Annotated in this window: 107 protein-coding genes and 1 pseudogene (1 of these 108 running past the window's edge); 44 read left to right on the top strand and 64 right to left on the bottom strand. The window is 63.9% G+C overall.

Annotated features, from left to right (window positions below; all coding sequences use genetic code 11):
- From IHE39_RS23555 to IHE39_RS23525, 7 genes and pseudogenes are all read right to left on the bottom strand, one after another.
- A protein-coding gene (locus IHE39_RS23555; protein WP_192568147.1) for an iron-containing alcohol dehydrogenase crosses the window boundary here: on the bottom strand, positions 1-951 show its 5' portion. The gene continues 222 nt to the left of window position 1, outside the view; 951 of the gene's 1,173 nt are visible here — the first part of the coding sequence; it begins with the start codon at positions 949-951; the stop codon falls past the left edge of the window.
- Between the two features lie 181 nt (positions 952-1,132).
- Positions 1,133-2,536 (bottom strand): annotated as a pseudogene (locus IHE39_RS23550) (aldehyde dehydrogenase family protein); the annotation flags it as partial.
- Positions 2,537-2,595: 59 nt separating this feature from the next.
- Positions 2,596-3,966: a glutamine synthetase family protein gene (locus IHE39_RS23545; protein ID WP_192568145.1), complete on the bottom strand. Its 1,371-nt coding sequence runs from the start codon at positions 3,964-3,966 to the stop codon at positions 2,596-2,598.
- Between the two features lie 81 nt (positions 3,967-4,047).
- A complete protein-coding gene (locus IHE39_RS23540) occupies positions 4,048-5,112 on the bottom strand; it encodes a TRAP transporter substrate-binding protein (RefSeq protein WP_184769573.1) in 1,065 nt (354 codons plus the stop codon).
- Positions 5,113-5,199: 87 nt separating this feature from the next.
- Positions 5,200-6,525, bottom strand: a complete 1,326-nt coding sequence (locus tag IHE39_RS23535) for a TRAP transporter large permease (protein ID WP_184769572.1) — start codon at positions 6,523-6,525, stop codon at positions 5,200-5,202.
- Entirely contained in the window at positions 6,522-6,992 is a 471-nt protein-coding gene (locus IHE39_RS23530; RefSeq protein ID WP_246485607.1) for a TRAP transporter small permease subunit, read from the bottom strand. Before IHE39_RS23530 ends, IHE39_RS23535 begins: the two co-directional genes overlap by 4 nt.
- 68 nt (positions 6,993-7,060) lie before the next feature.
- Positions 7,061-7,858: an N-formylglutamate amidohydrolase gene (locus IHE39_RS23525; RefSeq protein ID WP_184769571.1), complete on the bottom strand. Its 798-nt coding sequence runs from the start codon at positions 7,856-7,858 to the stop codon at positions 7,061-7,063.
- Positions 7,859-8,017: 159 nt separating this feature from the next.
- Here IHE39_RS23525 and IHE39_RS23520 point away from each other — a divergent pair, with 159 nt between their 5' ends.
- From IHE39_RS23520 to IHE39_RS23495, 6 genes are all read left to right on the top strand, one after another.
- On the top strand, positions 8,018-8,845 hold the full coding sequence (locus IHE39_RS23520; RefSeq protein ID WP_192568175.1) for a MurR/RpiR family transcriptional regulator: 828 nt from the start codon (positions 8,018-8,020) through the stop codon (positions 8,843-8,845).
- A 221-nt stretch (positions 8,846-9,066) separates the two neighbouring features.
- Positions 9,067-10,215, top strand: coding sequence for an efflux RND transporter periplasmic adaptor subunit (locus IHE39_RS23515; protein ID WP_192568144.1), 1,149 nt, complete (start codon positions 9,067-9,069; stop codon positions 10,213-10,215).
- A gap of 14 nt (positions 10,216-10,229) precedes the next feature.
- The gene (locus IHE39_RS23510; protein WP_192568143.1) at positions 10,230-13,358 is read left to right on the top strand and encodes an efflux RND transporter permease subunit; all 3,129 of its coding nucleotides are present in this window, start codon (positions 10,230-10,232) and stop codon (positions 13,356-13,358) included.
- Between the two features lie 133 nt (positions 13,359-13,491).
- Positions 13,492-13,977 (top strand): MaoC family dehydratase, encoded by a 486-nt coding sequence (locus IHE39_RS23505; protein ID WP_275945181.1) that lies wholly within the window; start codon positions 13,492-13,494, stop codon positions 13,975-13,977.
- 181 nt (positions 13,978-14,158) lie between these two features.
- Complete coding sequence (locus tag IHE39_RS23500) at positions 14,159-14,809, top strand: TetR/AcrR family transcriptional regulator (protein WP_184769567.1); 651 nt, start codon at positions 14,159-14,161, stop codon at positions 14,807-14,809.
- A 123-nt stretch (positions 14,810-14,932) separates the two neighbouring features.
- Positions 14,933-15,181, top strand: coding sequence for a DUF680 domain-containing protein (locus IHE39_RS23495; protein WP_192568142.1), 249 nt, complete (start codon positions 14,933-14,935; stop codon positions 15,179-15,181).
- A 94-nt stretch (positions 15,182-15,275) separates the two neighbouring features.
- Here the strand turns inward: IHE39_RS23495 and IHE39_RS23490 are convergent, their stop codons facing one another.
- From IHE39_RS23490 to IHE39_RS23465, 6 genes are all read right to left on the bottom strand, one after another.
- The gene (locus IHE39_RS23490; protein ID WP_184769565.1) at positions 15,276-15,497 is read right to left on the bottom strand and encodes a hypothetical protein; all 222 of its coding nucleotides are present in this window, start codon (positions 15,495-15,497) and stop codon (positions 15,276-15,278) included.
- A 147-nt stretch (positions 15,498-15,644) separates the two neighbouring features.
- Positions 15,645-16,193 carry a sarcosine oxidase subunit gamma gene (locus IHE39_RS23485; RefSeq protein WP_184769564.1) on the bottom strand — a complete coding sequence of 183 codons (549 nt, stop codon included), beginning with the start codon at positions 16,191-16,193 and terminating at the stop codon, positions 15,645-15,647.
- Positions 16,186-19,179: a sarcosine oxidase subunit alpha gene (locus tag IHE39_RS23480; RefSeq protein ID WP_192568174.1), complete on the bottom strand. Its 2,994-nt coding sequence runs from the start codon at positions 19,177-19,179 to the stop codon at positions 16,186-16,188. The genes IHE39_RS23485 and IHE39_RS23480 overlap by 8 nt, the downstream gene beginning before the upstream one ends.
- Positions 19,179-19,559 carry a sarcosine oxidase subunit delta gene (locus tag IHE39_RS23475; protein ID WP_192568141.1) on the bottom strand — a complete coding sequence of 127 codons (381 nt, stop codon included), beginning with the start codon at positions 19,557-19,559 and terminating at the stop codon, positions 19,179-19,181. The genes IHE39_RS23480 and IHE39_RS23475 overlap by 1 nt, the downstream gene beginning before the upstream one ends.
- 11 nt (positions 19,560-19,570) lie before the next feature.
- Positions 19,571-20,005 carry a hypothetical protein gene (locus IHE39_RS23470; RefSeq protein WP_192568140.1) on the bottom strand — a complete coding sequence of 145 codons (435 nt, stop codon included), beginning with the start codon at positions 20,003-20,005 and terminating at the stop codon, positions 19,571-19,573.
- Positions 20,005-21,258 carry a sarcosine oxidase subunit beta gene (locus tag IHE39_RS23465; RefSeq protein WP_055979858.1) on the bottom strand — a complete coding sequence of 418 codons (1,254 nt, stop codon included), beginning with the start codon at positions 21,256-21,258 and terminating at the stop codon, positions 20,005-20,007. Before IHE39_RS23465 ends, IHE39_RS23470 begins: the two co-directional genes overlap by 1 nt.
- A gap of 213 nt (positions 21,259-21,471) precedes the next feature.
- On the opposite strand from IHE39_RS23465, the gene IHE39_RS23460 reads away from it, so the two are divergent.
- The 3 genes from IHE39_RS23460 (at position 21,472) to IHE39_RS23450 (ending at position 23,861) form a co-directional block, all read left to right on the top strand.
- Complete coding sequence (locus IHE39_RS23460) at positions 21,472-22,230, top strand: SDR family oxidoreductase (protein ID WP_184769561.1); 759 nt, start codon at positions 21,472-21,474, stop codon at positions 22,228-22,230.
- Between the two features lie 107 nt (positions 22,231-22,337).
- A complete protein-coding gene (locus tag IHE39_RS23455) occupies positions 22,338-22,964 on the top strand; it encodes a flavodoxin family protein (RefSeq protein ID WP_192568139.1) in 627 nt (208 codons plus the stop codon).
- Positions 22,965-22,976: 12 nt separating this feature from the next.
- Entirely contained in the window at positions 22,977-23,861 is an 885-nt protein-coding gene (locus IHE39_RS23450; RefSeq protein WP_192568138.1) for a sigma-70 family RNA polymerase sigma factor, read from the top strand.
- 63 nt (positions 23,862-23,924) lie between these two features.
- Here the strand turns inward: IHE39_RS23450 and IHE39_RS23445 are convergent, their stop codons facing one another.
- Positions 23,925-25,139, bottom strand: coding sequence for an MFS transporter (locus IHE39_RS23445; protein ID WP_491844519.1), 1,215 nt, complete (start codon positions 25,137-25,139; stop codon positions 23,925-23,927).
- 95 nt (positions 25,140-25,234) lie between these two features.
- Entirely contained in the window at positions 25,235-26,062 is an 828-nt protein-coding gene (locus IHE39_RS23440; protein WP_192568137.1) for an AraC family transcriptional regulator, read from the bottom strand.
- 90 nt (positions 26,063-26,152) lie between these two features.
- Between IHE39_RS23440 and IHE39_RS23435 the strand changes: the two genes are divergently transcribed.
- A complete protein-coding gene (locus IHE39_RS23435) occupies positions 26,153-26,563 on the top strand; it encodes a DUF2000 domain-containing protein (RefSeq protein WP_246470771.1) in 411 nt (136 codons plus the stop codon).
- A gap of 6 nt (positions 26,564-26,569) precedes the next feature.
- Here IHE39_RS23435 and IHE39_RS23430 read toward each other — a convergent pair whose 3' ends face one another.
- Positions 26,570-27,754: a glycoside hydrolase family 5 protein gene (locus tag IHE39_RS23430; protein WP_192568136.1), complete on the bottom strand. Its 1,185-nt coding sequence runs from the start codon at positions 27,752-27,754 to the stop codon at positions 26,570-26,572.
- 239 nt (positions 27,755-27,993) lie between these two features.
- Here IHE39_RS23430 and rpsU point away from each other — a divergent pair, with 239 nt between their 5' ends.
- The 6 genes from rpsU to IHE39_RS23400 all read left to right on the top strand — a co-directional run bounded on the left by rpsU (position 27,994) and on the right by IHE39_RS23400 (position 31,545).
- Positions 27,994-28,260: a 30S ribosomal protein S21 gene (rpsU, locus tag IHE39_RS23425; RefSeq protein WP_067958156.1), complete on the top strand. Its 267-nt coding sequence runs from the start codon at positions 27,994-27,996 to the stop codon at positions 28,258-28,260.
- 149 nt (positions 28,261-28,409) lie between these two features.
- On the top strand, positions 28,410-29,249 hold the full coding sequence (locus tag IHE39_RS23420) for a tetratricopeptide repeat protein (RefSeq protein WP_434781335.1): 840 nt from the start codon (positions 28,410-28,412) through the stop codon (positions 29,247-29,249).
- Positions 29,250-29,271: 22 nt separating this feature from the next.
- Entirely contained in the window at positions 29,272-29,865 is a 594-nt protein-coding gene (locus IHE39_RS23415) for an NAD(P)H-dependent oxidoreductase (RefSeq protein ID WP_192568135.1), read from the top strand.
- A 75-nt stretch (positions 29,866-29,940) separates the two neighbouring features.
- On the top strand, positions 29,941-30,417 hold the full coding sequence (locus IHE39_RS23410) for a DUF992 domain-containing protein (protein ID WP_184769554.1): 477 nt from the start codon (positions 29,941-29,943) through the stop codon (positions 30,415-30,417).
- Between the two features lie 18 nt (positions 30,418-30,435).
- Positions 30,436-30,831: a VOC family protein gene (locus IHE39_RS23405; protein ID WP_184769553.1), complete on the top strand. Its 396-nt coding sequence runs from the start codon at positions 30,436-30,438 to the stop codon at positions 30,829-30,831.
- 81 nt (positions 30,832-30,912) lie between these two features.
- On the top strand, positions 30,913-31,545 hold the full coding sequence (locus IHE39_RS23400; protein WP_184769552.1) for a LysE family translocator: 633 nt from the start codon (positions 30,913-30,915) through the stop codon (positions 31,543-31,545).
- Here the strand turns inward: IHE39_RS23400 and IHE39_RS23395 are convergent.
- The 11 genes from IHE39_RS23395 to IHE39_RS23345 form a co-directional block, all read right to left on the bottom strand.
- Positions 31,542-33,038 (bottom strand): hypothetical protein, encoded by a 1,497-nt coding sequence (locus IHE39_RS23395; protein ID WP_192568134.1) that lies wholly within the window; start codon positions 33,036-33,038, stop codon positions 31,542-31,544. The genes IHE39_RS23400 and IHE39_RS23395 overlap by 4 nt on opposite strands.
- Positions 33,039-33,172: 134 nt before the next feature.
- A complete protein-coding gene (locus IHE39_RS23390) occupies positions 33,173-34,570 on the bottom strand; it encodes an NAD(P)(+) transhydrogenase (Re/Si-specific) subunit beta (protein WP_192567042.1) in 1,398 nt (465 codons plus the stop codon).
- Position 34,571: 1 nt separating this feature from the next.
- Positions 34,572-34,994, bottom strand: coding sequence for a proton-translocating transhydrogenase family protein (locus IHE39_RS23385; RefSeq protein WP_192567043.1), 423 nt, complete (start codon positions 34,992-34,994; stop codon positions 34,572-34,574).
- Positions 34,994-36,340, bottom strand: coding sequence for a Re/Si-specific NAD(P)(+) transhydrogenase subunit alpha (locus tag IHE39_RS23380; RefSeq protein ID WP_192568133.1), 1,347 nt, complete (start codon positions 36,338-36,340; stop codon positions 34,994-34,996). The genes IHE39_RS23385 and IHE39_RS23380 overlap by 1 nt, the downstream gene beginning before the upstream one ends.
- A gap of 291 nt (positions 36,341-36,631) precedes the next feature.
- Positions 36,632-36,880 carry an aa3-type cytochrome c oxidase subunit IV gene (locus IHE39_RS23375; protein WP_184770603.1) on the bottom strand — a complete coding sequence of 83 codons (249 nt, stop codon included), beginning with the start codon at positions 36,878-36,880 and terminating at the stop codon, positions 36,632-36,634.
- Positions 36,881-37,313: 433 nt separating this feature from the next.
- A complete protein-coding gene (locus tag IHE39_RS23370) occupies positions 37,314-38,627 on the bottom strand; it encodes an ABC transporter substrate-binding protein (RefSeq protein WP_192568132.1) in 1,314 nt (437 codons plus the stop codon).
- Positions 38,628-38,674: 47 nt separating this feature from the next.
- Positions 38,675-39,454 carry an N-acyl amino acid synthase FeeM domain-containing protein gene (locus IHE39_RS23365; RefSeq protein WP_184770605.1) on the bottom strand — a complete coding sequence of 260 codons (780 nt, stop codon included), beginning with the start codon at positions 39,452-39,454 and terminating at the stop codon, positions 38,675-38,677.
- A gap of 154 nt (positions 39,455-39,608) precedes the next feature.
- Entirely contained in the window at positions 39,609-41,918 is a 2,310-nt protein-coding gene (locus IHE39_RS23360; RefSeq protein WP_184770606.1) for a putative bifunctional diguanylate cyclase/phosphodiesterase, read from the bottom strand.
- Between the two features lie 139 nt (positions 41,919-42,057).
- Positions 42,058-45,534, bottom strand: a complete 3,477-nt coding sequence (locus IHE39_RS23355; protein WP_192568131.1) for an indolepyruvate ferredoxin oxidoreductase family protein — start codon at positions 45,532-45,534, stop codon at positions 42,058-42,060.
- A gap of 207 nt (positions 45,535-45,741) precedes the next feature.
- A complete protein-coding gene (locus tag IHE39_RS23350; RefSeq protein WP_192568130.1) occupies positions 45,742-46,275 on the bottom strand; it encodes a hypothetical protein in 534 nt (177 codons plus the stop codon).
- Positions 46,268-46,867 (bottom strand): CGNR zinc finger domain-containing protein, encoded by a 600-nt coding sequence (locus tag IHE39_RS23345; protein ID WP_192568129.1) that lies wholly within the window; start codon positions 46,865-46,867, stop codon positions 46,268-46,270. The genes IHE39_RS23350 and IHE39_RS23345 overlap by 8 nt, the downstream gene beginning before the upstream one ends.
- 93 nt (positions 46,868-46,960) lie before the next feature.
- Between IHE39_RS23345 and IHE39_RS23340 the strand changes: the two genes are divergently transcribed.
- The 3 genes from IHE39_RS23340 to IHE39_RS23330 all read left to right on the top strand — a co-directional run bounded on the left by IHE39_RS23340 (position 46,961) and on the right by IHE39_RS23330 (position 50,403).
- Positions 46,961-47,866, top strand: a complete 906-nt coding sequence (locus IHE39_RS23340) for a branched-chain amino acid ABC transporter permease (protein WP_192568128.1) — start codon at positions 46,961-46,963, stop codon at positions 47,864-47,866.
- 222 nt (positions 47,867-48,088) lie between these two features.
- Complete coding sequence (locus IHE39_RS23335; RefSeq protein ID WP_184770611.1) at positions 48,089-48,673, top strand: TRAP transporter small permease subunit; 585 nt, start codon at positions 48,089-48,091, stop codon at positions 48,671-48,673.
- Entirely contained in the window at positions 48,670-50,403 is a 1,734-nt protein-coding gene (locus tag IHE39_RS23330; RefSeq protein ID WP_184770612.1) for a TRAP transporter large permease, read from the top strand. Before IHE39_RS23335 ends, IHE39_RS23330 begins: the two co-directional genes overlap by 4 nt.
- An 85-nt stretch (positions 50,404-50,488) precedes the next feature.
- On the opposite strand, the gene IHE39_RS23325 is transcribed toward IHE39_RS23330, so the two are convergent.
- The 3 genes from IHE39_RS23325 to IHE39_RS23315 all read right to left on the bottom strand — a co-directional run bounded on the left by IHE39_RS23325 (position 50,489) and on the right by IHE39_RS23315 (position 53,292).
- On the bottom strand, positions 50,489-51,595 hold the full coding sequence (locus tag IHE39_RS23325) for a TRAP transporter substrate-binding protein (RefSeq protein ID WP_184770613.1): 1,107 nt from the start codon (positions 51,593-51,595) through the stop codon (positions 50,489-50,491).
- A gap of 205 nt (positions 51,596-51,800) precedes the next feature.
- A complete protein-coding gene (locus tag IHE39_RS23320) occupies positions 51,801-52,052 on the bottom strand; it encodes a hypothetical protein (RefSeq protein WP_192568127.1) in 252 nt (83 codons plus the stop codon).
- A 130-nt stretch (positions 52,053-52,182) separates the two neighbouring features.
- Positions 52,183-53,292 carry a TRAP transporter substrate-binding protein gene (locus tag IHE39_RS23315; RefSeq protein WP_115730829.1) on the bottom strand — a complete coding sequence of 370 codons (1,110 nt, stop codon included), beginning with the start codon at positions 53,290-53,292 and terminating at the stop codon, positions 52,183-52,185.
- Between the two features lie 297 nt (positions 53,293-53,589).
- Here IHE39_RS23315 and IHE39_RS23310 point away from each other — a divergent pair, with 297 nt between their 5' ends.
- Positions 53,590-54,363, top strand: a complete 774-nt coding sequence (locus IHE39_RS23310; protein WP_192568126.1) for a gamma-glutamyl-gamma-aminobutyrate hydrolase family protein — start codon at positions 53,590-53,592, stop codon at positions 54,361-54,363.
- Positions 54,364-54,417: 54 nt separating this feature from the next.
- Here IHE39_RS23310 and IHE39_RS23305 read toward each other — a convergent pair whose 3' ends face one another.
- From IHE39_RS23305 to IHE39_RS23280, 6 genes are all read right to left on the bottom strand, one after another.
- Positions 54,418-55,401 (bottom strand): 2-hydroxyacid dehydrogenase, encoded by a 984-nt coding sequence (locus tag IHE39_RS23305; RefSeq protein ID WP_192568125.1) that lies wholly within the window; start codon positions 55,399-55,401, stop codon positions 54,418-54,420.
- The gene (locus IHE39_RS23300; RefSeq protein WP_184770616.1) at positions 55,398-56,432 is read right to left on the bottom strand and encodes a LacI family DNA-binding transcriptional regulator; all 1,035 of its coding nucleotides are present in this window, start codon (positions 56,430-56,432) and stop codon (positions 55,398-55,400) included. Before IHE39_RS23300 ends, IHE39_RS23305 begins: the two co-directional genes overlap by 4 nt.
- 64 nt (positions 56,433-56,496) lie before the next feature.
- Positions 56,497-57,435, bottom strand: a complete 939-nt coding sequence (locus IHE39_RS23295; protein WP_184770617.1) for a DMT family transporter — start codon at positions 57,433-57,435, stop codon at positions 56,497-56,499.
- 130 nt (positions 57,436-57,565) lie between these two features.
- Positions 57,566-58,078 (bottom strand): MarR family winged helix-turn-helix transcriptional regulator, encoded by a 513-nt coding sequence (locus IHE39_RS23290; protein ID WP_192568124.1) that lies wholly within the window; start codon positions 58,076-58,078, stop codon positions 57,566-57,568.
- Positions 58,079-58,310: 232 nt separating this feature from the next.
- Positions 58,311-58,715 (bottom strand): hypothetical protein, encoded by a 405-nt coding sequence (locus tag IHE39_RS23285; RefSeq protein ID WP_184770620.1) that lies wholly within the window; start codon positions 58,713-58,715, stop codon positions 58,311-58,313.
- A 74-nt stretch (positions 58,716-58,789) separates the two neighbouring features.
- On the bottom strand, positions 58,790-59,524 hold the full coding sequence (locus IHE39_RS23280) for an intradiol ring-cleavage dioxygenase (RefSeq protein ID WP_192568123.1): 735 nt from the start codon (positions 59,522-59,524) through the stop codon (positions 58,790-58,792).
- 185 nt (positions 59,525-59,709) lie between these two features.
- Here IHE39_RS23280 and IHE39_RS23275 point away from each other — a divergent pair, with 185 nt between their 5' ends.
- Positions 59,710-60,795, top strand: a complete 1,086-nt coding sequence (locus tag IHE39_RS23275) for a CobW family GTP-binding protein (protein ID WP_192568122.1) — start codon at positions 59,710-59,712, stop codon at positions 60,793-60,795.
- A gap of 159 nt (positions 60,796-60,954) precedes the next feature.
- The gene (locus IHE39_RS23270) at positions 60,955-61,929 is read left to right on the top strand and encodes a WD40 repeat domain-containing protein (protein ID WP_192568121.1); all 975 of its coding nucleotides are present in this window, start codon (positions 60,955-60,957) and stop codon (positions 61,927-61,929) included.
- A gap of 56 nt (positions 61,930-61,985) precedes the next feature.
- Here IHE39_RS23270 and IHE39_RS23265 read toward each other — a convergent pair whose 3' ends face one another.
- Positions 61,986-62,438, bottom strand: coding sequence for a hypothetical protein (locus IHE39_RS23265; RefSeq protein WP_192568120.1), 453 nt, complete (start codon positions 62,436-62,438; stop codon positions 61,986-61,988).
- Between the two features lie 73 nt (positions 62,439-62,511).
- Here IHE39_RS23265 and IHE39_RS23260 point away from each other — a divergent pair, with 73 nt between their 5' ends.
- Entirely contained in the window at positions 62,512-62,943 is a 432-nt protein-coding gene (locus IHE39_RS23260; RefSeq protein WP_192568119.1) for a MarR family winged helix-turn-helix transcriptional regulator, read from the top strand.
- A gap of 41 nt (positions 62,944-62,984) precedes the next feature.
- On the opposite strand, the gene IHE39_RS23255 is transcribed toward IHE39_RS23260, so the two are convergent.
- Entirely contained in the window at positions 62,985-63,437 is a 453-nt protein-coding gene (locus IHE39_RS23255; RefSeq protein ID WP_184770632.1) for a hypothetical protein, read from the bottom strand.
- Between the two features lie 167 nt (positions 63,438-63,604).
- Between IHE39_RS23255 and IHE39_RS23250 the strand changes: the two genes are divergently transcribed.
- The 4 genes from IHE39_RS23250 (at position 63,605) to IHE39_RS23235 (ending at position 69,210) form a co-directional block, all read left to right on the top strand.
- Entirely contained in the window at positions 63,605-64,990 is a 1,386-nt protein-coding gene (locus IHE39_RS23250) for an aspartate aminotransferase family protein (RefSeq protein WP_434781334.1), read from the top strand.
- 29 nt (positions 64,991-65,019) lie between these two features.
- The gene (locus IHE39_RS23245) at positions 65,020-66,408 is read left to right on the top strand and encodes a glutamine synthetase family protein (RefSeq protein ID WP_192568118.1); all 1,389 of its coding nucleotides are present in this window, start codon (positions 65,020-65,022) and stop codon (positions 66,406-66,408) included.
- Positions 66,409-66,523: 115 nt separating this feature from the next.
- Positions 66,524-67,759: a putative DNA modification/repair radical SAM protein gene (locus IHE39_RS23240; protein ID WP_184770638.1), complete on the top strand. Its 1,236-nt coding sequence runs from the start codon at positions 66,524-66,526 to the stop codon at positions 67,757-67,759.
- The gene (locus IHE39_RS23235) at positions 67,759-69,210 is read left to right on the top strand and encodes a UdgX family uracil-DNA binding protein (protein ID WP_192568117.1); all 1,452 of its coding nucleotides are present in this window, start codon (positions 67,759-67,761) and stop codon (positions 69,208-69,210) included. The genes IHE39_RS23240 and IHE39_RS23235 overlap by 1 nt, the downstream gene beginning before the upstream one ends.
- Here the strand turns inward: IHE39_RS23235 and IHE39_RS23230 are convergent.
- The 4 genes from IHE39_RS23230 to IHE39_RS23215 form a co-directional block, all read right to left on the bottom strand.
- Positions 69,207-70,472: a glycerate kinase type-2 family protein gene (locus tag IHE39_RS23230; RefSeq protein ID WP_192568116.1), complete on the bottom strand. Its 1,266-nt coding sequence runs from the start codon at positions 70,470-70,472 to the stop codon at positions 69,207-69,209. The two genes, IHE39_RS23235 and IHE39_RS23230, sit on opposite strands and share 4 nt — an antisense overlap.
- An 18-nt stretch (positions 70,473-70,490) precedes the next feature.
- Positions 70,491-70,997, bottom strand: a complete 507-nt coding sequence (locus IHE39_RS23225; RefSeq protein WP_184770644.1) for a heme-degrading domain-containing protein — start codon at positions 70,995-70,997, stop codon at positions 70,491-70,493.
- A gap of 57 nt (positions 70,998-71,054) precedes the next feature.
- Positions 71,055-72,371 (bottom strand): guanine deaminase, encoded by a 1,317-nt coding sequence (gene guaD, locus IHE39_RS23220; protein ID WP_192568115.1) that lies wholly within the window; start codon positions 72,369-72,371, stop codon positions 71,055-71,057.
- 110 nt (positions 72,372-72,481) lie between these two features.
- A complete protein-coding gene (locus tag IHE39_RS23215) occupies positions 72,482-73,702 on the bottom strand; it encodes a urate hydroxylase PuuD (protein ID WP_192568114.1) in 1,221 nt (406 codons plus the stop codon).
- Between the two features lie 145 nt (positions 73,703-73,847).
- Here IHE39_RS23215 and IHE39_RS23210 point away from each other — a divergent pair, with 145 nt between their 5' ends.
- Complete coding sequence (locus IHE39_RS23210) at positions 73,848-74,768, top strand: LysR family transcriptional regulator (protein ID WP_192568113.1); 921 nt, start codon at positions 73,848-73,850, stop codon at positions 74,766-74,768.
- Between the two features lie 27 nt (positions 74,769-74,795).
- Here the strand turns inward: IHE39_RS23210 and IHE39_RS23205 are convergent, their stop codons facing one another.
- Positions 74,796-75,995 (bottom strand): serine hydrolase domain-containing protein, encoded by a 1,200-nt coding sequence (locus tag IHE39_RS23205; protein WP_192568112.1) that lies wholly within the window; start codon positions 75,993-75,995, stop codon positions 74,796-74,798.
- A gap of 192 nt (positions 75,996-76,187) precedes the next feature.
- On the bottom strand, positions 76,188-76,661 hold the full coding sequence (locus tag IHE39_RS23200; protein WP_184770652.1) for an SRPBCC family protein: 474 nt from the start codon (positions 76,659-76,661) through the stop codon (positions 76,188-76,190).
- Between the two features lie 136 nt (positions 76,662-76,797).
- On the opposite strand from IHE39_RS23200, the gene IHE39_RS23195 reads away from it, so the two are divergent.
- Both IHE39_RS23195 and dps read left to right on the top strand, forming a co-directional pair.
- Positions 76,798-77,313 carry a winged helix-turn-helix transcriptional regulator gene (locus tag IHE39_RS23195; protein WP_184770654.1) on the top strand — a complete coding sequence of 172 codons (516 nt, stop codon included), beginning with the start codon at positions 76,798-76,800 and terminating at the stop codon, positions 77,311-77,313.
- A gap of 192 nt (positions 77,314-77,505) precedes the next feature.
- Positions 77,506-78,009, top strand: a complete 504-nt coding sequence (gene dps / locus IHE39_RS23190) for a DNA starvation/stationary phase protection protein Dps (protein ID WP_192568171.1) — start codon at positions 77,506-77,508, stop codon at positions 78,007-78,009.
- 55 nt (positions 78,010-78,064) lie between these two features.
- On the opposite strand, the gene xdhC is transcribed toward dps, so the two are convergent.
- Genes xdhC through uraH form a run of 4 tightly spaced genes read right to left on the bottom strand, consistent with a single transcriptional unit; the run spans position 78,065 to position 83,161 of the window.
- Entirely contained in the window at positions 78,065-78,952 is an 888-nt protein-coding gene (gene xdhC, locus IHE39_RS23185; RefSeq protein ID WP_192568111.1) for a xanthine dehydrogenase accessory protein XdhC, read from the bottom strand.
- On the bottom strand, positions 78,949-81,309 hold the full coding sequence (gene xdhB, locus IHE39_RS23180; protein WP_192568110.1) for a xanthine dehydrogenase molybdopterin binding subunit: 2,361 nt from the start codon (positions 81,307-81,309) through the stop codon (positions 78,949-78,951). The genes xdhC and xdhB overlap by 4 nt, the downstream gene beginning before the upstream one ends.
- A gap of 1 nt (position 81,310) precedes the next feature.
- The gene (gene xdhA / locus IHE39_RS23175; RefSeq protein WP_192568109.1) at positions 81,311-82,792 is read right to left on the bottom strand and encodes a xanthine dehydrogenase small subunit; all 1,482 of its coding nucleotides are present in this window, start codon (positions 82,790-82,792) and stop codon (positions 81,311-81,313) included.
- 3 nt (positions 82,793-82,795) lie between these two features.
- Positions 82,796-83,161 (bottom strand): hydroxyisourate hydrolase, encoded by a 366-nt coding sequence (uraH, locus tag IHE39_RS23170; protein WP_184770662.1) that lies wholly within the window; start codon positions 83,159-83,161, stop codon positions 82,796-82,798.
- Between the two features lie 181 nt (positions 83,162-83,342).
- On the opposite strand from uraH, the gene puuE reads away from it, so the two are divergent.
- Genes puuE through IHE39_RS23150 form a run of 4 tightly spaced genes read left to right on the top strand, consistent with a single transcriptional unit; the run spans position 83,343 to position 86,747 of the window.
- Positions 83,343-84,776, top strand: a complete 1,434-nt coding sequence (puuE, locus tag IHE39_RS23165) for an allantoinase PuuE (protein ID WP_192568108.1) — start codon at positions 83,343-83,345, stop codon at positions 84,774-84,776.
- A 6-nt stretch (positions 84,777-84,782) separates the two neighbouring features.
- Entirely contained in the window at positions 84,783-85,628 is an 846-nt protein-coding gene (locus IHE39_RS23160; protein ID WP_192568107.1) for a bifunctional allantoicase/(S)-ureidoglycine aminohydrolase, read from the top strand.
- 21 nt (positions 85,629-85,649) lie between these two features.
- Entirely contained in the window at positions 85,650-86,150 is a 501-nt protein-coding gene (locus tag IHE39_RS23155; RefSeq protein ID WP_192568170.1) for an ureidoglycolate lyase, read from the top strand.
- 3 nt (positions 86,151-86,153) lie between these two features.
- Positions 86,154-86,747: a nucleoside deaminase gene (locus tag IHE39_RS23150; RefSeq protein WP_192568106.1), complete on the top strand. Its 594-nt coding sequence runs from the start codon at positions 86,154-86,156 to the stop codon at positions 86,745-86,747.
- A 7-nt stretch (positions 86,748-86,754) separates the two neighbouring features.
- Here the strand turns inward: IHE39_RS23150 and IHE39_RS23145 are convergent, their stop codons facing one another.
- Positions 86,755-87,036, bottom strand: a complete 282-nt coding sequence (locus IHE39_RS23145) for a type II toxin-antitoxin system RelE family toxin (RefSeq protein ID WP_192568105.1) — start codon at positions 87,034-87,036, stop codon at positions 86,755-86,757.
- Positions 87,026-87,274 carry a type II toxin-antitoxin system Phd/YefM family antitoxin gene (locus IHE39_RS23140; protein WP_192568104.1) on the bottom strand — a complete coding sequence of 83 codons (249 nt, stop codon included), beginning with the start codon at positions 87,272-87,274 and terminating at the stop codon, positions 87,026-87,028. The genes IHE39_RS23145 and IHE39_RS23140 overlap by 11 nt, the downstream gene beginning before the upstream one ends.
- Positions 87,275-87,421: 147 nt before the next feature.
- Here IHE39_RS23140 and IHE39_RS23135 point away from each other — a divergent pair, with 147 nt between their 5' ends.
- The 5 genes from IHE39_RS23135 (at position 87,422) to IHE39_RS23115 (ending at position 94,614) form a co-directional block, all read left to right on the top strand.
- Positions 87,422-89,422, top strand: coding sequence for a CocE/NonD family hydrolase (locus IHE39_RS23135; protein WP_192568103.1), 2,001 nt, complete (start codon positions 87,422-87,424; stop codon positions 89,420-89,422).
- Positions 89,423-89,564: 142 nt separating this feature from the next.
- Positions 89,565-91,148, top strand: a complete 1,584-nt coding sequence (locus IHE39_RS23130; protein WP_192568102.1) for an ABC transporter substrate-binding protein — start codon at positions 89,565-89,567, stop codon at positions 91,146-91,148.
- A 14-nt stretch (positions 91,149-91,162) separates the two neighbouring features.
- Positions 91,163-92,122 (top strand): ABC transporter permease, encoded by a 960-nt coding sequence (locus tag IHE39_RS23125; protein ID WP_184770674.1) that lies wholly within the window; start codon positions 91,163-91,165, stop codon positions 92,120-92,122.
- A gap of 10 nt (positions 92,123-92,132) precedes the next feature.
- Positions 92,133-92,963, top strand: a complete 831-nt coding sequence (locus IHE39_RS23120) for an ABC transporter permease (protein ID WP_184770676.1) — start codon at positions 92,133-92,135, stop codon at positions 92,961-92,963.
- Entirely contained in the window at positions 92,956-94,614 is a 1,659-nt protein-coding gene (locus IHE39_RS23115) for an ABC transporter ATP-binding protein (RefSeq protein WP_192568101.1), read from the top strand. Before IHE39_RS23120 ends, IHE39_RS23115 begins: the two co-directional genes overlap by 8 nt.
- Positions 94,615-94,716: 102 nt before the next feature.
- Here the strand turns inward: IHE39_RS23115 and IHE39_RS23110 are convergent, their stop codons facing one another.
- The 6 genes from IHE39_RS23110 to bcoG all read right to left on the bottom strand — a co-directional run bounded on the left by IHE39_RS23110 (position 94,717) and on the right by bcoG (position 102,007).
- Positions 94,717-95,658 carry an alpha/beta hydrolase gene (locus IHE39_RS23110; protein WP_192568100.1) on the bottom strand — a complete coding sequence of 314 codons (942 nt, stop codon included), beginning with the start codon at positions 95,656-95,658 and terminating at the stop codon, positions 94,717-94,719.
- A 126-nt stretch (positions 95,659-95,784) separates the two neighbouring features.
- Complete coding sequence (locus tag IHE39_RS23105) at positions 95,785-96,567, bottom strand: carnitinyl-CoA dehydratase (RefSeq protein ID WP_192568099.1); 783 nt, start codon at positions 96,565-96,567, stop codon at positions 95,785-95,787.
- Positions 96,568-96,579: 12 nt separating this feature from the next.
- Positions 96,580-98,727, bottom strand: a complete 2,148-nt coding sequence (locus IHE39_RS23100) for an acetate--CoA ligase family protein (RefSeq protein WP_192568098.1) — start codon at positions 98,725-98,727, stop codon at positions 96,580-96,582.
- A gap of 70 nt (positions 98,728-98,797) precedes the next feature.
- A complete protein-coding gene (locus IHE39_RS23095; protein ID WP_184770690.1) occupies positions 98,798-99,961 on the bottom strand; it encodes an acyl-CoA dehydrogenase family protein in 1,164 nt (387 codons plus the stop codon).
- Positions 99,962-99,965: 4 nt separating this feature from the next.
- Positions 99,966-101,057: a carnitine 3-dehydrogenase gene (locus IHE39_RS23090; RefSeq protein WP_184770692.1), complete on the bottom strand. Its 1,092-nt coding sequence runs from the start codon at positions 101,055-101,057 to the stop codon at positions 99,966-99,968.
- Between the two features lie 32 nt (positions 101,058-101,089).
- Complete coding sequence (gene bcoG / locus IHE39_RS23085; RefSeq protein WP_192568097.1) at positions 101,090-102,007, bottom strand: 3-dehydrocarnitine:acetyl-CoA trimethylamine transferase BcoG; 918 nt, start codon at positions 102,005-102,007, stop codon at positions 101,090-101,092.
- Positions 102,008-102,185: 178 nt separating this feature from the next.
- On the opposite strand from bcoG, the gene IHE39_RS23080 reads away from it, so the two are divergent.
- The gene (locus tag IHE39_RS23080) at positions 102,186-103,166 is read left to right on the top strand and encodes a GlxA family transcriptional regulator (RefSeq protein ID WP_192568096.1); all 981 of its coding nucleotides are present in this window, start codon (positions 102,186-102,188) and stop codon (positions 103,164-103,166) included.
- On the opposite strand, the gene IHE39_RS23075 is transcribed toward IHE39_RS23080, so the two are convergent.
- The 4 genes from IHE39_RS23075 to xylA form a co-directional block, all read right to left on the bottom strand.
- Positions 103,163-103,921 carry a TIGR01458 family HAD-type hydrolase gene (locus IHE39_RS23075; RefSeq protein WP_343070124.1) on the bottom strand — a complete coding sequence of 253 codons (759 nt, stop codon included), beginning with the start codon at positions 103,919-103,921 and terminating at the stop codon, positions 103,163-103,165. The two genes, IHE39_RS23080 and IHE39_RS23075, sit on opposite strands and share 4 nt — an antisense overlap.
- 62 nt (positions 103,922-103,983) lie before the next feature.
- Positions 103,984-104,214 carry a hypothetical protein gene (locus IHE39_RS23070; RefSeq protein ID WP_192568094.1) on the bottom strand — a complete coding sequence of 77 codons (231 nt, stop codon included), beginning with the start codon at positions 104,212-104,214 and terminating at the stop codon, positions 103,984-103,986.
- 108 nt (positions 104,215-104,322) lie between these two features.
- Positions 104,323-104,811 carry a GNAT family N-acetyltransferase gene (locus IHE39_RS23065; protein ID WP_192568093.1) on the bottom strand — a complete coding sequence of 163 codons (489 nt, stop codon included), beginning with the start codon at positions 104,809-104,811 and terminating at the stop codon, positions 104,323-104,325.
- 124 nt (positions 104,812-104,935) lie between these two features.
- Positions 104,936-106,261, bottom strand: a complete 1,326-nt coding sequence (gene xylA / locus IHE39_RS23060) for a xylose isomerase (RefSeq protein ID WP_192568092.1) — start codon at positions 106,259-106,261, stop codon at positions 104,936-104,938.
- Between the two features lie 151 nt (positions 106,262-106,412).
- On the opposite strand from xylA, the gene IHE39_RS23055 reads away from it, so the two are divergent.
- On the top strand, positions 106,413-106,772 hold the full coding sequence (locus IHE39_RS23055) for a nuclear transport factor 2 family protein (RefSeq protein ID WP_192568091.1): 360 nt from the start codon (positions 106,413-106,415) through the stop codon (positions 106,770-106,772).
- A gap of 17 nt (positions 106,773-106,789) precedes the next feature.
- Here IHE39_RS23055 and xylB read toward each other — a convergent pair whose 3' ends face one another.
- The 3 genes from xylB to IHE39_RS23040 all read right to left on the bottom strand — a co-directional run bounded on the left by xylB (position 106,790) and on the right by IHE39_RS23040 (position 110,413).
- The gene (xylB, locus tag IHE39_RS23050; RefSeq protein WP_192568090.1) at positions 106,790-108,241 is read right to left on the bottom strand and encodes a xylulokinase; all 1,452 of its coding nucleotides are present in this window, start codon (positions 108,239-108,241) and stop codon (positions 106,790-106,792) included.
- A 219-nt stretch (positions 108,242-108,460) separates the two neighbouring features.
- Complete coding sequence (locus IHE39_RS23045; RefSeq protein WP_192568089.1) at positions 108,461-109,783, bottom strand: tetratricopeptide repeat protein; 1,323 nt, start codon at positions 109,781-109,783, stop codon at positions 108,461-108,463.
- A gap of 9 nt (positions 109,784-109,792) precedes the next feature.
- Positions 109,793-110,413, bottom strand: coding sequence for a LysE family translocator (locus tag IHE39_RS23040; protein ID WP_184770709.1), 621 nt, complete (start codon positions 110,411-110,413; stop codon positions 109,793-109,795).
- A gap of 179 nt (positions 110,414-110,592) precedes the next feature.
- On the opposite strand from IHE39_RS23040, the gene IHE39_RS23035 reads away from it, so the two are divergent.
- The 3 genes from IHE39_RS23035 to IHE39_RS23025 all read left to right on the top strand — a co-directional run bounded on the left by IHE39_RS23035 (position 110,593) and on the right by IHE39_RS23025 (position 113,387).
- A complete protein-coding gene (locus IHE39_RS23035) occupies positions 110,593-111,324 on the top strand; it encodes a L,D-transpeptidase (protein ID WP_343070123.1) in 732 nt (243 codons plus the stop codon).
- 174 nt (positions 111,325-111,498) lie between these two features.
- Positions 111,499-112,665: a diphosphate--fructose-6-phosphate 1-phosphotransferase gene (locus IHE39_RS23030; RefSeq protein ID WP_192568087.1), complete on the top strand. Its 1,167-nt coding sequence runs from the start codon at positions 111,499-111,501 to the stop codon at positions 112,663-112,665.
- 50 nt (positions 112,666-112,715) lie between these two features.
- The gene (locus IHE39_RS23025; RefSeq protein ID WP_192568169.1) at positions 112,716-113,387 is read left to right on the top strand and encodes an MBL fold metallo-hydrolase; all 672 of its coding nucleotides are present in this window, start codon (positions 112,716-112,718) and stop codon (positions 113,385-113,387) included.
- 123 nt (positions 113,388-113,510) lie between these two features.
- On the opposite strand, the gene IHE39_RS31155 is transcribed toward IHE39_RS23025, so the two are convergent.
- Positions 113,511-113,642, bottom strand: a 132-nt coding sequence (locus IHE39_RS31155; RefSeq protein ID WP_192568086.1) for an integrase core domain-containing protein, incomplete at its 5' end; no start/stop codon positions are given.

Below are 113,642 nucleotides of genomic sequence, written 5' to 3'. Positions count from 1 at the left end.
GCCCTTGATGCCACAATAGGCGGCCAGGCGGACGATGCGCTCCTCGATAGCGTCGCGGTTGAAGGCAAGCACGTAGGGCATGAACACGGCGTTGGTCATGCCGTGATGGGTGTCGTAGAGCGCGCCGATCGGATGCGACAGCGAGTGGATCGCGCCGAGGCCCTTCTGGAAGGCAGCAGCACCCATGGCGGCAGCACTCATCATGTGGGCGCGCGCCGTCAGGTCCTTGCCGTTGGCATAGGCCTTGGGCAGGTTTTCGAACACCAGGCGGATGCCCTCGACGGCGATGCCGTCAGCCATCGGATGGTAGCCCGGCGCGCAATAGGCTTCGAGGCAATGGGCGAATGCGTCCATGCCGGTGCCGGCAGTGATGAAGGACGGCATGCCGACCGAAAGCTCCGGATCGGCGATGACGATCGCCGGCAGAAGCTTGGGATGGAAGATGACCTTCTTGGTGTGGGTCTCTTCATTGGTGATGACACCGGCACGGCCGACTTCGGAGCCGGTGCCGGCGGTGGTCGGCACGGCGATGATTGGAGCGATGGCGTCGGAATTGGCACGGGTCCACCAGTCGCCAACATCCTCGAAATCCCACACCGGCAAGGTCTGGCCGGCCTGGAAGGCGATCAGCTTGCCAAGGTCGAGCGCCGAGCCGCCGCCGAAGGCGATGACACCGTCATGCTTGCCCTTCTTGAATACGGCGATGCCGGCCGTGAGGTTCGATTCGACCGGGTTCGGCTTGACGTCGGAGAAGACGCCGTAAGGCACCTTGGCGTCGTCGAGGATCTTCAGCGTCGAGGCGACGACCGGCAGCTTGGCAAGGCCCGGGTCGGTAACAAACAGCGGCTTCTTGATGCCGGTGGCGGCAAGCGCATCGGGCAGCTCGGAGATGCGGCCGGCGCCGAAACGAACTGTCGTCGGGTAGTTCCACTTGGAGATGAGTTTTGTCATGGGTTTGCTGGCTTTCCACGTTTGCAAAGATCCCCTCTCCGGCCCTGCGGGCCACCTCTCCCCAAAGGGGCGAGGAACCCAAGCTTGAAAAGCGCCGGCGACGCAGCAGAATTTCCTCGCCCCTTTGGGGAGAGGTGCCGAGCGCAGCGAGGCGGAGAGGGGTAGTTCATTAATCGACGACCTAGATCTTCTCGCGCAGGTGATAAGACTTCGGCCGGGTCAGGTTGTCGTAGCCGATCTGCGAGAGCGCAGCGCCCTTGCCGGTGTCCTTGACGCCGGTCCACACCAGTGCGGGATCGAGATAGTCGCAGCGGTTCATGAACACGGTGCCTGTCTCGACGCGGTCGCCGACTGAAATGGCGTGCTCGGTGTCGGCTGTCCAGATCGAGGCGGTCAGGCCGTAGGGGCTGTCGTTCATCAGTGCGATCGCCTCGTCGTCGTTGCGCACCTTCATGATGCCGACGATGGGGCCAAAACTTTCGTCGCGCATGACCGACATCTGGTGGTCGACATTGGTCAGCACCTCGGCCGGCAGGTAGGGCGAACCCGCCTTGTCCTGGTCGTCTTTGGTGTTCATGTGGGCGACCGCACCCTTGCGCAGGGCCTCGGCCTTCTGCTCGCGGATGAAGTCGGCGAAGCGCGCCTGCGCCATCGGCCCCATCGTCGTTGCCTGCTCGAGCGGATTGCCGAGCACGTAGCTTTTGGTCTCGGCGATGAAGCCCTCGACGAACTCGTCGTAGATCTTCTCATGGACATAGACGCGCTCGATGCCGCAGCAGCACTGACCCGAATTGAAGAACGCGCCCTCGACGAGATTGGCAACCGCATGGTCGAGCATGGCGTCGGGCAGCACATAAGCCGGGTCCTTGCCGCCAAGCTCGAGGCCGAGCGTCATGAAGGTGCCGGCCGCAGCCTTTTCGATGGCGCGGCCGCCAGCGACCGAGCCGGTGAAGTTGACGTGGTCGATCTTGCCCGAGGCGAGCAGCTTCTCGGTCTGGGCGTGGTTGAGCACCAGGTTCTGGAAGACGTATTTCGGCAGGCCGGCGGCCTCGAAGGCCTTGGCGAAGCGCTCGCCGACGAGCAGCGTCTGCGCGGCATGCTTGAGGATGACGGTCGAGCCGGCGATCAGTGCGGGCACGATGGTGTTGACGGCGGTGAGGTAGGGATAGTTCCACGGCGCGATGACCATCACCACGCCGAGCGGGTCCTTCTTCACGTAGCGAAGGAAGCCGTCCTTGGGATTGGAGGCGAGCACCGGCGCCAAAGCGCGTTCGGCGATCTCGACCATGTAGTTGGTACGTTCCTTGACGCCGCCGAACTCACCGCCATAGCGGGTCGGCCGGCCCATCTGCCAGGCCAGTTCGGGCACGATCTCGTCGCTCATGGCAACAAGTGCCTCGAGCATCTTGAGCATGTAATTGGCGCGATCAGCGACCGGCACCCTGGCCCAGTCGGCCTGCGCGGTGCGCGCGCGTTCGACCGCGGCATTGACCGCCTGGTCGGAAGCTACGGGCCGCTCGACAAAGATCGAGCCATCGACGGGGGATTTGAGTTTGACCGTCTCGGTCATGTTTTTGTCCTTCCAAGTTCAACACCCTCCCCTGGCCGGCAGGCCCAAGGGAAGGTCACGCAATGATGATGACTTTAGTACCGCTCGAAGCCTCTGTGCAGCTCCCAGTCGGTGATGCGGCGGTCGTATTCGAACTGCTCCCATCGCGCGGTGTGGACGTAGTGCTCGACGACCTCCTCGCCGAGCGCTTCCCGCAGCATCTTCGATGACGCCAGGGTCTCGGTGGCATCGCGCAGGGTCTTGGGAATTTCGGGCAGGCTGGCAGCCTGATAGGCGTCGCCGACAAACGGCTTCTGCAGCTCGAGCTTCTCGTCGATGCCGGCAAGGCCGGCGGCGATCAGCGCGGCGAAGGCGAGATAGGGGTTGAGGTCGGCGCCGCCGATACGGCACTCCATGCGGATGCCCTTGGTGCCCTCGCCGCAGAGACGGAAGCCGGCAGTGCGGTTGTCCTCGCTCCACATGATCTTGGTCGGCGCGAAAGTGCCCGACTGGAAGCGCTTGTAGGAATTGATGTAGGGCGCCAGGAACCAGGTGAACTCCTGGGCATATTTGAGCTGGCCGGCCGACCATTGCTGGCCGAGCTTGGACAACGTCCACTCGGCACCTTTTTCGTAGAACAGCGGCGTCTTGCCGTCGGCACTCCACAGCGAATTGTGGATGTGGCTGGAGTTGCCGGCGAGGCCGTAATTGTATTTCGACATGAAGGAGATCGCCTTGCCTTCGCTAGCTGCGATTTCCTTGGCGCCGTTCTTCAAGATGACATGGCGATCGGCCATCTCAAGCACTTCGGCATAGCGGACGTTGATCTCTTCCTGGCCTGGGCCCCACTCGCCCTTGGAGTTTTCGATCGGGATGCCGGCGGCTTCCATGTCGTTGCGAAGCCGGCGCATGACGCCTTCTTCCTTGGTGGTGATGCCGATCAGGTAGTCGCCGATATAGGGCGATGCGGTGTCGAGATTCTGCCAATGCTTGGCGCGCGCCGAATCGTAGGTTTCGGAAAACAGGTAGAATTCGAGCTCGGAGGCGAAATAGGCGAGATAGCCGCGATCCTGCAGCCGCTTGACCTGCTTGCGCAGGATGCCGCGCGGCGAATGCGCCAGATCCTCATGCGTGTGGCGATCCTTGAGGTCGCAGAGCAGCAGCGCCGTCTTTTCGAGCCAGGGCACGTTGCGGATGGTGTTGAGGTCGGGCTTCATGACGAAATCGCCATAGCCCTTCGACCAGCTTGCCGCCTTGTAGCCGGGCACCGGCTCCATATCGATGTCGTTGGCCAGCAAATAGTTGCAGCCGTGGGTCTCGTCATAGGCGGACTCAACAAAGTACTTGGCCAAAAACCGCTTGCCGATCAGACGCCCCTGCATGTCGACGGCGCAAGCGAGCACAGTATCGATCTCGCCGGCGGCCACTGCCGATTTCAGCTGATCGAATGTAAGATTTCCGGCCATTTACTGCTCCTGGGCGTTTGAAACTTGCGTATGGGCGGTCCGCCCGCACACGCGGACGGACCTGTTTTCCGAGATGGCTGCTCAGCCGTAACGATAGGGCGGGCCGGCCTTGATCATCGAATCGTTGTACTTCTTGATGATCTCAACGACCTTGGCGCTCCGCGGGCTCTGGCCAGCGACCTCATCCCAGAACTTCTTCGCCTCGTCCTCGACCTGCTTCCATTCGGCGTCGGGGATGGTGGTCAGTTCGAGCTTTCCGGTGTTGCGGTAGTTTGCCTCGCCGGCCCAGTACCAATGCAGCCGGTAGTAGTGCGAACTGTCGATCGCCATGCGCAGAAGCTGCTGCAGGTGTTCGGGGACGGCCTTCCACTTCTCGGTGTTGACGAAGTAGGAGCCGGCCCAGGCGCCTGACAGCGGGTTGGTCAAGAAGTACTTCAAGACGTCGGCCCAGCCCACCGTGTGCATTTCGGTAATGCCGCACCAGCATACGCCGTCCAGCTCGCCGGTCTGGATCGCCGGCTGGACGTCCTCGTAGGGTAGCGACACCGGCACGACGCCGAACTTGGACAGGAACTGTCCGCCGGTCGGAAAGGTGTAGACCCTGAGGCCCTTGAGGTCGGCCAGCGACTTGATCGGCTTGGTGGTGCCGAAGTTGCAGGGGTCCCATGAACCCGTGCTGAGCCAGGTGACATCCGGAATCTCGGCATAAGCCTCCTCCCAGACTTCCTTGAGTCCGTGCCAATGCCAGAGCGCCGGAACGTCGAGAGAGTAGCGCGAGGCGAGCGGGAAGTAGGCGCCGAATACCCGGACGTCAACGGGCGCAGCGGCCGAGTCGTCGTCGCTCTGGGCAAAGTCGATCGTGCCAGACTGGACAGCGCGGAAAAGTTCGCCGTGCGGAACAAGCTGGTCAGCCGTGTAGAGCTCGATCTCCATCTCGCCATTGGCGGCCTTGTTGAACCAGTCGATCGAGTTCTTGACCACGTGCTCGGCCAATGCCGGCCCGGCGTAGGTCTGCATACGCCACTTGATCGGGCTCTGCGCCTTCACATAGGGCGTGGCCAGCGCGGTGGCGCCAACAGCGCCCGCACTCGCCAGCACGGATTTCCGAAGAAACTCACGCTTGTTAAGGGTCTTCCTGTCGTCCATCTCACTTACTCCCATTGCTTGCTTCGTTCACATTTCGGGATGCCAGTTCTTTCGGTGCCGTCTCCTCCCCTTTCCGTCATGCCGGCCTCACCGGCCCGTGACCTGCGACGGCAGCCAGAGTGCAATCTGCGGAAAGACCATGATGAGTACCAGCGACAATACCATCAGCGCGACAAAGGGCACGATGGATCGGTAGATGTCGCCCAGCGTGATCTCCGGTGGCGCCATGGCCCGCATCAGGAACAGATTGTAGCCAAACGGCGGGGTGATGTAGGCGATCTGGCAGGTGATCGTGTAAAGGATGCCGAACCAGATCGGATTGAAACCCAGACTGATGACGAGCGGGATATAGAGCGGAGCGACGATCACCAGCATGGCGGTGTCGTCGAGGAACATGCCCATCACGACAAAGGACAGGAGCATCAACACCAGAATTGTCCAGGGCTCGAAATCCCAGGTATCGACCAGCACTGTTTTGACGGCCTTCACTGCGCCAAGCCCGTCATAGACCGAGCTGAAGCAAAGCGCGCCGAGGATGATCCACAGGAACATGCAGCTGATCGACAGCGTGTTGCGCGTCGATTCCTCGAAGACCTTGCGGTCGAGGTTCCCTGACAGCCAGGCTGCCACCATGGCAAGCGCCGCACCAACCGCCGAGCTTTCAACCAAGCTGGTGGTGCCGGTCAGGAACAGCCCCATCATGATGGCGAAGATGGCGATTGGCAGCAGGCCGGCACGCAGCAGCCCGAACTTTTCCGACCAGGTGATCTCTGCCCGCTCTTCCGCCGGCAGCGCAGGACCAATCTCCGGCTGGAAGTAGCAGCGGATGGCGACATAGGCGGCAAAGATGACGGCCATCAGCAGGCCGGGGCCGACGCCCGCCAACCAGAGGTCGAGAACCGGCTGGCGCGCGATCATGGCAAACAGCACCAGCACGACGCTGGGCGGTATCAGGATCCCGAGCGAGGAGCCGGCCTGCACGACGCCTGTCACCATGACTTTGTCGTAGCCATGGCGAAGCAGTTGCGGCAGCGCGATGGTCGCGCCGATTGCCATGCCGGCGACCGACAGGCCGTTCAGCGCCGCAATCAACACCATGAGACCGATCGTGCCGAGCGCCAGCCCGCCTCGCACCGGCCCGAACCAGACGTGGAAGAGCCGGTAAAGATTGCTCGCCATGCCCGATTCCGAGAGCATGTAGCCCATGAAGATGAAAAACGGCACGGTGATCAGAGGATACCAGTTGAGCACCTGAAAGGCGGCATTGAACGGCATTTCGAACGAGCCCTGGCCCCACAGCCAAAGCGCCGCGGCCGAGCCAACAAAACCAATGACGCCGAACACGCGCTGCCCGGTAAACAGCAGCACCATCATGGTTCCGAACATGAAGAGGGTAATGAACTCCGAACTCATGCGATCGGCCTTCCGCGCGCTGCCGCGACGTCCTTGAAGAAACTGGAGATGCACTGCAGCAGCAGCATGAAGACCCCGAATGTCATGATCACTTTGATCGGCCACAGCACGGGGGCCCAGGCAGAGTAGTTCTGCTGGCCGTAGACGATGGCGTAGTTCGTACTGGAGACGCCACCGCCGAGGAGCACCACAAGATAGAATATGACGAAAAGAACGGTGATCGCGTCGGTGACAGCCCGCTTGCGAGCGGCGAGCCTGCTGTAGAACAGGTCCATGCGTACGTGTCCGCCGAGCTGCATCGTATAGGCGCCGCCCAGAAGATAGTAGGCGGAAAGGATGAACTGCGACATCTCAAGCGCCCAGTTGAAGGGTACACCAAGCAGCAGCCGCGAAATCGTCGAGCCGAGCAGGATCGCGCCCATCACATAGAGCAGATACATGGCGCCACGGCCGATGCGATGGTTCATCGCATCGACGTACCGGACGAATAGAATTGCGGCATTCGGCAATGACTCGTTCTCCGTTCGGCCAGTTGTCAGGCGCTTGCCTGGTAGGGAGCGGCTTCACCCGCTTCCGGTTCGAGCTCTGCAAAGATGCCCGTGAGCAGATCCGCCCATTTCCGCTGCCCGGCCGGAGCCGAAATTTCGTCGTTGCGGATTTCGATCATCGCGCACGGCAGGCCGCGCGACCGGCCGTGGTGTTCCAGGGTGAAGTAGACGCGGTCGGCCGGCGCGTATGGCTCATTGACGCCGACTGTTATGCCGTCGAGCCCTTGCAGTGCTGCGATCAGCGGCGCGGCAAGCCGAGCGTCCTCGTCATGGATGATGCCAATGTGCCAGGGGCGCGAAACGCCCTTGTAGACAGGAGTGAAGGAATGGACAGACACCAGTCTCGTCTCCCGCTCGTCGCGGAGCCGTTCCGCAACGACCTCGTCGATCGCATCGTGGAACGGGCGCCAAGATAGCGCAATTCGCGCCTCGCGCTGAGTGGGCGAAAGTGCCGTGTTTCCAGGTATGGCGGTGGTTTCGCTGATCTCCGGGATCAGATCGTGGGCGCCGAGCGGGCGGTTGCAGTCGATGGCAAGCCGCGACACGCAGGATTCGACAAGCGTCGCATCGAGACCCTCGGCCAGGCGCTGGGCGACAGGCAAGGCGCCGGGATCCCAGGCGATGTGGCGCAGCATCTCTGACGCATCGAGACCGAGCGTGCCAAAGCCAGCAGGCAGATGGTTGGACGCGTGGTCGCACAGGATGACAAAGGGGCTGCGCCCGGCCCGGTTTGTCACCCGGACGGCATTCGACATTGCACGCGCAGCGGCTAGGCCCGATCCCATTCAGTCATCCCCGGGGCCGTATCGTATGTTACGTATTTTTGTTCATTGCGCCCCTATGGATGATTTCATACACTTTGGAAGAGTTTGTCAAATGTCATTTCAGGCCTGAACCAGACGGAGCGCTGGGCCAGGGCGGCAACAGATAAGGCAGGGATGCAGATGGTTTCGAGCGTTGCCGAACTTATCACCGAAAAGATCGACACCATGCCTGCCGGCGAGCGCCGGGCAGCGCAGACGCTGATCGCATCCTACCCGCTGATCGGCCTGAAAACAGTCGCCGAATTCTCCCAGCAGGCGGGCGTTTCCTCGCCGACCATCCTGCGTTTCGTCTCCAGGCTCGGCTTCCAGAACTATCCCGAATTCCAGTCAGCATTGCAGGACGAGCTGGCGGCACAGCTGCAGTCGCCGGCCTCGCGCACCAACACCACGCAATCGCCCCTGCCCGCTTCGACGGCCCCTATCCTGGAGGCGGTGCTCGAAAACATCCGCGAGACATTCAGGCATATTTCCGAGCGGCAGCTCGCCGACATCGTGGCCCAGCTCGCCAGCCCGAAGGCGCATGTCTATCTCGTCGGCGGCCGCTTCACCGATCCGCTGGCACGCTATATGGCAGCGCATCTCAACCTGATCCGGCCCAACGTCACCCATCTCGTCGGCCAGGAAAGCCTGTGGCGCGACAGGCTGATCGACATGGGCAAGCGCGACACGCTGCTGATCTTCGACATCCGCCGCTACCAGGACAGCCTGATCCGCTTTGCCGAAAAGGCCCACAACAGGGGCGCGACGATCGTCCTGTTCACCGACCAGTGGCTGTCGCCGATCGCGCGCTTCGCCCGCCACGTCGTTGCGGGGCGCACGGCGGTGCCTTCGGCCTGGGACTCGTCGGCGTCGCTGTTCGTCGCCGCCGAAGCGGTGATCGGCGCGCTGACGCGCCAGCTCGAAAGCGAGGGCGCAAAGCGCATTCGCGCGATCGAGGATCTGCGTTGAACCAGAGCCAATCCGGCAATTATTACGCAGATTTAATGTGCTACGCGCCAAGATTTGCCCTAATCCTCCGCTGACGAACTAGGCTATACTGGCGCGCCCGTCCGCGTCCGGTTGCCGACGAACGATCCCTTGGCAAGATGCGGCGACGGCGCAGTGCTTTGCCAGCAATGAGAAGCCACGTGTTCCCGAGCGGAACGAAAACGCAGCAGACCGGAGTACGCATGGCCGCCTGGAAGCAGATTGTCTTGGCAATTGTCATTGTACTTGCGGCAGCCGCCGGATGGGTGCTGCTGGTGCCGAGCTCGCGCACGGTTCTGGCCAGTTGGGGCATCGACTGGGCCCAGGCCAAGACCGAACAGCCACAGACGGCGCGCGGCGGCAACCGCCAGGGCGGCAATCGGGGCGGTCAGCCACAGACGCCGGTCGTCACCCAGACAGTGGCCACGGGCACGATCAACGACCGGCTCTCGGCGATCGGCACCGGCCGGGCGCTGAACTCGGTCGTCATCAACCCCTATGCCTCAGGGCGGCTTACCGAAATCTCCGTCAGCGCCGGCGAGAAGATTGAGGCTGGCACCGTCATCGCCAAGCTCGATGCGGATTCCGAAGAGATCGCGCTCGAACGCGCCCGCATCGCCCAGGGCGACGCCGAGGCGGCACTGGAACGCATCAAGGCGCTGCGCGTCACCAACACGGCAAGTGCCGTGCAGCTCAGGGAAGCCGAGCTTGCCCTCGACAATGCCCGTCTTGGCGTGCGTGACGCAGCGCTGGCGCTCGACCGCCGCACAATCACCGCACCGATCGCCGGCATCGTCGGCATCCTGCCCGTCGAAGCCGGCAACTATGTCACCAGCCAGACCACCATCGCCACCATCGACGACCGTTCGCGGATCATCGTCGACATCTGGGTGCCGGAGCGTTTCACCGGGCTGATTTCAGTCGGCGCGCCGCTGACCGCAAGCTCGGTCGCCCGCCCCGGCCGGGTGTTCGAAGGCGAAGTCAGTGCGGTCGACAACCGGCTCGACGAGCAGAGCCGCACGCTGCGCATCCAGGCCCGCCTCGACAACGACGACGATGCGCTGCGCGCCGGCATGTCGTTCCAGGTCGCGATGCAGTTTCCCGGCGACACCTATCCCTCGGTCGATCCGCTGGCGATCCAGTGGGGCGGCAATGGTGCATTCGTCTGGGCGCTCGATAATGGCAAGGCCAAGCGCGTGCCAGTGCGCATCATCCAGCGCAACACCGACAGCGTGCTGGTGCAGGCGGCACTGACAACAGGCGACAAGGTGGTGACCGAAGGCATCCACACGGTGCGCGAAGGGGCTGAACTGCTGATTGCCGGCCGCGAGCCCGCCGGCAGCGGCTCCTGAGCGGGAGCGCTGACATGAGCACCATGCAAAACGACAACGCCAAAAAAGGCATCACCGCACTTTTCGTGCGCCGGCCGGTGCTGGCCTTCGTCATCAACACGCTGATCGTCGTTGCCGGCCTCGCCGCCTTCTACGGCGTCGAGGTGCGCGAGTTGCCCGACGTCGACAGGCCTGTCATCACGGTGTCGACGAGCTACTCCGATGCCGCGGCCGAGATCGTCGACCGCGAGGTGACGGCGGTGGTCGAAGGTGCGGTGGCGCGCGTCACCGGCGTCAAGTCGATCTCGTCGAGCTCGTCCTACGGCAACAGCCGGGTGACGGTCGAATTCAACGACGGCGTCGATCTCAATGTCGCGGCATCCGACATGCGCGACGCCGTTGGCCGGGTGACCAACTCGCTGCCCGACGATGCCGATGCACCGCGCATCGTCAAGGCCGATGCCAATGCCGACGCGGTGATGCGCCTGGCCGTCACTTCCGACACCATGCCGGTCGAGGACATGACCATCCTTGTCGAGGACCAGATCGTCGACACGCTGGCCGCCGTCGACGGCGTCGCCGACGTGCAGACCTATGGCGACCGAGCCAAGGTGTTCCGCGTCGACATCGACCAGGCCAAGGTAGCGAGCCTGGGGTTGACACTAGCCGACGTCTCGAATGCGCTGGCGAGCGTCTCCTTCGACGCGCCGGCCGGCTCGCTGACCGTCGGCAACCAGGACCTGATCGTGCGCGCCAGTGCCGCGGTGACCACGCCCGAGGCCTTCGAAAGCATCATCATCAACGGCCGGACCAAGCTCGGCGATGTCGCCACCGTCACCCTCGGCGGCGACCCCGGCTCGACCTCGCTGCGCTCCGACGGTAAGACCGGCATCGGCATCGGCATCGTGCGCCAGGCCCAGTCGAGCACGCTCGACATCTCCAAGGGCGTGCGAGCTGCCGCCGAAAAGATCCAGACCACCTTGCCCGCCGGCATGACCATTCGCGTCACCTCGGATGACGCTACCTTCGTCCAGGGCGCCATCCACGAGGTCGAGATCGCGCTGATCCTGTCGGTGACCATCGTCTTGATCGTCATCTACGCCTTCCTGCAGGACTGGCGCGCGACGCTGATCCCCGGCTTTGCCATGCCGGTGGCGATGATCGGCACCATCGCCGGCATCTATCTCGCCGGCTTCTCGGTCAACATCCTGACGCTTCTGGCGCTGGTGCTGGCAACGGGCCTCGTCGTCGACGACGCCATCGTCGTGCTCGAAAACATCGTGCGCCGCCGCAACGAGGGCATGGGCCCGCGTGCGGCTGCCGTGCTCGGCACCCAGGAGGTGTTCTTCGCCGTGGTGGCGACGACCGCAACGCTTGCCGCGGTGTTCATCCCGATCTCGTTCCTGCCCGGCCAGACCGGCGGCTTGTTCCGCGAGTTCGGTTTCGTGCTGGCGATTTCGGTGCTTTTGTCGTCGATCGTGGCGCTGTCGCTGTGCCCGATGCTGGCTTCGCGCATGCTGACCGAAAAGAGCATCGAGCACAGCCATGGCGGTGTGCTTGGCAAGCTCGGCACCAAGCTCGCGGCACTCTACAAGCGTTGCCTGCATGCCTGCCTCAATGCGCCTGCTATCGTCATCCTGGTGTCGCTGCTGTTTGCCGGTGCCGCTTATCTCGCCTTCGGCAGCGTGCGCCAGGAGCTGACACCGACCGAGGACCGCTCGCTGGTGATGCTGCGCGTCTCCGCTCCGCAAGGCGTCAGCCTCGACTACACCGCTTCGCAGCTGCGCCGCATCGAGGGCCTGATCGAGCCGCTGCGCAAGTCGGGCGAGATCGAAAGCACCTTCGTCAGCGCCGGCATGGGCAACAACAAAAACAGTGGCTTCATGGTGCTGTCGCTGGCGCCGTGGAGCGAGCGCAGCCGTACCCAGCAGGAGATCGCCGCCGACATCCTGTCCCGCACCAGCCAGGTGCCGGGCGTGCGCACCACCGTCGGGCAGCCCAACAGCCTCGGCATCCGCGGTGCCGGCAACGGCCTGCAGGTCGCGCTGATCGGCAACAGCTACGCCGACCTGGGGGCAGCCGCCGCCAAGGTGCTGGCCGAGATGGAGAAGGATCCGCGCTTCCGCCAGCCGCGGCTTTCGACCGACGCCAACCAGCCGCAGCTATTCGTCACCGTCGACCGCGAGCGTGCCTCCGACCTCGGCATCGACATCACGGGGCTGTCGCCGGCACTGCAGGCGATGTTGGACGGGCGCAAGATCACCAGCGTGTTCATCGAGGACCGCAGCTACGACGTGAAGCTGGTCTCGACCACCAACCCGATCAATGATTCGACCGACCTCGAAAACATCTTCATCAGGACGACCGACGGCCGCTTCGTACCGGTGTCGACAATCGCCACGCTTTCCGAACGCGCCGTGGCGCCGTCGTTGTCGCGCGAACAGCAGCAGCGCTCGGTGGCGATCACCGCCGGCCTTGCCGACGACTTCGCCCTTGGCGATGCGCTGAAGCAAGTGGAGCAGATCGCAGCGCCCGTCATGCCGGCGGGCAGCCGCCTGATGCCGCTTGCCGAGGCAGCGACGCTGAACGAGACCAGCGGCAGCATGCTGACGATCTTCGGCTTCGCCATCGTCATCATCCTTCTGGTGCTGGCGGCACAGTTCGAAAGCTTCGTTTCGGCAGTCATCATCATGGCAACCGTGCCGCTCGGCCTTGCCTGCGCCGTCTTCGCGCTGATCCTGACCGGCACCTCGCTCAATGCCTACAGCCAGATCGGGCTGGTGCTGCTTGTCGGCGTGATGGCCAAGAACGGCATCCTGGTGGTCGAATTCGCCAACCAGCTGCGCGACCGCGGCATGGGCGTGCGCCAGGCGATCGAAGAAGCGGCAACCATCCGCCTGCGCCCGGTGATGATGACGATGATCTGTACCGTGCTCGGCGGCCTGCCTCTGGTGCTGGCGCAAGGTGCCGGCGCGGAGGCGCGCATCGCGCTCGGCTGGGTGATCGTCGGCGGCCTTGGCCTGGCAACGGTCTCGACGCTGTTCCTGACACCGGTGGCCTATCTGCTGCTCGGCCGTTTCATCACGCCCAAGGTTGCCGAGGAGAGCCGCCTCAAGCGCGAGCTCGAGGAAGCCGCCTATACCGGCGTCGAACCGGCGGAATAGCAACATCATCAACTGATACTGGCCAATCTGCGACTGATTTGCCGCCGCAAGCGATGACATGACGTGTCTGATTCTGTATCAGTCCTCGCAGTTACAGCGCCGCATGACTTTTTCTTATGCAGGACAGGATGCAATGAGCCTGAAATCGATCACCCTCGACGAACTTCAGGCCAACCTCGGCAAGGAGGTTGGCGTCTCACCATGGCGTACCGTCACCCAGCTGATGATCGACCAGTTCGCCGATGCGACTGACGACCACCAGTTCATCCATTGCGACCCCGACCGCGCCGCGGCAGAGACGCCTTTCGGCGGCACCATCGCGCATGGCTTCCTGACCTTGTCGCTGTTGTCGGCCATGACCTTCGACACGCTGCCTTCGGTCGAAGGCGGCAGCATGGGCATCAACCAGGGCTTCGAGGAACTGAAGTTCGTTGCCCCTGTGAAAACCGGCTCGCGCATCCGCACCCGCTTCGTGCTCTCCGGCCTGAAGATCCGCCCGTCCGGCTGGATCCAGGCTACCCACGACGTGACGATCGAGATCGAGGACCAGAAGAAGCCGGCGCTCACCGCGCGCTGGCTGACCATGACGTTCGTCGAGCCCAAGCGCGAAACCGCCTGACCCCTCCGCCTTGGTCCCTGCCGACCCTCTTGTTACCGCGCAATTGCGGACGGAAAACCGCTGCACACTTTTCCTGGAATTGCGTTAGTCCCGATGAGCTACGTCGTTGATCGCCTTGCCGCATCATTGACCGGCGTATAGACTCGGCCAATCTGATCAAGGCAAGTAGTAGGGCGGGTTCTTGTCCAGCAGTGCAGCACAACGACGCGAACTCCAGAAGGCCGAACTGAGGGCCGAGCTGGTTGCGGCGGCCCACGCGCTTGTGCGCGAAGAAGGGTATGACGGCCTGACCATCCGCAAGTTGGCGACAAGGGTCGGCTATGCGCCGATGTCGGTCTATTCCTATTTTGCCGACAAGCAGGAAATCCTGATGGCGCTGGCCGAGGATGCCTTTGCCGACCTGGCGCAGCGGATGCGGCAAAACCAGCCCGAAGACCCTATCACGGCGATGCGCGCGGCACTGACCGAATATGCCGAATTCGGGCTCGGCAATCCCAATGAATACCGCACCGTGTTCATGACCGAAAAGCAGAAGCACCCGCCCGAAGAGACGTTCGAGCAGATGGAGCGCGAGAACCCGGCTTTCCAGATCATCATCGAACGGGTCCAGGCCTGTATTGCCGCGGGCGTGTTGAAGGGCGACGCCCGCGCCATTGCAACCGCGCTGTGGACTGTGGCGCATGGTTCGGTTTCGCTGCTGATTACCTTTCCTTTTTACCCTTTCGGCGATCCGAAGGCCTATGTGATGCGGATGGGCGACCTCGCCATGGCAGGCCTTGCCGCAAGCGAGACACCGCCGCTCACCGACGAACCCGGCATGTGTCCTGGGTAGCAGTGCAGTCAGTGCATCCAAATTAATTTCGTACGCGTACGGCTTACCCCTTGCAAAACGCAAGGTGCGGCCGTATCTGTAAGTTGTACCGTACACGTACGGCAAAAATTTACGGAGATGACAATGCGACGGACTATTCTGGCGCTCGCGGCTCTCGCCGCGACGAGCGGCTTTGCAATGGCAAACGACACCCACAAGACGACGCACGAGCCCACTGTGTGCAGCCAAACCGCATCCGGCAAGAAGCTGGACTGCGGTTCGACGGGCTCGGTCAGCAACGACCGCGGCCCGGCAACCACCAACTCGATCAGCGCGGAGAAGCCGCGCGTCGGCATCGACGTCAATCCCTGGATCGTGCCGAGCTTCAACTGAACGCAGGTTCAGGAATGAGAAAAGCCGCCCATATGGGCGGCTTTTTCGTTGCTGGGCGCTTGTCGGCATGTCCGGATTGGCAAGCAGACGACGGCTAGTGCTTGCCGGCCCCGCCCTTGGCAGCGCCGGTTGGCGAACCGGAAATCGTCGTCGAGGTCACCGACACCGGGTCGCTGGCCGGGAAACTGTCTTCCAGCCCCTCGTCGAGTTCTTCCTGCAGGACGTCCTGGTCCTTGGGTCTTTCGTCGCTGCGACGCGCGCGCTTTTCGCGCTTCGGCCGGATCTTGCCGGGGCTTTGCACTGGCGTGGATGGCATCGCGTTGTCCTCATCTTCAATGTCGAGAACAAACGCCTTCCCTGCCCCGAAGTTCCCTTGGCGCAGGGTCCTCCCTGCGCTGGACTAGCCGTCTTGATGGAGCATGATCTTACCCGAAAACCGGCGCCCACTTTTCGGGATCATGCTCTAGCCGTCGCGCGCGGCCTCCGACAGGAAGCCGTAGACGTAGTCGGAGAACGAGCGCCAGCATTCTACGCGGAAAGCATCCTCGCCGGTGCGCAACAGAACCATTTCGACCTTGCCGAGCACGGTGCGCGAGGCAGCGCCTACCGGAAACGCCTGAAGCGACAGGTCCTGCGGGCAGCCGGCATTGATGGTGGCAGCGGCATTGGGGCCAGTGACCGCGATGGCGACGTTGCGGTGCGAGACGTCGACCGCCGAGTGCAAGCCCTTGACCGCAGCGCAATCGGCAACGGGGTCGCCGCCGGCCTCATCGATGACAAGCCATTCGTCGGGGCCGAGCCAGAGCACGGTCCGGCCGCCCTTCGCGGCCGAGGTCTTGGCCTTGTCGGGCAAGCTGACGCCGAGCGCCTTCGACAGAGCGGCAATGGCGGCCGGCCGCGCCCGCAACGACATGCGGCTCGCCGGCGCCAGTACCTTGAGCAGAACGCCGTGGCCGCCAACGCTGTGGCCTGACAGAGCGGGGTTGCGGATGGCGGTTGCGAGCTTAGCCATTGAGGCGGTCTCCCTTCTCGTCGAAGAACACGGTTCCGGTGACCTCCACCTCGATGACGCCGTCGGGCATCGGCACGTAGAGCGTCTCGCCGATGCGGTCGCGGCCGTTAAGCACAAGGCCCATGGCGATCGAGCGGTCGCAATTGGCCGACCAATAGCTCGACGTGACATGGCCGATCATCTTCATCGGGATTGCCTGCTTGGGGTTCTCGACGATCTGGGCGCCCTCTTCGAGCACCGTGCGCGGATCCTTGGTCCTGAGGCCGACGAGTTGCTTGCGGCCCTTGGCGACGAGGTCGGGCCGCGTCAGGCCGCGAATGCCGACGAAGTCGGTCTTTTTCTTGCCCACCGCCCAGTCGAGGCCGGCGTCATTGGGCGTGACGGTACCGTCGGTATCCTGGCCGACGATGATGTAGCCCTTCTCGGCGCGCAGCACATGCATCGCCTCGGTGCCGTAGGCGCAAGCACCATGCTTCTGGCCCTCGGCCCACAAAGCTTCCCACACGGCGCGGCCATAGTCGGCCGGCACATTGACCTCGAAGCCGCGATCGCCGGTGAACGACATGCGGAACAGCCTTGTCGGCACGCCACAAATCTTGCCCTCGCGCACCGACATGTGCGGCATCGCCTCGTCCGACATGTCGATGCCTTCGACCAGCGGCGCGATGATGTCACGCGACCTGGGACCCTGGACGGCAATCACTGCCCATTGCTCGGAAACAGAGGTCAGCCAGACATCGAGATTGGGGAACTCGGTCTGGAGGTAGTCCTCCATATGGTTCATGACCCGCGCCGCGCCGCCTGTCGTGGTGGTGACGTGGAAGCGGTCGGCGGCCAGGCGGCCGACGACGCCATCGTCATAGATGAAGCCGTCCTCGCGCAGCATGATGCCATAGCGGCAGCGGCCGACCTCGAGCTTCTCCCACGGGTTGGTGTAGAGCAGTTCCATGAACTTGGCGGCATCAGGCCCGACGACCTCGATCTTGCCCAGCGTCGAGGCGTCGAACAGGCCTGCCGACTTGCGCACCGTGACACATTCGCGGTCGACGGCGGCATGCATGTCCTCGCCCGAGCGCGGGAAATACCAGGCGCGCTTCCACTGGCCGACATCTTCGAACACCGCGCCATGGCTTTCGGCCCAACTGTGGGTCGCGGTCTTGCGCGTCGGGTCGAACAGGCCGTGGCGGGCATGGTTGACGATGGCGCCGAAGGTCACCGGCGTGTAGGGCGCGCGGAAGGTGGTGAGACCGACCTGCGGGATGTCCTTGCCCAGCGCTTCGGCAGCGATGGCGAGACCGTGCATGTTGGAGGTCTTGCCCTGGTCGGTGGCCATGCCGTTGGTGGTGAAGCGCTTGACGTGCTCGATCGAGCGCATGCCTTCATGCACCGCCTGGCGGATGTCCTTGGCGGTTACGTCGTTCTGGAAGTCAACGAAGGCCTTGACCGTGGTGCCGGCACCGGCACCTGGACCGGAGCCCAGCATGCCGCCTGTCCAACCTTCCGAGGCCTCGACCTTGAGCGCCGTGCCCTTGGACGCCTTGGCGCCGGCGGAGCTGGCGGCTTCCGCACCCGCGGCGAGCGCCTGGATGACGGTGTCCTCCAGCGAGTCGGAACCATTGCAGGCGCCGACCGAGACGCAATCCTGGGCGTAGGTGCCGGGCAGGAAACGCTTGGTGGCATCGTCGAAGGCGACCTTGCCGCGCGACTGCGAGAACATGTGCACCGACGGCGTCCAGCCCGCCGACATCAACAGCGCGTCGACGGCGATGGTGCGCTCGGCGCCGCCGGCCTTGGCCTGCACGGTCATCGACTTGATGCGCTGGCTGCCATTGGCGCTGGTGACGGCGCGGCCATGATTGACCTCGATGCCGAGCGCGCGAGCCTCGTCGACCAGCGGGCCGGTCGGGTTGTCGCGCAGGTCGACGATGGCAGCGACGCCGACGCCGGCCTTCTTGAGATCGATCGCAGTGGCATAGGCGCTGTCATTGGCGGTGTAGACGCCGACCTGCTTGCCGACGACGACGCCATAATGATTGAGGAAGGTACGCGCGGCCGAGGCCAGCATGACGCCGGGGCGGTCGTTGTTGGCAAACACCATGTGGCGTTCGATGGCGCCGGTGGCGATGACGACGCGCCTGGCGCGGACCTGCCACAGCCGTTCGCGCGGCTCGTCGCGGCCGGGGCGCGCGAGATGGTCGGTGACCCGCTCGACGAGACCGACGAAGTTCTGCGCGTAGTAGCCGAAGGCGGTGGTGCGCGACAGCACGGTGACATTGTCCATGGCGGCGAGCTTCGCCACCGTTGCCTGGGCCCAGCTCCAGCCGTCCTGGCCGTCGATGACGGCACCCTTTTCATAGCGCAGCGCGCCGCCGAAATCGGCCTGTTCGTCGCAGATGATGACGCGCACGCCAGTCTCCGCTGCGGCCAGGGCGGCTGCGATACCAGCAGCACCGCCGCCGAGCACCAGCACTTCGCAATGGGCGTAGCGGGCCGAATAATGGTCGGGATCGGGCTGGTCGGGCGCAACGCCAAGGCCGGCGGCCGCGCGGATGTTAGGCTCGTAGAACTTGTGCCACGCAGCCTTCGGCCACATGAAGGTCTTGTAATAGAAGCCGGCCGAAAACATCGGCGACGCCAGATCGTTGACGGCACCGACGTCGAAGGAAAGCGACGGCCAGCGGTTCTGCGAATTAACAGTCAGCCCGTCATAGAGCTCCTGCACGGTGGCGCGCACGTTGGGCGTCTTGCGGGCGGCATCGCGCTCGACTGTCACCAGCGCGTTGGGCTCCTCTGCGCCTGCCGACAGGATGCCGCGCGGGCGGTGATACTTGAACGAGCGCCCGACGAGATGCACGCCATTGGCGAGCAGCGCCGAGGCAACGGTGTCGCCGGCAAGGCCAGTCATCGGCTTGCCGTCGAAGGTGAAGCGCGCGGTCTTGGCAGGCGTCAGGCGGCCCTGGCCGGAAATGCGGTACGTACCGGCCATCATGCCTCTCCCTTGGTCGCGCGTTTTGCCTTGGGCTTTTCGTTGAGCTGGTCCGGCGGGCGGTTGGCCCAGGCGGCGGGGCCGCCATCGGCTGCGAGCTTGGTCAGGTCGGGCTTCGGCTCACCAGCCTTGTAGGTCACAAGGAAGCGGTCGGTGATGGTGTCGCGTGCGGCGTTGAAGAAACGTGCGCAGCCATGGATGTGGCGCCAGCGCTCGAAGATGACGCCCTTCGGATTCGAGCGGATGAAGAAGAACTTCTCGAAGTCCTCGTCGCTTTCAGCCGCGATGTTGTTCGAGCGCGCGATATGCGCCTCGCCGGCGTTGCGGAACTCGAGCTCGGGGCGCTCTTCCTCGCAATAGGGGCAGTGAATGAGAAGCATCTGGATGATCCCTAGAGTTCGCCGGGGCCGATGTTGGAGCCTTGCGGCTGGTCGCAGAGCCTTCGCCCCAATGCCTCGAACGGGGCGACGCGCTTGACCAGCGTCTCCACTGTGTCGGCCGGCAGGAAGAGGTCGCGGCTTGAGATGTTGAGGAAGGTCAGCTCGAACGGATTGGCCGAGACGATGACGTGGCGCCCGGGCGGGGCGTCGTGCTCGTCGTCGGGGTCATCGGGCTGCTCGATGAAGGAAACGACCCGGCGCCCGCCACTCCAGACGCAGGCAAGCAGGCCCGATGCGACCGAGAACGGCCACTCGGCCTCATTGTCGCTGCGGCTGATCGTCTGCAGCCGGACCTCGCTGGCGTCGGGCAAATGGAACATGCCCTTCTCGTCGGCGAGCACGAACGGCGCGGCCACTGCCGCTATGGTGGCGGCGAGCATGGACATCAGTGGGCGACGGCCGCCGCTGCCGCTTCGTCGATGAGGCGGCCGGTGCGGAAGCGCTCGATGGTGAAGGGCGCATTGATCGGGTGCGGTTCATCACGCGCGATGGTGTGGGCAAAGACATTGCCCGAACCGGGCGTCGCCTTGAAGCCGCCCGTGCCCCAGCCGCAATTGACGTAGAGCCCCGGTACCGGCGTCTTGGCCAGGATCGGCGAACGATCCGGCGTGACGTCGACGATGCCGCCCCACGAACGCAGCATCTTCATGCGCGTGAACATCGGGAACATCTCGCAGATAGCGTCGAGAGTGTGGTTGATGATGTGCAGCCCGCCGGTCTGCGAATAGGAGATGTACTGGTCGGTGCCAGCACCGATGACCAACTCGCCCTTGTCGGACTGCGAGATGTAGGCGTGCACGGTGTTGGACATCACCACGCAGGGGAATACCGGCTTGACCGGCTCCGACACCAGCGCCTGCAGCGGATAGCTTTCAAGCGGCATGCGCACGCCGGCCATGTTCATGATGACGGAGGTGTGGCCGGCGGCAACGACGCCGACCTTCTTGGCGCCGATGAAGCCCTTCGAGGTCTCGACGCCCGAGACGCGGCCATCAGGCGTGCGGCGCACGCCGGTGACTTCGCAATTCTGGATGATGTGAACACCGCGATCGGAGGCGCCACGGGCATAACCCCAGGCGACCGCGTCGTGACGGGCGGTGCCGCCGCGACGCTGCAGCGAAGCGCCGACGACCGGGTAGCGCGCCGAGGCCGAGATGTTGAGCGGCGGGCAGAACTCCCTGGCCTGCTCGGGCGTCAGCCATTCATTGTCGATGCCGTTGAGACGATTGGCATGGACATGGCGCTTCAGCACCTGCACGTCGTGAACGTTGTGCGCCAGCATCATGACGCCGCGCGCTGAATACATGACGTTGTAATTGAGGTCCTGGCTGAGACCGTCCCACAGCTTCAGGGCGTGGTCGTAGATGCCGGCCGATTCGTCGTAAAGATAGTTGGAGCGGATGATGGTGGTGTTGCGGCCGGTGTTGCCGCCACCGAGCCAGCCCTTTTCCAGCACAGCGACATTGGTGATGCCGTGCTCCTTGGCGAGATAATAGGCGGTGGCGAGGCCGTGGCCGCCAGCGCCGACGATGATGACGTCGTATTCGCTTTTCGGCTCGGGCGAGGACCATTGTTCCTCCCAGCCCTTGTGGCCGCGCATCGCCTCACGGGCTATGGCAAAAACCGAATATTTCCGCATTTTTTCAGGGCCTCGCAGATGCCGGAAGCTTAAGAGCGCGAGGTGTAGCACTAGCGAAATCTCACGACCAGCCTTGCACTGTTTGCGACGGCGCCTGCCGTTTTGCGCCGCCCGTTTGCGTCGCGTGTATCGGGTGGCTGGAGGCCGCGCGAATTGCGACCTGTGCGAACGCGGCCGGCAACAGCCAGCCGCACTCATACAGGAGCATGAACGATGTTTGATTTGAACGGAAAGGTCGCGATCGTCACCGGAGCGAGCTCGGGCATTGGCAAGGCGACGGCCAGGCTGTTCGCCCAGCAAGGCGCAAGCGTCGTGCTCGCCGCACGCCGGCCAGTGGAACTGGATCTCGCCGCAAGCGAGATTGCCGCCGCGGGCGGCGAGGTGCGGACGCTTGCCGGCGACGTCAAGGACGAAGCTTTCGCCCGGGCGCTGGTCAAGCTGGCGGTCGACGAATTTGGCGGCCTCGACATCGCTTTCAACAATGTCGGCCTCGTCGGCGAGATGGGGCCGATCACCGGGATTTCGCTGGAAAACTGGACCGATGCACTGGAGACCAACCTGACCAGCGCCTTTCTCGGCGCCAAGTACCAGATCCCGGCAATGCTGAAGCGCGGGGCTGGTTCGCTGATCTTCACCTCGACCTTTGTCGGCCACACCGTCGGCATGCCGGGAATGGCCGCTTATGCCTCCGGCAAGGCCGGGCTGATCGGCCTGACACAAGTGCTCGCCGCCGAGTACGGGCCACAGGGCATTCGCGTCAACGCGCTGCTGCCGGGCGGCACCGACACGCCGATGGCGACGTTCAAGACCGCCGACGAACGCGCCTTCGTTGAGGGGCTGCACGCGCTGAAGCGTATCGCCCAGCCCGAGGAGATCGCGCACTCGGCGCTCTATCTCGCCTCGGAAGCTTCGAGTTTTACCACCGGCACCGCCCTGCTTGCCGATGGCGGGGTGTCGATCAACCGGCTCTGAGTACCGCCCGAAGGCCGCGCCGGGAGGCGCGGCTCTCGGCGGGCATGTCACATTTGGCGATGCTGCCTTGTCATGACTTCTGTAACAGCATCACAGAGGACATGGTCATGGATAACTGCTCCGCCGCCAGCGGCTCGACGCGCGTCGCGATCGTCTTTCACAGCGGCTACGGCCACACACAGCGTCAGGCGGAGGCCGTCAGAGCCGGGATCCTGGACGTCGCCGGGGTCGAGGCACTTCTGCTGCCGGTCGAAAAGGTTGACCGGCATTGGGACGACCTCAACACCGCGCAAGCAATCATCTTTGGCGCCCCGACTTACATGGGCGCTGCTTCCGCGCCATTCAAAACCTTCTCGGAAGCGACATCGCGAACAGTGATGGCCAAGGGCTATCTGTGGAAGGACAAGCTCGCGGCAGGCTTTACCAATTCGGGCGCGCGCTCTGGAGACAAGCTGTCTACATTGATCCAGTTCGCGCTGTTTGCGGCCCAGCACGGGATGCACTGGATCAATCTCGACCTGCCGCCGTCAAACAGCTCTTCGACAGGATCGGAAGCCGACCTGAACAGGCTGGGTTTCTGGCTGGGAGCCGCAGCACAGTCCAACACCGACGAGGGCCCTGAAACGGCACCGCCAGAATCCGATCTCGCCACCGCGCGTCATCTGGGAAAGCGGGTTGCCAATGCAGCACTGCAGTTTGCGCGTGGACGTGACGTCGTTGCAGCGTCAGCCTAGTCTGGTGCGCAGATGAGCGAGATTTCGTCGACCACAGTCTTTTCCGATCTGCGTCCGGGCCTTGTCCGGCTCGCCTATCGGATGTTGGGATCAATCGCCGATGCCGAGGATGTCGTTCATGACGCCTGGCTGCGCTGGCTCGCCGCCGACCGCAGCATGGTCGACGAGCCGGCCGCCTATCTGCGCACGATCGTCACGCGCCTGTGCCTCAACGAACTCAAGTCGACCCGGCGCCTGCGCGAGACCTATATCGGCCCCTGGCTGCCGGATCCGATCTTCGACCCCGAAGACGAGGACGCTGCAGATGACATCACGCTGCCGCTGATGATCGCGCTGGAACGCCTGTCGCCGTTGGAGCGCGCGGCATTTCTGTTGCACGACGTGTTCGGGTTGAAGTTCGAGGCGGTGGCCGAAGCGATCGGGCGCGAGGCCGCCACCTGCCGCAAGCTCGCCAGTCGGGCGCGCACACATATCCACGATGCCCGGCAACGCTTCGCCGTGCCGAAGGAAGAAGGCCTGCGCTTCGCCGCTGCATTCTTCAGCGCATCGAGGACCGGCGATCTGGCGGCGCTGCGCACGATGCTCGCCGAGGATGTCGTAACCTACGCCGACGGCGGCGGCCAGGTTCCCGCACCGTCCCAGCCCCTGGTCGGGATCGACGCCGTCATGGCGCGGCATGCCGGCCTGGCGCGTCTGTTTGCCGTGCGCCCCTCGCAACTGATCCGCTATGCGATGATCGACGGCTTGCCGGGTTTCATCACCATAGAAGAGGCAACGACGGTCCAGACGACGGCCCTGAACGTCGAACAAGGAAAGGTCGTCGCGATCTATGTGACGCGCAATCCCGACAAGCTGCGCAACGTCGTGGATCTCAGGGCAACAGCCGCAGGAACATAAGCCAAGGCCGGTTCCCGCTAAGCGGGTCGCCGGCTCTGGATCATGCTCCTGACGCGACCTGCCTCAGGCCGCGCCGAGGCGCGCCGCCTTCATGTTGGGCAGGAAGACCGTCAACAGGCCGAGCATCGGCAGGAACGAGCACAGCTTGAAGACGTATTCGATGCCGCGTGCGTCGGCGACCACGCCGAGCACGGCGGCGGCAATGCCACCAATGCCGAAGGCGAAGCCGAAGAAGATGCCGGCGATGAGGCCGACGCGGCCCGGCACCAGTTCCTGGGCAAAGACGACGATGGCCGAGAAGGCGGACGCCAGGATCAGGCCGATGAGCACCGTCAGCACCTTGGTCCAGAACAGGTCGGCATAAGGCAGCATGATGGTGAACGGCAGCACGCCGAGGATCGAGAACCAGATCACCGTCTTGGCGCCGAAGCGGTCGCCGATCGGACCGCCGAGGAAGGTGCCGAGCGCTGCCGCGCCGAGAAACAGGAACAGCAGATATTGCGATTCCTGCACCGACACGCCGAAGCGCTCGATGACATAGAAGGTGTAGTAGCTCGACAGGCTGGCCGTGTAGGCCTGCTTGGAGCAGACCAGGATGGCGAGCACGACCAGCGCCGAGATGACCTTGTTGCGCGGCAGCGGGTTGAACAAAGTCGGTGCGGCGCGCTTGGCGGCGCTGACGATGTGGCGGCTGTACCAGACGCTGACGCGGATCAGCACGACGATGCCGACCATGGCGGCGATCGAGAACCAGGCGATGCCGCCCTGCCCCAATGGCACGACGATGAAGGCGGCGAGCAACGGGCCGAGTGCCGAGCCGAAATTGCCGCCGACCTGGAACAGCGACTGGGCAAGGCCGAAGCGGCCGCCGGAAGCGAGGCGCGCGACGCGCGAGGATTCGGGATGGAAGATCGCCGATCCCAGGCCGACGAAGGCCGAGCCGACGAGCAGCATTTCGTAGCTATGCGCAAAGGCCAGCGTCAGAAGGCCGATCAGCGTCAAACACATGCCGACAGGCAGCGAAAACGGCAGCGGCTTCTTGTCGGTGTACATGCCGATGACCGGCTGCAGCAGCGACGCAGTCACCTGGAAGGTCGTGGTCAGAAGGCCGACCTGCCAGAAGTCGAGCTTGTAGTCGTTCTTCAGCATTGGGTAGAGCGACGAGATCAGCGACTGCATGACGTCGTTGAGGAAATGGCTGAAGCTGACCGCGAGAAGAATAGCCATCACCGTGCCATCGGCGGAAGACGAACGGGCAGGCATGGCGGTATCGGTCACGGCGTAACTCCGGGCGCATTTCAAGGGACAGGCTGACATAGACCCGTGTGGCGTAGCTTTCATGGTGCACGCTGCGGTACTGTACGGTCCAGTCGTCAGGCCCTGCCAACACCCGCCAATTCTGCGAAGCGCCCCGGCGTGATGCCGTAGCGGGCACGGAAATGACGCGTCATATGGCTCTGGTCGGCGAAACCAGAGGCATCGGCCGCTTCCGCCAGCCCCTCGCCGGCAGCCATACGGGCACGGGCGGCGGCCAGCCTGCGCCCGACGAGATAGCGGTGTGGCGAGGTGCCGAGAAGCTGGCGGAAGGCGCGGGAAAGCTCGAACCGATCGAGGCCGGTGATGCGTTCGAGATCATCAGAGGTCACCTGCCGGTCGAATTCCTCGGCGAGGAACGAACGCGCCGCGGCAACCTTTTCGACAGGCAGTGCAGTCGCGCGCTGCGGCTTCGCATCGTCGCTGCGGCGAGCGAGGTGCGCGGCGACATCGGCGACGAAGGCGTCTGCCTGCAACGGCTCCATCGGATTGGGGAAGTCGGCGAAGGCGCCGTCAATGAGGGCGGCAAGCTCGGCGTCGCGCTCGACCACGCCAGGTACGAAAGGCAAGAGCCTGTCGCGGCCGAGCCCACGGCAGACGAGCCACGGCTCGACATAGAGCATGCGATAGGAAAAACCTTCCGGCACGCCGGCATGGCCGTCATGGACCTCGTCGGGATGCAGCACCATGCATTCGTGCTGGACGCTGACCCTGTCGCTGCCACGATAATGGAAGGCCTGCGCGCCCGACAGCGTGTGGCCGACGGCATAGGTTTCGTGCCGGTGCTGGTCATAGGCATGGCCGCCGAAGCGCGCAACAAGGCGCTGCAGACCCTGGGCCGGTTCGTCGGTGGCGATGAAGTCTTTGAGCATCAAGGCGGGGGTCATCAAGCAAGTCCGTGGTGCCTAAGGCTGCAATGTCGGGGCCCTTGCACAAACGTTCAAGACCCCGTCGGGACCGGGAGCTAGGCTTACGCCATGATGTACCCGACAAAGACCGCCCTCATCCTCATCGACGATCTCGCCGCTTGGCAGAAGGTCAACATTTCGGCCTTCCTGACCGGCGGGCTGATGCATGGCTATCCCGAGATGGCCGGCGAACCCTATCGCGACAATGACGACAACTTTTATCTCGCAATGATCCGCGAGCCGGTGTTCGTCTATGGCGCCGATAGCACGACGATAAGGCGCACCTATGAGCGGGCGCGCTCGCGCGGGCTGGCGTTTTCGATCTACACGCGGCCGCTGTTTGCCACCAGCAACGACGCCGACAACCGCGCCTCGGTAGCGGCGACGCCGGCCGCCGAACTCGACATCGTCGGGCTCGGCCTGCATGGCGAACGCAAGCTCATCGACAAGATCGTCAACGGGCTGAAGTTCCTGGCCTGACGAGCGCTACTTCGATGCCGACAGGCGCCTGGAGATCGGCTCGAACTCTGGTGTCGCCTTGCGCTTGACCGGATCGGGCTCGTTCTTTTCCATCGCGTCCCAGTATTTCCAGTTCACCTTGCCCGCGCCGAGCTCGTAGTCCATGCCGTCCCAGGCGTCCTCGCGGAAGCTGTAGAAGGCCCAGTGCAGCTTGTCGGCGTCGAGCGGGGCGAGCACGTCCTCGAGATATTGCGTGCAGAACGGCAGCCGTCGCATGCAGCCGAATTCGCCGGCGACGACGCGGTTGCGGGCGATGCCGTGGCTGTCGGCCCATTGCACCGGCTGGGCGAGATACGCCTTGACCCGCGCGGCATCCCAATTCTCCTCGGTGTCGCCATAAGGCACAATGCCAGGATACTGGTAGGGCTTATCGCGCTTCATGTTCGGGCTGCTGGTCGCGGCATAGGGCTCGTACATGTGGAAGGAATAGAGCACGCGGTCGTCCGACAGCGGGCCGGGCCAATAGGAAAAGGCATCGGCCGCCGCATACCAGCCGGCATCGGCCATGACAGGGGTCGCCGGATCGACTTCGCGGATCGCCTTGATCACCGTCTCGTAGAAGGCGGGCAGGTCGCGGGCGCTGCCCTTCTGCCTGGCATACCAGGCCTGCATCGCGGCTGTGTCGGCATGCTCGGCAAGGCCGTTGTTCTTTTCCGGCGCCGGCTCGTTGACGATATTGTAGGCGGCAACCGCCGGATGGTCCTTGAGCTCGGCAGCGAGATCACGCCAGAACGCGGCCGTCTCGGCCCAGTAGGCCTTGTCCTGCCACAGCCGGCCGTCGAATTTGTCGCCATTATTCTGCGCCCAGCGCATCCCCGGCAGCGACAGCGGCGCGATGACCACCTTGAGACCAGCCTTGTCGGCACGGTCGAGCACGGTCTTCAGCGTCTTCACGTCGGAAGCGACGAGGCCTTCATATTTGTCGGCGGTGCCGATCAGGAAATCGCGTTTCTGTGGCTTCCACTTGTCATAGGACAGCCGCACCCAGCTGGCGCCATAGCCGCGCAGCGCATCGAAATAGGCCTGGTCGGGCGGCAGGCGGTTGAAGCTGTTGCCACCGTGCTGCGGCTTGTCCCAGAAACCGATGAGATCGGCGGCATGAGCCTGCGGAATGGCTGCTGCGAGCGCCAGGGCGAAAATCAGTGAACGCATGAAAACCTTGCATATGGGATTCGAAAGTGGGAGAGGCTTGGTCAGCTTGGATTGCGGCGGAAGTGGGCATGGCTCGCCTTCGGCTTTCGCACAGAGCGCAGGAAATGCGGCCTTTGTGGTGGACAAGCAGACCTGATTCTGCTATCAGCCGCCCACAATTCGCGGTGGAACCCATCGCGGAGGCATCGTGGCTATTGCCGCTAGCCTTAGGATTTCGAACCCGAAAGACAGGATCACACGTGCAGGTACTCGTCCGCGATAACAATGTTGACCAGGCGCTTCGCGCGCTGAAAAAGAAAATGCAGCGCGAAGGCATCTTCCGTGAAATGAAGATGCGCGGTCACTACGAGAAGCCTTCGGAAAAGCGTGCTCGTGAAAAGGCTGAAGCCGTTCGCCGCGCCCGCAAGCTGGCTCGCAAGCGCGCCCAGCGCGAAGGCCTGCTGCCCAGCACGCCGCGCCCGGCAGCTGCCGCTGGTGCAGGTGCTGGCGCACGTCCGGCACGTTGATCTGCCAATCTTTGGTCCTTTTCGAAGGATAACGATAAGGTGGGGCGACCAAAAATCGCCGCCACCTTTTTGTTTTGTCCGGTTTCCATCGGACGCGGCGCTCAAGCCGTAGAGGCGCAAGCGAGGGACACGCAGCGATGAATGCAGTCATGAGCAACCGCAATTCCCTGCTGCGCAGCGGCGCCATGACAGCCCTCGTGCTGGTCGCCATGACCGTCGCCGGTTGCCAGTCGTCCGGCCCGGCCGGCGAGTTGACGCGCATCGACACGATGCAGGGCTCGAGCGAAAACATCTCGTCGCTGAGCGCCGTCATCTCGAGCAATCCCAACGACCCAGAAGCCTACAACGTGCGCGGCTCGGCCTATGGCCGCGGCGGCAAGTACCGCGAGGCCCTGCAGGATTTCGACCGGGCGCTGCAGCTCAACCCGAACTTCTACCAGGCCTATTCGAACCGGGCGCTGATCTACCGCTTCATGGGCAACCAGGCCTCGGCGCTGGCCGACTACAACAAGGCGATCCAGCTCAACGCGTCTTACGACGCGGCTTACATCGGGCGCGGCAATCTCTACCGCAAGGCAGGCCGCACCCAGGATGCCTTCAACGATTTCCAGAAGGCGATCGAGCTCGACACAACCGATCCGCGCGCCTACCACAATCGCGGCCTGATCTATCAGCAGCAGGGCCAGCACGCCTTTGCCCTCGAGGATTTCTCCAAGGCGATCTCGCTGTCGCCTGATGCCGCCGAGCCCTATAACGGCCGCGGCCTGTCCTACCTCGCCACCGGCGACGACGACAACGCCTTCGCCGACTTCAACATGGCGATCAAGCTCGACGGCAAGATCGCCGAGAGCTGGGCCAACCAGGCGCTGATCTACGAGCGCCGCGGCGACAAGGCCAAGGCCGCCAAGGCTTATTCCGAGGCGGTCCGGCTCGACCCCAACTACAAGCCGGCGGTCGACGGTCTCGCCCGCACGCGCGGTGGCGTCTGATCCTTCCTGACGAGGCATTGCCGTGAATTGCCTTGTCGTCCTGTCGCATCCGCTGCCCGCAAGCCTCAACCGGCATTTCGCCGAGACGGCGGTCGCCGAACTCACCAGCGCCGGCCACACCGTCACGCTGCTCGATCTCTATGCAAGCGACTTCGACCCGCGGCTCACCGCCACCGAGCGCGGATCCTATTACGGCGAGCACTTCGACGATAGCGCCCTTGAATCTCACGCTGTGGCCCTTCGCCACGCCGAAGTGCTGGTGCTTGTGTTCCCGACCTGGTGGTTCGGCCTGCCGGCGATGCTGAAGGGCTGGGTCGACCGCGTCTTCGCGCCCGGCATCGCCTTCGACCATGGCAGCGACTTCGGCCCGATCAGGCCCCTGCTCGGCAAGCTCCGCCATGTCGTGGCGATCACCACGCTTGGCAGCCCGTGGTGGGTCGACCGGCTTGTCATGCGCCGGCCCGTGCGCCGCATCCTGAAGTGGGGTCTGTTCAAGGCATGCGCGCCAAAGGCCCGCTTTGCCATGCTGTCGTTTTATGCCGCAGAAAAGCCTCAGCCCGAGCGCGTCATGCGTTTCGCCGACGCGATTCGTCGGCAATTGCGTGAGATCGCCTAGCCGCGCCCGCCTCCAGACGGGAACCTTTCAGCGGCTATGCGGTTGATATCGCTTCATGCCTGAAAGGATTCTCCTATGAAAAAGCTCGCCATCCTCGCCCTTGCCCTTGTGCCGTTTGCGGCACCTGCCCAGGCGCAATTCGGCGCCAAGCTCGGCATGCTGAGCTGCATCGTCAACGGCGGCACCGGCTTCGTCATCGGCTCGAGCAAGGACATGCAGTGCACCTTCACGCCGGCCTTCGGCAACCGCGCCCAGGAGATCTACTCCGGCCGCATCAACAAATATGGCGTCGACCTCGGCACCACCACCGGCGGCGCGCTGGAGTGGCTGGTGCTGGCGCCGAGCCGCGACGTCTATGATCCGGGCGGCCTCGCCGGCAACTATCTCGGCGCCACCGCCGAAGCAACCATCGCCGTCGGCCTTGGCGCCAACGTGCTGGTTGGCGGATCGAGCCGTTCGATCGCCCTGCAGCCGGTCAGCCTGCAGACTCAGACCGGCCTCAACGCCGCCGTAGCAATCGGCGCGCTGCAGCTGACCGCCCCGCTCAAATAGGGCGCGAGGGAGGCCGCCATGTTCGATCATGTCGGATTTCGCGTTCGCGACCTGGCCGCCTCCCGGCGCTTCTACGACGCGGTCGCCAGTGCGATCGGGCTTTCGACCATCGACAATTCGCCAACCTCGTTTTTGCTCGGCAAGAGCGCGTCGGAGCCGATCCCATTCCTGTGGATCGGCACCGACCAGCCAAGTTTCTGGAGCGGCGGCCACGTCACCTCGGCGAGCCCGCTCCACCTCGCCTTTTCCGTCGACAACCATGCCAAGGTGAACGCCTTCCACAAGGCGGCACTGGAAAATGGCGGCATCGACAACGGCATGCCCGGCCCGCGCGGGCCGGCGGAGATGGGCTACTACGGCGCCTATGTGCTTGACCCCGACGGCAACAACATCGAGGCCGGCTGCCGCAACTAGTTGTGCCATGCTGCCCCTGTCGAGGTGCGGCAACAGTCGATAACCATTCCCTCGATATCATCGCGCCACGAGGGGAATAGCATGCCCGAGACAGCCAGCCTCATCGCATTCGCGGCTATTGCCCTTGGTATGGTGCTGACGCCCGGTCCCAACATGATCTACCTGGTGTCGCGTTCGCTCAGCCAGGGCCCCAGGGCCGGCCTGATCTCGCTTGGCGGGGTGGCGCTCGGTTTCGTCGTCTACATGCTGTGCGCGGCTTTCGGCATCACCGCACTGGTGCTCGCCGTGCCCTACGCCTATGACGCCATCCGCTTCGCTGGCGCTGCCTATCTGCTCTGGCTCGCCTGGCAGGCGATCCGCCCGGGCGGCCGCTCGCCGTTCCACGTCCGCGCATTGCCTAGGGATGGCCCGCGCAAGCTGTTCGCCATGGGCTTCTTCACCAACCTGCTCAATCCCAAGGTCGCAGTGTTCTATCTGTCGCTGCTGCCGCAGTTCATCGACCCGGCGGCCGGCAACGTGCTGGCCCAGTTGCTGCTGCTCGGCACGATCCAGATCTGTATCAGCGTCTCGGTCAATGCGATGATCGCGCTGTCGGCGGGTTCGATCTCGACGTTCCTCGCCAACAACCCCGGCTGGGTCGCGGTGCAGCGCTGGCTGATGGGCACGGTGCTCGCCGGCCTGGCAGTGAAGATGGCAACCGAAGCCCAGCGCTAGACCGTGGGACCCGCCGGCTTCCTGCGCCGACGGACAGAAGGCTTCGGCACGGGCGGAACCAGGTCGGCCTTGCGGCCAAGGTCGACGGCATCGCGCAACACGTCGAGATGGCTGCGCAAACCACGCTCGCCCGATGCCAGCACCTCCCAGCCCTGAGCTGACGTCGACCAGTAATTGGTATGCGTGAAGATACGGCCGAGCGCCCAGTTCAGGCTGACTTGGATGTTGAGAATGCCGGGGCCGAAATTCTCGACCAGCGGACCGGAGATCGGATCGCCGGTCAGCCAGCCATTGCCCCTGTCATGGATATTGGTCCAGCGCGTCGCCGAAAAGATCGCGGCATGATGCGGATATCTCGGCGACCTCTGGGGATAGAGGATGCCCGACGTCTTGGTTTCCGCCACCGGCGGGCAGGTCGACAGCAGCCGCTCGTCGACAGCCTTGGCAAAGTCGGCGGCATTGTGCGTGACTAGGAACTCGGCATGGGTGAGCGGGCTGCCGAAGGTGACGAAGTCGCTGACCTTCCAGCTGTCGAGCTTGTCGGACGGTGCGGTGCGCAACTGACGATAGAGCTGCCATTGCAGGCTGCGAAATTCGGCCAGCTGGGCTGCATCCATCACAACCTTGGCCCGCTCGGCGCTGTCGATGGGCAGTGCTTTCTTGCCGACGGCGCGGAACGCCTTGAGCAGTTCCGGCTCGGTGCGGTTATTGCGGCCGCTCGGAGCGCGTTCGGCCCACAGCAGCTGCAGGATGTCGTAGGCAACGATGGTGCCAAGGCTGTGGGCGACAACGACGATGCGGTCATATGTCGGGTCGTCATTCAGCCCGCGCAACAACGCAAGCCCCCTCTCCCGAACTTCGGTGCGCTTGGCGATGGTGTCGGGTTCGGCGCGGACGTAGATGGCGACATCGCCGAAATAAGGCAGCAGAAAACTGCTGATCAGCCAGCCGACGACGACAGCGGCAAGACTCCAGACCCAGCCCGGCGCGAGCCACGTTCCAAGCCCGAACCACTCGATCAGGTTGGGCACGACCAGCAGGGCTGCAACCAGCACTGAAACCACCCAGGCGGCGATGTAGAGCCGCCGTGCATCGACGGGTACGTCAGACCACTTGCGCAGCAAAAGGCCCTTCACCCAGGCAACCAGGCGCTGGATGGTGGTGCCCTGGGTGATGTCGGACCAGTAGAGCTCATAGAATTCGGTTCGCCGCCCGTTGACGTCGTCGGGCGTGGTGATGCGGCGCAGCTCGTAGGAGCGCGCGCGCCGGTCCGGGTGAACCCAGCTCTTGTTGATCAGCCCATTGCCATCGGGATCTGGCTTGCGCGCGCCGAACCGGCCCTCGGTGCGGCTGAGATCGGAACTCCACACAGCGCTGACGAAGCCGCGGATGGTGTCCATCGGACGCTGCTCGCCCATGCCATGGACGATGACCACGGCCTGGCGCGGATTGTCCCTGGCTGACGGTCGTTTGGGTGCGGGACTGACATTCATCGGCAAATCCCCCCTGCCAAGCGCGAAGATGATCCAGCAAGTTCGGCAGCGTATGTCAGTTCCAACCAACAAAAAAGCCCGGGCATGTCCCGGGCTTTTGTTTGTCGAGGTGGTGGTTGGCTGGGCTGGTTGGCTCAGTGATCCATGGCCTTGACGATTTCTTCGGTCATCTTCTTGGCATCGCCGAGAAGCATCATGGTGCCGTCCTTGTAAAACAGCGTGTTGTCAATGCCGGCGTAACCGGAGCCCAAGCTGCGCTTGACGAACAGGCAGGTGCGCGCCTTGTCGACGTCGAGGATCGGCATGCCATAGATCGGCGAGCTCTTGTCGTCACGCGCCGAGGGGTTGGTGACGTCGTTGGCACCGATGACGTAAGCGACGTCGGCCTGGGCAAACTCGGAGTTGATGTCTTCGAGCTCGAAGACCTCGTCATAAGGCACGTTGGCCTCGGCGAGCAGCACGTTCATGTGGCCGGGCATACGGCCGGCGACCGGGTGGATGGCATACTTCACCTCGACGCCATTGGCCTTGAGCTTGTCGGCCATCTCGCGCAGCGCATGCTGGGCCTGGGCGACTGCCATGCCGTAGCCCGGCACGATGATGACCTTTTGGGCGTTCATCATCAGATAGGCCGCGTCGTCGGCGGCACCTGTCTTGACCGTGCGCTGGATGCCGTCGTCGACCACAGCTGCCGTCTCGCCGCCGAAGCCGCCTAATATGACCGAGATGAACGAGCGGTTCATGCCCTTGCACATGATGTAAGACAGGATCGCACCCGACGAGCCGACCAAGGCACCGGTGATGATCAGCGCGAGGTTGCCGAGCGTGAAGCCGAGCGCTGCCGCAGCCCAACCCGAATAGGAGTTGAGCATGGAGACGACCACCGGCATGTCGGCACCGCCGATCGGGATGATCAGCAGCACGCCGAGCGCAAGCGAAAGTGCCACGATCAGCCAGAAGATGGTCGTCGACTGGGTGGTGACGAGCAGCACGATCAGCACCACGAGCGCAATGGCAAGAGCTGCGTTGATGACATGGCGGCCCGGCAGCATGATCGGCTTGCCCGACATGCGGCCATCGAGCTTGAGGAAGGCGATGACCGAGCCGGTGAAGGTGATGGCGCCGATGGCGACGCCCAGGCTCATCTCGACAAGGGCCTGGCCGTGGATGGCCCCGACCGCACCGATGCCGAAGCTTTCGGGCGCATAGACCGCGGCTGCCGCGACCATCACCGCGGCCATGCCGACAAGGCTGTGGAAGGCAGCGACAAGCTGCGGCATCGAGGTCATGGCGATGCGGCGCGCGGTGACAGCACCGACACCGCCACCGATGGCAAGGCCGAGCACGATCAGGCCGAGGCCGGTCGCCGATGGCTTGGCCAGCGCCAGCGTGGTGACGATGGCGATGCCCATGCCGACCATGCCGTAGGTGTTGCCCTTGCGGGAGGTGGTCGGGTGCGACAGGCCGCGCAGCGCCAGGATGAACAGGATGCCGGAGACGAGGTAGAGGAAGGAAGCGAGGTTAATGGTCACGTCACTTGTCCTTCTTCTTGTACATCGCCAGCATGCGCTGGGTGACGAGGAAGCCGCCGAAGATGTTGACCGAGGCCAGCACCAGGGCAACGAAGCCAAAGCCGGTGGCAAGGCCCGATGCGGCAATGCCGACGGCCAGCAGCGCACCGACGACGATGACCGAGGAGATCGCGTTGGTCACCGCCATCAAAGGTGTGTGCAGGGCCGGTGTCACCGACCATACGACGTAGTAGCCGACGAAGATCGCCAAAACGAAGATGGCGAAGCGGAACACAAACGGGTCGATCGCTCCGCCAGTGACGGCGTGCGCCGCATTGCCGGCGGCTTCCGCCGCACCTTCTGATGTGGCGAGATCCTGGACGCCGAGCCGGACGGCAGCGACCGCCTGGTCGAGCTGGTCGAGGGCTTTTTGAAGACCTTCCATCACGCGTCTCCCTGAGATGACTTCTTCGGCTGGGCAGCCGGCTTTTTGGCAGCGGCGGGCTTGTTGGCGGCCGCCGGTTTGTCAGCCTTGGCGGCAACTGTCTTCGGCGTTGCCTTCTTCGGCGCTGCCTTGGCGGTACCATCGCTTGCCGGATCGTCGCCGCGGTTTTGGCCCGCAACGATCGGTTTTGGCTTGTCCGCTGCGGCAGCTGCCGCATTGACGAAGTTGGGATGCACGACCTTGCCGCCGTCGGTCAGCATGGTTGCCTTGACCAGTTCGTCGTCGCGGTTGATGGCGATCTGCTTGCTCGTCTTGTCGACCATGGTCTCGAGGAAGGCGAACAGGTTCTTGGCATAAAGCAGCGAGGCGGAAGCCGCGACACGGCCTGGCACGTTGAGATGGCCGACGATCTTGACGCCGTTGGTGGTGGTCACGACCTTGCCTGGCTGAGCACCTTCGACATTGCCGCCGCGCTCGACGGCGAGGTCGACAAGCACCGAACCCGGCTTCATCGAAGCGACCATCTGAGCCGACACCAGCTTTGGCGCCGGACGGCCCGGGATCAGGGCGGTGGTGATGACGATGTCCTGCTTGGCGATGTGCTCGGCAGTCAGTGCCGCCTGCTTGGCCTGGTACTCCTTCGACATCTCCTTGGCGTAACCGCCAGCGGTCTCCGCTGCCTTGAACTCCTCGTCTTCGACAGCGAGGAATTTGGCGCCGAGCGAGGCGACCTGTTCCTTCACCGCCGGACGTACGTCGGTGGCGGTGACGATCGCACCCATGCGGCGCGCGGTGGCGATCGCCTGCAGGCCGGCAACGCCGACACCCATGATGAACACTTTGGCCGCAGGAACAGTACCGGCCGCGGTCATCATCATCGGCAGCGCCCGGTCATATTCCGAAGCACCGTCGATGACGGCCTGGTAGCCGGCGAGGTTGGCCTGCGACGACAGCACGTCCATCACCTGGGCCCGGGTGATGCGCGGCATGAACTCCATGGCAAAGGCCGTCACACCGGCCTTGGCCATCGCAGCGACCGCAGCGTCGTTGCCATAAGGATCCATGGTGGCGAGCACCGCGGCACCTGGCTTGTAGCCCTTGAGCTCAGCCTCGCTGGGACGGCGCACCTTCAGCACGACATCTGCTTTCGCAGCATCGGATGCCTTGCCGATGACGGCGCCAACGGCGGCGAAATCGGCATCGGGAATGCGCGACAAGGTCCCTGCCCCAGTTTCGACAACCACGGCAAAACCAAGCCCGACAAGGCGTTTCACCGTATCCGGCGAAGCACCAACGCGGCTCTCAATCGCTTCAAGCTCTCTGGGTATGAATATCGTCTGGCCCACCGTGACGTCCTTTCGGTTGGAACCTTACCAAACGTAAAGTGCCGGACGCACACAGACGCGTCGGCGCCTTACCAACGAAATCTACAATGGGTAGTGACGAAGAAGCCGCCGACGCACCCGCACCAAAAACGTATCAGGACAGTGCCTTGCCGGGCGCTTCCGCCGGCAAGGTTATTGCTTGCAGCCGCTTTTGGTCCACGCTCTTCGCAAGAAGATCGCCCGTTCAGCTTCGGCCGGAAACTGGCCGCGAGACGAACCGGCGCGGGAAACCCGCGACTGCCAGGAAATCAATCAGCGAATGTGGGTCGGCACGTCGCGCAGCAGGTAGCCGCCAACGCCGCAGAGGACCAGGAACAGTACGACGCTGGAGAAGAACCCGGCCGGCGTGAAAAAGCCGAAAGCCATGGCGATCATCAGCGCGACGCAGCCCAGCGTGCCGTATTTAGACAGCATGATGAACATCGAATAGGTTTTCTCGTGCTCGGCGTAATCCATCTGCGCGCCAAGTTCGATCGGGCCGGTCGGCGTGTTATCAGCCATGAGAGTCCCCTCCGGAAAACGAGTTCAAGGGCACATACCTAAATGCGCGCTGCAGGGCAATGGAAAGATTGCCCCTTTGGCTGCGACAAGATTATCAATCCCCAGTAGGGAAATAAATGCTCATTTGATCAAACGTCAAGTTATTTGTGGCTTTCGTGACGACTGATATCGCAAGACGGAGGTAGCGATGGCTTCGCAAGCGGCAGTTGGATGGTTGCGATGAGGCGGGACCGGTCGCACAGCGGCACGCCACATCGGGCTCGAACAGTCGAGGGCGGGCTCATGCGCCTGCCCTGCAGACGGGCCAGAATGGGCTCCAGCTTGCCGGCGAGCCAGGACATGCCGCACCCTGGGAACCAAGCGCCGTGCGCAAAAGGCGCTAGTTCTTGCAGGCCTCCTAGTTCTTGCAGGCCTCCTAGTTCTTGCAGGCCTCCTAGTTCTTGCAGGCCTCGTTGAGCGGCCACGGCGTGTGCGCTGCGGCGAACTTGCCGGCTTGCTGATCGACAAGCGGCGCGATCATCTCACGGTCGGCGGTCAGCGGGTGCGATGCCCGGACGAACTTGGCACCGTCCCACTGCAACAACCAGGCGCTGCCATTGCCGGCGTGGCTGGCGCAGGAGGTGGCGAACGGGCCGATCATGCCTGCCATTCCGAGTGCTGCCAGCCTGTCACTGTCGAGCTTGAGGTTTTCGAGGCCCCAGCGCATCTGCTCGCCATTGATCAGCCTCTTGTCGAAATGCTCCTGGGCAACCTTGATCGCTTCGGCAGACAGCATCGAGATCAAGACGCCGCGCTGGTAGAACACCTTGTCGAGCGCTTCGAGCGGCGTCTGCGACTTGCCGGCATCGACAACATATTTGCGGATGTCCTTGATCACCTCCGCATCCAGCGCAGGCAGGTTCCACGACAGGGCGCGGTAGCCCTTCGCGGCTTCGCCCACCAGCTTGAGGTCATCGTCGTTGGCCGACCACCAGATGCCGACCAGCCTGTCCATGGCAAGGCCCGACTTCACCGCCTCGGCCAGAGCGCCGCCATTCATCGCGCCCCATCCCCACAGCAGCACGAAATCAGGCTTCTCGCTCTTGATCTTCGCCCATTGCAACGACTGGCTCTGCATCTCCTTGGCTGCCACCGGCACAGGCAGGAGCGTGAAGTCGAAGCTGTCGGCATAGGCCTGGAGCAGCGGGATCGGCTCCTCGCCATAAGGACCGTCGAGATGCAACAGAACGACCTTCTTGCCGCGCAGGCTGTCGAGGTCGTCGCCCGATATGCCCTTGAGCATCATCGAGGCGCCGTCCCAGTAGCTGACGGGCGGATTGAAAGCCCAGGGAAAATGCTTGCCGTCTGATATGGCCGAGAAGCCGTATCCCGGCGCAAGCACCGGCACCTTGTCGGCGCTTGCCTTCGGCAGCAGTTCAAGGGTGATGGCGGGCGACCAGGGCTGGGTGACCAGGCTCGATGCCTTGGCCTTGTCGTAGCACTCGGTGGCCTTGTCGACGCTGAAGCCGGTTTCGCACTCGTCATAGTTCAGCTTGATGCCGTTGATGCCACCGTCGCGCTCGTTGAGCATCAGCATGTAGTCGCGCTGGCCGTCCATCAGCGGCGTGCCGGCAGCCGCGTACGGACCGGTGCGGAACGTCATGTTGGCAATGGCGAGCGTGTCTTCGGCGGCCCGCACCGGCGCGGGCAGGACCGACCCAAGCAGCAGCGCTGTCCGCAAAAGGAGCTTGGTAACAGGCGTCGTCATTGTTCCCGCAGATTCCGGATCACAGTGCCGCCGACCTTACGCCAAGCTCAGGCAGCTTCGCGATAGTATTTTGCCGTCGGCAGGATGGTCAGTGGCGCCAGCTCACCCATCGGCGCCTTGCCGAACATCAGCCGCTGCTCCATCGGCGTCGACTTGAAGAATGGGAACCGCTGGAACGAACGCTCACGGATGCTGTTGACGTCAGCACGGTAGAGCACGACGCGGTAGTTGAGGCCGGGATAATCGCGCAGCTCGCCGATCTGTTCCGACTTGTAGATGCGGCGATAAAAGCCCGCATGCTCGGGACGGATGGTCGACAGGCAGTAAGGCGCTTCGAAATAAAAGCAGGCCATGCCGGCAAGGCGAAGCGTGAGATAGGGGATCTGCGGATAGACACGCGACCAGTCAGGATCGGCAGCGAAGCGGCTGGGATCGACGAAGTTGGCGCCGGCTGCCAGCTGAGGACGCAGGATATCGCCATAAACGGTTGTCGATGGCGACGCCGGCGTTTCGCGGCAGGCATGATGGATGCGCAGGGTGCTGACCAGCTGGCCATCGATGTAGATGCCGAACTTGTAGCAGTTCTCGGTCTCGTCGAGATCGTCATGGATCGTGTGGTCGGCGTTTTCCGACACCATGTCGCTCAGCCGGTAGGACTTGTAGCGCAGGCGGTAGATGTCTTCGAGGTCCTCGCCCTTGTCGCAGCGACGGTATTCGACCCGCTCGAGCAGGCTTGAAACGTGGCTCGCGAAACTCGAGCTTTCACCGGAAACACTGCTACTCTTAACGTCGGCGTCACCGCCCGACGTTGCTTGATGGATCGTCATGGTATTCCCCGTACTTCCGCCCAGTCGAAGGGTAGCGGAGGCCGGGGTGATGTAAAGATGAAATTCAAACTGTCTCTATTTACCTTCCGTTAAGGTTAACAATTAACGGAAGATCAAGCGCTTTTGCCACTTGGGCGCCCTGCCTCTGCTTACTTCAACGACGGGCTGAAATGCGTGCGAGACCGATGTCCTTGGCGAAGGGCCAGACGGTGTTGGACATGGTTTCAATGCCTGATGACGACAGCGCCGAGCCGAACAGGAAGCCCTGAACGAGGTCGGGATGCACCTCGACGGCGAGGATCTTGAGCTGTTCGAAGGTCTCGACGCCTTCGACCGTGACCGACAGGCCGAGCGGGCGCGACAGATCGACAATGCCCTTCAGCAACTTCAGCGAACGCGGGTTCTGGGCGACATCGGCCAGGAAGCTGCGGTCGATCTTGACCTTGTCGAGCGGCAGCTTGTGCAAATAGCTCAAGCTGGAATAGCCGGTTCCGAAGTCGTCGAGCGCGATGCGCACGCCGAGCGCCTTGAGTTCTTCGATAAAGCTGCGTGTCGACGACTTGTCGTCGAGCAGCGCCGTCTCGGTGACCTCGATTTCGAGGCGGTGCGGCGCCAGGCCCGACGCGGCGAGCGCGTCGCGCACCTTGTCGACGACATCGCGATCGCGGAAATCCTTGGCCGACAGATTGACCGACACGCCGATCGGGGCCGGCCACTTGGCGCATTCGGCGCAGGCAGCCTGCAGCACGAATGTGCTGATGCCAGAGATGATGCCCATCTCTTCGGCCAGCGGAATGAAGGTTGCTGGCGAAATCGGGCCAAGCTCCGGGTGGTCCCAGCGGCACAGCGCCTCGCAGCTGGCGATGCGCATCGTGCTCATCGAGACGATCGGCTGATAGACGACACGCAGGGCACGGGCTTCCACCGCATTGCGCAGATCGGCCTTCATCAGCTGGCGATTGCGGAAGGCGGCATCCATCACCGCTTCGAACAGATGCCAGCTGTTCTTGCCTGACTCCTTGGCCTTGTAGAGCGCCAGGTCGGCCTTGACGATCATCGCATCGACGTCGGATTCGCGCACTTTGCCGAGCACGGCGCCACCGCTGGCCTGGATGCGCAGCGCATGGCCGGCGACATCGACCTCGCCCTGCATTTCGGCGAAGATCCGGTCGAGCATCAGCTTGAGATGGCTCTCGTCGTCGACCTTGTCGAAATAGATCATGAACTCGTCGCCGCCGAAGCGGCTGACCTTGACGGTGTCGGAGGCAAACGCCGCCAGCCGCTCGGCGACTGCATAGATGAGCCCATCGCCGACCGGATGGCCAAGTGTGTCGTTGACGCTCTTGAAGTCGTCGAGGTCGAGCACGGCAAGCGCGCAAAGCCGGTCGCGGTCACCAGACAGGATGCATTCAGCCGCCACTTCGTGGAAGTAGGCGCGGTTGGGCAGCCCGGTCAGGCCATCGTAGCGGGCCATGAAACGGATCTTCTCTTCGGCGGCGACACGGGCGGTCACGTCCTCGAAGGTGATGACGCCGAGTTCCTGGCTGCCTTCGCGCGCCGAGAACTCCAGGCACTGGCCGTTGGCGAGCGAGACCAGGACCTTGCGGTCCCTGCCCTCGCGCAGCGCGCGGGTCAGTTGCGCCTCGATGTAGCGGCAATCCTTGAGCGCAAGCTGGCCACCGGCGACACCACGCATCAACAAGCCGTGGATCGAGCGGCCAAGCAGCGCCTCGGGCGATTTGACAGACATCAGATGGGCGGCTTCCGCATTGGCGACCGCAACACGGCCATCAGGGCCGAGCATGACCAGGCCATGTGACATGGTGTTGAGGGCGCGATTGAAGCGCTGAGCCAACCGGTTGGACTTCTTTTCCTCTGACACTGCGGTGAACAGCACGTCGCGCACCGTGTCGGCGAATTTCCGGATCGCGTAGAGGAACGGTGCTGAAAGCAGCCCGAGGAAGACGTGGTAGAAATCACCGCGCAGCAGGAAGCCGAGCGAGATCGCCCAGGTCATGGTGACGGTGAAGATCATCACCATGCGCGGCGAGCCATAGTTGCGGCCGGCGATCGAGGTTGCCGAAGCAAGGGTCACGCAGACGGAGGCGATTTCGGCGAAGGGATCGTGTGCGAAATAGATGCCGGCCAGGCAGAACGAACCCAGCGCCAGGCCATGCAGCGTGCCGTAGAGGATGTAGTCGTTTTCGCGCTTGTGCGCCTCCTCCCACGTCGTAGCAGCCGGCAAGCTGTTGTATTTGCGAAAGTTTCGCATGCGCAACGTGGCGACGAGCACCATGAACAGTGCTACGACGAGATAGAGCGGATGAGCGGTTTTCCACCAGACGACGCCGATCAGGAGCGTCTGCGCAACCATACCAACAGCCAGCGTCGAGCCATCGCGGAAAAGCGTTTCCACGAAGGGAATGTAGACGTCGACCGGTATCTCGTTGTTTCTTCTGCGCATCCGAGGCCTGCCTGGGAGGCCAAGGACTGCCACATCCACCTTAAGAAAGGCTTAGAAAGCGCCCACTTATGTGCCTGGAACGCTACTCAATCGCGCACCACAACTTCTAATTTAGGTTCAGGTAAACAAGTCGTATCGCCTATTCGGCGGCCTGGAGGGTGGGACTTGCCGGCGCGGCGTTCAGCCGTTTGACCAGCCGCTCCCGCTCGCCCGACGCCTTTTCGACGCTCGCATGCTTGACGTGACCATAGCCGCGGATCAGCTGCGGCACCGACGCCAGAGCTGCCGCCGCTTCGATGTTGTCGCTGGTCAGCCCACCCTGGATCAGTTCGAGATCGGCCTCAAAGCGGTCGAGCAGTGCGCGCTCCATGCGCCGTTCGGCGGTGTAGCTGAAGACGTCGAGGGCACCGCCACGCAAGCCCTTCATCGCTGCAAGCAGCTTGAAGCCCTTCATCATCCAGGGACCGAAACTCGACTTGCGCGCCACGCCATCGGCGCCCTTGCGGCCGAGGATCGGCGGCGCGAGATGGAACTCGAGCCTGTCGTAGCCCTGGAACTGCTTTTCAAGCTCGCGCTGGAACGAGCCGTCGGTGTAGAGCCGCGCGACCTCATATTCGTCCTTGATCGCCATCAGCTTGAACAGCGAGCGCGCTGCGGCTTCGGTGACGACGGTCGAGCCCGGCTTGGCTTTGTGCTCGGCGGCACGGAGCGAAGCGATGCGGCCGATGTAGCGCTCGGCATAAGATGCATCCTGATAGGCTTTCAGGAACTTGGCGCGGCGCGCGATCATTTCGTCGAGCGTCTGGGCCACGCCAGGCTCGTCGCCGCGACTGGTACGGCCGATCATGGTGCGGACGAATTCCGGTTCATGGGCGGCGCGGCGGCCCCAGCGGAAGGCAGCGACGTTCATCGCCACCGCCTCGCCGTTGAGCGCGATCGCCTTTTCGACGGCTTCGGTCGACAGCGGCAGGCCGCCATGCTGGAAGGCAAAGCCAAGCATGAACATGTTGGCGCCGAGCGAATTGCCAAACAAGGCAGATGCTGTGCGGGTGGCGTCGAAGAAATGCGCGTTCACCTCGCCCGCCGCGTCGCGGATGGCCTTCTTCAGCCGTTCCGTCGGCAACGAGAAGTCGGCCGAACGGGTGAACTCGCCAGGCATGATCTCGGCCGTGTTTGCAACGAAGATGGTGTGGTTTTCGCGCACCGCCGCCAGCACCTTCTTGGCGCCCGACACGACGAGGTCGCAGCCGAGGATCAGGTCTGCCTTTCCGGCCGAGACACGGATGGCGTTGATGTCGTCAGGCGAGCGGGCGATGCGGACATGGGTGAACACCGAGCCGCCCTTTTGGGCAAGGCCGGCCATGTCGATCATGCCGCAGCCCTTGCCTTCGAGATGGGCCGCCATGCCAAGGATGGCACCGACGGTGACGACACCGGTGCCGCCGACGCCGTCGATGATGGCGGCCCAGCCGTCGCGGTCGAGCGGCAATGGCCGTGGCTCGGGCACGCCCTGCAACGCGTCGCTGGTGCCGGCGATGCCTTCGGCCTTGCGGATCTTGGCGCCATGCACAGTCACGAAGGACGGGCAGAAGCCGTTGACGCAGGAAAAGTCCTTGTTGCAGCTCGACTGGTCGATCTTGCGCTTGCGGCCGAATTCGGTCTCGACCGGCTGGATCGAAACGCAGTTCGACTTGACGCCGCAGTCGCCGCAGCCCTCGCAGACGAGCTCGTTGATGAAGACGCGCTTGTCGGGATCGGGAAAGGTGCCGCGCTTGCGCCGCCGGCGCTTTTCGGCAGCGCAGGTCTGGTCGTAAAGCAGGACGGTGACGCCCTTGATGTCGCGCAGCTCGCGCTGGACGAGGTCGAGATCGTCGCGGTGATGGAAGGACGTGCCGACGGGAAACTGCGAACGACCGCCATATTTGTCCGGCTCGTCGGTGACGACGGCAATACGCTCGACGCCTTCGGCCCGGACCTGGCGCGCGATCATGTCGACGGTCAGGCTGCCTTCATGCGGCTGGCCGCCGGTCATCGCGACCGCGTCGTTGTAGAGAATCTTGTAGGTGATGTTGGCATCGGAGGCGAGCGCGAAGCGGAGCGCCAGCGTGCCCGAGTGGTTGTAGGTACCGTCGCCGAGATTCTGGAAAATGTGCTCGCGTTTGGTGAACGGCGCCTGGCCGACCCATTGCGCCCCCTCGCCACCCATGGCGGTGAAGCCGACGGTGCTGCGGTCCATCCACAATGACATGAAGTGGCAGCCGATGCCGGCACCGGCGATCGAGCCCTCCGGCACCTTGGTCGACGAATTATGCGGGCAGCCGGAACAGAAGAACGGCGTGCGCGAGGCCACGTCAGTGGTGTCGGCCAGCATCGCCTGATACTGGCGCAACCGGCTGACGCGGGCGGCGATCTCCTCCGACGGGCCGATGACCTTGAGCACGCGCTCGCCGATGGCGATGGCGATGTCGTTGGGGTCGAGCGCACCCTTGGCCGGGAACAGCCAGTCGCCGTGCTCGTCCTTCTTGCCGACGACCTTCGGCTGCATCGCGGTGCCGTACAGCTCCTCGCGCACCTGGACCTCGAGCAGCGAGCGCTTTTCCTCGACGACGACGATCATCTCGAGGTCGCGGGCAAAATCCCTGATGTGCTCGATGTCGAGCGGCCACGGGCAACCGACCTTGAACAGGCGGATACCAAGCTGGTTGGCGCGGCTCTCGTCGATGCCGAGATCGTCGAGCGCCTGGCGCACGTCGAGGAAACTCTTGCCGACCGTGATGATGCCGATCTTGGGCTTGCGGCCGCCGGAATAGACGATGCGGTTGATGTTGTTGGCGCGGATGAAGGCGGAAGCGGCGGCGCGTTTGTATTCGTGCAGCCGCGCCTCCTGGCCGAGTTGGTCGAGCTCGTGGCGGATGTTGAGCCCGCCTGATGGCATGTCGAATTCGGGAATGACGATGTTGAGGCGGCCAAGCGAGGCATCGACCGACGCGGTGGACTCGATGTTGTCCTTGACGCATTTGATCGCCGCCCAGGTGCCGGCGAAGCGCGACAGGGCAAAGCCGTAGAGGCCGTAGTCGATCAATTCCTGCACCCCGCCCGGATTGAGGATCGGGATCATCGTGTCGACGAACAGGAACTCAGTGGCATGCGCGTTGGTCGAGGATTCGGCGGTGTGGTCGTCGCCCATCAGCGCCAGCACGCCGCCCTTCTTCGAAGAGCCGGCGAGATTGGCATGACGGAAGACATCGCCCGAGCGGTCGACGCCAGGGCCCTTGCCGTACCAGACCGAAAACACCCCGTCGTGCTTGCCTTCGCCCAGAAGCTCGGCCTGCTGCGAGCCCCAGCAGGCGGTGGCGGCCAATTCCTCGTTGAGGCCGGGCTGGAAGACGATGTTGGACTGCGCCAGCTGCGTCTTGGCTTTCCACAGCTGCAGATCGAGCCCGCCGAGTGGCGAGCCGCGATAGCCCGAGACAAAACCCGCAGTATCAAGGCCGGCAAGCCGGTCGCGCTCGCGCTGCATTAACAGCATGCGGATGACGGCCTGGGCGCCGGAGAGGAAGATCCGCTCCTTGCCCAGATCGAACTTGTCGTCGAGAGCGACGTCGTGAAGCGTCATCAGCATGTCCTGTGCCCCAACCACCCTCGATTCGGGCGGCTGACCTTGGGTAGCCTAGCGATAGCTTTTCCGGGCGCGGCTGTCGCGTCAAACGAATTTCTTTGCTTGGCGAAAAGAACAATCGAAGCTGCGTATGGCCGCTGGCTACGCACGAATCCGAAAGCCAAGGCCGTCCGCGCGCACGAAAATTTCCGTTAGCCGGACAGCTCAGGCGGCAGGCGGACAGGTCACGCCACGACCTCCGGGCAGATGCCCGCCCGGATGGCCCTTCAGCTCAGGATTGGGCTCGTAAAGCGGGCCGACGACGAGTGGCTTGTCGGGCAGCACCGACTGGTCCTGCGCTGAGACCATCGTCGTCTCCAGTGACTGCATCACCCCCCCCTTGGCATCCTCGATGCGGATCGACACCTTGTAGGGCCGATCCTTGACCACGCATTCGAGCGGCGGGCTGTTGATCGTCACCTTGTCGTTGAGCGGCCAAATCTGCTGGCGCACGACAAGCGCTTCGCCGCCGTCGGGGTTTTCGAAGGTTGCGATGGCCACCTCGCCTTCGCCGACCGGCTTCAGCGGCCGCAGCGTCACCAGGTATTGCACCGTCGCGACGCGGTAGTTGAAGACGAACAGCCGCCCGGACAGTTCGAAATGCTCGCTTTCCTTGCCGCTGTCGCGACAGCCGGCCAAGGCCAGCGAAGCAACAGCAAAAAGGGCAAAGGCCCCGCACAAAAACCTCCGCTCAGCCATTCGCCACCTCCTCCTTGCGCCTGCTGTAATGGCGCTTTGCCTTCTGGCGGTTGCCGCAGACAGCCATGTCGCACCACAGCCGGCTGCCATTGCGGCTGCGGTCGACGAAGAGCCAGTTGCAGTTCGGGCAGATGCGAAGCCGCGACATGGTGCTGGCAGACAGCAGCGACAGCGCCGACACGGCAAGTGCTGCCTCGAACGCCAACGGCTCCGGCGCGGACCCGAAGGGTGCTGCGGCACCCAGGCTTTCGCGCGACCCGGCAAGCCCATCAGCACAGGCGTTGAGGAAATCGGGCAGGTCGGCTGTGTCAAGCACGCCATCGACAATGTTGCGCCGCATCAGCCGGTCGGTGGTTTCCCGGATTGCCATCACCGTGCCGGCGATCGCATGTGGGTCGGGCGCAGCAAGCGCCCTGCCCTTGAGTTCGTCGGCGCGAAAGCTGCTTGCAGCCGCAGCGAAGCGGGCGATCTCCGCTGGATCGGCGAAGCGGTCGAAGCTGCGCTCGACATCGCCGCGAAGCACAACGGTGTTGGTGGTGTCGAGCGCAAGCGCGCCACCAGAAAAGCGATGCCGGGTCCAAGAAACTGCCATAGCCAAATCTAACTGGTAAACGCAATTTGACAAGTTAGATTCCAAGGCGCAGTTTTGCCTGACGCGGAAGGTGGCCGCCCAGCCGGACAGCGCATGCTCTATTTCTTCCAACAGCTCCTCAACGGCGTGCATTCGGCGGCAATCTACGGCCTGCTCGCCTTCGGCTACGCGCTTGGCAACGGCCTGCTCAAGCGCACCAACCTCGCTTATGGCGGCGTCTTTGCCTTTTGCGGCCAGACGATGATCCTGGCGGCCGTCTACGGCTACCAGGCGCTGTGGCTGACATTGCCGGCGACGATCGCCTTCGGCATCGCCATCGCGCTCGCTTATGCCGCCTTCTTCAGCCGGTTGCTGTCGCGCGCGGTATTCGCTCCGCTTGCCGGCCGGTCGCCCAACGCCATTGTCGCCGCCACCCTTGGCGTTCTGCTGGTGCTGATGGAGTTGAGCCGCATTGCCGCCGACACGCATGACTATTGGCTGCCGCCAATGCTTTCGACACCGGTGGTCTTTGCCTCGAACGGCAGTTTCGCCGTGACGCTGACCATAATCCAGCTGATCAACACGGCAATCGCCGCAGCGGTCATCATCTTTGGTGCGCTCCTGCTGGCGCACTCGAATTTCGGCCGACACTGGCGGGCGGTCGCCGACGACCCATTTGCCGCAAAACTCTGCGGCATCGACACCTCACATGTGTTCCATCGCGCGCTGCTGTTCGGCGGCCTGTGCGCCGGCCTGGCCGGTGTGCTCGCAGCCCTTTACTACGGCAATCTCGGCTTCGGCGCCGGGCTCGTCTATGGCCTGAAGATCCTGTTCATCACCGCAGTCGGCGGCTACTACGCTCCTGGCCGCGCCGCTGTTGGCGCGGCAGCCTTCGGCCTGTCCGAAGCGCTGTGGGCCGGCTACTTCCCGATCGAATGGCGCGACGCCTGGATGTATGGCCTGCTCGCGGCGATGCTGGTCTTGACCGGCGACCGCAAGGACGCTCCCAGCTTGGTCTGACCCAGCTCCCTCAGAAGCGTCGGTTTTTGCTTGCGACTTTGGTTGCATGCCGCAACGTCACGGCAGCTTTTCCCAACCTTTGCGACCTGTGCAGTGATTGACGGCACCAAGCTGTTGTGTTGACGCGACACCCGTGACCGGCATACCCATGAACATCAGGGGAGTGCCGGAAAAAAGAACGTCGGGGAACATCGGCTGCCCCATCAAATCAGGGAGGAATGCATGGCAGGGCTTCTCGCTCTATCCAGGGTCATTGACCGTATCAACGAGGCGATCGGCAAGACGGTATCCTGGGCGATTCTGGTTGCCATTCTCGTCAGTGCCGGCAACGCGGTCATCCGCAAGACCTTCAACATGTCGTCCAATGCCTGGCTGGAGCTGCAGTGGTACCTGTTCGGCGCCGCCTTCATGCTGGCCGCCGCCTACACGTTGCGGCAGAACGAGCATATCCGCATCGACATCGTCTACGGCATGTTCTCGCGCCGGGTGCAGCACTGGATCGACCTGCTCGGCCACCTGCTGTTCTTGATGCCTTTCGTCATCCTGATGATCTTTTACTTCGTCCCCTATGTGAGCCTGTCGTTCCGCTCCGGTGAAATGTCGTCGAGCTCCGGCGGCTTGATCCTGTGGCCGGCCAAGGCGCTGTTGCTGTGCGGTTTCGTGCAGCTCGGCTTCCAGGGCATTTCGGAGATCATCAAGAAGATCGCCATCATGCGCGGCGACATGGACGACCCCACGCCCTTCATCTCGGCCCACGAACAAGCCGAACTTGAAGGCAAGGCGCTGGCCGACGAGGTGCGTCCATGATCGAGTTCATCGCCCAGAACATGGCGCCGATCATGTTCTTCTCGCTCATCATCTTCATGCTGCTCGGCTACCCCGTTGCCTTCTCGCTCGCCGCCAACGGCCTGCTGTTCTTCTTCATCGGCGTCGAGTTGGCGCCCTACTCCAACGGCTCGATCAACCTGTCCTGGCCATTGCTCTATGCGTTGCCCGAACGTTTCTGGGGGGTGATGTCGAACGAGACGCTGCTGGCGATCCCGTTCTTCACCTTCATGGGCATCGTGCTCGAACGCTCCGGCATGGCCGAAGACCTGCTCGACACCATCGGCCAGCTGTTCGGCCCGATTCGCGGCGGCCTTGCCTATGCCGTGATCTTTGTCGGTGCGCTACTCGCAGCGACCACGGGCGTGGTTGCCGCCTCGGTCATCGCCATGGGCCTGATCTCGCTGCCGATCATGCTGCGCTACGGCTATGACCGGCGCGTCGCGTCGGGCGTCATCGCCGCATCCGGCACCCTTGCCCAGATCATCCCGCCTTCGCTCGTGCTTATCGTGCTCGCCGACCAGCTCGGCCGCTCGGTCGGCGACATGTACAAGGGCGCGCTGATCCCCGGCCTGGTTCTGACCAGCCTGTACATGAGCTACATCTTCCTGATGTCGATCTTCCGGCCGAAATCGATGCCGGCGCTGCCGCTTGAGGCACGCACGCTCGGCCATGGCGTGACTTCGCTGTTTGCGGCACTGCTGCTGGCAGCGGTAATCGCCTATGCCGCGCATGTCTACCTGTCGCCGACCCATGGCGCCAATGCCGACATCCTCGGCGCCTGTGTCGGTTTCATCGTCATCTACGTCGCTGCCATCCTCGACCGCGGCCTCAAGTTCAACCTGATGTCGCGACTGGCGCAGCAGGTCATCATCGTGCTGATCCCGCCGCTGGCGCTGATCTTCCTCGTGCTCGGCACCATCTTCCTCGGCATCGCCACGCCGACCGAAGGCGGCGCGATGGGCGCGGTGGGCGCCCTGATCATGGCTGGGATGAAGGGACGGCTTTCGCTTGACGTCATTCGCCAGGCGCTGGCCTCGACGACGAGGCTGTCGTCCTTCGTGCTGTTCATCCTGATCGGCGCGCGGGTGTTTTCGCTGACCTTCTACGGCGTCAACGGCCATCTCTGGGTCGAGCACCTGCTGGTGTCGCTGCCCGGCGGCGAGGTCGGCTTCCTGATCGCCGTCAACATCCTGGTCTTCCTGCTGGCCTTCTTCCTCGACTTCTTCGAACTGGCCTTCATCATCGTGCCGCTTCTGGCGCCTGCCGCCGACAAGCTCGGCATCGACCTGATCTGGTTCGGCGTGCTTTTGGGCGTCAACATGCAGACCAGCTTCATGCACCCGCCCTTCGGCTTCGCGCTGTTTTACCTGCGTTCGGTCGCGGCCCGGGTGCCCTATCTCGACCGCATCACCGGCAAGAACATCGAGCCGGTGACGACGGGGCAGATCTACTGGGGTGCCGTTCCCTTCGTCTGCATCCAGATCATCATGATCGGGCTGACGATCGCCTTCCCGCAGATGGTGATGCATTACAAGGGCACGCCGGTTGATCCAAGCACCATTGAGATCAAGATGCCCGACATGCCCGGACTGGGCGGTGGCCTCGGCCTGCCGCCGCTTGGCGCACCGGCTCCCGGCACCGCACCAGCCCCCGGCACGGCACCGGCGGCACCTGCCAACGACCTGACGAAGCCGCCGAGCTTCAACTGACGGCTACGACAAGCGAAAGGGCGCCGAAAGGCGCCCTTTCTCATTGTGACGATGCTGGCCAGGCGCTGACCTTGCGCCGCGATGCTCAGAGCGCTTCGGAGCGCTGCTGGATCATCATGAAAGTGTCGAACGTGTACTCCGACAGCTGCGCCCAGAGATAGGCGTCCTTGCGGAACGCCGTCTGGCTGTCGAGGATCTTCTTGAAGCCGGCGTTGGTTGCGGAGATCTCGGCATAGGTCTGGTTCGCGGAGTCGAAGCAGGCCTTCATGATCTCCGGGCTGAAGGGGCGCAATTGCGCGCCGTTTGCCACCAGCCGGCGCAGCGCCGCCGGGTTCTTGTAGTCGTAGGTCGCCATCATGTCGCAATTGGCCGCCTGGCAGGCGGAGGCAAGCGCCACCTGATAGTGCTTTGGCAGTTCCTGCCATTTGGCCAGATTGACCAAAGTGTGCAGCGTCGGCCCGCCTTCCCACCAGCCGGGGTAATAATAATAGGGCGCGACCTTATGGAAGCCGAGCTTCTCGTCGTCATACGGCCCTACCCATTCGGCCGCATCGATGGTGCCTTTTTCGAGTGCCGGGTAGATGTCGCCGCCGGCGATCTGCTGCGGCACCAGCCCGAGCCTTTCGAGCACCTTGCCGGCAAAGCCGCCGACACGCATCTTCAGCCCCTTCAGGTCGGCGACGGTATTGATTTCCTTGCGATACCAGCCCCCCATCTGGGCGCCGGTATTGCCGCATGCGAGCCCGTACAGCCCTTGCGTCGCGTAGAACTCGTTGAGCAGGTCGTGGCCGCCGCCATGATAGATCCAGGCGTTCATCTGCCTGGCATTGAACATGAACGGCACGGCAGTCGCCAAGGCATAGGTCGGATCCTTGCCCCAGTAATAATATGACGCCGTGTGGCAGCATTCGACGGTGCCGGCCGACGCCGCGTCCGCCGCCTGCAGGCCGGGCACGATCTCGCCGGCGGCGAAGACCTGGATGTCGAAGTTGCCGTCGGTGGCCTCACGAACGTAGGTGGCCATCGTTTCGCCGGCGCCATAAATCGTATCGAGCGCCTTCGGGAACGACGAGGTACAGCGCCAGCTGACCTTTGGCGACGACTGTGCAATCGCCGGAGCAGCAAGCATCGACGCGGCAGCGACCCCAAGACCGGATGCACCGGTCCTGCGGATGAAAGATCTGCGATCCATCCCTTACTCCCATTTGTTGCTTATGTTCTTGAGCGCGCCGGGGACCCCTTGATGTTCTGCTTGTCCGGCACGGGCGGGAGAATAGCAGAACCGAAAACGGTTGCCGCAAAAAAACAGACGCCCCGCGGCTTGCACGACAGGGCTTGCGTTACTGCCGCTACCGCGCCTGGAGCTTGCCGTGACGACCCCGGAGCACGATGTTGCGTTAGCTTCGCCCGGCGAGATGCCCGGCCCGTCGCCGCAAGAATGCCGAGTCTGACACCGAGCTGGCCAACTCGATGGCGATGGCGTACGCGGCGGCCGCTTGGCTGAAATTGCCCTTGCGCGACAACAGCTCGGCGCGCGCCGCATGATAGGGCTGATAGCCCTTGAGTTCGGGCGCCAGCGCGTCGAGCGAGCGCGACGCGGCTTCAAGCCACCCCGCCTCGGACAGGCCAACCGCTCTGCGTGCCGTCATCGCGGTGTTGCAACCACCACAATGACAACTGAGGCCGGAACATCATAACGACATTCCGGCCTCGAAATGTATAAGGCCCGGGGCGCGCGCATGTGCGTCCCGGGCCTCTGACACGGTGCAGTGCGGAAGCTTAGAGCTTGCCGTTACGCTGCTGGATCATCATGAAGGTGTCGTAGTTGTATTCGGCGATCTGGGCCCAGAGGTAGTGCTCCTTGCGGAAGCCCTTGATCGAATCCCAGATCTTCTTGAAGCCGGGGTTGCTGGCTTCCATCTCGGCATAGACCTCGTTGGCCTTGTCGAAGCAGGCCGAGAGGATTTCCGGGCTGAACGGACGCAACTGCGCGCCGTTGGCAACCAGGCTCTTGACTGCCGTCGGGTTGAGGAAGTCGTACTTCTGCAGCATGTTGGCGTCGGCCGCCTGGGCCGCCGTGCGCAGCAGCGCCTTGTAGGCTGCCGGCAGCTCCTCGACCTTGGCCTTGTTGAACATGAAGTGGACCGTCGGGCCACCTTCCCACCAGCCGGGATAGTAGTAGTAGGGCGCGACTTTCTGGAAGCCGAGCTTCTCGTCGTCATAAGGGCCGACCCATTCGGCAGCGTCGATGGTGCCCTTTTCCAGCGCCGGGTAGATGTCGCCGCCGGCGATCTGCTGCGGCACGACGCCGAGCCGCTCGACGACCTTGCCGGCGAAACCGCCGATGCGCATCTTCAGGCCCTGCAGATCGGCGACCGTGTTGATCTCCTTGCGGAACCAACCGCCCATCTGCACGCCGGTGTTGCCGCCGGGCAGACCATAGAGACCCTGAGTCGCCAGGAATTCGTTGAACAGGTCGATGCCGCCGCCATGGTAGTGCCAGGCGTTCATGCCGCGTGCATTGAGCGCGAACGGAACGGCCGCACCGAGCGCCCACGTGGGGTCCTTGCCCCAGTAATAATATGCCACCGTGTGGCAGGCTTCGACCGTACCGGCGGTCGTTGCGTCTGCTGCCTGCAGGCCAGGCACGATTTCGCCGGCTGCAAACACCTGGATGGTGAAGTTGCCGTCAGTGGCTTCCGACAGGTGCTTCGACAGGACTTCAGCACCACCATAGATGGTGTCGAGCGACTTCGGGAAGGACGACGCGAGCCGCCATGTGATCTTGGGATTGGACTGGGCAATTGCCGGTGCCGCAAGCGTCGCTGCGGCAGCGGCCGCACCTACGCCGGTGGTTCCGGCCTTCCTGATAAATGAACGGCGATCCATCAAAATCCTCCCATAGTGGACCGAAAGACATACGACGCTGGGGAAATATCTGGCCTCCCACCACTAACGCCGACCGCGACAATACACGGCGAAGGGGATGAGTAAAGCGCGCCCGAGAGGGCAGGGAAAGTTTGACCGCGCAAAACGCTGCGGCAGCCCAAGCATCTAACACTATAGTCTAATCCCGCTCATCTGGCACATACGAGATATGCAAACTTGTGTTGGAAAAGCGCCTCGGGATCGCCTATTTTGTAGGCAAGGAAACAGCCTGCTTTCCACAAGGATTCGAACCCGATCATGCACCAGCCGCTTGTTGCCGTGTCGTCAGACGTCAAGCAGTTCGAGAACTACACCTGGCATGCAGCACCCCAGCAGTATCTCGAGGCGGCGATCTCGGGCGCCGGTGTGCTACCGGTACTGGTGCCCAATTTCGGCGACCGCCTCGACCTCGACGAGCTGTTGTCATCCGTCGACGGGGTCATGCTGACCGGCTCGAAGTCCAACGTCGATCCGCGCCTGTATGGCGAGGAAGCGACCGAGGCCAACGGCCCTTACGACTTCGCCCGCGATGCCACGACCATGCCGCTGATCCGCAAGGCGATCGAGCGCGGCGTGCCGCTGCTCGCCATCTGCCGCGGCATCCAGGAATTGAACGTCGCGCTTGGCGGCTCGCTCGCCACCGAAATCCAGGAGCGCGAAGGCATCGCCGATCACCGCGCACCCGTCAGCGACAACCAGGACGAACGCTTCGCCATCCATCAGGTGGCGACCATCAAGCCAGGCAGCTGCCTTGCCGGCGTGTTCGGCCCAGGCGACATCCTGGTCAATTCGGTCCACCGCCAGGCGGTCGAACGCCTCGGTTCGAAGCTGCAGGTTGAGGCGGTGGCACCCGACGGCACTGTCGAAGCGGTGTCGATACGCGACTCACGCGCCTTCGCCGTCGGCGTGCAATGGCATCCCGAATACTGGGTCAAGTCGGACGACGTCTCGCAGCGTATCTTCAAGGCCTTCGGCGATGCCGTGCGGGCCCATGCTGTCGCAAGGCAGGCGGCACGGACGGCAGCGGAGTAAGCTCCGGGCGCTTCCCCGCGCCGGGGAGATAGCACCCCAGCCAGATCGGCTCAGCTAGACCCTGGCCGTCACTTCAGCGGTCTCGGGCACGGGCGTCAACGCCCGGCGCGCCTGGGAAAACCACGACAAGATGTTGTCGGCGGCAAGATCGGCCATCGCTTGCCGGGTGTGGACGGTGGCGGAGGCGACATGCGGCAGCAGCGATGCGTTGGGCAGGTCGATCAATGCCTGCGGCACGTTCGGCTCGTCGGTGAAGACATCGAGGCCAGCCGCCAGGATCGTGCCTTTTGAAAGAGCCGCAACCAGGGCTGCCTCGTCGACGGTGGCGCCACGGCCGACATTGACGAAGACGCCGTTGGCACCGAGCGCTTCGAAGATGCCGGCGTCGACGATCTTTTCGGTCTGCGGCGTAGCCGGCGCCACCGACACCAGCGTGTCGACGGCGGCTGCCAGTTGCTTCAGCGTCGGAAAGTAGTCGTAGGCGACGCCATTGACAGGGCGGCGGTTGTGATAAGCGATCGGCAGCCCGAAGGCTTCGAGACGGCGCGCGACGGCAAGGCCGATGCGGCCCATGCCGAAGATGCCGATGCGGCGGCCGCGCAGCGTGCCCGGCGTCAGGCGATAGCCGCCCTCGCGGACCCAGCGCCCGTCGCGCAGCCAGGCTTCGGCCCGCGGCAGCTCGCGCACCGTGTTGATGAGCAGGCCGACAGCGGTGTCGGCGACCTCCTCGGTCAGAACGTCTGGCGTATTGGTGACCATGATGCCGCGCGCGCCGGCATGGCGCGCATCGACACCATCGTAACCGACGCCGAAATTGGCGATGATCTCGAGATGGGGCAAAGCGTCGATGAAAGCCGCATCGACGCGGCCGGCCGAGGCGATGCCGCGCACCTTTGCCTTCATCTCCTGGGTCAGCAATGCCGGATCGCCAGAGGCGAGTTCAACGAGCGGAAATGCCGATTTGAGCCGCTCGGCGACGCGCGGGTGCAGCAGGCCGGGGATCACGATCGCCGGCGTTTCGGAATTCGACACGGTCATGTGCGTTCTTTGGGTTTTCCGGTGGACTGCCTGACATGCAGCTCGGGCTTGATCAGTTCCTGCGACGGCCGCACCGACTGGCCGTTGAGCTTGTCGAGCAAAGCGCTGGCAGCGCGGCGGCCGACCTCGCGCTGACCGTTCCACACCGTGGTCAGTGCCGGCGTCGCGATCTGGGCCTCCTCGAGGTCGTCATAACCGGTGACCGAGACGTCGATGCCGGGCACGAGGCCGGCACGGGCGATGCCGTTCATCAGGCCGATGGCGACGAGGTCGTTCCAGCAGCAGGCGGCCGTCGGCTTGTCCTTCAGCGCCAGGAACTGTGCCGCCGCCTCGAAGCCGCCCTGCTTGGTGCGCGGGCCGGCGATACGCCAGCTCGGCAGCACTTCGAGCCCCGCTGCTTCCATGGCGTTGAGATAACCCTGGTAGCGGTGGCGGCCGGTCGAAGTCTGGTCGGTGCCGCCGATCATGGCGATGCGTTTGTGGCCGAGCGAGATCAGGTGGTTGGTGGCAAGTGCGGTGCCATAGGCGTCGTCGCCGCGGAACACCGGCACCTCGGCACCTTCGACCGAACGGGCGATCAGCACCGCGGGAAGCCCGTTTTCCTCGGCCATGACGATGTCTTCGGCCGGCGTGCCGATGGCCGGCGACATGATCACCCCGTCGGCGCCGAGCTGCAGGAGCGTGTCGACGAAGGTGCGCTGCTTTTCCAGATCGTCATAGTGGTTGGACAGGATGAAGGTCTGCCGGCTGCGGTCGAGTTCGCTCTCGATGGAGCGCAAAATCTCGGCATAGAACGGGTTCATGATGTCGTGGACGACGACCCCGACAATGCCGGAGCGCGAGGTGCGCAGGCTGGCGGCACGGCGGTTGTAGATGTAGCCGATCTCGCGGGCATGCTGCTTGATGCGGTCGCGTGTGACGTCGGCGACAAGCGGGCTGTCACGCAACGCAAGCGACACGGTTGCGGTCGAAACCCCAAGCGCGTCGGCAATCGTCGAAAGCTTGATCTTCTGAGCCAGCGGGCCCTCCATCCGCAAGCGTGAACGGACGGTCTTTTAAACCGTTTAAAGCCGTATGCCATTGTTCAACGGCAAATCAAAGCTTTTTTGCCAGCTCTTCGGTTTCGGTGCTTGGCGCGGCCCGGTTCCGAACCCTCAGCGTATGCTCGCGATGGATGATGTAGAGGCCGCTGGCAACGATGATCATGGCACCCGCAAGCGTCCAGCGGTCGGGCAACTGGTCGAACACCAGCCAGCCCAGGATGATCATCCAGACCATCTGCAGGTAGGGGTAAGGCGCAAGCGCTGTGGCGGAGGCGCGCTGATAGGCCTTGATCAGCAGCCAGTGGCCGAAACCGCCGAAGACGCCGAGCCCGAACAGCACCAGCCAGTCGTAGGAGTGGACAGGCAACGAGCCGGCCAAAGGCACGGCCGGCAGCATGAAGATCGCCGGCACGACAGCCGAATAGAGGATCAGGCTCTCGGCCGTTTCGCGTCGGCCCATCTGCCGGGTCATAATGGTGTAAAGCGACGAACTCAGCATGGCGCAGAGCGAAAAGATGTGGCCGATGTCGAAGCCGCCGAAGCCCGGCCGGGTGATGACGAGCACGCCGAGAAAGCCGACGAAGACCGCGAGCCAGCGCCGCCAGCCGGCCCATTCGCCAAGCAGCGGCCCGGCAAGGGCGGTGATGACCATCGGACTGGCGAAGTTGATCGACACGGTTTCGGCAAGCTGCAGGGTCTGCAGCGCCAGAAAATTGAAGATCGTCGAGCCGAACATGAAAACCGCGCGCAGGATCTGCAGCTTCAGGCTCTGCGGCACAAGGCGCTCCGGCCGCTCCCAGGCCTTGAACAGCACCAGCACGATCGCCGCATGCACGGCAAAGCGCACCCAGGTGACGAAGGGCGCAGCCATGCCCGACGTGACGAGATGCTTGGCGCTGGTGTCGAGGAAGGAAAACACCAGGCCCGAGGCGAATATCAGCAGGATCGCCGATGAAGGCGTTGCGGTTTCTGCTGGTTTTTGAGGAGACACGCTGGCAGGCCGGGCAAATGACTGGGGATATCTGGCTATTGCGCCTATCGCCGCCGCCCGGCAAGGCAAAACAGGTGGGCCACGCCATTTTCCATCCCTGTAACGGGATGGAGCGCTGCTGCCGTTGCGGCTATTCCGCCGCTTCGGCTTCCAGTTCGGGCTCGACCTCGGCCGCACCCTCGACATCGGCGGCGGCCTCGTCGTCGATCAGGGTCAGGTCGGAAAGGTTGGCCTCGATGCGCAGCAGAAGCTTGGAAAGCTGCTTGATGTCCTTCTTGTCGAAACCCTTGAGCGCCTGCTTTTCGGTCTTCTTGACCGACTTCTCGACGGCGCGGATGGCATCGTTGCCGGTTTCGGTCAGGAAGATGTGGGCTTGGCGGGCATCGGTCTCCGAGGCGCGCTTTTCCAGGAAGCCCTGGGCCTGCAGCCGGTTGATGGTCTTGGTGATCGTCGGGGGACGCACGCCGAGGCGCGAGGCGAGCTGGCCAGGGGTCTGGCCGTCGTCATCGTGCAGCGACAGCATAATCTGGTCCTGGCCGGCATAAAAGCCATGTGCCAAAAGCCGTGCGGCAAGCGAGGTGCGCGCCAGCCGGGCCACTTGGTGAAGCCGGCTCATCGCCGCGCCTTTGTTGGACTTGGACATCCGCCTCTCCTGCGCCACGCCCCCGTGCCGTAATGGCCGAGAATAGTTGCTGCGTGGCCCTTGGCAATCGACCGCGGGGAGATTGTTGCCAGCTCAGTTTGCCGGCAACCGACCACGCTTACGAGCGCTATTGCCAGACGTATGTTACAGTTCGATGACAGGAATGCTTCGCCGGCAAATTGCCTATTTTTGTAAGCCCAACGCCCATCAAGGCTGCAGCGTGTTAGAAAGCTCAGCGCGGGGTGTCGGCGAAAGGTTGAGCAATCACCTGATGGTCGTCTTCGAAAACGACATAACCAGGTCGCGTCGTCCGCAGTTCGACAATATTTACCTGCCCCACTTCTTCGACAAGAGCGACAAGCAGGCGTAGCCTTCGAATGTGCTCGTCTGCGTTGGCCTTGACCCAAGAAAGCGCCGTCTCTTGTGCTCGAGGATGACGGGACTTCGAAAACCGCGTCGGCACCGCCATGTTGGCCTCGAACCACGACAATTGCTTCGTGAGGTCCACTGCAAATGGCGCTGCAGGTGTGAGGTCCCTGCGAAGCGCATAGGCGACTTTGAAAAGGCCACTACGATGCCCGAAAGGCTCGTGTGTCGCGTGCGTGACAAATCGAAGGAAAGTATCGCTCGCTTTCATTCACCCAGTCGAAGCGACGAGTGGATGTGTGTCAACGGGATTTCCAAGCTGGCGCCCGCCGAGCGGAGATCAGCTTATCCCGCCCGTTTCACGGCAATGATCATCACGGCTTCATAAGCCGAAGCCGCTTCGCTGACGGCACTTTGCACGCCCGGGCCGGCACGGCGCAGGATGCCGTCGTCGGCGTTCATCGTGTCGCGCTGTCCGCCACGCGTGGCGTAGGGCGCCCAAGTCGAGAAGATGTGCTCGCTCACATCGTCGGGGAAAAATATCTGCCCGGTCATTTCAAAGCCCTCGCGTGGGAAAGCCTTGAAATGAATGTGAGTGGTGCGGCCGCGGTACCAACCGGGATAGATGGTCTCAAAGGACACGATGCCGGTCTTGTCCGCCCGCTGCCAGCCGCGCAGGAACTTCTGTCCCGATGTATCGACGTCGCGGTTGTCGCCCTGGCCGGGATAGCCGGAGTAATGGCCCGTTGCATCACAATGCCAGAGATCGACGCGTGCGCCCTCGATCGGATTGCAGGCCTCGTCGACGACCTGCAGGCGTACGGTCAGCTTAACGCCTTCGCGCCCTTCGGTGATCTCGCTGCGCTCCAGTTCGGGGTCGAAGTAGTAGGGACCTTCGGTGGTCTCGGGCGTGATCGAGCAGACGCCAGCTTCCGGCATCAGCAGCGCTGTGCCGGATGCCGGCGAAGCCTGCTGGGCAAACAGCTGCACCGGCACGAGTGCTGTACCGCCGGCCGTCACGGCGATCAGGCCAAGTGCGCGGCGGCGGCTCAGTTTGCCGGGAAAAGACGATTTCTGCATAGCTGGCTGTCTCCGCGAAATGGCTCGGCAAGCCCCTTGCCTGGACCTCAATCTAGGTGCGCCTGATCTGCTGGCCCAATGAAACTTCCGTAATGTTTGAAACGCGCGGCCGCGATGACGTTTGAGACGTGCAAAAACCACCCCGGCATCCTATATGGAGCCTCTATCCGATCCCGAGGACGACCATGACCGAAGCTCAGACCCAAATCCCCGTTACCGTGCTGACCGGCTATCTCGGTTCCGGCAAGACGACGCTGCTCAACCGCATCCTGTCGGAGAACCACGGCAAGCGTTATGCGGTCATCGTCAACGAATTCGGCGAGATCGGCATCGACAACGACCTGATCGTGGAATCCGACGAGGAAATCTACGAGATGAACAATGGTTGCGTCTGTTGCACGGTGCGCGGCGACCTGATCCGCGTCGTCGAGGGCCTGATGCGCCGTCCCGGCCGCTTCGACGCCATCGTCGTCGAGACCACCGGCCTCGCCGACCCGGTGCCGGTGGCCCAGACCTTCTTCATGGACGATGACGTCCGTTCCAAGACCAAGCTCGACGCCGTCGTTGCCCTCGTCGACGCCAAGCACCTGCCGCTGCGCCTCAAGGATTCCCGCGAGGCCGAGGATCAGATCGCCTTCGCCGACGTCGTCGTTCTCAACAAGACCGACCTGGTGACCGCTGACGAGCTGCGCGACGTCGAAGCCGCCATCCGCGCCATCAACCCATCGGCGAAGATCCACCGCACCACCCGCGCCGGCGTGGCGCTTGACCAGGTGCTCGACCGCGGCGCCTTCGATTTGAAGCGCGTTTTGGCCGACGACCCGCATTTCCTCGACGCCCACGATCATGACCACGACCACGAATGCGGCCCGAACTGCGACCACGACCATCATCACCACCACGATCATGATCACGACCATGCCCACCATGATCACGACCATCACGAGCATGGGGCGGTGTCGCCGATCCATGACGTGACGGTGCAGTCGGTGTCGCTGCGCGGCGGCGAGATGGACTCCAAGAAGTTCTTCCCCTGGATCGAGAAGATCACCCAGATGGAAGGGCCCAACATCCTGCGCCTCAAGGGCATCATTGCCATCAAGGACGATCCGGATCGCTACGTCATCCAGGGCGTCCACATGATCATCGAGGGCGACCACCAGCGCGCCTGGAAGGACGATGAGAAGCACGAAAGCCGGCTGGTGTTCATCGGCCGCGAGCTCGACGCCGAGCGTCTCAAGCGCAGCTTCGAAGCCTGCCAGGCGGCGTAAGCCATCAGACAACCCACGGCCCTCGATCTATCGGGGGCCGGTCGCTTGCCTCGCCCCAGAGGCGTGTCGAACGCCAGCGTCGACCCAGCGTCGAAGTTGACGCTTGCTCCCCCTGTCCTTAGGGGTGAGGACAAATCAGCACCGGAAGTTTTACAGCCCATGCCGACAGTCGCCCCGCTTGATCTCGACGGACATTGCGTCACAGCAAGCTTCCTCGACAACATCCCGTTTTTCGCGCTTGCCGATGGCACGGTGCACTGGCTCGACCATGGCCAGAAGTCACTGAAGCTGCATGACGGGCTGCTGTCGGCGACGACCACCGCCAAGAACGACGTGATGATCTCGGGCGGCGAGGACGGCAAGGTGATGTCGTTGACCGCGGCGGGCGTGGCCGAGGAACTGGCAAGCATCGGCAAGAAATGGGTGACCTCGGTCGCCTCGGGACCGCAAGGCGCGCTTGCCTATGCCAGCGGCCGCAATGCCTGGGTGCGTTTCGCCGACGGCAAGACCAAGGAATTCAACCACCCGCGCTCGGTCGAAGGCATCGCCTTTTCGCCCAAGGGCATGCGCGTCGGCGTCGCCCGCTACAATGGCGCGACGCTGCATTTCCCTGCCGCCGACGGCACGCCGACCGAACTGCAATGGGACGGCGCCCATACCGGCATCACGTTTTCGCCCGACGGCGCCTTCCTCGTCACCACCATGCAGGAAAACGCCCTGCATGGCTGGAAGCTCGTCGATGCCAAGCACATGCGCATGACCGGCTATCCCGCCAAGGTGAAGAGCCTGTCGTGGAGCGCCAAGGGCAAGTGGCTGGCAAGCTCCGGCGCACCGGCGGCGATCGTCTGGCCGTTCAGCGGCAAGGACGGCCCGATGGGCAAGGCACCGCTGGAGCTCGGCACGCGCGGCAACACCATGGTGACCTCGGTTGCCTGTCATCCCAGCGAAGACATCGTCGCTGTCGGCTACGAGGACGGCATGGTGCTGGCGGTGCGTTTTGCCGACGCCAAGGAAGTACTGCTGCGCCGCCCCGGCAAGGGCGCCATCACCTCGATGGCCTGGGACAAGGAAGAACGCCGCCTCGCCTTCGGCAGTGCCAGCGGCGATTGCGGCGTCATCGACATCACCGGCTAGCGTAAATTCCAGGGAAGGACGCGAAGCGGCCGTCGCTGCGCCTGCCGCCCGAAATCTCAGCCTGCGCGCATGGCCCTCGCCGGCTTGCGCCGAAGCGCCAGGCCGTCGCGCATGTTGAGCGAAAGCAGTGCGATGTTGACCGCACCCGCGGCCAGTTCCAGTGTCTGCACGATGATGAAGGCCGCATCGAAACGCCCTTCCCCGGCCCAGCCGGCAAGCACATAGGCCGACGGCAGCAGCACCAAGAGCCCGTTGGCAGCGATGATGCGCATGCGGCGCTTCTTGATCTGGACGACAGGGCTCCTCCAGCCCTTGCCGAGCGAAAAGCCGGAGGCGCCGGCGATGATCATCGCCGGGATCAGCACCACCATGCCGGCAAGAATGGTCGCCTTAACAGTGGCGATGATTTCGGCATTGCCGGTCAGTTCGGCGGCAACGGTGGAAATCCAGAAACAGCTGACCGTGAGCAGGGCGACCCCACCGGCCGCGGCATGAAGTTTCGCTTTCATTGTCGAACCTCCCATTTGCATAGCAAGCTATATATCATTGCATAGCATGCTATTCAACGGCTATCTCTCTGCCATGGCTTTCCACAAAGAACGCTCCGCCGGCTTCCTCGCCAACCAGATGGCGCGCCTATTCGCCAAGGGCCTGCATGAGCGCATCCGCCCGCTCGGGCTGGCACCGGCCCAGTTCATGACGCTGCTGGCGCTATGGGACGAGGATGGGCTGGCCCAGAGCGAACTGGTACAGCGCCTCGATGTCGAACAGGCAACGATGGCCAATACGCTGACAAGGATGGAGCGCGACGGGCTGATCGAACGGCGCGCCAACCCCGACGATGGCCGCTCGCAGGCCATCCACCTGACGCCAAGGGCAAAGGCGCTGCGTGACCCGGCGACCGCCGCCGCCCGCGCCCAGAACGAGGCAGCACTGGCCGACTTCACCGATGAGGAACGGCAGACATTCCTGGCGCTGATGCGGCGCGCCATATCAGCCATGCATGGCGACTGACCGCCAGTCGCGTCGCCGGCGTAACCAATGCCGGGCTGGAACTATTCGACCAGGCAGGTGGCGCGGCCGGTGAAATTGTAGGTCTTGCCGTCGCCGCCGGTGGCATCGGTCATGTCGAACACGGTGACCGAGTACTGGCCGATATAGTCGCCCTCGTCGCCTGATTTGGTCCTGACCGTAACCTCGACATAGCCATGCGGCTTGTCGCCTTCACGCTCGCGATAGATGACCATGCGCAACTCTTCGCCGTCGAGCCAGTATTGCGCGAGGTGCTCGCGCTCGAAGCTCATCGCGCGCAGATCTTGTGAAATAGCCTTTTCGGCCAGCTCGATCTCGCCGCGAAAATTGAACACCGGACTGCCCATGCCGCGAGTGACGCCACTCTCGATGGTCAGCTTCACTGCCTCATCCTTGGCACCGCATGAGAGCCCGCCAGAGGCACCGGCCGGGCCCGCCGCAAGCAGGATCGACATGGCCGTCATTATAACACGCATCGGCATTCACCCCCAAAGCACAGTGTCATGATCGCCGATGTTCAGGCAGGGTCAAGAGCCTGCCAGGCTGCGCCAATCGACGCCTAACGCACGGCCAATTGCCGTTTCACACCGCCTCTGGCTAGAGTGCGCCCGTCTGCCCAATGCCCGCCTGTCCTATCGGAGCCATGATGAACCGCATCGAACGACCCGAAGCCACCGAAGGCGGCGTGCCGCTGTCACGCATTGCCGAGCTTGCAGCGACGGAGGCCGAAATCTTCCGCCGTGCCCGGCCCAAATCCGAGGCAGCACTCGGCAACGGCATGGCGGGCTTCTTCGGCGGCGTTCCGATGCACTGGATGAAGGACTGGCCGACGCCGTTCCCGATCCTGGTCGACAAGGCGCGCGGTGCCGTCATCACCGATGTCGACGGCAACCAGCTTGCCGATTTCTGCCTCGGCGACACCGGCTCGATGTTCGGCCATTCCCCTGCCCCGGTCGCCCGCGCCATCCGCAGGCAGGCGAGCCGCGGACTGACCTACATGCTGCCGTCGGAGGATTCGCTGACGCTTGGGCTATTGCTTGCCAAGCGCTTCGGCCTGCCGCACTGGCAGATCGCCACTACCGCCACCGACGCCAATCGCTTCGCCTTGCGCGTGGCGCGCGCCGTCAGCGGCCGCGACAAGATCCTGGTGTTCAACGGCTGCTATCACGGCGCCGTCGACGAAACGATGGTGCGGCTGGACGATGGCAAGCCGATCAACCGCCCGGGGCTATCAGGCGAATTCCGCGACCTCACCGCCCGCACCCGCATCGTCGAGTTCAACGACCTGCCGGCGCTGGAACAGGCGCTCAGCCATGGCGACGTCGCCTGCGTCATCACCGAGCCGGTGCTGACCAACTCCTGTATGGTGCTGCCCGAGCCCGGCTTTCTCGAAGGCGTGCGCGCGCTGACCCGCAAGGCCGGCACGCTGCTTTTGATCGACGAGACCCATACCATCTCGACCGGGCCCGGCGGTTATGTCGGCAAGCATAATCTCGACCCCGATTTGTTTGTCCTCGGCAAGCCCGTCGCCGGCGGCGTGCCGGCCAGCGTCTGGGGCATGAGCGAAGAGGTCGCCAACCGCTACGCCGCCTACAACAGCACCAAGCAGCCGGGCTATTCCGGCATGGGCACGACCTTGTCGGCCAACCCGCTGCAGTTCGCAGCGATGCGGGCGACGCTCGAAGAGGTGATGACCGAAGAAAACTACGCCCATATGGAGGCGCTGGCGCAAAGGCTGGCGACCGGGCTCGACAAGGCCATTCGAAAACGCCAGCTGCCCTGGCATGTGATGCGGGTCGGCGCCCGCGTCGAGTTCATCTGCGCGACTGGCCCGCTGCGCAACGGCGGCGAGGCCGAGCATGCGCATGCCTCCCGGCTGGAGGCTGCCATGCATGTGGCGCTGGTCAATCGTGGCGTGCTGATCGCGCCATTCCACAACATGATGCTGGTCTCGCCGGTGACGACAGCGCGGCAGGTCGACAGGCTGGTTGCAGCTTTCGGCGATATTGCCGCCAAGCTTGCCGCATGAGACAAGGCACAAGACAATCGAGTGACATCATGACATCACCTTCCGGCTCGACCGTCGACGAGGCCAGAGCCTTCCTCGACGCGAACCCCGACATCGAAGCCTTCGACATCGTGCTGACCGACGCCAATGGCGTCGGCCGCGGCAAGATCATTCGCCGCCACGAGTTGATGGGGCTGTATGAAGGCGGACGGCATTTGCCGATCTCCATCCTCGGCCTCGACATCACGGGCGAGGATGTGCACGAGACTGGGCTGATCTGGGACTCCGGCGACGGCGATCTCAGGGCCTGGCCGATCCCCGGCACGCTGAAGCCGATGCATGCCACCAGCCCGGCTCGCGGCCAGCTGCTGATGTCGATGTACCATCTCGACGGCGCGCCGATGACCTCGGACCCGCGGCTGGCGCTGCAGCGCCAGGTCGACAGGCTGGCGGCAAAGGGCCTGCATCCGGCCGGCGCCTTCGAGCTCGAATTCTTCCTGCTGTCCAACGAACGTGACGGCGACGGCAAGGTCCAGCCGGCCCGCGCCGTGCTCGACGGCCGCGTCTCTGGTAAAACAGAGGTCTATTCGGTCGACCATCTGCACGGCATGGAGCCTTTGTTCTCCGACATCTATGCCGCGGCCAAGCTGCAGGGCATTCCGGCGGAAACCGTCATCTCGGAATACGCGCCGGGCCAGTACGAGCTCACCTTGCGCTACCGCAAGGACGTCATGCAGGCCGCCGACGACCTGATCATGCTCAAGCGCATCGTCCGCATCCAGGCGCGTCGTCATGGCGTCACCGCGTGCTTCATGGCCAAGCCGATCGAGAAGTACGCCGGCTCGGGCATGCATTTCCACGCCTCGCTGCTCGATGCCGACGGCACCAACGTCTTCACCGAGGCCAAGGAAGGCGAGTGGCAGCCGAAGCTGCTGCACGCGATCGGCGGCCTTGCCGCGACCATGGCGGAATCGATGCTGGTGTTTGCCCCGCACGCCAATTCCTGGCGCCGTTTCGTGTCGCAGTCCTACGCGCCGGTGGCCCCGACCTGGGGCGTCAACAACCGCTCGGTGGCGCTGCGCGTACCGGCCGGCGACGCCAGGAACCGCCGCATCGAGCATCGCCCCTCGGGTGTCGACGCCAATCCTTATCTGGTGGCCGCGACCATTCTCGCCGGCATCTCGAAGGGGCTCGATGAACAGCTCGATCCCGGCCCAGAGACGTCAGGCAACGGCTACGAACAGGCCGAAGGCAGCGAGAGCGTGATGCCGGCGGACTGGCGCACGGCGATCGAGGCGGCGAAGGGCTCGGAGTTCCTGCGCGAAGCTCTTGGCCACGATCTGCACCGCACGTTTACGGCGATCAAGGAAAGCGAATATCTGCGCGTCGCCCGCACGGTGAGCGAGTTGGACTATCATCTCTATCTGCACGAGGTGTGACCGCTGAGGGATGGCGGACAACGCCCGCCATCCAATCTCCTTCGAAGCGATCACATCTCGCCACGACGCGGCGAAGCCACTGGTCTTGTCGGTCAAAAGAACATACCATGAACATATGGCAATTCTTTCGACCCGCGAGAAACTCGCAATCCTTTCCGACGCCGCGAAATACGACGCTTCCTGCGCCTCCTCTGGCGCCGGAGGGCGCGACTCGCTCAAGTCGCGCGGCATCGGTTCGACCGAGGGCATGGGCATCTGCCACTCCTACGCGCCCGACGGCCGCTGCATCTCGCTGCTCAAGATCCTGCTGACCAATTTCTGCATCTACGACTGCAGCTACTGCATCAACCGCTCGTCCTCCAATGTTCGCCGCGCCCGCTTCACGGTCGACGAGGTGGTGCAGCTGACCATGGACTTCTACAAGCGCAACTACATCGAGGGGCTGTTCTTGTCCTCCGGCGTCATCCGTTCGCCCGACGAAACCATGGGCGAGATAGTGGAGGTGGCGAGGAGGCTGAGGCTCGACGAGAAATTCGGCGGCTACATCCATCTCAAGACAATCCCGGATGCCTCGGCCGAACTGGTCGAAAAGGCCGGCCTCTATGCCGACCGGCTGTCGATCAATGTCGAGCTGCCGACCGACGAGAGCGTGAAACGGCTGGCGCCGGAAAAGCGGCCGGAGACGATCCGTATTTCCATGGCAAAACTGCGTTCGAAGATCGAGGAAAAGGCCGAACCAACGCTGCGGACGAAGAAACGCGAACGCTTCGCGCCGGGTGGTCAGTCCACCCAGATGATCGTCGGCGCCGACGCCACTTCAGACGCCGGCATCCTCAAGACCAGCGCCCGGCTCTATGGCAGCTACCAGCTGCGGCGCGTCTACTATTCGGCCTTCAGCCCGATCCCCGATGCCTCCTCCACTTTGCCCCTGAAGAAGCCGCCGCTGATGCGCGAGCACCGGCTCTACCAGGCCGACTGGCTGATGCGTTTCTACGGCTTCGACCAAAGCGAGATCCTGGGCGGCCAAACCGACGGCATGCTCGACCTGGAGATCGACCCCAAGCTCGCCTGGGCGCTGCGCAATCGCGCCTCGTTTCCCCTCGACGTCAACCGCGCCGACAAGGAGATGCTGCTGCGCATCCCGGGCTTCGGCACGCGCGCCGTCGAACGTGTCATCGAGACCCGCCGCTTCAAGCGGCTGCGGCTCGAGGACGTCGGCAGGCTGTGCCAATCCATAGCCAAGGTGCGCCCATTCATCGTCGCCGACGGCTGGTCACCGGGTGCGTCCATCGATGCCATGAGGCTGCGTGAGACGATCGCGCCGAAGCCACGACAACTCGAGCTGTTTTGATGACCAGCCCGCCCGCCCTGTCACTGGCCGCATACGCCGTGCACCTCGCCGGTCCGACCGACTTCGGCGGCTGGCGTGATGCGGCAAGAACGCTTGTTTCCAACGAGGTGAGACCCGAGGACATTGAGTGGCATGTCGGCGGCGCAGCGACAGAGCTGCCAGCGCCGATCCCGGCTGTCGAACTCAAGGTCTCGCGAGACTTCGTCGACCGCGCGGCCATCGTGACCTGCCACAGCGACAGCGAGCGCTTCGCCCTGCTCTACCGGATGCTGTGGCGGCAGCGCAGCGAACCGCATCTGCTCCACATTGCCTCCGACCCCGACGTCAGACGTTTCGAGGCGATGGAGAAGGCGGTCCGGCGCGACGAGCACAAGATGCATGCCTTCGTCCGCTTCCGAAAGATCGGCGACGGTGACGACGAGCGTTTCGTTGCCTGGTTTGAGCCCGAGCACTTTATCGTCGAATTGGCCGCGCCGTTCTTCGTGCGCCGCTTCACCGGCATGCGCTGGGCAATCCTGACGCCGCACGGCTCGGCCGAATGGGACCGCGAAATGCTGGCGCTCGGCCCCGGCGCCTCGAAAGAGGACGCACCCACGGCCGACCCGTCGGAGGAGATGTGGCGGACCTATTTCACCAGCATCTTCAATCCGGCCCGTCTCAAGGTGAAGGCGATGCAATCGGAGATGCCCAAGAAATACTGGCGGAACCTTCCCGAGGCCTCGCTCATTCCGGGACTGATATCAGGCGCCGACCAGGCCGCCCGGGAGATGATCGCAAGGATGCCGACAATGCCCGCGCCGCATCACCAGGCGATTCAGGCGAAGCACTGGCCGGCGGCGAAACAACCGGCAGCGGCTGAGGCGCAATCCATCGACGCCCTGCGCCAGAAGGCGAGCCAGTGCCGGCGCTGCCCGCTGTGGAGCGAGGCGACGCAGACCGTCTTCGGCGAAGGCCCCGACGATGCCGAACTGATGTTCGTCGGCGAGCAGCCCGGCGACCAGGAGGATCTGCAGGGCAGGCCCTTCGTCGGCCCCGCTGGCAAGATCTTCGACGCAGTGCTCGGCGAAGCCGGCATCGACCGCACTGCGGTCTACGTCACCAATGCCGTCAAGCACTTCAAGTTCGAGCCGCGTGGCAAGCGCCGCATCCACAGCAAGCCCAATGCCGGCGAGGTTGAGGCCTGTCGCTGGTGGCTGGCGCAGGAACTGAAGCTGGTGGAGCCGAGGCTGGTGGTGGCGCTCGGCGCGACCGCTGCCCAGTCGTTGCTGGACGCGCCGGTGGCAATCACCAGGCAGCGCGGCCAGACCATCATGCGCGACGACGGCCTCGCCGTGTTCCTGACGATCCATCCGTCCTACATCCTGCGCATCCGCGACCCGCAGGACGCCGGAGCCGAGCGTGCCCGCTTCGCCGAGGACATCGGGATCGTGCGCGCGATGATGGCTGCCTAGCGGACCAGGATCGCCCTGAGATCGTTGACGTTGGTGCCGGTCGGGCCCGGCACGAACAGGTCGCCGATGGCATTGAACGCCGTCCAGGCATTGTTGGCGGCGAGCATCGCCTTGGCGTCGACGCTTGCAGCATGCATGCGCGAAACCGTCGAGCCGTCGGCGAAGGCGCCGGCATTGTCCTCGGAACCGTCGATGCCGTCGGTGTCGGCGGCAAGCGCTTCGATGCCGGAAAGCCCGTCGATGCCGATGGCGAAGGCGAGCAGGAATTCGCTGTTGCGCCCGCCCTTGCCTTTTGCGCGCAAGGTGACTGTGGTTTCGCCACCGGACAGGATCAGCACCGGCTTGTTGAACGGCCGGTTGCGGGTCGCGACTTCACGGGCGATGGCGGCGTGCACGCTGCCGATCTCGCGCGCCTCGCCCTCGATGGCGTCGGACAGGATGACCGTTTCGACGCCTTGCTTGCGCGCTGCTTCAGCAGCAGCGTCGAGCGACACCGCGGCCGAGGCGATGACATGCACCTCGTTGCGGGCAAAGCGCGGATCGGACGGCTGCGGCGCATCGGCGGCGGCCGAATTGATATGCGCCATGACATTGGCAGGCAGCGCGATGCGGTAGGTCTCGATCATCCTGAGCGCATCGGCCCGCGTGGCCTCGTCGGGCACGGTCGGACCGGACGCGACGAGCGCGGGATTGTCGCCGGGAATGTCGGACACGACAAGCGAAACGACGCGCGCCGGCCAGGCAGCGGCCGCCAGCCTGCCGCCCTTGATGCCGGAGATGTGCTTGCGGATGGTGTTCATCGCCGAGATCGGCGTGCCCGACGCGAGCAGCGCCTCGTTGACGGCGATCTCGTCGGCAAGGGTTAGGGGGCCGGCCGGCGACGGCAGCAACGCCGAACCGCCGCCGGAAACCAGTGCCACGACAAGATCGTCCTCGCTCAGCCCGGACACCGTCTCCAGCAGCAGCTTTGCCGCTTCGAGGCCGTTGGCGTCGGGCACCGGGTGCGAAGCCTCGACGATCCTGATGCGCTCGCAAGGGGCGGCAAAGCCATAGCGGGTGACGACCACGCCCTCCAGTGGCCCGTCCCAGGCTTTTTCGAAAACAGCTGCCATCTGCGCCGAGCCTTTGCCTGCGCCGATGACGATGGTGCGACCCTTGGGCTTTTCCGGCAGATGGCGGCGGATGGTGAGCTCGGGGTCGGCAGCAGCCACGGCGGCTTCGAAAACGCTGGTCAGAAAATGCTTCGGGTCGGTCATGGCCATCGGGACGTTCAAACTCTCTCAGCTGTTCGCAACGGGGGGCAAGGCAAGCTCCTGGCGGGGAATTCCAAGGTGATCGCAGACGGCCGCGACCACCACCTCATGATCCTGGCGCTCCGGCAGGCCCGAAACGGCAATGGCGCCGATGACGCCGACGCCCTTGACGCGGATCGGGAATCCGCCGCCGGCCAATACATAGTCGTCGATCGGCAAGGCATCGCCGACAGCGAATGTGCGGTCGGTCCGTGCCTTGTGCAGCACCATGCGGTAGCTGCTGCGGTGGAAGGTCCTGACGACGTTGATCTTGCGCCGCGCCCATTCGGTGTTGTGGACCGTCGAGCCTGGCAGCGCGCAGTAGAACAGCGCCCGATCCCACAGGCGGATGTCTACGATGATGGGAAATTTCTCGGTCACCCCACGGGCGCGGATGGCCGCGCCGATGTCGAAGGCAACCGCCTCATCGAAGCGGTCGAAGACCAGTCGGTCTTCCTGTTCGGCGAGCTTTTTCAGGTCCTCGGCTGCTGCCATCGTCCGTTCCTCCGTCAGACACGGCTCACATGGCAGACGCGGGCGAATGACGCAAGGTCAGGCGGCCTGATCCATTGTCGACTTTGCGGCTTTGCCCGCGACATAGACTTCGACCACGGCGCGATCGTCACCCAACGTCTGGAGCAGGAACAGCTCCTCGGCCAGCGTGCCGGTGCGCTCCATCCGAAGCCGCATGCCCGGCGTGGCGCGGGCGTCGAGCACCACGATGTCGGCGTCGGTGCCGACTTCCAGCGTGCCGACCTTGTCTGCGATCGACAGCGACTCGGCATTGCCGCGCGTCAGCTGCCAGTAGGAGGCCAGTGGGTTGAGCTTCTCGCCGTTGAGCGCGATGACCTTGTAGGCCTCGTCCATGGTGCGCAGCATCGAATAGTTGGTGCCGCCGCCGACGTCGGTGGCGGTGGCGATGCGTAGCGGCTTGTCGCGCTTGCGGTAGCGCTGGTAGTCGAACAGGCCCGAGCCGAGGAACAGGTTGGAGGTCGGGCAGAACACGGCGATCGAGCCGTGCTCGGAGATCGCGTCGGACTCACGTTCGCCGAGGTGGATGCAGTGGCCGAGCAGCGTGCGTTGGCCGAGCAGGCCGTAATGTTCGTAGACGTCGGTGTAGTCGCGCGACCAGGGATAGAGCTCCTGGGTGAAGGCGATCTCGGCGTGGTTTTCGGACAGATGCGTCTGGATATGCAGGCCGGGATGCTCGCGCGCCAGCTGGCCGGCCATCTCCATCTGTTCGGGCGTAGAGGTGATGGCGAAGCGCGGGGTGATGGCATAGAGCTGACGGCCCTTGCCATGCCATTCCGTGATCAGCGCCTTGGTGTCGTCGTAGCTCGTCTGCGGCGTATCGAGCACGCCGTCAGGGGCGTTGCGGTCCATCATCACCTTGCCGGCGATGTTGAGCATGTTGCGCTCGTGCGATTCGGCGAAGAACGCCTCGGCCGACTGCTTGTGCACCGAGCAGTAGGCCGCAACGGTCGTCGTGCCATGGCGCACCATCTCGTCGAGGAACAGGCGCGCGATGCGGCGGCCGTGCTGGGCGTCGATGAAACGCGTTTCCTCGGGGAAAGTGTATTTGTTCAGCCATTCCAGCAGTTCGGCGCCATAGGCGGCGATGATCTGCATCTGCGGAATGTGGACATGGGCGTCGATGAAGCCGGGCAGGACCAGATGCGGGCGGTGGTCGATGATCTTGGCATCGCCCGCCTGGGCCGCGACCTCCGCATAGGCGCCGACGGCGGCGATCTTGCCGTCGCGCATCAGCACTGCACCGTCTTCCTCATAGGCATAGGACGCATGGTCGTCGGCGCTGTCGGGCCAGCGCAGGAAGGACAAGGTACGGCCGCGAAGAAGTGTGGTGGTCATGATCGAACTCTACAAGCTTTCTGGCGTGACAAAACCGCGGCCGTCGCCGCGCGTCGAATTGGGCGCGACCAGCGCGCCCTGAGCTTTCAGTCTGCGTCGTCGTACTGCTGCTACTTCCGCGCCTGCTCGTACCAGGCAACCAGCAACGCCCGCTCCTCCGGCGTGATCTGGGTGACGTTGGCGGGCGGCATGGCATGGCTGCGGCCCGCCTGCAGGTAGATTTCACGGGCATGCTCGGCGATCGCAGTGTCGGTCTCCAGCACCACGCCCTTGGGTGCATGGTAGACACCCTCATAGGACGGCTCGTTGGCATGGCACATGGCGCAGCGGCCGAGCACGGTATCGCGGACCTTGGGGAACTGCGCCGAGGCGACGAAGGGTGCAGTGGTCACCGAGGCGTTCTTGTCTTCGCCGGTCAGAACTTTCGGCACCGTCGACAGCCACATGATGATGACGAACACGATGCCGGCGGCGAGCCACGTCCAGTGCGGGTTGCCCTCGCGCTTGTGCAGCGTGTTGAAGTAGTGGCGGATCAGCACGCCGATGATGAAGATCAGCGAGGCGATGACCCAGTTGAATTCGGTGCCGAAGGCCAGCGGGTAGTGGTTCGACAGCATCAGGAACACGACCGGCAGGGTCAGGTAGTTGTTGTGCGTCGAGCGCGTCTTGGCGATCTTGCCGTATTTCGGATCGGGCTTGCGGCCGGCAATCAGGTCGGCAACGACGATCTTCTGGTTCGGAATGATGGTCATGAAGACGTTGGCCGACATGATCGTCGCGGTGAAGGCGCCGAGATGCAGGAAGGCGGCGCGGCCGGTGAACAGCTGCGTATAGCCCCAGCTCATGAACACCACGACAGCGTAGAGGATGACCATCAACAGCGTGTCGTGGTCGCCGAGCTTCGACTTGCAGAGCTGGTCGTAGATCACCCAGCCGACCCCGATCGAGGCCAGCGAAATGCCGATCGCCACCGGCGCCGACACGTCGAGCACGTTGCGGTCGATCAAAAACAGCTCGGCGCCGCCATAATAGACGAGACACAGAAGCATGAAGCCGGACAGCCAGGTGGCGTAGGATTCCCACTTGAACCAGGTCAGGTGCTCCGGCATCTGCGCCGGCGCCACCAGGTATTTCTGGATGTGGTAGAAGCCGCCGCCATGGACCTGCCACTCTTCGCCATGGGCGCCGACAGGCAGGCCGGGGTGCTTCCTCAGGCCGAGGTCAAGCGCGATGAAGTAGAAGGACGAGCCGATCCAGGCCATCGCAGTGATGACATGCAGCCATCGCACGGCGAAGCTCGCCCACTCCATGAAAAACGCCAAGTCGTACATCCGCCGTCCCTTTTTCGCAGCGTGCCGATCTTACGATGCCCGATGCATTGGGGAAGTGAAAGGATTCGCGATGACTTTCAAAAAAATCTGGAAAATACTAGCGTAGCGCGGCACGGCACAAGCCGGCTATGGAACCTTGCATCGCATGGCTTATCTCGACAACATCGCCGTCTTCGTACGCGTCGTGGAACTCGGCAATCTTTCCGCCGCGGGACGCGACATGCGCATTTCGCCAGCTGTCGCCTCCAACCGCATCAAGGAGCTGGAAAAGCACCTTGGCGTCAGGCTGTTCAACCGCACCACCAGGCAGCTGATGCCGACCGAGCACGGCAACGTGTTTTATTCCGGCGCCAAGCAGGTGCTGGAAGCGATCACCGAGGCCGAGGCCGCCGTCTCAGCACTTTCAGGCCAGCCGCGCGGCACCATCCGCGTCACCGCCCCGCTCGGGCTTGGCCGCCGCCTCGTCGCCTCGGGAATCCCCGAATTCCACGACAAATACCCCGACATCGAGGTCCGGCTCCGGCTTTCAGACCACAATGTCGACATCCTCAAGGAAGGCCTCGACGTCGCCTTCCGGCTCGGCGTGATCGAAGATTCGAGCCTCAGGATGCGCGGCATCATGGAATGCGAGCGCGTGCTGGTCGCCGCGCCCAAATATCTCGAAAAGCGCGGCGAGCCGGAAAGCCCCAACGAGCTGATCGGCAAGAAGCATGACTGCCTGATGCTGCGTTATCCCGGCTCGCGCGAATATTTCTGGACGCTGGAGACGCCGGGCGGCCCGACCAAGTTCGAGGTCCATGGGCCGTTCGATTCCGACGATGGCGACGTGCTGACCGGCTGGGCGCTGGCCGGGCGCGGGATCATCAACAAGCCCCGCTTCGAGGTCGAGCCGTTCATCCGCGACCAGCGGCTGAAGATCATCCTGAAAGAGACGCCGCCGACGCCGGTGCAGTTCGCCGCCGTCTATCCGCACAAGAAGCTGCAGGACCCGAAGGTCCGGCTGCTGCTCGACTTCATGGCCGAGCGCTGCCACAAGCTGATCAAGGACATTCTGGCCGGCAAGTGAGGCTGGCGGAAAGGTGAGGCTTGCGCCTCACCCTGTGATGGCCTGGTAGGCGGACGTCCAGAAGTCGACATGGTGCTTGGGTGCCTGAGGCGAATCCATCAGCCGCTGGGTCAGCAGTACGCCTGCAAGGTCGTTTTCGGGATCGGCATATCCTGAGGTGCCGTAGCCGCCGTCCCAGCCGAAGCGCCCCGGCGTCGTAAAGAGATTGTCGCGCTTGAGCGCCACCGACATGCCGAGACCCCAACCCGAATTGCCGTTGAAGAACATCGCAGCACTCGCCTTTTGTTCTTCGCTAAGCTGGTCGGTGGTCATCAGCTCGACCGAGGCGCGCGACAGGATGCGCTCGGCGCCGAGCTTGCCCTTGCCAAGCAGCATCTTCTGGAAGGCGAGATAGTCCTCAGCCGTCGACACAAGACCGCCGCCACCGGATTCGAAGCTGGCAGGCTTGGCAAACAGCCCGCCCCTTGCCTCGTCATAGACGCCGAGCTTGCCGGTCTGGACATCCCGGGAATAGGCGGTGGCGAGCCGGTCGACCTTCTCCGCCGGCACGTGGAAGCCGGTATCCTTCATGCCGAGCGGTCCGAAGATACGCTCCTGCATGAAGGCGGACAGCGGCTGGCCGGCAGCGCGCGCGACCAGCACGCCGGCGACGTCGAGGCCGGTGTGGTAGAGCCAGCCTTCGCCCGGTTGATGCGCGAGCGGCAGCGAGCCGACGGCCTTCATGAAGGCGTCGGGCGAGCCGCGGAACAGGTCGGCGCTGGGGGCTATGCCGGCTTCAGCCATCGCATGCTGCACCGGATAGGCGAATGGATAGACCATGATCGCGCCGACACCGAAGCGCAAGGTGAGCAGGTCGCGCAGCGTGACAGGCCGGTTGGCTGGAACCGTATCGGTGAGCTTGGCGTCGACGCTCTTGAGCACCTTGCGGTCGGCAAGCTCGGGCAGCCATGTGTCGACGGGATCGTCGAGACGCAGACGGCTTTCCTCGACCAGGATCATCGCAGCAGTCGCGGTGACAGGCTTGGTCAGCGAGGCGATGCGGAAGATGCTGTCGCCCCGCATCGGTGCCGAGCCGTTGAGCGCAAGCGTGCCGGCTGCCTCGACATGGGTCTCGCCGCCGCGGCTGACCGCCCAGACGAGGCCAGGTACATCGCCGCGCTCGACATGGCCGGCCATGACCTTGCGCATCCGTTCGAGCCGCTCCGGTACAAAATTTCCCACACTCATCGCCGTCTTTCCTGTTCCTGCTGTGGCGGCCGAAGCCGGTTGTGCCGGCGCCGTCTGGGCACCGGCCGCTGTCGGCGCGGCAAGAGCCGCCGACAGCGCAAATCCCTTCATCAAGCTACGACGATCCAACCCCGAAGACATACTCATCTCAGCCTCCTTGTCTGGCATCTCTCCCATCTCAGGCGCACCGAGCTAGGCGGCGACCGCCACCTTCTCGACTTCGCCGGCCAGGATCTCGAGCAGGCCCCTGCAGCCGGCCTCGCGATCGGCCGAGCCATACTGTCCGTCGAGGAACGAATCCTGCTCGACATAGGTCAGCCGCGTGCCATTGCCTTCGGGCGTGAACTCGATGGTGGCGAGCGAGGCGGAAAAGCGGATACCGGCAAGCGCCATGACATAGGCGATGACGATGCGCTGGTCAGGGACGATGTCGAGATATGTGGTGTCGTTGGAAATCTCGGGGCCGCCCTGGAAGCGGAAACGGCTGCGCTCCGAACCGCCGATACGGAAATCGAGGGAGAATTCGTCGACCTCCCAGCCTTCGCCCTCGGCGAACCAGCGGCGCTTGCGCTCGGCATTGGAGAAGGCGGCGAACACCTCGGCGGGCGATGCCGCATAAAAGCGGTCGATGCTGAAGCTGGCCTGAACTGTTGCAGTTGCGGTCATTGTGCTCTCCATCAAAGTGCTCTCTATCAAAAAGGCGGCTCGGCATACGCCTTTACAACTGGTTGTGATTACTAACTGGTTGCAAGATATGCAAACTGATTTTATATTGCAACTGGTTTTTTTGGAGGCGCTTTGCATGAACATGCATCACCGGTCGGGCTGCCCGATCAACCTGACCCTCGAGGTGGTCGGCGACAAATGGAGCCTCATCGTCCTGCGCGACATGATGTTCGGCAATCGCAGGCATTTTCGCGAGTTGCTGACCCAGTCCGAGGAAGGCATCGCCTCCAATATCCTGGCCGACCGGCTGCGGCGGCTGCTCGAGGACGGGCTGATCAGCAAGGCTGACGACCCCAGCCACAAGCAGAAGGCGATCTACTCGCTGACCGAAATGGCGATCGAGCTGTTGCCGGTTTTCGCGCAGATCGCCGCCTGGGGCCGCAAATGGCTGCCGGTCAGCGAAGAGCTCAGCATCCGCGCCGAGCTGCTGGAAAAGGGCGGTCCCGAAATGTGGCAGCGTTTCATGGAGGAACTGCGCACCGACCATCTCGGCGAGCCGCTGTCGGAGGCAGCACAGCGCCGGCTGCCGGTGCGCCAGGAGCTGCAGGCGGCCTATCTCGAAGTGGTTGCCCGCAATGCCGTGGCTGGTTGATTTTCGACTCGCGCAATTCCAGGAAAACTGTGCAGCGGTTTTCCCTGGGAATTGCGCAAGACAAGAAGATAGAGCGTTTCTGCGCTTCGAAGAAAAGCGAAAAACGCTCTGGGCCAGCCCGGAACCGAATTGTCATGAGGCTGTTGTAGCCTGCGTGCGTCGCCAGGCGGCCACCTGGCGACGCGACCAGCCATCAAGGAGCAGGCAATGATTTCGCATCCGACGCGCAATGATCTCAAATCCAACGCCAAGAAGGTTTCGATCGAACTGCTCAACGCTCGGCTTGCCGATGCGATCGACCTGGCGCTGATCACCAAGCAGGCGCACTGGAACGTCAAGGGCCCGCATTTCATCGCCATCCACGAGATGCTGGACGGCTTCCGCAAGGATCTCGATGAGCACGTCGACACCGTCGCCGAACGCGTCGCCCAGCTCGGCGGGGCTGCCCTCGGCACCTCGCAGGTCGTCGTCGAGGCCAGCAAGCTGAAGCCCTACCCGACCGATATCGCAAAGACCAAGGATCATATCGCAGCCCTGATCGACCGCTATGCAGACGCCGCAAAAAGCGCGCGCGCCGCCATCGACGAGGCGGGAGAGGCAGGAGACGCCGATACGGCTGACATCTTCACCGCCTATTCGCGTACGCTCGACAAGTCGTTGTGGTTCCTCGAAGCCCACATCCAGGAAAGCGAATAGCCGCCGGCTGACCTCAGGCCACCCCGCCGGTTGCCCCGCGGTCACTAGCCCCCGTTCAATTGGCCCTGAGAACCAGAGCGGTCATGATCTCGGCTGCGGCGAGTGCGGCGATGACGGCGGGGCGCTTGTCCTTGACCCCGTCGCCGCCGATCGGGCAGACCAGCCGCGCATACTGCGCCTCGTTGCCGCCCGCGGTCTTGAGGAACCAGCTCTTGAATGTCGCCTTCTTGGTCTTGGAGCCGATCATCCCGACATAGGCCGCGTCGTCGCGCTTGAGCGCTTCGCCAACGATCAGGAAATCGAGCGCGTGGTCGTGCGTCAGCACGACAAAGGCGGTGCCGGCGGGAGCCTCGCGCACCATCTCTTCGGGCATCGGCGTCAGCCGCGTGACGACGTTGTCGGGCATGTCGTCGAGCGCATCAGTGCGGGTCTCGACGACCACGACATTGAGCGGCAAGAGCGCAAAGGCCGATGCCAGCGCATGGCCGACATGGCCGCCGCCAAAGACATGGACATGCGGACGTGCCGCATCGGTCGTCTCGGCCGAGGCAAGCAGGTCCGCGCGCAGCGCCGCGTCGACGTTCCTGACGGCGACCTCGACGCGTCCGCCGCAGCACTGGCCGATCTCCGGCCCGAGCGGAATGTCGAGGGTGAGACTGTCCTTGGCATCCCGGTCGAGATAGCGCGCCGGGACGGGATCGCCGGTGACATGCTCCATCACAGTGCTGCGCTTGGACGAACCGGCCAGCATCGCCCGTGCCGTGTCGATGGCCATGAATTCGAGCTGGCCGCCGCCGATGGTGCCGAAGATGCGCTGCGGCGACACCAGCATCCACGCGCCCTTCTCGCGTGGCGTCGAGCCTTTGGCCTCGGCCACCTCGACCAGCGCCACCGAAGGCGCTGCGTCGAGGAAGGCCCTGAGGCTTTTGGCCGTCGTGCTCACTTTGCCTGGGCCGCCTCGGCCCGCAGGCGTTCGATCGCCATCAGCACCCGCTCCGGCGTTGCCGGGGCGTCGAGACGCGGGCAAATCTTGTGCTCGGCAACACTTGCCACCGCATCCGACAGCGCATGCAGCACCGCCATGCCATGCGGCAGCGGCGGCTCGCCCACGGCCTTGGAGCGATGGATCGTCGGCTCGTAGGCCTCGGACCAGTCGGTCAAAGCGACGTTGAAGATCTTGGGCCGGTCGGATGCCAGCGGGATCTTGTAGGTCGACGGCGCATGTGTGCGCAGCCGGCCCTTGCCGTCCCACCACAGCTCTTCGGTGGTCAGCCAGCCCATGCCCTGGATGAAGCCGCCTTCGACCTGGCCGATGTCGATCGCCCGGTTCAGCGAACGGCCGGTGTCGTGCAGGATGTCGGCGCGTTCGACGACATATTCGCCGGTCAAGACGTCGACCGAGACTTCGGCGCAGGCCGCGCCATAGGCGTAGTAGTAGAAGGCATGGCCCCTGCCCTTGGCGCGGTCCCAGTGGATCTTCGGCGTCTTGTAGTGGCCGGCCGCCGACAGCTGGATGCGGTTGAGATAGGCCTGCTTGACCAGGTCGTTGAAGGAAATCTCCTGGTTGCCGACACGTACGCGGTTGGGCAGGAACACCACCTGGTCGACCGGCACCTGGTACTTCTCGGCTGCGAAGTCGGTCAGCCGCTTGCGGATCTGGCGTGCCGCATCCTGTGCTGCCATGCCGTTGAGGTCGGCGCCCGACGATGCCGCCGTTGGCGCGGTGTTCGGCACCTTGGCGGTGGTGGTTGCGGTGATCTTGACCCGGTCGAGGTCGATCTGGAACTCTTCAGCCACCACCTGCGCCACCTTGAGGTGCAGGCCCTGGCCCATCTCGGTGCCGCCATGGTTCATATGCACCGAACCGTCGGCATAGACATGCACCAGCGCGCCGGCCTGGTTGGACTCGGTCTTGGTGAAAGAGATGCCGAACTTGACCGGCGTCAGCGCCAGGCCGCGCTTGATGAAGCGGCTGTTGGCGTTGAACGCCGCGATCTCGCGCCGGCGCCGTGCGTATTGGGCGCTTTCCTCGAGCTCGGCGACGATGCGCTGGATGATGCAGTCCTCGACCTTCTGGTGATAGGGCGTGAGGTTGCGCTCGCCCGGCGTGCCGATCTGGTCGTAGAAATTCAGCTTGCGGATTTCGAGCGAGTCCTTGCCGACGGCAAAGGCGACCTCGTCGATGACCCGTTCGGCGCCGACCATGCCTTGCGGACCGCCAAAGCCACGGAACGCCGTGTTGGAGACGGTGTTGGTGTAAAGCGGCGCCGACTTGGCATGGACGTTGGGATAGAAATAGGCGTTGTCGCAATGAAACAGTGCCCGGTCGCCGACCGGCCCCGACAGGTCGGCCGAAAAGCCGGCATTGAGCGCGAACATGTAGTCAACGCCGAGGATGTTGCCTTCGTCGTCGAAGCCGACCTCGTAGTCGATGGCAAAGTCGTGGCGCTTGCCGGTGGCGGTCATGTCTTCGTCGCGGTCGAGCCTGACCTTGACGGCGCGCTTGTGCTTCTTGGCAGCGATGGCGGCAATCGCCGCGCACTGGTTGGCCTGGGTTTCCTTGCCGCCGAAGCCGCCGCCCATGCGGCGCACTTCCACCGTCACCGCGTGGCTCGGCACGCCGAGCACATGCGAAACCAGGTGCTGGGTCTCGCTTGGTCCTTGCGTCGAGCAATAGACTGTTACCTCGTCGTCTTCGCCGGGCACAGCCAGAGAAATCTGGCCTTCGAGATAGAAATGGTCCTGGCCGCCGAGCTTCATCCGCCCCTTGACCCGGCGCGGCGCCGCAGCGATCGCTGACGCCGCATCGCCGCGCTTGAGCGTCAGCGGCGTCGTCACCTGCTTGTCGTTTTCGGTATCGAGATCCCAGATGCTGATGACCGCAGGCAGTTCGTCATATTCGATCTTGGCCAACCGCGCGGCGCGGCGCGCCTGCTCGCGGGTTTCGGCGATGACGGCAAAGATCGGCTGGCCGTGGAACTGGACCTTGCCTTGAGCAAGAACGGGGTCGTCATGCATGCCGCTCGGCGACACGTCGTTTTCGCCTGGAACATCGGCATAGGTCAAAACGTCGACGACGCCAGGTGCAGCGCGGACCGCCGACAGGTCGACGGTCTTCAAGGTGCCATGGGCAACGTTGGACAGGCCAAGCCCGACATGCAGCGTACCCGCCGGCTCGGGCATGTCGTCGATATAGACCGCCTCGCCGGCGACGTGCTTGTGCGCGGAATCATGGCGCTGGTCGGTGTGGACGCCGCCGGCAATCTTCTGCGCCTTGAGGTTCGGAGTGTGCTGGGTCATCTCACGCGGCCTCGTATCTCGACACCTGCAGCGGTGCCTTGGTGCCGGTCGTTTCCATGTAGAAACGCAACAGCAGGTTCTTCGCCGCCAGCGCGCGGTATTCAGCGGTGGCGCGCATGTCGGTCAGCGGCGTGAAGTCTTCGGCGTATTTTGCCATCGCGACCTCGACCGTCGCTTCGGTCCAGGGCTGACCGACAAGTGCTGCCTCGACCGCTGCGGCACGCTTCGGCGTCGCCGCCATGCCGCCATAAGCGATGCGGACCTGATCGACGCTGCCGTCCTTGGTGAGCTTCAGCCAGAAGGCGCCGAGGGTTGCGGTAATGTCTTCGTCGCGGCGCTTGGTGATCTTGTGGACGGCAAAATGCTCGCCCTTGGCGGGCACCGGCACATGCACGGTCTCGACGAATTCACCCGGCGCGCGGTCCTGCTTGCCATAAGCGATGAAGAAGTCCTGCAGCGAAATCGTCCTGCGGGTCTTGCCCTTGCGCAAAGTCAGCGTCGCGCCGAGCGCGATCAGCGGCGGCGGTGTGTCGCCGATCGGCGAGCCATTGGCGATGTTGCCGCCGATGGTGCCCATGTTGCGCACCTGCTGGCCGCCAATGCGGTCGATCAGCGGCCCAAGGGCTGGAATGCGCTTCGACAGCGTTTCGAACGCTTCGGTGTAGGTGACGCCGGCGCCGATCGAGATGACGCCCTTGTCCTCAGACATGGTGTGCAAGCCATCGATATTGGCGATGAACACGGCCGGCGAAATGGCGCGCATGTGCTTGGTGACCCACAGGCCGACATCGGTCGAGCCGGCGACCACGGTCGCTGTCGGCTCGGCTTCGAGCACAGCGGCGAGATCGTCGACGCTGGCCGGGATGACGAAGCGCTCCTTGCCCGCGCCGACTTCGACGCGGGTGCCATCCCTGAAGGCTTCGAGGCGGGCGGTGATCGCCTTGCGTTCGACCAGCAGCGGATCCTTGGCGACCTTGCCATAGTCGGAGATGGCGCGTGCGGCGCGCATGATCGCCTCATAGCCGGTGCAGCGGCACAGATTGCCCTGCAGCGCCTTTTCGATCGCTTGGTCGGATGGATTGGCTGTCTCCATCCACAGGCCGTACAGCGACATGATGAAGCCCGGCGTGCAGAAGCCGCATTGCGAGCCGTGGAAATCGACCATCGCCTGCTGCACCGGGTGCAGCTTGCCGTTGCTGGTGCCCAGATGCTCGACCGTGACGACATGGCAGCCGTCGAGCGACCCCATGAAGCGGATGCAGGCATTGACGCTTTCATAGACCAGCTTGCCGCCGGCGAGCCGTCCGACCAGTACCGTGCAGGCACCGCAGTCGCCTTCGGCACAACCTTCCTTGGTGCCGCGCAGCGTGCGCTGGAGCCGGAGATAATCAAGCAGCGTGGCGTCGGGTGCGACAGCGCCCAGCGTCACATCCTCACCATTGAGGATGAAGCGGATATGGTTGCGTATCTCCACCGTTGCCATGGCTCAGCTCCCCCTATAGGTGGAATAGCCAAACGGCGAGATCAACAGCGGGACATGAAAATGCGTCCGCTCGGCCATGCCGAAGCGGATCGGCACGATGTCGAGGAATGCCGGTTTCGGCAAATCCGTGCCCAGGCCGCGGAGATAATCGCCGGCAGCGAAGACAAGCTCATATTCGCCGGTCAGGAACTCATCGCCGGCAAGCAGCGGCGCATCGCAGCGGCCGTCGGAATTGGTGGCGACCTGCTTCAGCAGCGTGCGCACGTCGCCTTCGATGCGGAACAGCGAGATCGCCAGGCCTTCGGCAGGCTTTCCGGTAGCAGTATCAAGGACATGGGTGGTGAGGCGTCCGCCTTCGGCCTTTGTCATTCGCTCTCCCTATTGGCGTTGAACGCCATCGTCTTGGATTTTGCGCCATTTAAGGCCATTGCATAAGGTGTGGTCGAGCAGAGCACTACAAAAAGACTTTCAAATTTTTTCGAGGGAATGTCTGACGCACCTTTCGCTATTCTGCTCAAGTGCCCGGCAAGAGACCGAATTTCGAGGGACCATGCGTTACGTAAGAGACATGCGCGGCTACGGCGCCAATCCACCCCACCCGCAATGGCCGGGCAACGCCAATGTCTGCGTGCAGTTCGTGGTCAATTACGAAGAGGGCGGCGAAAACAACATCCTGCATGGCGACGCGGCTTCGGAAGCGTTCCTGTCGGAGGTCGTCGGTGCGGCCCAGTGGCCCGGCAAGCGCCACTGGAACATGGAATCGATCTACGAATACGGCGCCCGCGCCGGCTTCTGGCGTCTCCACCGCATGTTCACCGAGGCCAATGTGCCTGTCACCGTCTACGGCGTGGCCACCGCCCTTGCCCGTTCACCTGACCATGTCGCGGCCATGCAGGACGCCGACTGGGAAATCGCCTCGCACGGCCTGCGCTGGATCGACTATCGCGACCACGCCGAAGCCGACGAACGCGCCGACCTGATCAAAGCGGTGCGCCTGCACACCGAAGTGGTCGGCGAGCGCCCCAAGGGCCTCTATCTCGGCCGCACCTCGGTCTATTCGGTCCGTCTCGCCGCTGAAGAAGGCGGTTTCGAGTGGATTTCCGATACCTATGACGACGAGCTGCCTTACTGGCTCGACCATGACGGCCACGGCAACGCGATTGCCCCGCAGTTGGTCATCCCCTACACGCTCGACGCCAACGACATGCGTTTTGCCACCGCCCAGGGCTTCAATTCGGGTGACCAGTTCTACGCCTATCTCAAGGACAGCTTCGACACGCTGTACCGCGAGGGTGCAGCTGGGCGCCCGCGCATGATGAGCATCGGCCTGCACTGCCGTCTCGTCGGCCGCCCCGGCCGCGCCGAGGCACTGCGCCGCTTCGTCGAATATGTGCAGGGTCACGACAAGGTCTGGCTCGCCCGCCGCCAGGACATCGCCCAGCATTGGCAGCAGCATCATCCCTACCAGCCGCAGGCGCTGCGTCCCTCGCGCATGGCGCGCGGCGAGTTCGTCCAGCACTTCGGCTCGATCTTCGAGCATTCGCCGTGGATTGCCGAGCGCGCCTTCGAGTTCGAGCTCGGCCCGGCGCATGACAGCGCCGGCGGCGTGCACAACGCGCTCTGCCGCGCCTTCCGTTCGGCGAGCGAGACCGAACGCCTCGGCGTGCTGACCGCCCACCCCGACCTCGCCGGCAAGCTGGCCCAGGCCAGGCGCCTGACCGAGGAGTCGACCAAGGAACAGGCGTCCGCCGGGCTCGACGCGCTGACCGACGCCGAGCGCGCCCGCTTCACCGAGATCAACGCCACCTATGTCGACAAATTCGGCTTCCCCTTCATCATCGCCGTGCGCGACAATGACAAGGCAAGCATATTGAAGGCGTTCGAGACCCGCATCGCCAACAACCGCGACCAGGAATTCGCCACCGCCTGCAAGCAGGTGGAACGCATCGCCTGGTACCGACTTCACGACCTCCTTCCAAGCTAAGAGACCATGGCAAACCGCTCCTATTACGCTCCGAAAGGCGGCTTGCCGCCCCAGACCGACCTGATCACCGACCGCGCCGTCTTCACCGAGGCCTATGCGGTGATCCCCAAGCGTGAATTTTCGGACATCGTCACCAGCTTCCTGCCGCACTGGGACAAGACGCGGCTGTGGGTCATCGCCCGACCGCTCTCGGGCTTCGCCGAGACATTCTCGCAATACATCATGGAAGTGCAGCCCGGCGGCGGCAGCGAGCGGCCGGAACCGGATGCGGGTGCGGAAGGCGTTTTCTTCGTCGTCGAAGGCGAAGTGACGGTGACCATATCAGGCAAGAGCCATGTGCTGACGCCGGGCGGCTACGCCTATCTGCCGCCTGCGAGCGGCTGGACGATACGCAATGCCGGAACCGAGACCGCGCGCTTCCACTGGATCCGCAAGGCCTATGAATATGTCGACGGCCTCGATGCGCCCGATCCGCTGTTCCTCAACGACAACGACATCGAGCCCAACGCCATGCCGGATACGGACGGCAGGTGGGCAACGACCCGCTTCGTCGATCCCAACGATTTGCGCCACGACATGCATGTCACTGTCGTGACCTTCGAGCCGGGCGGCATCATCCCGTTCCCCGAAACCCACGTCATGGAGCACGGCCTTTACGTCCTCGAAGGCAAGGCGGTCTACCGGCTCAACAGTGACTGGGTCGAGGTTGAAGCCGGCGATTTCATGTGGCTGCGCGCCTTCTGCCCGCAGGCCTGCTATGCCGGCGGCCCCGGCCGCTTCCGCTACCTGCTCTACAAGGACGTCAACCGCCACATGCAGCTCGGCGCCTTCAACGCCACGCACCGCCGCTGAGGACAAGCCATGCCGGGTGAGATGAAGCGGATCGTCGCCAAGCCGCTGACGCGGGAGAATTTCGCCGCGTTCGGCGAGGTGATCGACACCAACTGCGACAGCCACTACCCGATCAATGCGGGCAAATGCGAGCGCTACCATGCGCTCGCCCGTGCCGAGGCGGCCGGCCCCGACGGCCACGTCATCATCAACATCTTCAAGGGCACGCCCTACGATTTCCCGCTCAAGCTTTCGATGGTCGAGCGCCACCCCTTCGGCAGCCAGGCCTTCATTCCGCTCACCCAGCGGCCCTACCTCGTCGTCGTCTGCCATGACATCGGCGACGGCCCGGGCGAGCCACATGCCTTCATCACTTCGCCCGGCCAGGGCGTGAACTACCCGCGCAATCTCTGGCACGGCGTGCTGACGCCGATCGGCGAGAACCAGGACTTCGTCGTCGTCGACCGCGGTGGCACCGGTCCCAATCTCGAAGAGTTCCATTTCTCGCACCCTTACGAAATCGTGCTTCCGGAAGGCTTCTGACACATGGCCGAACTCTCGCTCATCGAACGCCTCTTCGACGTCATCGAACATGACATCGTGCCCAAGACCGCCGAAGGCGTAACGAAGGGCAACAAGCTGTTCGGTGCGGCCCTGCTCGCCAAGAACGACCGCTCGCTGGTGCTGGCCGAGACCAACAACGAGCTCGAAAATCCGCTCTGGCACGGCGAGATGCACTGCCTGAAGCGTTTCTACGAAATGCCGAAGGCCACCCGCGCCGACACCAAGGACCTGATCTTCCTGTCGACCCACGAGCCCTGCTCGTTGTGCCTGTCGGCGATCACCTGGGCCGGCTTCGACAATTTCTACTATCTGTTCAGCCATGAGGATTCGCGCGACAGCTTTGCCATCCCGCATGACCTCAAGATCCTGAAAGAAGTCTTCACGCTGGAGCCCGGCGGCTACAACGCCGAAAACGCCTACTGGAAGAGCTTTTCGCTGCGCAAGCTGGTGCGCGAACTGCCAGAGGCCGACCGCAAGCGGCTGGAAGGACGCGTGGCGAATATCTCGGCGCTTTACGACGAGATGTCGGAGACCTACCAGGAGAGCAAGTCCGACAACGACATCCCGCTGAACTGACACGAATTCAGCGTCTGGCCGCCTTGGCGTAGACCTCAAGGCGGTCGCGCCGGCCAATGGCGACGACCAGCACGACCACGCGTGCATCCTCGACCTCATAGACAAGACGATGGCCGGCACTGCGCAGCTTGATCTTGTAGCGGTCCTTGGCGCCATGCAGCTTGGCTGAGGGAACGCGTGGATTTTCGCAGCGTTCCTTCAGCTTCTTGCGGAACTGCTCACGCGTATTGGCGTCTAGAGCCTTCCATTCCTTGAGTGCGGTTTCGAGGAATTCGACCTCATAAGGCATCGATATCCACCCGCACGCGCTTCTCGCCCTTGCGGGCGTCGGCGATCGCGTTGAGTTCGATATCCTCGAGCCGTTCCATCATCGCTTCGAAAGCCTTCGCAGGCACGCAGTAGAATGCCGGCTCGTTGCGATTGAGAATGGCAACCGGAAACCCTTCACCGGCAGCAACGGTTCCCATCGGGTTCTTTTTCAGCTCCGAGACGCTGGCTGTAACTTCGGCGAGCACTGTGTTCGGCATTTTCATGATCCCATTATAAGACCCGTAAATAGTACCTTTAAGCGGTCATTTCAATCCGCTGTGCCCTGCGCCGGCCGATGACGTTTCCACGCTAGCCAGCAACGGCCCCGGCGTGCACAAATGGCGCAGCACAAGACTGGAATGAGCATGAAGACCATCACCGAATTTCCGCGCGACATCGTCGAATTCCCTGACATGGGCATCGTCATGCCCGACGGCACACGGCTGTCGGCGCGGGTGTGGATGCCGGCCGACGCCGACCAGGATCCGGTGCCTGCAATCCTCGAGCACCTGCCTTACCGCAAGCGCGACGGCACCACGACGCGCGACTGCCTGACCCATCCCTATTTCGCCGGCCATGGCTATGCCTCGATCCGCGTCGACATGCGCGGCAACGGCGATTCCCAAGGGCTGATGGAGGACGAATACACCGAGCAGGAATGGCAGGACGCCTGCGATGTCATCACCTGGGCCGCCGCCCAGCCATGGTGCAACGGCAAGGTCGGCATGATGGGCATCTCCTGGGGCGGCTTCAACGGCCTGCAGGTGGCGGCGAAACAGCCCAAGGCGCTAAAGGCAATCATCACGCTGTGCTCGACCGACGACCGCTATGCCGACGATATCCACTACAAGGGCGGCCTTCTGCTCAACGAGAACATGGGCTGGGGCGCCACCATGCTGTCCTACTCCTCCAGGCCGCCGGATCCGGCACTTGTCGGCGACGCATGGCGCGACATCTGGCTCGACCGGCTGGAACACGAGCCGTTCCTGCCGGCGGTCTGGCTCAGGCACCAGACCCGCGACACCTACTGGAAACGCGGCTCGGTCAACGAGGATTTCTCCGCGATCAAGGCGGCGGTGCTGGCCATCGGCGGCTGGGGCGACGCCTACAAGAATGCGGTGTCGCGTCTGGTCCAGGGCGTACAGGCGCCGGTCAAGGGCATCGTCGGGCCCTGGATCCACAAATACCCGCATTTCGCCGTGCCCAAGCCGGCCATCGGCTTTCTGCAGGAAGCCTTGCGCTGGTGGGACCACTGGCTCAAGAGCATCGATACCGGTGTCGACGACGACCCGGCGATGCGGCTCTACGTCATGGATTCCGAGCCGCCGCGCGACTGGTATCTCGAACGTCCCGGCCGCTGGATAGCGGAGCAGCAATGGCCCGCGCCCGGCATCACCGCCAGGCAGCTCAAGCTCGGCACGCATGGCCAACTGTCGCAAACGGCGTCACTGACGGAGAAAGTGACGATCAACTCGCCGCAGGACTGCGGCATGGATGGCGGCGAATATTGCGCCATCTGGCTCGGACCGGAGTTGCCGGGCGACCAGCGCGCCGATGACGGCAAATCCGCCTGTTTCGATGGGGCGGTGCTTGACGCCCCGCTCGACATTGTCGGGGCGCCGGTCATCCGGCTGAAGCTCGCCGCCGACCGCAGCCGGGCGATGGTCGCGGTGCGGCTCTGCGACGTCCAGCCCGATGGCGCCTCGACGCGCATCACCTATGGCGTGCTCAACCTTTGCCACCGCAACAGTCACGAATTCCCGGAAGCTGTCGTTCCCGGCGAGATGATGGAGATCACCCTCAAGCTCGACGACATCGCTTATCGCGTGCTGCCGGGCAACCGGCTGCGCGTCGCCATTTCCTCAACCTACTGGCCGCTGGTCTGGCCGTCGCCCGAAGAGGTAACGCTGACGCTGCATGACGGTGCGATCGACCTGCCGGTGCGTCTGTCCGGCGACGGCGACGAATGGAAATTCGAACAGCCGGAGGGCGCGACGCCGTGGCAATTCGAGACGCTGCGCGAAAGCTCGAACAGCCGCAAGGTTGAACGCACCGACGGCAAGGTGACGTTGAGCATCGTCGACGACTTCGGCGAAATCCGCGATTCCGACCATGGCCTGGTCATCGGCGATGTCGCGCGCGAGCACTGGACAATCGACCCGTCCGACCCGCTTTCGGCCCATGGCGAGACCCACTGGACACAGACTTTGTCGAGAAACGACTGGGCCATCCGAACCGAAACGTTCACGACAATGCGTTCTGACGGCCAAAACTTCCAGTTGACCGGCCGGATCGAGGCTTACGAAGGCGACAAGCTCGTCTTCGAGCGCGATTTCAGCGAAATCATTACGCGCGACCACATCTGAAGCGGAAACGGCTTGGTCCAAATGCGACGAGGAGATTGCGCCACTCGATGTCGCATTCGGCCTTGCCGCTGCCCTTACGTTACGGTCAATATTGCCACCAGAAGTCGAGCAATAACGACCGCCAGAGTGAGGAGCCTTTCCAATGTCGAATGAACTGGAATATCTGAGCCGCCGAGTCGCTGCGGGTAAGTTGAACCGCCGTGACTTCCTCGGCCGCGCCGCAGCCCTGGGCGTTGCGGCAACTTTCGCGAACTCATTGCTGGCCAGCGCCGCCAAGGCGGAAGGCCCCGTCAAGGGCGGCATCCTGCGCGCCGGCATGCAAGGTGGTGCCGCCACCGACAGCCTCGACCCGGCATCCTGGTCGAGCCAGGTGCCTTATTTCTTCGGCCGCCAGTGGGGCGAGCAACTGGTGCAAATTTCGCCCGAGGGCGAGCCCAAGCCTGCACTCGCCGAGGAATGGGGCGCATCCGACGATGCCAAGACCTGGACCTTCAAGATCCGCAAGGGCGTGCAGTTCCACGACGGCAAGGAGATGACGCCGGCTGACGTCGTCGCCACCATCGAACGCCATTCCGACGAGAAGGCGAAATCAGGCGCGCTCGGCCTGATGGGCGGCATCGCCTCGGTCAAGGCCGACGGCCAGAACGTCGTCTTCGAACTGAAGGACGCCAACGCCGACCTGCCGTTCCTGCTCGACGACTACCATCTGATGATCCAGCCCAATGGCGGCAAGGACAAGCCCGACGCCGGCATCGGCACCGGCCCCTACAAGGTCACCGTCAACGAGGCCGGCGTGCGCCTCGGCGCCGAGAAATTCGCCAACTACTGGCGCGACGACCGCGGCTTTGCCGACCAGATCGAGATCATCGTCATCAACGATGCCACGGCGCGCACGTCCGCCTTGCAGGGTGGCCAGGTCGACATCATCAACCGCGTCGAGCCCAAGATCGTCGAACTGATCAAGCGCGTGCCGGGCGTCGTCATCCGCAATGTCGCCGGCCGTGGCCACTATGTCTTCATCGCCCATTGCAACACCGCCCCCTTCGACAACAACGATCTGAGGCTGGCGCTGAAATACGCGCTCGACCGCGAGGAGATGCTGCAGAAGATCCTGATGGGCTACGGCTCGCTCGGCAACGACACGCCGATCAACAAGGCCTATCCGCTGTTCACCGAGATGGAGCAGCGCAAGTTCGATCCGGAAAAGGCGGCGTTCCACTACAAGAAGTCGGGCCATTCCGGCTCGGTGCTGCTGCGCACCTCCGACGTCGCCTTCCCCGGCGCTGTCGATGCCGTCCAGCTCTATCAGCAGAGTGCCGCCAAAGCCGGCATCACGCTCGAGGTCAAGCGCGAGCCTGGCGACGGCTACTGGTCGGAAGTGTGGAACAAGCAGCCCTTCTCTGCGTCCTACTGGGGCGGACGCCCGACCCAGGACCAGATGTACTCGACGGCCTATTATTCCAAGGCCGAATGGAACGACACGCGGTTCCAGCGCGAAGACTTCGACAAGATGCTGTTTTCGGCCCGCTCCGAGCTCGATCCGGAGAAGCGCAAGAAGATCTACGCCGACATGGGCCAGATCGTCCGCGACGAAGGCGGCGTCATCACGCCGATGTTCAATGATTTCATCGACGCCACCAGCGCCAAGGTCGGCGGCTGGGTCGATGACGGCAACCAGGAGATGATGGGCGGCTACGCGCTGTCCAAGTGCTGGCTGAACGCCTGACGGCCCGGCCCCGCATGTCTTCCCCGATCCTGAAACTGATAGCCCAGCGCGTCGCGCTGGGCTTGCTGCTGCTCCTGGCCGTTTCGGTCCTGATCTTCGCCGGCACCCAGATCCTGCCCGGCGACGTCGCCCAATCCATTCTCGGCCAGTCGGCCACGCCGCAGGCGCTGGCCAATTTGCGTGAGGAACTCGGCCTCAATGCGCCGGCCTATGTCAGGTATTTCCGCTGGCTTGGCGGCGTCCTGACCGGCGATCTCGGCACCGCTCTGTCGAGCCGGCAGGACATTGCCACCGCCATTGGCGGCAGGCTTTGGAACACGCTGTTCCTCGCCTTCTGGGCGGCGATCGTGTCGATACCGCTGGCGATCATCCTCGGCCTGCTCGCCGTGCGCTACCGCAACGGCTGGATCGACAAGACCATCTCCGGCCTGGCGCTGGCATCGACCTCGCTGCCGGAGTTCTTCGTCGGCTACCTGCTCGTCTATTTCTTCGCGGTGAAGTGGCAGATCTTCCCCGGCATCTCCACCGTCTATGACGGCATGCCGTTCCTCGAGCGGATGCGGGCGATCGCCCTGCCGGCAACGGCCCTGACGCTGGTGGTGCTGGCCCACATGATGCGCATGACGCGTGCGGCGATACTCAACGTCATGCAGTCCGCCTATATCGAGACCGCCGAGCTCAAGGGCCTGTCGCCCTTCGAGATCATCCGCAAGCACGCCTTCCCCAATGCGATCGCCCCTGTGATCAACGTCGTCATGCTCAACCTCGCCTTCCTCATCGTCGGCGTCGTCGTCATCGAGGTGATCTTCGTCTACCCGGGCATGGGCCAATATCTCGTCGACCATGTCGCCAAGCGCGATGTGCCGGTGGTGCAGGCGGTCGGGCTGATCTTCGCGGCCGTCTATATCGGCCTCAACATCATCGCCGACATTGCCGCCATCGTTGCCAATCCACGCCTCCGGCATCCGAAGTGAGAGGCGCGCCATGCTCGATCTGAAACATATCCCCCTTGGCGCTGCGATCGGCCTGATCCTGACGGCGCTGTTTTTGATCACGGCGATCTTCGCGCCGCTGATCGCGCCCTACGGCCTCGGCGAAATCGTCGGCGACGTCTGGGCACCGATGTCGTCGCAATTCCTGCTCGGCACCGACAATCTCGGCCGCGACCTGCTCTCGCGCATGATCTTCGGCGCCCGCACGACGATCTTCATCGCCGTGATGGCAACAGCATTGTCGTTCTCGCTCGGCGCGATCCTCGGTTTCACGGCCGCCGTCGTCGGCGGCTGGCTCGACACCGGCATGTCGCGCTTCGTCGATCTGTTGATGGCGATCCCGACGCTGATCTTCGCGCTGGTGGTGCTGTCAGTGCTGCCATCGACGCTGCTCACCTTGATCCTGGTCATGGGCATCCTCGATGCCACCCGCGTCTACCGCCTGTCGCGGGCGGTCGCCGTCGACATCAACGTCATGGACTTCGTCGAAGCGGCCAAGCTGCGTGGCGAAGGCAATGGCTGGATCATCTTCCGCGAGATCCTGCCCAACGCGCTGTCGCCGCTGATCTCCGAACTCGGCCTGCGCTTCATCTATGCCGTGCTGTTTTTGTCGGCACTGTCATTCCTCGGCCTCGGCGTGCAGCCGCCCGACGCCGACTGGGGCGGCATGGTCAAGGAAAACAAGGACGGCATCGTCTTCGGCATTCCGGCAGCCCTGATCCCGGCGGCGGCGATTGCCGCACTCGCCATCTCCGTCAATCTCGTCGCCGACTGGGTGCTCAACCGCACCACCGATCTCAAGGGAGGGCGCGGCAATGGCTAAGACACAAGCTGATAGCTCCGACCTGCTGCTCGACATCCGCAATCTCAGGATCGAGGCCAAGGTCTATCCGCCAGGCGAAGCGCCACGCACGATCACGCTGGTGCAAGACGTGTCGCTGACGCTGAACAAGGGCAAGGTGCTCGGCCTGATTGGCGAGTCCGGGGCTGGCAAGTCGACCATCGGCCTGTCGTCGATGGCCTATGGCCGCGGCGGGGTGAAGATCACCGGCGGCGAGATCATCCTCAACGGCCGCGACATCCGCAAGGGCGGCACGCAAGGCATCCGCGCCCTGCGCGGCCGCGAGGTCTGTTACGTCGCGCAATCGGCCGCCGCCGCCTTCAACCCGGCGCACCGGCTGATGGACCAGGTCGTCGAGGCCTCGATCCTGCACGGCGTGGCGAACCGGGCCGAGGCGGAAAAGCGGGCGGTGGCGCTGTTCAGGAAACTCAGCCTTCCCGACCCTGAAAACATCGGCCAGCGTTTTCCCCACCAGGTCTCGGGCGGGCAGCTGCAGCGCGTCATGACGGCGATGGCGCTGTGCTCCGAGCCCGACCTGATCGTCTTTGACGAGCCGACCACAGCACTCGACGTGACCACCCAGATCGACGTGCTTGCCGCCATCAAGGAGGCGATCCGCGATACAGGTGTGGCAGCGCTTTACATCAGCCACGACCTTGCCGTTGTCGCCCAGGTCTCCGACGAGATCATGGTGCTGAGGCACGGCAAGCTGGTCGAATGGGGCGGCACGCGCCAGATCATCAAGGAGCCGCGCCAGGAATACACCTCGGCACTGGTCTCGGTGCATGAGATCGCACATGAGGAAAAAAAACCTGACGCAAGCCCGTTCCTGTCGGTGCGGAACATCACCGCGGCCTATGCCGGCGGCAAGATCAAGGTGCTGAAGAACGTCTCGGTCGACATCCTGCCCGGCCAGACGCTGGCCGTGGTCGGTGAATCCGGCTCGGGCAAGTCGACGCTGGCACGCGCCATAACAGGGCTTTTGCCGCCCGAGCAGGGCAGCATCACTTTTGCCGGGCGAACGCTCGCCAACCGCTTGGCCGACCGCAGCCGCGACGACCTGCGCGAATTGCAGATGATCTACCAGATGGCCGACGTGGCGATGAACCCGCGCCAGACCGTGGGCACGATCATCGGCCGGCCATTGGAGTTCTATTTCGGCATGGGCGGCAAGGAACGCGACGCGCGCGTCGCCGAACTGCTCGACAAGATCGAGATGGGACGCGGTTTTGTCGACCGTTACCCGGCGGAACTCTCCGGCGGCCAGAAGCAGCGTGTCTGCATCGCGCGTGCGCTCGCCGCCAAGCCGAAGCTGATCATCTGCGACGAGGTGACGAGCGCGCTCGACCCGCTGGTCGCCAACGGCATCCTCAAGCTGTTGCTCGGGCTGCAGGCCGAGGAAGGCGTCGCCTATCTGTTCATCACCCACGACCTCGCTACGGTGAAGTCGATCGCCGATTCCATCGCCGTCATGTATCGCGGCGAAGTCGTGCGCTACGGGCCGAAGTCGCAGGTGCTGAAGCCGCCTTTCGATGCCTACACCGACCTGTTGCTGTCGTCGGTGCCGGAAATGGAGATCGGCTGGCTGGAAAAGGCGATCAGCGGACGCAGGATGGCGAGTGCCGGGAATTGAGGGTTTGGAGCGCTAGATTATCAACGGCGCGCTCCTTCGCACCCCTCTCTGGCCTCCCGGCCAGAGGGTGGTGCGAAGGAACGCGACACTAACTTCTAGGCGTCACCACACCCACTCGCCCCGCCCCAGCACAGCCGCCGCATCGGCGATGCGGGTGAAGCTTTGGCGGGCGCGGGTGACAGTGTGGCGGGCGCGCAGGTAGCCATGCACAAGGCCTGGCTCTTCGAACCAGAAGGCCTTGCCGCCTGCGGCGACGATGCTCTCGCCATAGGCCTCGCCGTCTGACGACAGCGGGTCGCATTCGGCCGTGATGACGACGGTCGGCGGCAGATTGGCGAAGTCGGCGTCGGCAAGCGGCGACAGCGTGATGTCGCCGGTGCGGTCCTCGCCGCCGCTGCGGATGTGCTTGTAGAATTCGAGATCGCGCATAGTCAGCATCGGCGCCTCGGCGTGGCTGACATAGGAGCCTTGGCTGCGGTCGCCGCCAAGGCCGGGATAGACCAGCAATTGCCCGACCGGACGCCTGGCGTGCCCGCGCGTCGCGTGGCTGGCGGCAGCCGCGATGTTGCCGCCGGCGCTGTCGCCGGCAAGCATGATGGGCTGGCTGTATCTCGCCACCGCCCATTCGAAAGCGACCATGGCATCATCGAAGGCAGCCGGATGCTTGTGCTCGGGCGCCAGCCGGTAGTCGACCGAAACCACCTCGTAGCCGGTGCGGCCGCACAGTTCGGCACAAACGTCGTCATGGCTTTCGAGCCCGCCAAGGATGAAGCCGCCACCGTGGAAATAGACCATCACCGCCTCCGGCGCCTTGCCGGCGAGGCGATAGACGCGGATCGGCACGTCGCGCCCTGGCGCCACGATGGCAGTCGTTTCGGCCGACACGCCCTCAGGGTAACCGGCGAAGAACTCGCCGCACATGCGGTCGTAGATTTCGCGCTGCTGGGCGATCGTGTAGTCGATGGTATCAGGCGGATAGTAGGAATTGGTCCGCTCGATGAAGGCCCAGGTCTCGGCGTCGATGAGCTTTGTGTAGTCGGTCATTGGCTCTCCCTTACCCTCCCAGCGGAGCGGGGTTGGGGGTCCTCACGTCGCACCCAGACACCCCCACCCCCGACCTTCGGTCGGACCCTCCCCACAAGGGGAGGGTAGCCACCCTGCTGTACGAACCTACTTCCCCTTCCACACCGGATCGCGCTTTTCGGCGAACGCCTTGAAGCCTTCGAGATTGTCCTCCGAGGCGTAGAGTTCGTCGACAGTCGGGAATTGCCGCTTGGTGATGCGGTTCATCGTTTCCTGGAAGCCCATCACCTCGGCGGCGCGCGCCACTTCCTTGATCGCGGCGAAGACCAGCGGCGGGCCGCCGGCGAGCAGTCGAGCGACCTCCCAGACACGATCCTCGAGCTTGTCAGTCGGCAGCACCTCGTTGACCAGGCCCCAGCGATGCGCCTCGGCCACGTCCATCCAGCGCCCGGTGAGCAGAAGGTCCATCGCCACATGGTAGGGAATGCGCTTGGGCAGCTTGATGGTGGCAGCGTCGGCAAGCGTGCCGGCCTTGATCTCCGGCAAGGCAAAGCTCGAATGCTCGGAGGCGTAGATCAGGTCGCAGGACAGCGCCAGCTCGAAGCCGCCACCCACAGCCATGCCGTTGACGCAGGCGATGACAGGCTTGTTGAGGTCGCGCAGTTCCTGCAACCCGCCAAAACCGCCGACGCCGTAATCGCCGTCAACCGCATCGCCATTGGCGGCAGCCTTGAGGTCCCAGCCGGCCGAGAAGAACTTCTCCCCAGCGGTTTTGACAATGGCGACGCGCAGGCCGCCATCGTCGCGGAAGGCCTTGAAGGTCTCGCCCAGGAGCCGCGACGTGGCGAGGTCGATGGCATTGGCCTTGGGCCGGTCGAGGGTAACCTCGAGGATCGCGCCTTCGCGGCGGGTTTTCACGACGTCGGACATTTTTCTCTCCCTCTAGGCCGTTACCAGCAGCGCATCGGCGATCCAGGCGCCCTGCCCTTCGCCGCAGACGATCAGCGGATTGATATCGAGTTCCTCGATTGCGTCGGCATGATGCGACGCAAAGTCTGATATGGCGATGATCGCATCGACCGCGGCATCGACATCCGCCCTGGCGCGGCCGCGATAGCCTTGGAGCAACGGATACATCTTCAGCCCCTTGAGCGCCGCCTCGACCTCGCTGCGCGCGACGGGCAGCAGCAGCGTGGCGCTGTCCTTGAGCAATTCGACCAGCACGCCGCCGCTGCCGATGGTCATGACCGGTCCGAACAGCGGATCGCTGGTGACACCGACGATCAGCTCGGCCACGCCGCCCGGGACCATCTTTTCGACATAGAGGCCGGAGCCGAGCGGCAACAGGTCGGCCGCGGCTGTGACAACCTCCTCGCCGCTCCGCAGGTTGAGCCTGACGGCACCGAGTTCGCTCTTGTGGGCGACGCCCAGCGCCTTGAGCGCGACGGGATAGCCCAGCGCCTCCGCCACAGCTATGGCCTCGGCAACGCTTGCGGCGCGACGGCCGGCCGGCACGGTGAGGCCGGCGTCGCGCAGCAGGGATTTGGCTGCGGCTTCGTCGAGCGTCGCCTTGCCCCCCTGTGGCCTATTGCCGGAGCGGGGTGCATCAGTGTCACGCCCCACCGCCGCCGCAACCGGCCGCGCCCACGTCTCGCCAATGAATGCCGCAGCCTCCGCCGCGTCCAACGCCTCCGCTATGCCCTGCAACGGCACGATGCCGCGCGCGAAGAGATCGGCGGCGTGTTCTTCGGTCAGGTTCTCCGACATCGATGCCACCACCGCACCAGACGCGCCATTGGCCTTGAGTGCGGCCTCGAAGGCGCTGACGGTCGGCCACCAGTCGGCATCCGAGCAGCGGTCGTTACGCGGGAAATCGAGCACCAGCATGTTGAGGTCGAAACCGCCTGATGCCATGGCGGTGAAAGTGGCGGTCATCGCCGGTTCGTCGTTCCAGATGAAGGTGTGGTAGTCGAGCGGATTGGCGACCGCCACAAAGGCACTGAGCGTCGATTTTATCCTCGCATAGTGCTCGGGCGTCAGCGTCGGGAAACGCAGCCGCCGGCCTTCGGCGCTGTCGGCCATGACGGAGGCCTCGCCGCCCGAACAGCTCATCGACGACAGCGTGAAGCCCCGCAGCGGACCGACTGTATGCAAAAGCTTCAGCGTCTCGAGCAGCGAGGGGATGGTGTCGACACGGGCAATGCCCAAACGTTTGAGGAAGGCATCGGAGGCGGCATCCGAGCCAGCCAGCGACGCCGTGTGCGAGATCGTCGCCTTGCGCGCCTGCTCGGAGCGGCCGACCTTCATGGCGACGATCGGCTTGCCGAGTTCGCGCGCCCGCTTGGCCAGTTTCTCGAAGCCGTCGACCTTGTCGAAACCTTCGATATGCAGGCCGAGGCAGGAGACGCGCTCGTCCTCGATCAGGCCCAGCGCCATCTCGGACAGGCCGGTCTGCGCCTGGTTTCCGGCCGTCATCAGGAACGCCACCGGCAGGCCGCGCTTCTGCATGGTCAGGTTGCAGGCGATGTTGGACGACTGGGTGATGATGGCGACGCCGCGCGCACCTTGCGCCAGCCGCTGGCCGCCATGCTGGTCCGGCCACAACAGCGCACCGTCGGCATAGTTGATCAGGCCATAGCAATTGGGCCCGATCACCGGCATGTCGCCGGCCGCCGCCACCAGCTCGCCTTGCAGCCGCTCGCCATCGGCATCGTCATTGCCGGCTTCGAGGAAACCAGAGGCAAAGCAGATCGCCCCGCCCGCCCCGCGCTCGGCAAGCGCTGCGATCACCTCGATGGTCAGGAAGCGGTTGACACCGACAAAGGCGGCATCGGGGGCTGCCGGCAGTTCGGCCACCGAGCGGAAGGTTCTTATGCCTTCGACCTCGGCTTTTGTTGGATGCACCGGCCAGATATCGCCGGCAAAACCCATCTTCAGGCATTGCCTGACCACGGCCGCCGCCTGCGAACCGCCGAACACGGCGATGGATTTGGGGCGCAGCAGGCGTTCGAGACGGCCTTTACCCTCCCCCTTGTGGGGAGGGTCGACGCGCAGCGTCGGGGTGGGGGTGTCAGAAGTCGAGCCAGACATTTTCACCCCCACCCGGCCCTGCGGGCCACCCTCCCCACAAGGGGGAGGGTCGAACCAGTGACCGAAACACTCATCCGCCCACCGCTCTCAAAAGCGCGCGTGAAATGATGTGGCGCTGGATTTCCGAGGTGCCTTCCCAGATGCGTTCGACACGGGCATCGCGCCAGATGCGCTCCAGCGGCAGGTCGTCCATCAGGCCCATGCCGCCATGGATCTGGATCGCCTCGTCGGCGACGAAGGCCAGCATCTCGGTGGCCTTGAGCTTGGCCATCGCCATGTCCTGGTCGGTGACGGTGCCCTGGTCGTATTTCCAGCCGGCCTCCATCACCATCAGCTCGGCCGCCTTGAGCTCGGTTGCCATGTCGGCGAGCTTGAACGACACGCCCTGGAATTTGCCGATCTGCTGGCCGAACTGCTGGCGCTGCGCGGCATAGTCGATAGCGTGGCCAAGCGCGCGTTCGGCACGGCCGAGGCAGGTCGCGCCGACCTGCAGGCGGGTGGCGCCGAGCCAGCTGTTGGCAACCTCGAAGCCCTTGTGCACGTCGCCAAGAACCTGGCTTGCCGGCAGCCGGCAGTCGTCGAACTCCAGCACCGAATTGGTGTAGCCGCGATGCGAAACGTTGCGGTAGCCGTCGCGCACGGTGAATCCCGGCGTACCCTTGTCGACGAAAAACGCGGTGATCTTCTTGCGCTTGCCGCGTGCTGACTCTTCCTCGCCCGACGCCATGAAGACGATGGCGAAGTCGGCGATGTCGGCGTGGGAGATGAAATGCTTGGTGCCGTTGAGCACCCAGTCGCTGCCATCCTGGACAGCAGACGCTTTCATGCCGCGCAGGTCGGAACCCGCCCCCGGCTCGGTCATGGCAAGGCAGTCCGACTTTTCGCCGCGGATGCAGGGAAACAGATACTTCTCGCGCTGCTCCGGCGTGCCGGCGAGCAGGATGTTCGACGGCCGCGCCACGCAGGTCCAGTGCAGTGCGTAGTTGGCGCGGCCGAGCTCCTTTTCGTAGAGCAGCCAGGTCAGCGTATCGAGCCCGGCGCCGCCGACATCGGCCGGCATGTTGGCGGCGTAGAGCCCGGCTGATATCGCCTTTGCCTTGATTTCCTCGATCAGCTCGCGGCGCAGGTGGCCAGTGCGTTCGACCTCCAGTTCATGCGGATAGAGCTCTTTTTCGACAAAGGCGCGCGTCGTGTCGACGATCAGCTGTTGTTCCTCGGACAGACCGAAATGCATGTCGCTAGCCCTTCTTTTTCGCCGAAGCCTTTTTCGGAGCCTTCTTCACCGGCTTGCTCGCCTTGGCTTTTTCTGCGGCCTTCGACACCTTTGGCTTGGCCTGGGCGGCAAGTTGTTTCGTGTAGTCCTTGTAGAGCGCACCAGCGCCCCAGCCCTTGCCCTTGTTCTGCTTCGACAGCGCATCCATGATCGCGACCAGATTGTCGTCGCGGATCTTTTCGAGCTCGCGGATCGACCATTTGTCGGACTGCTCGTCCGACTGGGTGGCGATCAGGTCGACAAGCTCGTCATTGAACTCCGGCACGTCCATCAGCTTGGTCCACGGCCATTTCAGGCAGGGCCCGAACTGCGCCATGAAGTGGCGCATGCCGGCCTCGCCGCCGGCGACGCGATAGACCTGGAACATGCCCATCTGGGCCCAGCGCAGGCCAAAGCCGTAGCGCATGATGTCGTCGAGTTCCTCGACCGAGCAGATGCCGTCCTTGATCAGCCACAGCGCCTCGCGCCATGCCGCCTCGAGCAGGCGGTCGCCGACGAATGCCTCGATCTCCTTACGGATAACCACAGGCTTCATGCCGATCGACGAATAGATCTCCTTGGCGACCTCGATGGCTTCGGGGAAGGTCTGCGCGCCACCGACGATCTCGACGATCGGCAACAGGTAGACCGGGTTGAACGGATGGCCGACGACCAGCCTTTCAGGATGCTTCTTCATCGCCACCTGCATGTCAGACGGCTTGATGCCCGAAGTGGACGAACCGATGATGGCATTGGCCGGCGCATGAAGATCGATCTCGGCCAGCACCTTGTGCTTGAGGTCGAGCCGTTCGGGCACGCTTTCCTGGATGAAGTCGGCATCGGCCACCGCTTCGGCGATGGTCTTGGCAAAGGTCAGCTTGCCTTCCTTGGGCAGGCCGCCCGGCAGCATCTGCTTGTAGGCGCGGCGCGCCCCCTTCATCACTTCACCGACCTTGCGCGAAGCTTCCGGATCTGGATCGAAGATCGCAACGTCGATGCCGTTCAGCAGCAGCCGCGCCACCCAGCCCGCGCCGATAACCCCGCCGCCAATGGCGGCTGCCTTTGAAATAGTGTTCATCACAAAACCCTCCCGGCGTTTTGAAAATCTCGTTACACCGCCAGCGGCGCGCGCTTGACGAGGTTGAGCTTCTTGCGCACCTCTTCGGGTCCGATGACCCGGGCGCCGAGCGTCTCGACGACGGTGACGGCCTTTTCGACCAGCTGCGCGTTGGTGGCGAGCACGCCCTTGTCGAGCCAGAGATTGTCCTCGAGGCCGACGCGCACATTGCCGCCGGCAAGCACCGCCGCCGCCGCATAAGCCATCTGGTTGCGGCCGAGCGAGAAGGCCGAGAAGGTCCAGCTCTTCGGCACATTGTTGACCATCGCCATGAAGGTGTTGAGGTCGTCGGGCGCGCCCCACGGCACCCCCATGCACAGCTGCACCAGCGCGTCGGGCGCAAGCACACCCTCCTCCACCAGTTGCTTGGCAAACCACAGATGGCCGGTGTCGAAGGCCTCGATCTCGGGCTTCACGCCCATCGCGGTCATCATGCCGCCCATGGCGCGCAGCATGCCCGGCGTGTTGGTCATGACATAGTCGGCCTCGGCGAAGTTCATCGTGCCGCAGTCGAGCGTACAGATCTCCGGCAGGCACTGGCGCACATGCTCGACACGGTTGGTGGCGCCGCCCATGTCGGTGCCGGCTTGCTTCAGCGGCAGCGGCGCCTCGACGCCGCCGAACACCATGTCGCCGCCCATGCCGGCGGTCAGGTTCAGCACCACGTCGACATCGGCCTCGCGGATGCGCTCGGTCACCTCGCGGTAAAGATGGATGTCGCGGCGCGGCTTGCCGGTCTCGGGGTCGCGGACATGGCAGTGGACGATCGCCGCCCCCGCCTTGGCCGCCTCGATGGCCGAGTCGGCAATCTCCTTGGGCGAACGCGGCACCAGGCGGCTGCGATCCTGCGTGCCGCCGGACCCGGTCACGGCACAGGTAATGAAAACCTCGCGGTTCATTTCGAGCGGCATCGCAGTTCCTCCCATACGAAACTTGGAGCGCCGCGCGTCCATTCGGACGCGCAAGGACGCTCTAACACTTTGAACCTACGCATCGTGCTTACCGAAAATCGGTGCCGATTTTCGGGCCGATGCGTTAGGGATCATCGCGCCGCTTGCCTCGATTTGTTTTGCGTTTTACGAAATACAAATGGCAAAAAGCGAAAAGCCGACAATCTTTCGCGAGGACCGCTCACCGCTCAAGGTGACGATGCTGGTGTTCTCCGGCGCGTCGATCATGTGCGTCGCCTCGACCGTCGACCCGCTGCGCGCCGCCAACCGCATTTCAGGCGAAACGCTGTTCGACTACCGGCTGGTGTCCGCCACCGGCGAGCCGGCGATCACCACTTGCGGCCTGCCGGTGGCGGTGTCGGGCGCCTTCGACCCCGACGCACCATGCGACGTGCTGATGGTCATCGCCGGCTTCGGCACGCAGGGCTACACCACATCGAAGCTGCTCGGCGGCATCAGGCGCTGTGCCCGCCAGGCCCGCGCTGCCGGCGGCATCGAGGCCGGCACCTGGCTGGTCGCCCGCGCCGGGCTGCTTGAGGGCCGCACGGCCACCACGCACTGGGAGGACATGGAGGATTTCGCCGCAACCTTCCCCGAGGTCGAGGTCCGCCCCGACCGCTACATCATCGACGGCCCGGTCTTCACCTCGGGCGGTGCCGCCCCGACCTTCGACCTGATGCTGCATCTGGTGCGCTCGCGCCTTGGCATGGCCACCGCCCTCGATGTCGCCAGCGTCTTCATCTACGACCAGTCGCGCGCCGCGACCGACGCGCAGCCCTTGGTCTCGCTCGGCCGGCTCGACGGTTACGACCCACGCCTTGCCCAGGCGATCAGGCTGATGGAAGCGCATGTCGACCAGCCGCTGACCATCGCAGCGATCGCCAGACGTGCCGGCGTGACCGCACGCACGCTCGAAAGCATCTTCCGCGCCTCGATCGGCGAAACCCCTGGTGCCTACTATCTCAGGCTCAGATTGAACGCCGCGCGCCGGCTGGTTGTCGACACCCGCGTCAGCATGGCCGACGTCGCCGAGCGGACCGGCTTTTCTTCAGCCGCTGCCTTTTCGCGCAGCTTTTCGCATGCCTTCGGCACGCCGCCGGTCAGGATGCGTCGGGGCTAGCCGCGATGGGCCAGGATCCAGTCGACCGCTGCGGTGAGATCGTCGACGACAGCGCTCGGATGCGGTGCGTGGCGGCTTTCGTCACCGGCGCGATATTTCCCCGTCCGCACCAGAAGCCCGCCGCCAAGTCCTGCCCGCAACGCACCGGCGACGTCGCTTTCGGCGTCGTCGCCAACCATCACCGCCTGCCCCGGCTGGCAGTCCAGCCCGGCTAATGCGGCATGGAAGAAGTTCCGCGCGGGCTTGCCCAGCACCGTCGCCTGCTTGCCGGCGGCGAATTCGAGCGCTGTGACGAAGGCGCCGGCATCAAGGCTGAGCCCGCCATCGGCATCCCTAAAGGTGCGGTTGACCGCAAGCGCGAGAAACTCGGCGCCGTCGATGAGCTGGCGAAAGGCGGCGTTTAGCGCCGCATAGGTGAAGGCGTCGGCGGCATCGCCGACCACCACCGCCTTTCGCGCGCCGAACTTGTTGCCGGCGAATTCGGGCACGAGGTCGGGATGGACCAGAAGCTGCGGCACGCAGCCTTCACGGACGAGCCAGTCGACAGCCGCGCGCGCCGGCGTGAACAATTCGTCACCATCGACGGCAACGCCGAGGCTCGCCAGTTGCGCAGAGATCGCCCGCTGCGGCGACCGTGTCGTGTTGGAGACGAAGCGGATCGGCAGGCCCTCGCCGCGCAGCCGGGCGATGGCCGCGACCGCGCCTGGTATCGGCGTGTCGCCATCATAGACGACGCCCGAGAGATCGAGCAGCACCGCGCGTATCATGCAAGGAGGATGGCCGACCGCCTTTGGTTCGTCAAACCACGCTGTCGGGATCAGGCCGCCTGATTGACCACGCCGTCGATGCGCGAACGCATGCTCTGGGCCAATATGGCCTCAAGGCGCGACGCAACCGCCCGGGTCCATTCGTCGGAAAGTTCCGGCTCCAGCGACGGCGGCAGCGCCATCAGCCGGTCGACGATCGAACCGGCCTCTGATTTGTTCAGCAGGGCGTCGATCGCCGGTTCGTGGCTATATCCAGTGAAAGTCTGTTGTTCCGGTCTCATGGCGCGGTAAGTCGCTGATTCGACTGGCGTCTTGAGGGCGAGAAAGAGGCAATTCAGGGGCAGGCGTGCAGATGTATCCGTGGCTCAACCCATGCGATTCCTGTGCTGTCAGGGTTGGCGACCAAGCGGCTTTTCAAACAGCACCGTGGTCAGCCCGCTGTCCCACTCCTCGTCGGGATACCGTGCCGTCTCGACATAACCGAGCGCGCGGTAGAACGCCTGGCTCTGCTGGTTGAACGTATCGGTTTCGAGCCGCACTTTCGGCAAGCCGGCCTTGCCGATCTCCTGTTCGGCCCGCGCCAGCAGCAACCTGCCGAGGCCGAGGCGCTGGAATTGGCCGCAGACGTGCAGGGCTTCGATGAAGTCGCCGCTCCAATGGACCATGCCGGCGACCTGGCCGTCGACCTCCGCCACCCAGAAGGCAAGGCCGTTTTCATCGACATAACGGCCGCCGACACCGGACGAAAGGTAGCGTTCGGCAGCCGCTTCGGTGATCTCCGGCCGCCAGGTGCTTTCGAACGTATTGGCCAGTACCTGCTTCACCGCGGCGAAGTCCTCTGTTTTCGCCGGTCGCACCGAAATGTTGCGCTTGTCCATGCTGTGGCTCCTGCTCTTGAGGCGCCGCTCTAGCAGCACCCCCGCATCTGGGCATCGGACAGCGCGGACAAAAAATGGCGCCAGCCCGAGGGGTCAGAGCCATTCGTTCTTGTCGAAATGCCCGTCAGACGTAGCGGTTGACGACGTTTTCCAGATATTCCTGCCGCCCCGACTTCGGCTGCGGCTCGATGGCGTCGCTGACCACGCGCGTGGCGATCTGTTCGAGCGTACGCTCGCCCGAAAGCATCGCCTTGGCCTCGGCCGTGTTCCAGCCGGCGTAACGTGCCTCGAGCGGACCCGACAGCGCCTTGTCCTCGATCATCTTCGCCGCCGCCTTGAGGCCGCGCGCGCAGGCGTCCATGCCGCCGATATGGGCAACCAGCAGGTCTTCGGGATCGAGCGACTGGCGGCGCAGCTTGGCGTCGAAATTGGTGCCGCCTGATTTGAAGCCGCCGCCGGCGAGCACCTGGTAGTAGGCCAGCGCCATCTCGGGCACGTTGTTGGGGAACTGGTCGGTGTCCCAGCCCGACTGGTAGTCGTTGCGGTTCATGTCGATGGAACCGAAGATGCCGAGCGCGTTGGCGGTCGCCAGCTCGTGCTCAAAGGAATGGCCGGCCAGGATCGCGTGGCCCTGCTCGATATTGACCTTCACCTCGTTCTCCAGCCCGTACTTCCTGAGGAAGCCATAGACGGTGGCAACGTCGTAATCATACTGGTGCTTGGTCGGCTCCTGCGGCTTCGGCTCGATCAGGATGGCGCCGGTGAAGCCGCATTTGTACTTGTAGTCGACGACGAGGTTGAGGAAGCGGCCTAGCTGGTCGAGTTCGCGGCCCATGTCGGTATTGAGCAGCGTCTCATAACCCTCGCGGCCGCCCCACAGCACATAGTTCTCGCCCTTGAGCCGCCTGGTGACATCCATGCAATGCTTCACCGTCGCCGCCGCATAGGCAAAGACATCGGGATCGGGATTGGTCGCTGCACCCGCCATGAAGCGGCGATTGGAGAACAGGTTCGCCGTGCCCCACAAAAGCTTGACGCCTGTCTTGGCCATCTTGGCTTCGAAATAGTCGGCGATCTCGTCGAGGCGCGCAGCACTTTCGGCGAAGTTGGCACCCTCGGGCCGCACGTCGGCATCGTGGAAACAGTAATAGGGAACGCCGAGCAGCGAAAACAGCTCGAAGGCGACGTCGGCCTTCAGCCTGGCGTTCTCCATGGTTTCACCAAACCCCGTCTTTCCAAACCAGGGCCGCTCGAAGGTCTGGCCGCCGAACGGGTCGCCGCCCGGCCAGGCAAAGCTGTGCCAGTAGGCGACGGCAAAGCGCAGATGGTCTTCCAGCCGCTTGCCGAGCACCACCTCGTCGGCATTGTAGTGACGGTAGGCCAGCGGGTCGGTGCTGTCGGGGCCTTCGTAGCGGACGGGCTTGATGTCGCCGAAATAGCCGGTGCTCATAGCAGAACTCCTTTCAGTGAGTACGCTTTGCCGTCGCCGACAGGGCGGTCGACCAATTTCCGAATTCGATTACCTCAGGCGTAATTGGTTCCAGTCGGCACTGCTGCGACAAGGGTCGCGTCAACCAAGACGCAACGGATGGAGAGCAGAAATGACCGACTACAACGCCATCACCGAGGCCTACATCGCGGCCTGGAACGAGACCGACGCGACCGCCCGCAAGGCGCTGGTCGAGGCAGCCTTCACCACGGGCGTGTCCTATCGCGACCCGATCATGCAGGGCGACGGCCACGACGGCATCGACGCGCTGATTGCAGGCGTGCACGGCCAGTTCCCCGGCTTCCGTTTCAAGCTCAAGGGCAAGGTCGACGGCTTCGGCGACAACATCCGCTTTTCCTGGGGCCTTGGTCCCGATGGCACGGAGGCCGTGATCGAAGGCTCCGACTTCGCCATCATCAAGGACGGGCGCCTGAGCATTATCACCGGCTTCCTCGACAAGGTGCCGGGCTGAGCTGGTTGGGGCGGCGTTCACATCGCTCCCCGGATCGCCGGATAGAGCTTGCGATAGCGCTGGTAGGCCTCGTCATAGGCGCTGGCCAGTGCTGCCACCGGCTCGATCGTTTCGGCCGTAGCGGGCGGCGTGCAGACCTGATGCGGGTCGGCCCCTTCGGCGGCGATGAGGCCGAGCCGCGCGGCACCGAAGGCGGCACCGAAATCGCCATCGGCGGGAATGTCGACCGGCAGCCCAAGCGCTGTCGCGATCGCCTGCAGCCAGTAGCGCGAACGCGAACCGCCGCCGATGGCGGTGACGCGCGTCAGCGTCGTTCCGGCCGTGGCAAGCGCTTCCAGGCTGTCGCGGAAGGCGAAGGCGACGCCTTCAAGCACCGCTTGCGTCAGCCCGGCGCGGTCGATCTCATGGGCAAGGCCGGTGAAGGAGCCGCGGATCGCGGCGTCGTTGTGCGGGGTGCGTTCGCCCGAGAGAAAAGGCAGGAAGCTCACGCCGGACGGCGGGCGCAATTCGTCGCCGAGTTCGCCGGTGAGTTCGGCTGCATCCTTGCCCGTGATGTTGCTCAGCCAGTTGAGCGAATCTGTCGCCGACAGGATCACACCCATCTGGTGCCAGGCATTGGGCAAGGCATGACAGAAGGTGTGTACGGCACTTCCAGGGTTGGGCAGGTAAGCGCCATTGGCGGCAAACAAAACGCCCGAGGTGCCGAGCGACACGAAGGCCGCACCTGGCGTGACCGTGCCCATGCCGCAGGCGGACGCGGCATTGTCGCCGGCGCCGCCTGAAATCACCACACCCTGTCCCATGCCCCATTTGGCGGCCAGTTCGCCGCGCAGGCGGCCGGCTTGTTCGGTGCCTTCGACAAGATGCGGCATGTGCACTTCATCGAGGTCAGTGGCAGCAAGCAGTTCCGGCGACCAGCGTCGTGCCGCGACGTCGAGCCATGAGGTGCCGGCGGCGTCGGACATTTCGGAGATGTATTCGCCGGCCAGCCACAGCCGGAGATAATCCTTGGGCAGCAGCACCTTCGCCACCCTGGCGAAAATCTGGGGCTCGTTGACCTTCACCCAGGCAAGCTTGGGCGCGGTGAAGCCGGGAAAGACGATGTTGCCGGTGATCTTGCGAAAGCGCGGGGCGGCGTCGAGGCCGGCTGCCTCGGCAAAGCTGCGCGTGTCGTTCCACAGGATGCAGGGTCGCAGCACCTTGCCCGAGGCATCGAGCAGCGTCGCGCCATGCATCTGGCCCGATAGGCCGATGCCGCGCACGGCGGCGATTTCCCCAGGATGCGCAGCCATCAGCTCGGCGATCGCCTCTTCCGTGGCGCGGATCCAGTCGGCCGGGTCCTGCTCGGACCAGCCGTGATGCGGCCTGGAGACGTCGAGCGCACCGTGGCCGGAACCGATGATCTTCTGCTCGGCATCCATCAACAGCGCCTTGACGCCTGACGTGCCGAGATCGAGCCCGAGATACATGCCATTCCTCCCGAATGAGCGATGCGGACGCTGGCTAGCGTCCATCCTCTCACGTCATTGCCCGGCCTTCATCGCCAAGAAAGGCTGAAACGGCCAAGCCATCGGCCCGTTCCTCCGACGGACGCTGCTTATTAGCAAACATTCCGGGGTTGGGTCGACATTTATTTCGGAACTCGCAAAAAATAAATCGAACGCCTTGAAACAACCGGGGCAGCCGGCTCAGCCATGCGCCAGAAGCGTCGCTCGCTGCACGAACAGGCCCGACAGCGGGCTAGCCGGTCGCGCATGGTTGCGCGCGGAGGCGAGCTTGACGGCAAGCGCATCGTTGCCGTCGCGCAGAGCCGCCTCGATCAGCGTCAGTTCGATGACGTCGCGCTGGGCATGGCTGCCGCCGAAGCGGTGGGCGATGGCCCTGACAGGTTCGAGCCGCCGCACCGTCTCGTCATAGCGCCCTTCGCCAAAGGCCTTGATCGCCAAGGTGACGGGGTGGCCGACGTCGCGGGTGAAGGCGGCATTGTCGTCGTCGCCGGCGATCGCCTCGCGCTGGGCATCGAGCATCGCTTTTGCCGGCGCTTCGAGACCTGCACCGACAAAGGCCATCATCGCATGCGCATCGTTGAAGGCGTAGTTGCCGGCGGCAGCCTTGGGCGCCCAGTTCGCCGCAAGGCTGGCCCAGCGCCGGCCGACATCGACGCCGCCGAGATTGAGTCGCCACAGGATCGCCGAGGCATCGACCATGTTGAGCGCCAGCTTCGACTGCGCGCCGTAGATCGGCCCGTCATAAAGCGCAAGCACCTCATCGGTCTCGCCGAGATCGTAATAGAACAGCGCCAGGTGCCACCAGTTATGAACCTGGAGAAAACTCTCCTTCGTCCAGGCATCGCTGTTTCCGCGCATCCAGGCAATGCCGTCGCGTTGGCGGCTCTGCATCTCCATCACATGCGCCACCGCATGCTGAGCCCAGCCGTCGCGCGGCTCGAGCGCTACCGCCTCACGGCCAAGCGTCTCGGCCGTGACGTAGTCGCCCATCTCCTCGAAGCCGAAGGCCTGCATGCCCAAAATGGCGTGGTAGCCGGGCATACCCTTGCTCCACGCCGGCAATGCTCGGCCGATGCGGTCGCGCAGCTTCGGTGCGTTGCCGGTAAAGAAGTCGATCTGGTGTCCGGCCTGCAGCGCCAGCGCATCGGTCGGATGCTCTGAGGTCAGCTGGTCGAGGATATGTCCTGCCTCGTGCCAGTGCCCGGCGGCGAGACGGCCAAGCGCTGCGACATGCGCCCTCTCGCGGGCGGTAGCGGCAAGCCCAAGGGCGGCGGCGTGGCAATCGCGTGCCACGGCCATCGCCTCGCGTTCGGTCGACAGGCCGTAGAGCCAGCCCTTCAGCACATGCGCCATGACGAAATCGGGCGCCGCCGCGATCGCCCTGTCGGCGGAACCGACCGGATCGCCGACGAAGCGCTGCAGTTCGCTCACCCCGCGCTGGTAATGCGCGGCCGCCGCCTCATCAGCGCCGCTCAGCGCAAGCCCGAGCGCGTCCTTCACCATGACGGGCCCTCAACTGCCCGAGCGCACGGCCACGGCTACGCCAGCCCCGACCAGCAGCGTGCCGCCGGTGCGGTTGAAGATGCGGATAGCGCGCGGATTGGAAACCACGCTGCGGGCCCGCGACGCCACCAGCGCGTAACCGAAGGCATTGGCGAAGGCGAGCGTCAGGAAGGTCAGTTCGAACACCAGCATCTGGGTCCAGAAATCGCCGTTGCGGTCGAGGAACTGCGGCAGGAAGGCAACGAAGAAGGTGATGCTCTTGGGGTTCAGCGCCGTCACGATCCAGGCATGTGCCATCATCTTGACCGCCGAGGCGGCATCGGTACGCGGCTTGGCATCGAGCGACCCGCCGGCGCGGAACAGCTTGATGCCGAGATAAATGAGGTAGGCGGCACCGATCCATTTGAGCATGGTGAAGACGGTGGCCGAAGCGGCAAGCAGGGCGCCAATGCCGAGCATCGACAACGTCATGGCGGTGAAATCGCCCAGCGCGACGCCGACGGCCATCGGCAATGCCGTGCGCCAGCCCTGGCCGAGCGCATAGGACACGACAAGCAGGATCGTTGGGCCCGGAATGACCAGCAGCACCGCGGATGCGGCGGCAAAGGCGGCCCAGCTTTCGAACGACATGCAAACTCTCCCTCTTTGAAAAACGGGATCAAGCTCCGGCTCCATGCCGATGTAAAGCCCTTAACGCGTCGCATGTGACGTTCATGCTTTTTCAACCATGAATGGTGAAAATGCATTTCATCCACAGCCGGGGTTCGCTCCGGTGCCTGGCCGCCCCGCGTGTAGAGTGGAATTGTGCCGTGTCGAAATCGCCTGCTCAAAAGTCCGACCTTTCGAAACTTGCGTCGCGCCGCAACGTGCTGTTCGGCCTTGGTGCCGCCGGCCTTGTCGCCGGCTGCAGCCGCAGCATGGATTTCGAGATGCCGGCGATGGGTCTCGACAACATGGCCACTGGTTCGGTCCGCCCGCAGATCAGCGTCGACAAGCAGGTCACCAGCCCCAATGTGATGTATGCGTCCTTCGCCGACGAAGGCTACCAGCTGCCGGAAATCCCGTTCGCCAAGGTCGACCCGAAATTCCGCCGCCAGATCGTCGTCGATCCGACCGGCGAAGTATCAGGCACCATCGTCGTCAAGCTGCAGGAACGTTTCCTCTATCTGGTCCAGCCCGGCGGCGAAGCCATACGCTACGGCGTTGGCATCGGCCGCGACGGCTTTTTGTGGAACGGCCGCGCCAATATCCAGTACGGCAAGAAATGGCCGACCTGGACACCGCCGCGCGAAATGATCGCGCGCAAGCCGGAGCTGGTCAAATGGGCCGGCGGCCAACCCGGCGGCCTCGACAACCCGCTCGGGGCGCGTGCGCTCTACATCTACAAGGACGGCCAGGACACCGGCTACCGCGTCCATGGCTCGCCGGAATGGTGGACCATCGGCCAGGCGATGTCGTCGGGCTGCGTGCGCATGATCAACCAGGACGTCATCGACCTCTACAGCCGCGTCAACGGCAAGACCCCGATCGTCGTCGGCTAACCGGCATCTGGCCGGTGCCTGCGGCGCCGGCCCCGCCTTTCGAAACCTTCCAAACCGATTGAATCTCCGTCAAACCAACCCAATCTCCCATTGCGTCCATTGGCCAGAAGGGCGAATGTGCCGGAAAACAGCGCCGTGCTGGCGGCCATTCTGGCACCCTTGGGGAGGACGACCATGCCCTCGACATTCGTGATTGCACAAGGCGGCGGACCGACCGCGGTGATCAACCAGACGATGGCGGGCGCGGTGCTCGAAATCCGCCGGCGCCATCCCAAGGCGCGGGTGCTCGGTTCGCGCCATGGCGTGCGCGGCATCCGCGACGGCGACTATGTCGACCTGACCGACATCGCAGAGGAACAGTTGTTGCGCATTGCCGCGACCCCCGGTGCAGCGCTTGGCAGCACGCGCGACAAGCCCGATGCCGCCTATTGCGACCTGGTGCTTGAAGGCCTGAAGAAGGCCGACGCGCAGGCCTTCATCTATATTGGCGGCAACGACACCGCCGGCACCCAGCAGATCCTGACCGAAGCGGCCAAGGGCAGCATCGCTTTCGTGCACGCGCCCAAGACCATCGACAACGACCTTGAGGAAAACGACCACACGCCGGGCTTCATCTCGGCGGCCGAGTTCGTCGCCGGTGCCTTCCTCAGTGTCGATCTCGATTTCCGCGCCCTGCCCGGCATCTATGTCGGCATCGTCATGGGCCGCCACGCCGGCTTCCTGACCGCCGCAGCCGCGGCCTGGCGTGACGAAGACACCGATGGGCCGCATTTGATCTACGTGCCGGAGCGCGCCTTTTCGGTGCCGCGCTTCATCGACGAGGTGAAGGAGACGCTTGCCCGCCATCGTCGCTGCGTCGTTGCGGTTTCCGAAGGCGTCAGCACCGCCGACGGCAAGGCACTGGTCGAAAGCATCGTGCCCGCCGACAAGCTCGAACGCGACGCGCATGGCAACCTCAAGCTGTCTGGCAGCGATCTCAGCCGGGCCTTCGAAAACGCGCTTGCCGAAGGCCTGCCGGGCAAGCGCGCCCGTGTCGATGCGCTCGGCTACATGCCGCGCGGCTATATCGGCGCGGTCAACGCCGTCGACGCGCAGGAAGCTTTTGACGCCGGCGTGTTTGCCATCGATGCGGCCGACAAGGGCGGCGGCTCGGTGGCGCTGAAATATGAGGGCGGCAAGACCGTGCTCAAGCTGGTGCCGCTGGCCAATGTCGCCGGCAAGACCCGGCACATGCCCGACGACTACATGCTTCCAGACGTCAACCACCTGTCCGAAAAGGGCATGGACTATCTCAGGCGGCTGGTGCCCGGCCGCTTCAAGATCGGCAGGCCGTTCGTGTGAAATCCCGGCCCGGCTGGTTTTCGAAAAGCATCGTCGACACGACCACGACGATGCTGACCGAGCCGTTCGTGACAGACTATTGCCGCGCCAATATCTGGCTGGTGCGCGGCAGCGACATCGACATGCTGGTCGATACCGGCATGGGCATCTGTGCGCTTGCACCCGAAATCGCAACGACCCCGGGCAAGCCGCTTCTCGTCGTTGCCACCCATGTCCATCTCGACCATGTCGGTTCGCTGCACGAATTCGCCTGGCGCGCCGGCCCGCGCATCGAAGCGCCGTTCTTCGAGACGATGCCTGACGCGGCCACCTACGCCCACATGTTCCGCAACTTTCCCGGCGCGGTGTCCGAACTGCCTTATGCCGGCTGGAGCTCCGCCGACTATGCCATCGAGCCTGCGCCGCTGCACCGCCTTTTGGATGAAGGCGACGTGATCGAGCTTGGCGACAGGCGCTTTTGTGTCCTGCACCTGCCCGGCCATTCGCCGGGATCGATCGGCCTGTTCGACGAGCAGGACGGCACGCTGTTTTCGGGCGACGCCATCCATGGCGGGCTGCTTGTCGACGACATGCCGGATTCGGATCGCGCCGCCTATTGCGCCACCATGCGCCGGCTCATCGCCCTGCCGGTCCGCGTCGCCCATGGCGGCCACACCGACAGCATCGACGGGGCCAGGATGCGCGAGATTGGCGAGGACTATCTGAGAAGGAATGAAGGTTAGGCGAGAGCCCGTCTCGCAACGACAGTCCCTCGAAACAGCACGGCCCCCTCTTGCGACTAAACGCGAGAGGGGCGCCTCTTGCGGCTAAACACGAGAGAGCCTCTTACGGCTAAACCCCGAGCCCTAACTGTCGTTTCCAAGAAGGTTGTTCAGCCTTTGGAACGGGCTGATGCCGCCGAGTGCAGAGTGTGGGCGCGTTAGGTTGTAGTTTGCTGCCCAGTGGTGAATGGCTTTGGCGCGTTCGTTCGATGAGGC

Origin of the sequence: Aminobacter carboxidus, from assembly GCF_014863355.1 — a bacterium.
Lineage (GTDB): Bacteria > Pseudomonadota > Alphaproteobacteria > Rhizobiales > Rhizobiaceae > Aminobacter > Aminobacter carboxidus.
Note: the sequence above shows the minus strand (reverse complement) of the source record. Positions and strands in the feature narration are given on the sequence as shown.

Bases quoted from the DNA above. Each gene is read 5' to 3' on its own strand.
- IHE39_RS23195 (WP_184770654.1), top strand. From the start codon at position 76,798: ATGAACATGCATCACCGGTCGGGCTGCCCGATCAACCTGACCCTCGAG.
- IHE39_RS23280 (WP_192568123.1), bottom strand. From the start codon at position 59,524: ATGCAGAAATCGTCTTTTCCCGGCAAACTGAGCCGCCGCCGCGCACTT.
- IHE39_RS23335 (WP_184770611.1), top strand. From the start codon at position 48,089: ATGGCAGGGCTTCTCGCTCTATCCAGGGTCATTGACCGTATCAACGAG.
- xdhA (WP_192568109.1), bottom strand. From the start codon at position 82,792: ATGGCAACGGTGGAGATACGCAACCATATCCGCTTCATCCTCAATGGT.
- IHE39_RS23340 (WP_192568128.1), top strand. From the start codon at position 46,961: ATGCTCTATTTCTTCCAACAGCTCCTCAACGGCGTGCATTCGGCGGCA.
- IHE39_RS23240 (WP_184770638.1), top strand. From the start codon at position 66,524: ATGGCAATTCTTTCGACCCGCGAGAAACTCGCAATCCTTTCCGACGCC.
- guaD (WP_192568115.1), bottom strand. From the start codon at position 72,371: ATGACCACCACACTTCTTCGCGGCCGTACCTTGTCCTTCCTGCGCTGG.
- IHE39_RS23450 (WP_192568138.1), top strand. From the start codon at position 22,977: ATGAGCGAGATTTCGTCGACCACAGTCTTTTCCGATCTGCGTCCGGGC.
- IHE39_RS23485 (WP_184769564.1), bottom strand. From the start codon at position 16,193: ATGGCTAAGCTCGCAACCGCCATCCGCAACCCCGCTCTGTCAGGCCAC.
- IHE39_RS23235 (WP_192568117.1), top strand. From the start codon at position 67,759: ATGACCAGCCCGCCCGCCCTGTCACTGGCCGCATACGCCGTGCACCTC.
- IHE39_RS23090 (WP_184770692.1), bottom strand. From the start codon at position 101,057: ATGAACACTATTTCAAAGGCAGCCGCCATTGGCGGCGGGGTTATCGGC.
- IHE39_RS23250 (WP_434781334.1), top strand. From the start codon at position 63,605: ATGATGAACCGCATCGAACGACCCGAAGCCACCGAAGGCGGCGTGCCG.
- IHE39_RS23115 (WP_192568101.1), top strand. From the start codon at position 92,956: ATGGCTAAGACACAAGCTGATAGCTCCGACCTGCTGCTCGACATCCGC.
- IHE39_RS23145 (WP_192568105.1), bottom strand. From the start codon at position 87,036: ATGCCTTATGAGGTCGAATTCCTCGAAACCGCACTCAAGGAATGGAAG.
- IHE39_RS23065 (WP_192568093.1), bottom strand. From the start codon at position 104,811: ATGGACAAGCGCAACATTTCGGTGCGACCGGCGAAAACAGAGGACTTC.
- IHE39_RS23120 (WP_184770676.1), top strand. From the start codon at position 92,133: ATGCTCGATCTGAAACATATCCCCCTTGGCGCTGCGATCGGCCTGATC.
- IHE39_RS23515 (WP_192568144.1), top strand. From the start codon at position 9,067: ATGGCCGCCTGGAAGCAGATTGTCTTGGCAATTGTCATTGTACTTGCG.
- IHE39_RS23330 (WP_184770612.1), top strand. From the start codon at position 48,670: ATGATCGAGTTCATCGCCCAGAACATGGCGCCGATCATGTTCTTCTCG.
- IHE39_RS23455 (WP_192568139.1), top strand. From the start codon at position 22,338: ATGGATAACTGCTCCGCCGCCAGCGGCTCGACGCGCGTCGCGATCGTC.
- IHE39_RS23095 (WP_184770690.1), bottom strand. From the start codon at position 99,961: ATGCATTTCGGTCTGTCCGAGGAACAACAGCTGATCGTCGACACGACG.
- IHE39_RS23480 (WP_192568174.1), bottom strand. From the start codon at position 19,179: ATGGCCGGTACGTACCGCATTTCCGGCCAGGGCCGCCTGACGCCTGCC.
- IHE39_RS23225 (WP_184770644.1), bottom strand. From the start codon at position 70,997: ATGGCAGCAGCCGAGGACCTGAAAAAGCTCGCCGAACAGGAAGACCGA.
- IHE39_RS23350 (WP_192568130.1), bottom strand. From the start codon at position 46,275: ATGGCTGAGCGGAGGTTTTTGTGCGGGGCCTTTGCCCTTTTTGCTGTT.
- IHE39_RS23245 (WP_192568118.1), top strand. From the start codon at position 65,020: ATGACATCACCTTCCGGCTCGACCGTCGACGAGGCCAGAGCCTTCCTC.
- IHE39_RS23040 (WP_184770709.1), bottom strand. From the start codon at position 110,413: ATGTCGTTCGAAAGCTGGGCCGCCTTTGCCGCCGCATCCGCGGTGCTG.
- IHE39_RS23320 (WP_192568127.1), bottom strand. From the start codon at position 52,052: ATGACGGCACGCAGAGCGGTTGGCCTGTCCGAGGCGGGGTGGCTTGAA.
- IHE39_RS23355 (WP_192568131.1), bottom strand. From the start codon at position 45,534: ATGACGCTTCACGACGTCGCTCTCGACGACAAGTTCGATCTGGGCAAG.
- IHE39_RS23135 (WP_192568103.1), top strand. From the start codon at position 87,422: ATGAAGACCATCACCGAATTTCCGCGCGACATCGTCGAATTCCCTGAC.
- IHE39_RS23260 (WP_192568119.1), top strand. From the start codon at position 62,512: ATGGCTTTCCACAAAGAACGCTCCGCCGGCTTCCTCGCCAACCAGATG.
- IHE39_RS23310 (WP_192568126.1), top strand. From the start codon at position 53,590: ATGCACCAGCCGCTTGTTGCCGTGTCGTCAGACGTCAAGCAGTTCGAG.
- IHE39_RS23440 (WP_192568137.1), bottom strand. From the start codon at position 26,062: ATGACCCCCGCCTTGATGCTCAAAGACTTCATCGCCACCGACGAACCG.
- IHE39_RS23275 (WP_192568122.1), top strand. From the start codon at position 59,710: ATGACCGAAGCTCAGACCCAAATCCCCGTTACCGTGCTGACCGGCTAT.
- IHE39_RS23465 (WP_055979858.1), bottom strand. From the start codon at position 21,258: ATGCGGAAATATTCGGTTTTTGCCATAGCCCGTGAGGCGATGCGCGGC.
- IHE39_RS23545 (WP_192568145.1), bottom strand. From the start codon at position 3,966: ATGGCCGGAAATCTTACATTCGATCAGCTGAAATCGGCAGTGGCCGCC.
- IHE39_RS23210 (WP_192568113.1), top strand. From the start codon at position 73,848: ATGGCTTATCTCGACAACATCGCCGTCTTCGTACGCGTCGTGGAACTC.
- IHE39_RS23130 (WP_192568102.1), top strand. From the start codon at position 89,565: ATGTCGAATGAACTGGAATATCTGAGCCGCCGAGTCGCTGCGGGTAAG.
- IHE39_RS23530 (WP_246485607.1), bottom strand. From the start codon at position 6,992: ATGAACCATCGCATCGGCCGTGGCGCCATGTATCTGCTCTATGTGATG.
- IHE39_RS23215 (WP_192568114.1), bottom strand. From the start codon at position 73,702: ATGTACGACTTGGCGTTTTTCATGGAGTGGGCGAGCTTCGCCGTGCGA.
- IHE39_RS23070 (WP_192568094.1), bottom strand. From the start codon at position 104,214: ATGAGACCGGAACAACAGACTTTCACTGGATATAGCCACGAACCGGCG.
- puuE (WP_192568108.1), top strand. From the start codon at position 83,343: ATGCGTTACGTAAGAGACATGCGCGGCTACGGCGCCAATCCACCCCAC.
- IHE39_RS23100 (WP_192568098.1), bottom strand. From the start codon at position 98,727: ATGTCTGGCTCGACTTCTGACACCCCCACCCCGACGCTGCGCGTCGAC.
- IHE39_RS23155 (WP_192568170.1), top strand. From the start codon at position 85,650: ATGAAGCGGATCGTCGCCAAGCCGCTGACGCGGGAGAATTTCGCCGCG.
- xylB (WP_192568090.1), bottom strand. From the start codon at position 108,241: ATGTATCTCGGGCTCGATCTCGGCACGTCAGGCGTCAAGGCGCTGTTG.
- IHE39_RS23495 (WP_192568142.1), top strand. From the start codon at position 14,933: ATGCGACGGACTATTCTGGCGCTCGCGGCTCTCGCCGCGACGAGCGGC.
- IHE39_RS23540 (WP_184769573.1), bottom strand. From the start codon at position 5,112: ATGGACGACAGGAAGACCCTTAACAAGCGTGAGTTTCTTCGGAAATCC.
- IHE39_RS23420 (WP_434781335.1), top strand. From the start codon at position 28,410: ATGAGCAACCGCAATTCCCTGCTGCGCAGCGGCGCCATGACAGCCCTC.
- IHE39_RS23430 (WP_192568136.1), bottom strand. From the start codon at position 27,754: ATGCGTTCACTGATTTTCGCCCTGGCGCTCGCAGCAGCCATTCCGCAG.
- IHE39_RS23160 (WP_192568107.1), top strand. From the start codon at position 84,783: ATGGCAAACCGCTCCTATTACGCTCCGAAAGGCGGCTTGCCGCCCCAG.
- IHE39_RS23410 (WP_184769554.1), top strand. From the start codon at position 29,941: ATGAAAAAGCTCGCCATCCTCGCCCTTGCCCTTGTGCCGTTTGCGGCA.
- IHE39_RS23510 (WP_192568143.1), top strand. From the start codon at position 10,230: ATGAGCACCATGCAAAACGACAACGCCAAAAAAGGCATCACCGCACTT.
- IHE39_RS23080 (WP_192568096.1), top strand. From the start codon at position 102,186: ATGGCAAAAAGCGAAAAGCCGACAATCTTTCGCGAGGACCGCTCACCG.
- IHE39_RS23300 (WP_184770616.1), bottom strand. From the start codon at position 56,432: ATGGAGGGCCCGCTGGCTCAGAAGATCAAGCTTTCGACGATTGCCGAC.
- IHE39_RS23345 (WP_192568129.1), bottom strand. From the start codon at position 46,867: ATGGCAGTTTCTTGGACCCGGCATCGCTTTTCTGGTGGCGCGCTTGCG.
- IHE39_RS23290 (WP_192568124.1), bottom strand. From the start codon at position 58,078: ATGTCCAAGTCCAACAAAGGCGCGGCGATGAGCCGGCTTCACCAAGTG.
- IHE39_RS23255 (WP_184770632.1), bottom strand. From the start codon at position 63,437: ATGCGTGTTATAATGACGGCCATGTCGATCCTGCTTGCGGCGGGCCCG.
- IHE39_RS23370 (WP_192568132.1), bottom strand. From the start codon at position 38,627: ATGACGACGCCTGTTACCAAGCTCCTTTTGCGGACAGCGCTGCTGCTT.
- IHE39_RS23525 (WP_184769571.1), bottom strand. From the start codon at position 7,858: ATGGGATCGGGCCTAGCCGCTGCGCGTGCAATGTCGAATGCCGTCCGG.
- IHE39_RS23460 (WP_184769561.1), top strand. From the start codon at position 21,472: ATGTTTGATTTGAACGGAAAGGTCGCGATCGTCACCGGAGCGAGCTCG.
- IHE39_RS23045 (WP_192568089.1), bottom strand. From the start codon at position 109,783: ATGGTGAAGGACGCGCTCGGGCTTGCGCTGAGCGGCGCTGATGAGGCG.
- IHE39_RS23470 (WP_192568140.1), bottom strand. From the start codon at position 20,005: ATGTCCATGCTCGCCGCCACCATAGCGGCAGTGGCCGCGCCGTTCGTG.
- IHE39_RS23110 (WP_192568100.1), bottom strand. From the start codon at position 95,658: ATGACCGACTACACAAAGCTCATCGACGCCGAGACCTGGGCCTTCATC.
- IHE39_RS23140 (WP_192568104.1), bottom strand. From the start codon at position 87,274: ATGCCGAACACAGTGCTCGCCGAAGTTACAGCCAGCGTCTCGGAGCTG.
- IHE39_RS23405 (WP_184769553.1), top strand. From the start codon at position 30,436: ATGTTCGATCATGTCGGATTTCGCGTTCGCGACCTGGCCGCCTCCCGG.
- IHE39_RS23150 (WP_192568106.1), top strand. From the start codon at position 86,154: ATGGCCGAACTCTCGCTCATCGAACGCCTCTTCGACGTCATCGAACAT.
- IHE39_RS23230 (WP_192568116.1), bottom strand. From the start codon at position 70,472: ATGGCCATGACCGACCCGAAGCATTTTCTGACCAGCGTTTTCGAAGCC.
- xylA (WP_192568092.1), bottom strand. From the start codon at position 106,261: ATGAGCACCGGCTATTTCGGCGACATCAAGCCCGTCCGCTACGAAGGC.
- IHE39_RS23305 (WP_192568125.1), bottom strand. From the start codon at position 55,401: ATGACCGTGTCGAATTCCGAAACGCCGGCGATCGTGATCCCCGGCCTG.
- IHE39_RS23125 (WP_184770674.1), top strand. From the start codon at position 91,163: ATGTCTTCCCCGATCCTGAAACTGATAGCCCAGCGCGTCGCGCTGGGC.
- IHE39_RS23315 (WP_115730829.1), bottom strand. From the start codon at position 53,292: ATGGATCGCCGTTCATTTATCAGGAAGGCCGGAACCACCGGCGTAGGT.
- bcoG (WP_192568097.1), bottom strand. From the start codon at position 102,007: ATGCCGCTCGAAATGAACCGCGAGGTTTTCATTACCTGTGCCGTGACC.
- IHE39_RS23325 (WP_184770613.1), bottom strand. From the start codon at position 51,595: ATGGATCGCAGATCTTTCATCCGCAGGACCGGTGCATCCGGTCTTGGG.
- IHE39_RS23475 (WP_192568141.1), bottom strand. From the start codon at position 19,559: ATGCTTCTCATTCACTGCCCCTATTGCGAGGAAGAGCGCCCCGAGCTC.
- IHE39_RS23435 (WP_246470771.1), top strand. From the start codon at position 26,153: ATGATGTACCCGACAAAGACCGCCCTCATCCTCATCGACGATCTCGCC.
- IHE39_RS23365 (WP_184770605.1), bottom strand. From the start codon at position 39,454: ATGACGATCCATCAAGCAACGTCGGGCGGTGACGCCGACGTTAAGAGT.
- IHE39_RS23200 (WP_184770652.1), bottom strand. From the start codon at position 76,661: ATGACCGCAACTGCAACAGTTCAGGCCAGCTTCAGCATCGACCGCTTT.
- uraH (WP_184770662.1), bottom strand. From the start codon at position 83,161: ATGACAAAGGCCGAAGGCGGACGCCTCACCACCCATGTCCTTGATACT.
- IHE39_RS23285 (WP_184770620.1), bottom strand. From the start codon at position 58,715: ATGAAAGCGAGCGATACTTTCCTTCGATTTGTCACGCACGCGACACAC.
- IHE39_RS23385 (WP_192567043.1), bottom strand. From the start codon at position 34,994: ATGGAAGGTCTTCAAAAAGCCCTCGACCAGCTCGACCAGGCGGTCGCT.
- IHE39_RS23535 (WP_184769572.1), bottom strand. From the start codon at position 6,525: ATGAGTTCGGAGTTCATTACCCTCTTCATGTTCGGAACCATGATGGTG.
- IHE39_RS23105 (WP_192568099.1), bottom strand. From the start codon at position 96,567: ATGTCCGACGTCGTGAAAACCCGCCGCGAAGGCGCGATCCTCGAGGTT.
- IHE39_RS23030 (WP_192568087.1), top strand. From the start codon at position 111,499: ATGCCCTCGACATTCGTGATTGCACAAGGCGGCGGACCGACCGCGGTG.
- IHE39_RS23360 (WP_184770606.1), bottom strand. From the start codon at position 41,918: ATGCGCAGAAGAAACAACGAGATACCGGTCGACGTCTACATTCCCTTC.
- xdhB (WP_192568110.1), bottom strand. From the start codon at position 81,309: ATGACCCAGCACACTCCGAACCTCAAGGCGCAGAAGATTGCCGGCGGC.
- IHE39_RS23205 (WP_192568112.1), bottom strand. From the start codon at position 75,995: ATGAGTGTGGGAAATTTTGTACCGGAGCGGCTCGAACGGATGCGCAAG.
- IHE39_RS23520 (WP_192568175.1), top strand. From the start codon at position 8,018: ATGGTTTCGAGCGTTGCCGAACTTATCACCGAAAAGATCGACACCATG.
- IHE39_RS23025 (WP_192568169.1), top strand. From the start codon at position 112,716: ATGCTGACCGAGCCGTTCGTGACAGACTATTGCCGCGCCAATATCTGG.
- IHE39_RS23505 (WP_275945181.1), top strand. From the start codon at position 13,492: ATGAGCCTGAAATCGATCACCCTCGACGAACTTCAGGCCAACCTCGGC.
- IHE39_RS23375 (WP_184770603.1), bottom strand. From the start codon at position 36,880: ATGGCTGATAACACGCCGACCGGCCCGATCGAACTTGGCGCGCAGATG.
- IHE39_RS23400 (WP_184769552.1), top strand. From the start codon at position 30,913: ATGCCCGAGACAGCCAGCCTCATCGCATTCGCGGCTATTGCCCTTGGT.
- IHE39_RS23270 (WP_192568121.1), top strand. From the start codon at position 60,955: ATGCCGACAGTCGCCCCGCTTGATCTCGACGGACATTGCGTCACAGCA.
- IHE39_RS23265 (WP_192568120.1), bottom strand. From the start codon at position 62,438: ATGAAAGCGAAACTTCATGCCGCGGCCGGTGGGGTCGCCCTGCTCACG.
- IHE39_RS23055 (WP_192568091.1), top strand. From the start codon at position 106,413: ATGACCGACTACAACGCCATCACCGAGGCCTACATCGCGGCCTGGAAC.
- IHE39_RS23395 (WP_192568134.1), bottom strand. From the start codon at position 33,038: ATGAATGTCAGTCCCGCACCCAAACGACCGTCAGCCAGGGACAATCCG.
- IHE39_RS23490 (WP_184769565.1), bottom strand. From the start codon at position 15,497: ATGCCATCCACGCCAGTGCAAAGCCCCGGCAAGATCCGGCCGAAGCGC.